The following is a 115,343-nucleotide window of genomic DNA, read 5'->3' on the forward strand; positions in this document are numbered from 1 at the left end:
GAAATTCATCTTTATATTTTGCAGGAGTCGGAAACTTTTGCTTTTTAAGAGTTTCTTTATCATCCTTGAGCTTTTCATAGGTTTCCTTACGTTCCGCTAACATCTTGTTATAGACAAAACGAACACAACCAAAAGTTTTGGCTAATAATACTTCCTGTTCTTTGTTTGGTAGCAAACGAAATTTGAAGGCTTTATTTTGCTTAGTCATATCTATTCACCTCACTCTGTACGGTAAAATATCGTATATATTGATTATATCGTAAAAATACCGTATAATCAAGTATGAGGTGATGATAATGAAAGATGATAAAGAGCGTGTAGAAATACGTATGCCCAAAACAATTATCGAGAAATTAGATCAATACCAAAAAGAGAATGGACTCTCTACAAGAACAGCGACTATTCTTGAATTATTGAGAAAAGGCTTAGAAAGATAGCTTTGGCTAAAGCCAACCGAAATTCATCTCCCATCTACTCATTGGTGCTATTCGCACCTTCACATTCCTTGAGGATGGGAGACTTCTTTCGGAAAGCCGTTAAAAGAAACACCTTCTTTCATATCGGAAAGAAGGTGTTTTTTAGTCATTTCGCCATAGAGAATATGTGGTATTATTTGTGAAGGAGTGTCAAATAGATACGGAGGGAAGCCAGTGATTTTTAACTCATTTGAATTTATCTTTTTATTTTTACCTATCGTATGGAGTGTGTTCTTTCTTGTCGGTAGACTGAACATCCCATTTGCGCGCATGTGGCTTTTCCTAGCGTCGTTATTTTTCTACGGCTATTGGAATCCGAGCTATTTGCCGTTAATTTTAATTTCGATGGTCGTGAACTATACGGTCGGATCGATTTTAGCTAAAAATAAAGTGAAAACGTATCGGAAGTCGATTTTGACAGTCGGTATTTTATTTAACGTTGGTTTAATTAGTTATTTTAAATATTATGATTTCTTTATTGAAAACGTCAACTGGATTTTCGGTACAGGGTTTGCGTTAAAAGAGTTGTTACTTCCTTTAGCAATTAGTTTTTATACGTTTCAACAAATTGCGTATTTAGTTGATTCGTATCGCTTAGAGACGAAGGAGTATAACTTTTTCAGTTACGGTTTATTCGTTTCGTTTTTCCCGCAATTAATTGCAGGTCCCATCGTTCATCATGGCGATATGATGCCGCAATTTGGAGAACGCAAAACGTATCGTGTGCAGTATGAAAATATTTCAAAAGGGCTAATTATTTTTGCAATTGGACTGTTTAAAAAAGTCGTTATCGCCGACCAGTTCGCAGTGTATGCGAATGCGGGATTTAATGCGAGTGAGGCACTGACATTTTTCAGCGGTTGGTATGCGTCACTAGCGTATAGTTTGCAGTTGTATTTCGACTTTAGTGGGTATTCAGATATGGCGATTGGTTTAGCCTTTCTCTTTAATATTCGTTTACCGATCAACTTTAATTCGCCTTACAAAGCGCTAGATATTCAAGATTTTTGGCGTCGTTGGCATATGACGTTGTCTGGATTTTTGACGAAGTATGTGTACATTCCGCTCGGTGGAAATCGTAAAGGGGAAGCACGTACTTATGTGAACATTTTAATTATCTTTTTAATTAGTGGGATTTGGCACGGTGCAGGATGGACTTTCGTTATATGGGGAGCGTTGCACGGTGTGGCGAGTATGATTGCGCGCATGTGGAAAAAAACGCCGTATCGATTGCCGAAATGGCTCGCATGGTTCATTACGTTCCAGTTCGTTAACGCGGCGTTCGTCATTTTCCGAGCGACATCGATGGAACAAGCGATGGATGTGTTACGTGCGATGGTCGGATTGAATGGTATCGAAGTGACGGGAGCGATGACGTTATTTAATGAAACGTCGCTCATTTTATTCATTTACATGTTGCTCGGAATGTTCATCGTCTTAATGATGCGCAATTCGATAGAAATTTTAAAAGGACATCGCAAAACAGTAGCGTTTTCGCTCTTTATTGCAGGAATATTGTTTTATAGTGTGATGCAGTTGCAGCAAGTGTCGGAGTTTTTATACTTTAACTTCTAAGGAGGGGTCGCATGTCTGACAAAAAGTTTACGATCGTAACGTTCAGTATTTTCGCTTTATTAACGTCTGTCGTCGTAGCGTTTAACATTTGGATCGATCCGATGTGGCATTACGGTCATGCGCACACCTTTAATGATGTGCAGCAAGTGATCGATGAACGCGAACAAAAAATTGTCCGTTTGCGTGACGGTATTCAAAATGAAGATACTTTATTAATTGGAAGTAGTCGTTCGACATATATTCATCCGTCCGCTTTTGAAACGTTAGATGTATTTAATTTTTCGGTTGCCAATTTGTCGATGCGTGCGTACGACAGTATGATTCGATACGGCGTACAAGTGCATCCCGAATTTGAGCGTGTCATATTAGGTGTCGACTTCTTCAAAGCGAGTGAACAAGAAGCGGGATTACCGAGTTCGATTATGAATTATGAAAAGAAAATCGAAGGGTCGTTTTACAAATCAAAAAACGCCTTGTCATTGAAGGTATTTGATTATGCAGTCGGTAACTTCCGTCTTTCGTGGAAAGATTCGATTACCCAAGATCGTCTATACAATCGACAATTAGAAGCCTTTGCGCGCGAATTAGATACCGAAACACGTGTGGAAGAGTTTGAAATGAAAATTGAACGGTTCCAAGAGGAGTTTTACGGCGAAAATTTCGTCTTTTATGAAGCGTACTCTGAAATTTTAAATAAAGTGCTCAACAATTTCCCTGAGCAACAGTTTACATTTTTCACGACGCCGATTTCGACGCATTTGTTTGCGGTATTAGTGGAAGAGGGGAACTATCCTGACTATGAACGTTGGATTCGTGAGTTAGTCGATGTGAACGGAGAAGTGATTAACTTCATGTATCCGAACGAATATACGAACAACCCGCTCAACTATTTAGATGGGCATCATTTTTATCCGCATGTTGGAGATGAGATTGCCGAACGATTGGAAGCGGTCATTCGCGGAGAAGATTTGGACGGTTCGTTCGGAGTTCGTGTGACGCATGAAAATGTCGAGGAGCATTTGCGAGATGTTCGTCAAAAAATGGATGATTGGATGAACAATTAATAAACCACTTGCACCGTGATGAGACGATGCAAGTGGTTTTTTAGTTGCTCGTATACGGTTCCATCGTGACATGTTCGAGTTCGATATAATCTCCTCGTTCAACAGAGAAGATGATGAAGTCTTGTACGGTCGTTTGGAATTTAACAGGTGCGCCGACTGTCGAGTCATTCAAAATACGTAACGTTCCTTCTTTGTAGTTAGGCGCAACTTTTGCGCGATACGTGCCGATCGGTAAGTCATAGCCGACTTTATACGTGCCCGTCGTTTGAATAAGTTTCGGTTGATGGCGAATGAATCCTGAACGGTATAAAAAGCCGTTCGCAAATTCAATCTGGTCCCCTTGTTTAATCGTTACGTAGTAAGGGGCATTCGCTGGTGTAATACGAGTATGCGTCTGTTCGGAACGATGGCGCAATGTGAACTTTCCTTCCTCTTCAATGGAAACGTACAAATATTCTCCAGAAGGAATCGTTTTTCCAGCGACGTAAGAGCCAGGTAAGTAAAACCCAGTTGAAGAGTCTTGTACTGCTTTCGCTAAAAAGTGTGCGGCTTCCCCACGTTGTAGTGGAGCACCTGGTCTAAATGTGCCATCTGGGAACCCTGTCGTATATCCCGCATGGATGAGCGATTGTACCGCTTCATAGGACGCGACACGAGGAGACATGTCCGTAAAGTGGATCAGTTCCCCTTCAATCAATTGAAACGAACGTTGTAAAAAGAGCGCCATCTCACCGCGCGTCACTGTTTTTGTCGGTTTGAATGTGCCGTCGGGAAATCCAGAAATTAACCCAGCATCCGCCACTGCTTGAACGAGTTGTCCTTCCGTCGTCGTCACGTCAATATCTTTAAATTGGGACGGTTGTTTGGACGGTGGTAAGTTTTTCGCACGGGCGATGCCGACCGCAACATCGAGTCGATTCATCGGACGGAATGGATAAAAGTTCGATGCGGGTTCGATGACGAATTGATTGAGTAACAGTTGAATGTCTTCAAAAAATCGATAATCTGGAGAAACGTCGTCGAACATCGGTGCTTTCGGCTCTTCTGCTGCATATGTGAGTTGAGGCATGAGTAAAGAAGCACTCAACATCGTAGATAATACAATTTTTTTAATCAATGATAAAACCTCCTTTCCAATAATTATACTGACCGTCTGGAAAGAAAGCGAGAAAAGTGAGGGGATTTTTTAGCTGTTGCTTGTGTAAGGTTTTAGAGATAGATATAATAAAGCATATGCTCAGAAGTTAGGAAATTTAGGGAATAATAAAAGAATTGTGAGTATAGCTTCTTATGCCATTTGATGTTTTATCAAGAGAGAACGAGGGAATAATGGGAAAAGAAGTATCAAAATAGAATGCTTATTGAAGGAGCGATTGGAAGATGAAGAAACATAACAAATTTTTAGCATCTGCTGTAACGACAGCATTAGTCGCATCAGCTGTATCACCGGTTATGGCAGCGTCAGATTTCACCGACGTACCGAAGCAATATACGGACGCAGTGGATTACTTAGTACAAAATAATGTCACGCAAGGAATCGGCAATAAAAAATTCGGCACAGACAAATCGATTACACGTTTAGACGCGGCTGTCATGCTTGCGAAAATGTTAAACTTAGATACGAAAAATGCTCCAGCATCAGGCTTTACAGACGTGCCTAAAAATCGTAGCGCAGAAGTAAACGCTTTAAAAGCAGCAGGCATTATCGGCGGTAAATCAGCTACACGTTTCGGTGCACAAGACCCGATTAAACGCGGTGAGATGGCACTCATTCTTCAAAGAGCATACGATTTAAAAGGTAGCCCAGAGTTGAAATTTACCGATGTCAACAAACGTTATGCGGAAGCAGTTCAAGCGATGGTCGCGAACAACATTACAAACGGTGTATCTGCGACGAAATTCGGAACGGACCAAAACGTAAAACGTGGAGACTTTGCAAGATTTTTATACTTGAGCGAGACACAAGGAGTAGCTGAAGCCCCGAAAATTGAAAAAGTAAACTTCAACAGCTCGGTCGAAGCAGAAGTAACATTTAACCAACCGATGACGAAACAATCACTCGAAACGTACAAAAACTACTCATTCAACGACCAACATCCAGTCGCAGCATTCGCAGCAGCGGACGGAAAATCAGTTGTGCTTCAATTTGCGAAGTCGATTGAAATGTCAGAGAAAGTCGTCATTGTAGAGCCAATTACAGCAGTCGCAAAAGATAACGCTGGCAAAGTTCAAAAGTCGGAACGTTACCGCCACGTATTAAGCTACAGCGATAAACAAGCACCGAAAGTTGTTGAAGCAGCATACGAAGACGGACAAATCGTCGTCACATTTAATGAAAAATTAGGTACAGCACCGACTTCAGTTTACGTGAAAAACAAAGAAGTAAAAGCGACAATTAATCCGAACGACCAAAAGCAAGCAATCTTACCAGTTGTGCTAACATCGGGTGAAGTAGTCGACCTCTCTGTCGATGGAGCGAAAGATGTGGCGGGCAACTTAATGACAAGTGCATACAAAGGGAAAGTGACAGCGCCTGTCATCCAAAAAGTACAACCTAACTTCGACAAAGTAGAAGTTATCGGTCAAGATAAAGTGAAAGTAACAGTAAACACTCCATTAATGTCAGACACATTCGAAGCCCATTTACAAGAAGTAAATACAGTGAACAATACGAAAGTATCGTTCAAACGTATCGGTACGACGAATGTGTACGAAGCGCTCATCAGTCAAGATTATTTCGGTACACGCGATGAAATGAAAGCGAAAGTGATCGTAGAACCGAATACGATGACGTCGACGACAGATTTGAAAAACGAACGCATCGTAAAAGAAATTACAATTAAAAAAGATACAGTAGCTCCGGATGTAATTGATGTAACAGTATCAGAAGACCGTAAAACAGTGACATTACATTTTGATGAGCGTATTAAAGTTGATAAAACCCAAGAGGCGTTACTTCAATTTGTAGATCATAACAATATTAAGCAATTAGTTACAGAAATCAAAGTAAGTGACGATCAAGAATCATTAATATTTAAATTTGAAACACCACTCATTCCAAAACCTTATAAAATTACTCTAGTAGAAGGGTATGTTTCAGATTTATATGGTAATGCAATGGTGCGTTCTGAAGAAGAGTTTGAGATAGCATTAAAGCCAGGCGAAACGTTGCCACCTGGTATTGAAAAGCCAGAAGAAAAAGAAGCACCAAAAGTTGTCCATATTTATTCAGGTATAGTAGCGAATACGAATAGCTTAGAATATATTATTACCTACTCTACTAGCATGAGTGAAGAAGCAGCAAATCTTTTAACATATGAATTAAATGATGAAAAATTGCCACAATCAGCACTTATTGCGTTCCAAGATGCGCAACAAACGAAAGTGAGTATTAAGTTCCCTGAAGGGTCATTTAATATAGGAGATGCTGACAACGGTTCTCCGACAATGTTGGACGTTATTAACTTGAAGAGCCAACAAGGAAAATTATTAGTAGAAAATCGCGTTCCAACGATGATTCGCGACAATACGTCAGCGAAGATTACGAAAGCAGAGCTTGCTTCGAATCATTCAACATTAACGTTGACATTCGATGAAGATTTACTTTTATTACAAAAGACGGTAAAAGAAAATGATAAAGATGTGAAAAAAGATGTTGATGTTTCGGACGTATTTAACATTAAAAATGCAGAAGCGACAAGCATGTCAGTGTCAGAAAATAAAGTGACGATTCAATTGAATCGTGTGACGGATCGCAACAACCTCGTTGTTGAAGTGACGAACGAAGGCAAATATTTACGTGACCATAACAAGTTTGGCGTTCAACCTCAAACATTTAAAGTCCAATAATCGAAAGAAGCGCTGAAAAAATTCAGCGCTTTTTTTATTTTTAATTTCAAGGACGATGCCATTTCTCCTTTATGCGTTGTATAATAATAGAAGAGACGAATGGGAGGAAGACGAGATGACAAAACCAATTATCGGAATTACGACATTAATGATTGAAAATAAGCGTTTTGAATTAAATAAAAAGAATAACGAAGCGATTCAACAAGCAGGGGGCGTGCCGATCATGTTGCCGCATGAAATCGACCATGTTGAACGGTATGCAGACATGATAGACGGTCTATTGTTGACGGGCGGACATGATGTCGATCCGTACTATTACGGGGAAGAACCTCATAAAAAGATTTCAGAATTAACGCCAGAGCGTGATGCGTTTGAATTCGCTTTAACGCAGCTCATGCTTGCGAAAAATAAACCGGTGTTCGGCATTTGTCGTGGGAGTCAAATGTTGAATGTTGCAGCGGGTGGTTCGCTCATTCAAGATATTCCGAGCGCTGTTCCAGAAGCGATTCAACATGTCCAGACGACGAAGCCCGATTACCCGATTCATAGTATACGCGTGCTCGAGCACTCGAAGCTCGGTGAGATTCTCGGGAAAGAAGCAGTTCGTGTGAATAGTTTCCACCACCAGGCAGTGAAAGAGTTAGGTGACGGATTTTATGCGACAGCTTGGGCATCCGACGGCATTATCGAAGCGATCGAAAGTGCAAACTACACATTTGCGATAGGGGTACAATGGCATCCAGAGTTGACGATCAATGCGGACGGCGAACAGTCGAATCAGTTGTTTGAAGCATTTATTGAAGCGTGTCAGGTGAAGTGAACGAAAAAACGTCTGAATGGAAAAAATCCATTCAGACGTTTTTTTATTGTTCTTGTTCTGTGACGACCGTGACGCGATTTCGTCCGTTTCGTTTCGATTCATAAAGCGCTTCGTCGACGAGTTCGAACAGTTCGGCAGGTGCACTCGTATGGAGTGGGAAGGCGCCGATTCCGGCAGACATCGTAATCGGATGTCCCGTCGGACTATCGGTCTCTTCTAACTGTTGGCGTAAAGTTTCCGCTTTTTCAATGACGTAAGGAAGCGGTTTGTTTTTGAATAAAATGACGAATTCTTCTCCGCCGTATCGGCAACAAATTTCGTCTTCGCCTTCTACTAGCTCGGTCATCATATTCGCTAAGTAGCGTAAGACATCATCTCCGACAGCGTGACCATACGTATCATTGACGTTTTTGAAGTGGTCTAAGTCGATGATGAGTAAGACGAAAGCACTTTTCTCTTCAATCCAACGATCGAGCAAGTCGTCCATCGTGCGTCGATTCGTCAGCCCTGTGAGCGGATCGACGACAGACTTCGTATGATAATACGACACTTGTTCTTGGAAAGAGCCGATACTTTTCATGATCGATAGTTTCATTTGATGTGCTTCATAATACCAATCGTTCACATTTTTCATCTTTTCCGCACTCGTATTTTGCGAAGTTTGTTCGACGAGTGTCGCTAAACTTCTGAGCGGCTTCGTAATGAACTTCGCCGTGAGCAAAATGATGAGTAGAGAAATGACGATGAAAGGTAGTGAGGAGAGAGCAGTGCGCTTTAATACGTGTGTTGCAGGCGCAGTCACTTGAGCGTACGGCCGTTCTGAAACGACTCCCCAATTCGCTTTTTGAATGCTGGCATAACCTGCGATACTGCGCTTCCCGTCATCCCCTGTTATTTGAGAAGCACCGCTGCGATATTCTGAAATGCGATGGATGATCGTTTCGTTCGTAACTTTAGAACCGATTTTTTCAAAGTCATCATGATACAAAATGAAACCTTCTCGATCGATGACATAGACGAACGAGCCGTCTCGATAATAATGCGCTCCTAAAATCGTTCGTAACGCATTGTTTTCTTTCAAATAAATCGTTCCACCGACGACACCTAAATAACGGCCATCTTCATGAAAAATCGGATGTGATAAAAAAATCCCTAATTTATTCGTCACTGTCTCAAAAGGTGTAGAAATAAACGGCTTTTGAGCAGCGATCGCTTCTTTCGCTGTCTCGGTTTGAAGCTTTGACCCTTGTAAGTGAGAGTTATTGATCGAAGTGTGGAGCACTTCATAATCAGTCGTTAAAACGGTTAACGAGTTAAAACTTCTCACTTGATTCGCAAGATGGTCGATTTCATTTTGTCGTGTCTTTTCATCTGTATAGTTTTGCGCAATTTTAGAAGCGCTAAATTGTAAAAGTTGCATCATCTCTTCCAAATACAAGTCAGCTGTATCCGCTAATTTGGAAGCATACATTTTATTCGTATCGAGCGATTGAGAAACGAATTCCTTGTTCGTAACATTGTAGTTCACCGCAAGGCCGCTCCCGAATATTAAAATTGTCGAAGCGATCATTAATCCACTCAATAATTGAAGTAATGTAATCTTTTGTTTAAACATCTTTTCCCTCCTCTATAGGAAAAAGTTACCCCCTCAAAATAGACCATTATCACCAATATAAAGGGAAAAAATAATACGAAACATAGGTAGTTTCGTAAAAGAAAATAGGTATTAAATCTTCTTCTAATTTCAAAAGAGTAGTGAAATGGTGTTGAAATCTTAAATATTTTATAAGATTTTCTACTAAAATACAAATGAAAAGCATTTTAAAGTAGAAAAAGAGTTTGACAAAATTTCGTCTAAAGAATGAAAAAAATAATTGAATAACGTAAATTTTCAGATAAAAAGCGATAAAAGCATTTGTAAAAGGAGGAAAATGTTATAGTATAGAGGATAACTTCAAAATTTAACCAAAGGAGGAGAGGGAATGAAAGTATGTCAAACATGTCAAGCAGGAGTGAAGCGTTCGGAGAAAGTGTGTCCGTATTGTAGCGCATCTTTAAAATCGTGGAAACGTCCGACATATTGGGGAATCGGAATAGCGATCATCGTTCTTTTATTATCGCCTATTTTTATTCACGTATATATGGATAAAGTAACGTCGCCAACGAAGCAAATTGACGCGATGATTAATGGGTTAGAACGCGATGATTATCCGATGTTTGCGGAAGCGGTAGGAGCTCCTCTCGAACTAGATGAGCAAGCACAACAACTCGTGCTCGATTATATGAAAGATCAATCATTATCCGATTTTAAAAAGCGAACGACACGCATTACAGCACGCGCCAAACGAGATAATAAAAATACATACGTCCATCACGAGGACGGCAGTGCGATTTTGGACGTTAAAGTGAGCAAATATAATGTATTTTATAATAAAGTGGAGATTGAGTTGCGTGAACCGGTCATTCAGTGGGTTGCCTCTCATGAATAAACGAATCATCCTTCAAAAAATAGACGCCCTATTCTCTCGACAAATTCGAGTAGAACAGGGCGTTTATTATGTTAATTAAAAGAGGTATTGAAGTTCATATAAGATTTCTTGTAGTGGTCCGCTCTTTGGTAGCCATGCGATTACTTGATCAATCATCATCAATGTGAATACATAATAGACAATAGCTAATGCAAACATTAAGATGACGTTTGTAATAATAGGGTCTAATTTTGGTTGTGCTGATAAAATAGTTCGATTCAATAAGTAGAACGGGAAAAGATACGTTAAAAATATGAAACTTGCTAAGAAAACGAAGAGTAAAAAAGTTGGCAGTAAGCCGATTACACGTAAAACTCCAATTGCTAAAAAGGCGATGATGAAATAAGAAACATTGGAACCTACATTTTCCAACATCGTTTTAAATTGAAAGCCGCTGCCACTGACGAATGTTGCAAAAGAAACGGCTAAAATAACGAGAGCATAAAGTAAAACGAATAAAAATAAGCTGAGGAAAAATGTTTTAAAGAAAAATCCTAATCTGCTTTCACCTACATAAAATAGTACTTCGCTCGTCGGTGCGTAAATGAGCATCGTCATAGCGAATGACATCGATAAAAGAAGGACGAGTAAGTTTAATAAACTATGCTTTGAATGTTGTCCAGGCTCTTGGAAGGAAAGGCTCGGATTTTTTAAGACGCGCATGAAAAACTGGAAATATACTTGGGACTGTTGTTTTAAAGCTTCAACTTGTGGGTTCGGTTGTTGTGGGTTCGTAGGTGCTGTTTGTTCACCCATTGGATTTCCACATTTACCGCAAAAAGCTCCAGATTGTTGTGGGTTTCCACATTTTGAACAATATTGCATGAATTAGCCTCCTAAGATCGATTTGTTTGTTTAATTGAAATATCTGTAATGTACAGTTGACCGTCAATAATTTGTACTGTGTATTCTTTCGTTCGATTGTATTTCGTCGTTTTGCCATCATAGAAGTCAAATGCTTCTACTGAAGTGAAGACGAATGTCGTATCGGTTTGTGATAAGAGCGACGTATCGAAACGATAGAAGTTGTACACAGCGCTAGGTGCTGTACCGTTAACGAATTTTGCATATTCTTGTTGAATTTTCGAGTTAGGTGGGAAATATTCTAAAACGTAACTTGCATTTGAGAAGTTTAATCCCGTTTCGAAATCTTCTCGGAAATTCGTAATGAATTGTTCTGCTTCTTGTGCTGTAAAGCGTGCTGGGAATACTTTTTGAAGCAATGCTGAATCGAAGCTAACATCGACGAAGTGAGGATTTTCACCGTCGACCGTCACTTCAGCAGATTGAATCGTTTCCCCTTCACGTTCTAATTCAAGTTGTAATTTGACTGGTTGATTACTTTTGAAAAACGGAATCGTTAAAAGATCATCTAATGATTTCCAAGAGAAGCTAGATTTCTCTCCGTTTACGAGTAAAGTGAGTGTTCCAGGGTCTAATTCGTGTTGAATATTCGTTTGTAAGACGATGCCGAATTGTTCAGATGAAAAAGTTTCTTCCCATTCACCAGACGGTGTAATCGTAATGGGATAGGTTGTTTCTTTTTCGCCGAACGGAATGTCATCTGCTTGGACAGTTACTTCATATCGCCCGACTAAAAATGTTCCGACTGTTTTTAGTTCATCCGTCAATGTATATTCTTCTCCGTACACATTGAGTTTTAGCGATGGAAAATCGGTATTCGCTTGCCATGCGTACGAGTTCGGTACGATGTCGATCGTATCGTAAATGAACCATTTTTTCGGTTCAATATAGCCGAATGTTTCACCATTCGAATCGTTCACCGTGGCATAAAAGTCATTGTTCGTCATACTTAACGCTTGAAGCAGTTTACGTTTCAGCTCATTGCTCGTAAAATTTTGGCTGTCATAATATTGAAAAAATGATTGCGGTTCGTAAATGATGCCTTGTTTTACTGTTAAATGATTGAACATCGTTTCATCTTTCGCTTCATACGCTGCGACGACTTGGTCGATTTTTTTCATCGGATCGAGCATGCTTTGTACGATAAAGTGAGCAACGATCATGACCGCAGCGAGAGCTACTGTAATGCCTATTCCAATTTTCGCACCTTTCGACATCGGTTTTTTCGTCATCGATTGTTGAGGTGGAATTGGTGGAACAGGGGGTGGTGTACTCGGCTGTTCAGCCTGGTGTTGTTCGATAATGGGTGGTGCTTGTTTTGAAACAGGAGGATCGACAGGAATAGGAGGTGGTGGAGCGTCTCCTAATGCAGTAGGAGTAGTTTCTACTACTTCTTCTGGACGTTCTGCTTGCACACTTTCGTCTCCTAACGCCTCTGTATGTTGTTCATGATGCGTTTGTTCAGGAGGTGTGTTGTCTTGTTCAGATGATGAAATCGGTTGTCCGCAAGAGGAACAAAATTTCATGTCAGGCTCCAAAGCAGTCCCACAATTTGTACAAAATTGTTTCATCTCATTTCTCCTTTTTTTACGATATTTGCCAAATTTATATTGACACTATTTATAATAGCATAGGTCAACTAAATCTCCCATACCAATTACATAAAAAGGGAGAGGACAGACATTTGAACATCTGTTGACAATTTCACAAATTACACAAAAACTACACAAAGGATTCGTATGTTAGCGATAGTAGAAATAAAGGAGGAGTAGCTTTGAAACGAGAGTTTGGTTGGATTGCAGCATTTATCGTTGTCTTCATGATCGGGGGACACTTTTATATGAATAGTATTACGACATTTAAACATACGGGAGATCCGATATTACAAACCATTCGTGATGATGATCAAGTCGCCTTTTTCCGTGAATTAAAAATTGAAGTCGTCGATTTAGAAGCGGCCACTGCTTATTTTGAAAAGACGAAACAACAAGATCTCGACAAGTTGAAGGAAAGAATGTTAGAAGTAGAGCAAGTCGTTTATGAAACAGATCGTCCAGCGCTTGTCGCACATGAGGATGGTTCGCAACAGTTTCTATTATTTCCAAAAACATGGCTCTGGTTTTACCATTCCATCGATGTTCAAACTCCTATTTCTGTAAGAGAGACGATTGAGCAAGCGACATTCGAAGATAAAGCAAAAAGAAAATAGTAATAAGACATTGAAACTTAGGTGTGGGACTAAAGGTCTGACATCTAAGTTTTTTTAAATGCATTAAAAAAGATTAAAAGTGATAGTAAAAAAGAGGGTTATTAGGACGTTTTTAGGTAAAAGGATGATCTATATAATAGAAGAGAGCTATTGGAAGAAAGGATTTTATGTTAATAAAGGTTGATCTATCAATGTTTAACGTTTGTTTGAAAGAGGAAGAAAGAGAAGTAGACGTACAAGAAAATAAAAAGGCCCCTAACCTGCCAGAGTAGGAGGACTTATTCCCGGGAAACGAAATAAGTTAAAATAGGTTAAGGGTTCAAAAAGAGATTAAGAGACTTCTATAGACTACATTGATTAGGATAATAGGCATAATCTTCAAAGTAGTTCTATAGATAAATAGATTATATAACTAAAGTCCTTTTATTTCAAGGACTATTGAATTAAATTTCTGTATTGTTAAAAGACATTGAGGCATAACTTAAAAATTAATTTTCAAAAATAAGATTTTCCAACTAGAAAACGCATGAAATCAAAAGTTAAAACTTTGATTTCATGCGTTTTTTGGAGATTATCAGAGGTTTAGTCTTAGACTCTTTATTTAGAATGGTATCCAAACTGTTTAGATATAGATTGTTGAACATCTAAAAACAATTCAGTTCTTTCATCGTCGATTGAGTCTGGAATTTGATCTGAAAAGCCAACAGCAATCAATGTTCCGATTAATTCTTTATTAAAAGAGAGAATGGGGGCTGAAAAAGAAGAGACTGATTTAATTAAAGGCTCTTTTGAAAAAGCTACTTTCTTTTCGGAAATTTCTTTCTGTTCTTTTTCACTCAAATCATAAGCTTGCTCAAACCAAATAGGTGAAATTTCATTTTCATAAAAAACTTGAAAAATTTTACCTGAAGAGGATTGAGGCGGTAAAATCGTTCCGAGTTGAGCTCCGATATTAATCGATTGATTCGGACTCCATATTTTCGTGATGACGGGGCCGTTGAAAGTTGCGATGGCAAATAAAATCGAAGTGTTCAATTGAGCCCCTAGTTGATGTAAATATGGTGAGATGATTTCGTGCACATCTTGATTGGCAATCGCTTCTACGCCATATTCAATTAATTTAGGGCCAGTGTAATAAAAGCCCGATTCTTCACTTTTCGTCACAACTCCTGAAATAAGTAAAGTATTTAAATACTTATATAAATTACTTTTTGTCATTTGCGTCTTTTCTTGTATGTCGACAAATCTTAGTGGAGTCTTACTCGTTGCGATTAAGTTTAATACACGTAGTCCAATGTCTAAAGATTGAATGGTTGTGCCGTCTTTGACAATTTTCATATGATTCACTCCTCATTATCCATAAATAGTGTACTCCACTCACTATTTAGAAAGCAATTGAAAAGAAAGTTGACAAATTAAAAAAGTATTTTATAATTACCTAAATAGAGAAACTAGTTCTCTATAAAGAGAAAAGGAGTGTTGGTGATGAATGAAAAAATGATCGTAGTTGGCGGTGGCATCGGTGGATTAACGATTGCTCTCGGCATGGCTAAAGAAAAAAAGAGCGTAATTGTTTTAGAACAAGCCCCTGAGTTTGGTGAAGTAGGAGCGGGAATTCAGTTGGCAGCGAATGCAACGAATGTTTTACAAGATCTCGGTGTTATGGACAAAATTAAAGAAATTGGCGTATTTCCAAATCGTCTCGTTCTTATGGATGCTTTTTCGGGTGAAGAATTGTCGGCTTTACAATTAGGAGAAGTGTATGAAAAGCGATACGGAGCGCCATATGTAGTACTACATCGTTCGGATTTACACAAGGTCTTATATGATGCATGTGCTGAAAGCGAATACATTGAACTTGTCACTAATCAACAAGTGAAAAATGTTGTAGATGAAGGAGAACGCGTTATTGTTACGAGTGCTAACGGAGATGTACATGAAGGAACAGCGATTATCGGGGCAGATGGAATTTGGTCGGAAGTACGAAAAAAATTCGTTCAAGATGAAGCTGTTTGTTCAAAGTATGTTGCATATCGTGGTGCGATTCCGACAGAAGAAATTGGAAGTGACATTGGAAATTTAGACGATGTCTATATGTGGATTGGACCTAACTTACATTTAGTCCAATATCCTGTTCGTAAAGGAGAACTGTACAATCAAGTCGTCGTCTTCAAAAGTGAATCGTATCGACCAGAAATTGAACAAACTGATCAGTGGGGGACGCCTGAAGAGATGGATACGGTATTTGCAGGGACTTGTGATCGTGTTCAACATGCCATTAGTTTTATCCAGCGTCAACGTCGTTGGCCGATGTATGATCGCAATCCGATTAACACTTGGACGAAAGGAAACATTGCTTTATTAGGAGACGCAGCACATCCGATGCTCCAATATTTAGCGCAAGGAGCGTGTCAAGCTTTCGAAGATGCAGCTTATTTAACACAACAAATGAAAGAAAAAGCGACATTGCAAGACGCTTTCGAAGCCTATGCAGAAGAGCGTATTCCAAGAGCGTCATTCGTTCAAACGAGTGCACGTATTTGGGGAGAAATAATTCATGCGGAAACACCTGAAACAATTTTATTGCGAGATACGATTATGAAAAGTCGTGATTCATTAGACTTTACGTATATTGATCAATTCCATGGTTACAAAGTAGAAGGAAAATAAAATTCAGAATATTGACATTTAAAGAATCATATTATATTATTAAAGAACTTAATTCACTATAAGTGGTTAAGTGAAAAATTATAGGGATAGGTGGACTACTTTTATGAAACTAATCACTTTTGAAACGAATGGATATCGTGCGATTGGCGCTGTTTTAGAAGAAAACATCATCGTTGATTTACATGAATCATATAAAGCTTATTTACAATCACAAAATAAATATCGCTATGAAGAAATTGCGAATGCGTTTGTTCCATCGAATATGGAAGCGTTTTTACAAGGTGGAGAAGAAGCGATGGAGGAAGCGAAAAAAGCGATTGCATTTGCAGAACACCAAGAAGATGCAACGACTCGAAAATTAATTTATGCACGTGATGCAGTGAAATTTTTATCACCCGTTAATAACCCTGAAAAAATTATTTGTGTCGGTCACAACTATCGTGAGCATATTTTAGAAATGGGACGAGAAATTCCAGAGTTTCCTGTTGTATTTGCTAAATTTGCAAATACAATTATCGGGCCAGAAGATGACATTCCCTTTTATCCGATTTCAGAACAGTTAGATTATGAAGCGGAATTCGTATTTATCGTCGGAAAAGAAGCGAAAAACGTAAAAGAAGAAGATGCACTTGATTATGTAGCTGGTTATTCTATCGCCAACGACGTAACGTATCGTGACATTCAACGTCGTACACTCGAATGGTTACAAGGAAAAAGTGTAGACGGGAGTGCGCCGATTGGACCTTGGATGGTAACGAGTGATGAATTGACAGATCCATCAGGACTCGGTGTTACATTGAAAGTAAATGGTGAAGTACGTCAGCAAACGAATACAGAGAACTTAGTATTCACTGTTCAAAAATTAGTTGCTTTCCTTTCTAACTTAATGACGTTAAAACCAGGAGATGTCGTTTTAACAGGCACGCCAGGCGGTGTCGGTGTAGCGATGGATCCACCACAATTTTTGAAAGATGGAGACGTCGTAACGATCGAAATCGACAAAGTCGGTGTTCTTGAAAATCGTGTAAAAGCACAAGGAGGAAACTAAGCATGAACGTTCAACAAAAGATAGATTCGATTACGAATTATGTCAATGAAATTGTAGACGTCGTGTCAAAATTGGATGATGAAGTGATTGCTTACATCCCTTCAGAAGAAGAATGGTCGATTGCACAAGTGCTATCTCATTTAAATGAAGCGATTCCGTATTGGTTGGGCGAAGTAGAAAATGTCATCGCCACACCAGGTAGTAAGTGGGGGCGTGGACTTCAACATGAAGGGCGTTTAGAAGCAGTGGCAAACCCGATGAGCATTAATGGGAGAGCGGAACTTGAAACGTTAAAAACGATGCCCGCTCTCGTTGTAGAAAAAATTAACGGTTTAACTGATGAGCAGCTAGCAGCAGAAAATCCACACCGTAATTTCGAACGCTTCGGAAACAAGCCAGTCGCTTTCATTATTGATCATTTTATCGACGAGCATGCGGCGACTCATTTGAAACAAATTCGTCGCAACATTAGTAAATGGAACGAACGATAATGTAGACGAGATAGTAAGTAGCTTCATAATCCGAGGTCTACTTACTCTCTTCTTCTTGTAGAAATGAAAAAATAATAAAAATGAGGAGAGAATAAAATGAGTGAAAATAAGCAAGATGTTCAGCAGTTTATGAAAAGTAACGTCGTAAAAGAGTTTACTGAAGACATTCAGCAGTATAACTTAGGACCACTTTGGGAAGCGATTCCAGAAATTATGAATAAAAATCCACGTCCTCAAGCGGAAGCGTATTTATGGAGCGGAGAATTATTAAAGAAAAAATTAATGGAAGCTTCAGAAATTTTCACTCCTGAACGCGGGGGAGAACGTCGCGCAATTTATTTCCAAAATCCAGGTTTAACTTATCGTCAACCGTGGGGGTGGGCGTCGACGACACAAACATTGTATGCTGCGGTTCAACTTTTATTACCAGGAGAGGAAGCGCCTTCACACCGTCACACTCAAAGCGCTTTACGCTTCATTTCAGAAGGAAAAGGTGCTTATACAATCGTTCAAGGAGAACGTGTCTATATGGAAGAAGGAGATTTTTTAATTACGCCAAAAAATTTATGGCACGGACATGGTCATGTCGGAGATGAACCGATGATTTGGATGGACGCGTTAGATATTCCAACCATTTATTCAATTGGTGGGACATTCTTTGAGCCATATGAAGATGGTTTACAGCAACCGAATGTTCCGGATAATTTCTCGGAACTTCGTTATAGCGGAGGGATGGTTCGTCCAGTAGGCGATGAGCGTTTTGATGTCGCGCCATTAGCGAATTACAAATGGTCGCGCACGACGGATGCCATTAAAGGATTGATGAATTTCGATCCAGATGAATATGAAGGATATGCAGTGGAATATATTAATCCATCCACTGGAAAAACAGCGAATCCAACGATGGGCACACGTATGCAACATTTGCCGAAAGGATTTAGTACGAAAGCGCAACGTCATACACATTCAACGATTTACCACGTCCATCGCGGTGAAGGATATACGGTGATCAATGGCATTCGTTTCGACTGGAAACAAGGTGATTACTTCGTTGTGCCAAACTGGGCATGGTCAGAGCATCACGCAATGTTAGATAGTTATTTATTCTCTGTGAATGATATTCCAATTATGGAACGATTCGATTTAGAACGTCGTGAACAATTGGAAGAGAATAATGGACAACAACAAGTAACGGGAGAATTTAAAGCCATTCGTTAAAATATAAAGTAAATGAGGGATATGGATGATGAAGAAAAATTGGTTGATCGTCGTGATGATTAGTTTATTGCTCGTTTTAGCTGCATGCGGTGATAAAAATGAAGCGACAAATAGTAAAGGAAATGGAGAACCAGCAACAGGTGTCAATGAGCATAATTTTAAAATTTCACACGTCGTTCAAGAAACACATGTATGGCATAAAACAGCTGAAAAGTTTAAAGAAGAATTGGAAGCGTTATCAGATGGTAAAATGACAGCTACTATTTATTCAGCGGCGTCATTAGGTCTAGAAGCAGATATGGTACAACAATTAGAAACAGGAACCCTCGATTTCGGATTTTTAACGAATGCTTATATGAGTACACGAGAAGAATCATTGAACGGTTGGTTTATGCCGTTTGTTTTTGAAGACTTATCAGAAGCGGTGAAAATGCGCGAATCTGAAGAAGTGAAAGAAATGTTGAGTGAATTAAACTCACAAGGATTAGTCGGTTTAGATTTTGCTTTTGCAGGTAATCGTCATATTTTATCGAAAGACGGATTTATCGAATCACAAGAAGATTTAAAAGGTAAGAAAATGCGTATTATTGGTAGCCCAGCGATGCAAAGCTTCTGGGAAGAAACAGGAGCAGGTCCAACAGCTATGCCACTTCCAGAAGTGTATACATCACTTCAAACAGGTGTTATTGATGGAATGGATATCGATTTAGATGCATTAATGACAGAGAAGTATTATGAAAATGCAAACTATTTAACATTGACGAATCATATGACATTCCCAACAGTTGTCGTCATGAGCAGTAAAATCTTTGACGGTTTATCAGAAGAGGAGCAAAAGATTGTTCAGACGGCAGTGAAAAACGCAGTTGACTGGGGGGCGGATGAAGCAATTGCTCGCGAAGCGACAAATTTAGAAGAATTGAAAAAGCTTGGCGTAGAAGTTTCGACATTCGATTCACCTGAAACATTTGAAAAAGCGACGACATCTGTCCGCGAACAGTACTCAGAGAAATCAGATATTATTAAACGATTCATCGAAAAATCGTTAAACGATTGATCGCTATTTCCAACAAAACAGCGGTAGCGATTTTGCAAATGGTGTAGTAAGAAAGAGAAGCGAAGCGCCTCGAGTATCAAATGTGCTTCGTTTTTCTTGTATGTAAAGTAAAAAGGAGTGGAACGACGATGAAAGCAGTTCAAAAAATAAGCGATTTCGTTTTTCGCATTGAACAGGCGATCGCTATGCTGTTTGGAGCAGTCATTTTGTTGACATTATCTTTAGGGGTACTCTACCGCTACATTTTAGAAAAGCCACTCATTTGGTCTGATGAGCTAGCTTTATTTTCATTAGCTTGGATTACTTTTATCGGAGGAAGTATGGGGATTAAAAAGAAAGTATCACCATCTGTTTCGATGCTGACAGACGCTTTGCGTGGAAAAACGAAAAAAATAGTCGAATTGATTAGCTTAGGATTACTGTTAGCATTCATCGGCTTTATGCTATGGATATCCATCGGATGGTTAACATCACCAAACATTGCCGTCCAACAATTAAGCACATTAAAATGGCCAAAAGTGTATGCGTATTTATGTATACCGATCAGTTTCACTTTTATGTTTATTCACGTGTTATCTCAATGGATTCAAGTCGCAATGTATAAAGCGGAGGTGAAGTAATATGATGATCGCTTTAATCGCCTTTGCAATATTCCTTCTATTAAATGTACCGATTGCTTTTGTGCTCGGTATGACGACTATTGTTTATATTTTCGCTTCTGGTTCAGCAGGTTTAATCGATACAGCTCCTCAACGATTGTATTCCGCAATGGAAAACTATGGACTGCTCGCGATTCCGTTGTTTATGTTAGCAGGCGAATTGATGAATAGTGGTGGAATTACGAAACGTCTCATTGAGTTCGCTCAAAAGTTTATTGGTCATTTTAAAGGCGGACTCGCTTATGTTAACGTCGTCGCGAATATGTTACTAGCATCTATTATTGGATCAGCGACCGCCCAAATTGCGATGATGAGTCGGACGATGGTTCCTTCGATGGAAAAAGAAGGATACTCAAGAGAGTTTAGTGCAGCGACGACAGCAGCAGCAGGGCTTTTAGGTCCGATTATTCCACCGAGTATGTTATTTATTATTTACGGTGTTGGATCTGGAGTTTCTATCGGTTCGATGTTTATGGCTGGTGTATTGCCTGGCATCGTTTTAGCGCTCATGTTTATTTTACTCATTGCGCTTATTGGAATGAAAGAGAGTTGGCCTGTGAAAGAGCGTGCGAAAGTGATGGAAGTATTACAATCCTTCATTAAAGTCATTCCAGCGTTGCTCGTACCGATTACGATTATTTTTGGTATTTTGAGCGGAACATTTACAGCGACAGAATCAGCGGCCATAGCTTGTGTTCTCGCTATTTTCGTAGGGGGCGTTTTTTACCGAGAACTTAACTTAAAAAAAATACCACAAATACTTTCGAATACTGTTATGACAACAGCAGTGATCACATTATTAATTGCGATGGCTGGTTTATTTGGATGGATGTTATCGTTTGAACAAGCTCCGCAAAAGATTGCTCAATGGATGGTAACTTTAACAGATAATCCATTACTCTTTTTATTAATTGTTAACTTGTTTTTACTTTTCATCGGTATGTTTATGGATGGAATTGCAGCACTCATTATTTTAGTTCCAATTTTCACTCCACTTTTAGCGGCATATGGAATCGATCCGATTCATTTCGGTGTTATTATTAGTATTAACTTAACAATCGGTTTATTAACGCCTCCTGTCGGTTCAGGTTTGTATATCGCATCGTCGTTATCAGATGTACCTTTACCGAAACTCATAAAGGCGATTTGGCCATTTTTATTAGCTTCTTTCATCGCCTTATTACTCATCACATATATCCCAAGTCTTTCACTTTATTTACCAACATTACTTAATTCATAATATGAAATGTCTTCTATAAATAGAAGAGAGAAAGCATACTTATCATAAATCTTCCAAAACGAAAAGAGTACTTAGCGAATTGGCTAGTATAGAGTCAGAGTAACACGGACTCTATACTAGCCAATTTTTATGAGGATATTATTGTTTATATTAATATTTAGAAATAACAAATAAAAAGAATGAGTATATGTGTTCAATGGCTTTTATTCATTAATTCATGTAAAATGATAGCCATTCAAATAGACTCGATTTACATGTTAGTAATGGAATGATTGAAGATGAGGAGATCGATATGAAAAATATTTTCCATATATTTAAAACGGATTTAAAAAACATCGTGCAAAACCCTGCATCGATCATTGTGATCGTAGCGTTGATGTTTTTACCTTCCTTATATGCATGGCTCAACATCGCTGCATCTTGGGATCCGTATGCGAATACGAGAGGTGTCTCGGTCGCTGTCGTCAGTACAGACGTAGGAGCAGTCGTAGAGGATAAAGAATTGAATATCGGAGATGACGTCGTCTCCGGCCTCGCCAAAAACGATAAGCTCGGTTGGAAGTTCGTAACGAAAGATGAAGCGATTCACGGAGTAAAACACGGAGATTATTATGCTGCTATTATAATTCCGGAAGATTTCACTGAAAACTTAACGAGTGTCATTACCGATGATATTGAAAAGCCCGTCCTCGATTACTATATTAACGAAAAAGTGAACGCAATTTCGCCAAAAGTCGCAGGTTCTGGAGCGAGTGCCATCGTCGAAAATATTCAAAGTCATTTCGTTGAAGAAGTGAATAAAACGATGATGAGTGCGTTCAACGATCTAGGGATTAGTTTGGAAGACAATTACGATTCGATTCAAAAAGTGCGAGATGCTGTTTTTGAATTAGAAGAGAATTTACCTGAAATCGAATCGCTCATGCATACAGCAGACCGCGATTTAGACCGTGCGAAGTCTGCGATTACTCGTTCATACGATGCGGTTGACCGTGTCGGGGAAGTGGCGGAAGATGCGAGAGATTCGAATGAACGTTTACGCGAACGTTTGACGGATAGTCAAGAGTCATTGCACGAAACGTTAGATCGCATTTCTGATAACTTCGTCAAAGTGAGCGAAACGGTCGGTGATATTCCGAATACGACAGACAAAATTCGGGACCGTGAACAAGATGTCGACCGCTTAATTGAATCGCTCGAAAAACAACAAGATCGTATCGATGACGGTAAAGACCGTTTAGATGAATTGATTGAGTTTTTACAAGATACGGATGCGAGCTTGAAAGAGAAAGAGCGTCTAAATAAAATTATGGACCGTCTCGATGAACAAAAAGACCGTCTACTGCGCTTACAATATGACATCGATGGATATATCGAAGATTTGAAAGACGGAAAATTACTTGATTTACAAACAGTTCAAGCGATGAAAGAAACGTTAGAAGCAATGGATGAAGCGATCGCAAGTATTTTAACTTCATTAGAAGACGTCATTTTGAACGTCGTCGATTTCCGCATCGATTTATTGGAAGAATTAAGAGAAACGTATAAAGATTTAGCGGCGTGGTCAACGCCAGAAGATCCGACGATTGTCGAACAGGAAAAAACGAAAAAACGTTTGAAAAAAGAAGAGGAAGCAGAATCACCTGATCCACGCAATCAACCGGTTCATCCGTATTTGAAAACGACATTAGTGCCGCAACTTGAACGTTGGAAAACGGAAGAAATTTCAAAATCAGAATTGTTAGCGACGCAGTTATTATTGCGTGAAAAAACGATTGAAGCGACGCGTGTCCGTAACGATTTAGACCGCCGCTTACTCATTATGAAAGCGTACGAGCATCAACTTGAGAAAAAACCAGATGAAAAAGAAGCGTATCCGATTGCTGATTTAACGGAACGTGCGGAAGAGATGGATGCGTTGTTGTCAGAACTGCGCACGTTGCGTCGTGAAGTTGGCCGTTTACACACATTCGACAAAGTGAATGACGAACTCGTAAAAAACGAAAAACAAATCGCTTTAGAACAAGATAAGCAAAAATTAGCGGACTTAAAAGTGTATCAAGAAACCGTCTTGAAACAAAAAGAAGAAATGCTGAAAGAAAATAAAGCGAAAATAGAAGATGAAACAGGCTGGATTATGAAAAAAGAAGGCTTGCTTACACAGACGGAAATGCTCGTCGTGTCGATCGGTGAGTTCCATGAGCTCGTAACGTCTGAAATTCGTCCGAAAGAAGAGACGAAGCCAGAACAAAAGCCTGAGGAGAAACCAGAGCAAAAACCAGAAGAGAAACCGACGGAAGAAAAACCTTCAGAGAATAAACCAGAAAGTAAACCTGAAGAAAAGCCGACGGAAAAACCAGAAGAGTCAAAGCCAGAACAAAAGCCGGAACAAACTCCTGAGGGAAAACCTGCAGAAGAAAACAAAGAAGATGACAAACAAGCAGCGAAAGAAAGCCGCAGTTTGTTCGCGACGACAGTAAAAGCTGCAGAGCCTGAAGAAGAAAAAGTGTACGGCGAAGATAAAATTGATGAAGGGATTAAACGTACGACCGAGTATTTAGAATCACATAAAAAAGATATTGAAGAGAAAATGGACGAGCTACGCGAACTTTCTTTACTCAATACGAAACTCGTCGAAGCGATTGAAGACCAATTGAAAAATCCGAAACGTTTAATTAGTTTAATGGAACGTTTATCTGATCAAGTCGGTAATACAGTCGATACGGTGACGAGTCTACAAGATTCCGTACAAGATTTAATGGATCGCATCGATGAAATTGAGTTTTTCGATAAAGAAGTAGAGCGTATTGAAAAATTGAAGCGGGATTTAGATGATTTCAAGAGCTCGATCGATGATTTCATCGCACGTTTAAATGATACGACCGCTTCTATCGGAGAGACGCTCGACAATATCGACCGTCGCGCGTACGATTTAGAACAATCTTTATTAGATTCTGCTAATTATGTCGATACAGATATGCGCAAAAAGTTCGACGATATGTTTGAAAGCGCGCATTCAAGTGTTGACCGTCTCGACAAAATTGTCGACCGCGTCGATGAAACTGTTCCGAAAATGCGAGATACGGTGACGAAAGTTGATGAAGCAATTGATAAAGGTCGTGAAAAGTTAGATAAAGTAGAAGAGCACTTCCCAGATGCGAAGCAAGCGACACTCGATATCGCTACGAAAATTCGCGAATTGGAAGAACAAGGCGACTTGGATGAGCTCATCGACTTTTTACGTAATGATCCCCAGCGGGTCAGTGAATTTTTCGCAGAACCTGTCAACTTAGACGAACATAAATTGTACCCGATTCCGAACTACGGTTCAGGAATGAACCCATTTTATACGACGCTCGCATTATGGGTTGGGGGACTGTTGCTCGTTTCAGGATTGAAAGTGGATGTCGATGATAAAGAAAACTATAAGAGTTACGAAGCGTACTTCGGGCGTTGGATTTTATTCGTTTTAATCGGAATAATCCAAGCAGCTATTGTAACCATTGGAGACATCTTTATAATGGGCACCTACGTCGTCGATAAATTGATGTTCGTATTGCTCGGAATGCTCATTAGTACAGTATTCATTACGATTGTGTACACGCTCGTATCCATTTTCGGAAATACAGGAAAAGTATTTTCTGTCGTTCTCCTCGTCATGCAAATCGGGGGATCGGGTGGTACGTTCCCTGTCCAAATGGCACCAGACTTCTTCCAAGAAATTCACCGATTTTTACCGTTCACTCATGCGATTACGTTGTTGCGTGAAGCGGTCGGAGGGATTTTATGGTCGATCGTTTGGAAAAACATGTTCTACATTTCGATGTACATCGTTCTTTCCTTCATTGCAGGAATTGCGTTGAAACGATTGTTCAACATGTCGAGTGACCGATTTATGGAAAAAGCGAAGAAAAGTAAGATCGTTATTTAATGCTAGACTGTTCGAAACTCAGTGAAAGCTGATGTCTCGAACAGTCTTTTTTATATCTCAATAAAATTCATTTATCAGAATAATTATAATATTTAAAAAGTAATTAACGACTGCAGGATAAGCACTCGAATGGATGAAGAAAAATGTAAATTATTTTCCGATTCTGTATTTCTGTCTTGCAACAGTAGGCATTCCAGTGCTAAAATACAAATAAACATTTTGCGAACAATATGTAAAATAAGTCATTAACGGATGATTTTGTAATGGTTATTTAGTATTTTAGAAAAATAGTATTGAGAATCATTTGTTTGTATAGTATATTTGTTAGCAAGATAATAAGGTGTTATTCACCTAAACGAAAACATTCCGCTTTTAATTTTCAGAAGATTGCTATATATTTTAAAAGAGTTAAGATTCTTTTAAAATAGAATCGAAAGATGAGTGATTCATCATTCAATTTTTGAAGTGTTTAAAGATTAAGAAGTGAGCTATTACCTGTTATATAAAAGGTATTCATTTTCTTCTTATTTTTAACTGAATCGGAAGAAGAGTGGGAATGTGTTAGGCATATTCTATGGAGTAGTAGAAGATTCATTGAAGAGAAATTGAAACGCAAGGGGGGACTAACGTTGGGACGTCCGATTTTAAACATTGAAAATGTATCTACTTCGTTCCGCATTCAAGGTGAATATCACGCTGCGGTTGACGATGTTAGCTTACAAGTACGTAAAAACGAAGTGTTAGCGATCGTAGGGGAATCCGGAAGTGGTAAAAGTGCGCTCGCGCTTTCAATCATAGGTCTTCACAACATGCAAAATACGAAAGTTGAAGGACATATCGGTTTCCAAGACCGCAACTTGTTAGATTTATCATTAAGTGAACTGAATAAAATTCGTGGGAAAGAGATCGGGATGATTTTCCAAGATCCGATGACAGCGTTGAACCCACTTTCAACAATCGGTGCACAAATTGAAGAGCCGATGAAATATCATATGAAAGATATGTCGAAAAAAGATCGTAAATTACACGCATTGGAATTGCTTCGTCGCGTCGGAATTCGCAATGAAGAACGCGTGTATAAACAGTATCCTCATGAGTTGTCTGGAGGAATGAGACAACGTGTCGTCATTGCGATTGCCCTCGCCTGTGATCCGGTATTACTTATCGCGGATGAACCGACAACAGCGCTCGACGTGACGATTCAAGCACAGATCATGGATTTAATGAAAGCGCTTCAAAGTGAGATGGATTCGGGAATTATTTTAATTACGCACGATTTAGGTGTCGTCGCAGAGATGGCAGATCGTGTAGCGGTCATGTATGCGGGTCAAATTGTAGAAATTGCAGAAGTGACGAAGCTCATCCGCAATCCACTCCATCCGTATACACGTTCATTGTTAAACTCTCTTCCTTCTCATACAGGTGGAAAAGAGCGCTTACACGTTATCGATGGCGTCGTGCCAGGTTTGCAAAACTTAGATCGAACAGGTTGTCGTTTCGCACCGCGTATCGCGTGGATTCCAGAAAGTGCACACGTTGAAAATCCAACATTAGAAGAAGTAGAACCGAACCATTTCGTTCGTTGTACATGCTATAAGCATTTCTACTTTCCTGAAGAGAAGGAAGGAGAGATGAACGATGTCACTACTTAAAGTGAATAATTTAAAAGTACACTATCCGATTCGTGGCGGTTTTTTCCGAACGGTGAAAGACCACGTACGCGCTGTTGACGGCGTTAGCTTCGAGCTTGAAAAAGGAGAAACTTACGGGCTCGTCGGCGAATCAGGTTGCGGTAAGACGACGACAGGTCGTGCCATTATCGGATTGAACTCTGTCACAGCAGGCGAAATTATTTTTGAAGGCGAAGATCTCGCGAGCTTGAAACGTCGCGACCGTCGCAAGTACATTCAAGATATTCAGATGGTATTCCAAGATCCGTATTCATCATTAAACGCACGGAAAAACGTTCTCAACATTATCGCTGAGCCGCTTCGAAATTTTGAGCGTTTGTCACCGACAGAAGAATTGCTTCGCGTACAGGAGCTCGTTGAACGTGTCGGATTAACTCCAGAATCGATTTATAAATACCCCCACCAGTTCTCAGGTGGTCAACGTCAACGAATCGGCATTGCGCGCGCTTTAACGCTCAATCCGAAACTTATTATCGCAGATGAGCCGGTTTCGGCACTTGACGTTTCCGTTCAAGCGCAAGTGTTGAACTTTATGCAAGATATTCAAGAAGAATTTGATTTAACGTATTTATTTATTTCTCACGATTTAGGGATCGTTCGTCACATGAGTGACCGACTCGGCATTATGCATAACGGTCGTCTCGTAGAAGAAGGAACGCGCGATGACATTTTTGAAAATGCACAACATCCTTACACGAAACGCTTACTTGCGGCTATTCCAGAAATGGAACCAGAAAAACGCATGGATAAAAAAGCTTTGCGTGAGGAAGTGAACCGACTATATCGAGAGCAACATGATGCTTATTACGATGAACACGGTCGAGTGTACGATTTACAGCCGTTAACGGATACACACTCTGTCGCATTGCAAGGAGGTACGAATAAATGATTCAATTCATTTTGAGACGTTCACTCGTCATGATTCCGCAATTAATTTTACTTAGTATTATCATTTTCTTCCTCGCATCTGCAATGCCAGGAGACGCTGTTACGGGAGCGTTCCAAAACAACCCGAACGTCTCGCCTGAACAAGAGGAAAAAATTCGTGAAAAATTCGGTTTGAACGATCCGTGGTATCAGCAGTACGGCCGTTGGATCGGCAAAGCAGTTCAAGGCGATTTCGGAATGTCTTATACGCATAAACAACCGGTTACCGTACTGTTGAAAGATCGGTTAGCAAATACGTTGTTACTAGCTGGAGTTACATTAATCGTCACGTATCTCATCGCGATTCCGCTCGGGATTATCGCGGGAAGGTGGCAAGACTCCTGGGCGGATAAATTAATCGTCACCTATAACTACGTTTCATTCGCTACACCGATGTTCGTCTTCGCTCTTTTAATGCTTTTCGTCTTCAGTTTCCAACTCGGTTGGTTCCCAATCGGTGGAAGTGTCGACATACGAGCGGAAAGTGGAACGATTGATTACTACATGAGTAAGGCGAAACATTTAGTGTTACCTGTATTGTCAGGAGCTCTACTCATGACGTACAGCACGATTCAATATTTACGTAACGACATTATCGATACGAAATTTAAAGATTTCGTTAAAACAGCACGGGCGAAAGGAGTTCCGGAAAACCGTGTGTATACACGCCATATTTTGCGTAACTCACTTTTACCAATCGCGTCATTCCTCGGTTACGAGATCACGGGTTTAATTGGAGGTTCGATTTTTATCGAGACGATTTTCAGTTATCCCGGGCTCGGACAACTATTTTTAAACTCTATTATGTTACGTGACTTCCAAGTCGTAACGGCACTCGTCATGATTTCGGGAGCGGCCGTTATTGTCGGAACGATGCTTTCAGACATTATTTTAAGTATCGTGGACCCACGTATTCGAATTGATTAATAAATAGGATAAGAGGAGGGACGATGAACAATGAAAGAATTAGAACAACAGCTACTTGAAGAAAAAAGAGAGCTCATGGCGAGAGAAAAGAAAAATAACCCATCTTTTCTGAAAGTGGTATGGCGTGAGATTAAAAGCGATAAAGTCGCCTTCGTCTCATTCATTCTACTTACCGTCATTTTAATGACAGCTTACGTATCGCCGCTATTTATTGACGAAGCCTCAGTAAAGCGTGTAGATGTTTTTAATGCTTACAATAGTCCATCTACGGACAATTGGTTAGGGACGGATGATGGTGGACGAGATGTATTTGGACAACTTATGCTCGGAGCGCGAAACTCCTTCACAATCGGAATCGCCGTCACATTACTTGCAGCGATTTACGGTTTGACGGTCGGTTTGATCGCGGGGTATTACGGTGGAATCGTCGATAACATTATTATGCGGATCATTGACTTTTTAATGGTCTTGCCATCGTTAATGTTCATCATCGTCTTCGTCGTAATCGTACCGGATTATTCCGTGGCGAGTTTCATCTTCATTATGAGTGTGTTTTCCTGGTTTGGTAAAGCTAGGTTGATTCGGTCGAAAGGGCTAGCAGAGCGCGAACTCGATTACATTAATGCATCGAAAACGCTCGGCACACCGGATTGGAAAATTATGCTCTTCGAAATGTTCCCGAACTTAAGTTCTTTAGTAATCGTGAACATGACACTGACGCTTGCAGGTAATATCGGGCTTGAGACAGGTTTGACATTCTTAGGGTTCGGTCTTCCGACAGGGACGCCATCTCTCGGAACGTTAATTGCACTTGCGAAAAACCCGGACGTTATCTCAACGAAGTGGTGGGTATGGTTACCGGCAGCATTGCTTATTTTAGTAATGATGTTGTGTATAAATTATGTCGGACAAGCGGTGAAACGTGCATCCGACGCAAGACAACGCTTAGCGTAAAATAAAAGGGAGGTAGATCATATGTCAAAGAAAAGGTTTTTTCTTTTCGCTAGTTTAATGATGGCACTCACATTGCTGTTAGCAGCATGTGGTGGCGGCGATGACGAAGCGAAAAAGACAGACAAGGATCAAGACAAAGGAAAAGGCAAAGATGAATTGTTCGTTGAAGATGTGGAAGCACAATTCCCACAAACGACGAGCAACGACGGTGAAGTCATCAAAGACGGTGAGTTAACAGTCGGTTTAATTTCGGATTCACCATTCGAAGGAACATTGAATAAAGTGTTCTACGAAGGGAAGCCAGATGCTGATGTGATGAAATGGTTCGATGAGAACTTATTCGACCGTGACGGTGACTATATGATTACGAATACAGGGGCAGCAGAGTACGAGTTATCAGAAGATAACAAAACGATCACGATTAAAATTCGTGACGGTGTAAACTGGCACGACGGTGAGCCTGTAAAATCGACGGACTTACTTTACTCTTATGAGTTGCTCGGTCACCCAGAATATACAGGGACTCGTTACACTTTCATGATTGAAAACGTAGAAGGAATGGAAGAATACCACAACGGTGAAGCAGAAACAATTTCAGGTATCGAAATCATTAACGATAAAGAGTTAACGATTACGTACAAAGAGCCTGCACCTTCATTGCTTCAAGGAATTTGGGATACAGCGACACCACGTCATTACGTAGGTGATGTAACGAAAGGTGAATTGACGATGGATGAACTCGTTTCTTCAGAGAAAATCCGTACGTCACCGATTGGATTCGGACCTTACAAAGTATCGAAAATCGTACCAGGAGAGTCTGTTCTTTACGATCGTAACGACGACTACTGGCGCGGTGAACCAGCACTTAAAAACGTCGTGTTAAAAGTTGTTTCAGTCGCATCTGCAATCGACGCGTTAAAACGTGGCGACATTGATGTAGCACCAGAGTTACCGACAGATCAATACGAGCGTATGGTCGATATTGAAAACGCAGAATTACTTGCGACACTTCAAAACTCATACACGTATATCGGATTTAAATTAGGAAAATGGGATGAAGAAACGAAACAAAACGTTCTAGATCCAGATGCTAAATTAGCAGACAAGCGTGTACGTCAAGCGATGTGGCATGCATTGAACAACGAAGCAATCGCTCAAAAATTCTATTACGGGTTACGTACACCAGCTACGACACTCGTTATTCCATTCTTCGACACATTCCATGACGCAAGCAACGAAGGACGTTCATACGATCCTGAAAAAGCGAAGGAATTGTTAGATGAAGCGGGATACGTTGACGTAGATGGCGACGGTTTCCGTGAAGATCCGGACGGCAATGAATTTGTCTTAAACTTCGCTTCGATGTCAGGCGGAGATATTGCTGAACCACTTGCACAAGCATATATTCAAAACTGGGAAGACGTCGGCCTTAAAGTTCAATTAACGAACGGTCGTTTACATGAGTTTAACTCATTCTACGACATGCTTGAAAAAGACGATCCGAATATCGACATTTATCAAGGAGCTTGGGGAACAGGTACAGACCCAGATCCAGAAGGTCTATACGGACGTACAGCGAAATTTAACTACACACGTTACACAAGTGAAGAAAACGACAAGCTTTTAGAAGAGGGGAACTCTCCAGCAGCATTCGATGAAGACTTCCGTCGTGACGTATACAACAAGTGGCAAGAGCTTATGGTAGAAGATGTACCAGTAGCACCGACACTTTACCGTTACGCGATTCACGGAGTGAACAAACGTGTAGCGAACTATACAATTGACGCAACATCTGATCTCAAATTATATGAAGTCGGTGTTACAGAGTAATAACATTAAAAAAGAGTCCAATCGTTCATTTTGAACGGTGGACTCTTTTTTTGGCGATTAAACTGTTTTCGACTGACTCGCATAAAGCCCTGCGAATAAAATGATGAGGGTCATGCTGAGTAAAATGTAGAGAGAAGTGTCCCAATCTAATGTTAAGTCGTACACTTTCCCGAAGATGACGGGACCTGTCGCGGCGAGTAAGTAACCCGCAGACTGTGCCATACCGGATAACTGAGCTGCCTCGTCTACCGTATTCGTGCGCAATGTGAACAGCATCATCGCTAAACTGAACGCACTACCCGCTCCAATCCCGAGTGAAATAACAGCAGGAAGAATGAGAACAGGCTCATTAATAATTAAGAAAATAATGCCTGTTGCGAAAGCGAGCGTGGTAAAAATTGCTAATCCGAATTGATTTTTCATTTTACCAGCGATAATCGGCACGATGAACGTGACAGGTACAATCGTCATTTGTACAGCAAACAACATCCATCCAGCACTTTCAGGTGAGTACCCTTTCGTCTGAAGCATCGGCGGTAACCAAGCGACAATCGTGTAAAAGAGTAAAGATTGTGTCCCCATAAATAGCGTTACAGCCCAAGCGAGTGGTGATTTGAGGAGTGAAGGTTTTTTCTCTTGTGACGTCACTTTCGGTGGAACGATATTTTGTTTCAGTTGAGGCATCCAAACGATCGTTGCGAGTAAAGAAAGCCCGCCGAATACTGCAAGTGAACCTTGCCAACCGAGAGAACCGACATTTGATAACGGCACGCTAATTCCTGATGCAAGCGCTCCAAAAATATTCATAAAGACAGCGTATAAGCCGGTCATTAATCCGATTTTATGCGGAAATTTTAATTTCACATAACCTGGAAGTAATACGTTCCCGATTGAAATGGCTAACCCGAGCAAAATCGTTCCACCAAATAGTAGCGCGATAGAAGAAGTCGAGCGAATGAAAATCCCGATCGTTAACGCGATCATCGAGTAAAAAATCGTTCGTTCTAATCCGAATCGCTGTGCAATTTTCGGAGCGAACGGTGAGAAGATGGCGAACGCGAGTAACGGAATCGTCGTAATGGAACCGGCGACCGCATTTGAGAGTTGTAAGTCGTCGACGATATCATTAATTAAAGAGCCGACCGCTGTAATCGGGGCTCGTAAGTTTGCGGCGATCAGCATGATTCCGATAACGAGGAGCCACGATTTATTCGTTGAAGATTTTGTCATGATTATTCTCCTTTAGATGTTTCGTACACATGTTGAAATTGCGTAATGTAACGTTCCGCTTCGATTAACGCTTGTGCGACGTCACGTTGTTGAATCGCTTCGAACAATTCAGTATGAATGTGACGGTGAATCGCAAACTCTTGATCAGTCGATACGAGTTCACGAATCGACTGTTCGATTCGTTCAGACAATTGCCCATACAAATCGATTAATAAATCGTTATGAGAGGCGCGGATAACTGCTTCGTGAAAGGTGAAGTCTGCTTTTAAAAATGCTTCGACATCATGCGCTTCTAATGCAGCTTTCGCTCGTGTCATCGCTCGGTCCATCTCTTTGAGTTGTTCTTCCGTATGATGCAAGCTCGCAAGACGTGCCGCTTCTCGTTCTAATGCGAAACGCACTTCAAGCGTATGGCGTAACTGTTGCGTCGCAAGCTCTTTTTGAATGACGGCCGAAAAGCTGTTGCGTGCGCGAACGATCGTCCCACTTCCTTGTTTTGACTGTAAGACGCCAGTATGGACGAGTGCTTTAATCGCTTCGCGTACTGTATTGCGACTCACGTCAAAACGTTCAACGAGCTCTGGTTCAGACGGAATTTTTGAACCGACCGGCCACGTTTCATTTTCAATTTCACGCTCAATCGCTTCCGTCACTTGTTCGACGAGTGTTTTTCTCGATAAAGTATTCATATAAAAACAAATCCTTTCCTTGAGTAAAGTTGTAGGATGATTGGTTGTTTAAAAACTTTAACATATTCATATAAAATTCACAATGATAGAACATGAACTTTGTAAACATAAAAAGAAAGAAGTATATAATAGAAGAAATAGTGATTGAAGGAGAGAGAAAATTGAAGAAAAGAATCGCGGTAGACATGGATGAAGTGTTAGCGGATTTTTCAGGCACTTCTTTAAAATTGATGAATGAATACGCAGGAACGAATTTTACGAAAAAAGATTTAGAAGGTAAAAAAATTATGGATTTGTTTCCGAATGATTTGGAATATTTCTTTGAAAAAATTCAAGAACGTGATTATTTCCGCACATTCCCTGTCATTGAAGGAAGCCAAGACGTGTTGCATCGTTTGAGTGAACATTATGAAATTATGGTCGCAACGGCGGCGATGGAAGTGCCGAACTCATTCGATGCGAAATACGACTGGCTACGAGAACACTTCCCGTTTTTAAATCCGAGCTTATTCGTCTTTTGCGGCGACAAAAAAGTGATTCACGCCGATTATTTAATCGATGATAATATTAATCAGTTGCAAAGTTTTACAGGGCGCGGCGTTATGTTAGAAGCACCGAACAACGTAAATATCGATTACGATGTAAAAATGAAAAATTGGAATGAAGTCGAAAAATATTTCATGAAAATGAATGGATGATATTGACACTAAAGGTAAAATAAATACAATTAAAGTATCCCCTCAATATTTTAATTGTATAAAGGAGTGTTAATTTTTATGAATAAGTTAGAAAATTATTCGACTTGTTTTCATCCGGATCTTTTAGCTTTCATTCCTGGAGAGCGTGAAGAATCATTTGTATTACATGGAGACAAATATTATAAAACTTGGCACAAACCTTTTTGTCAGTTGAAGTACTCGTTGGAGAGATATGGCATGAACTATGATTTGTTAGTTCAACAACAACGGGAACATTTGAACAGATTCCCAGAACTTCATGCACATAAAGATGAAAAAATGTACAAACAATCGATTACATTTACGCTTGGGGAACAAACGTATATTTTTACACCAACAGAGGGAAGACGAAGCAGTCAAAGTATTTGGTTCCGTGCAGATCGCGTGTTCAGAACTTTAAAATACTATTATAGTCCGACGTTGAACATGTCATTATATGAAATGCGCCATCCAAATATGGAAAAGCAGAACAAAATTATACGAGAAAATCGTGAAAAAGATTATCGGGTCGGCTCTTTAATCATTTTTGATAATGGGATGAAGATCGCTACACCGACTTCGTATGCTACATTGAGTCATCGCAATGAAACAGCGCGCTTGTACTTAGCGTATCAAGCGGAACGAGAGCTGTTTGCACAGTGAGTCTATTAAAAAGTAGTTATCGCTTTCTAAAATAGAGGGGGAAATTTAAAAAGCACATGAAATCATTGATTTCATGTGCTTTTTGTATGTTTTACGCCCTGACTACCTTATTTTACTGTAATTCCAAATGCTCGCGTAATGTGTGAATGACTTCGTTTAACTCTTCTTCATTCGGCATGTAGTACCAAATGTTGCCGATAAATTGACCTTCACCTTCTTCTAAATGAAGTTGTTCTAACTGTTTCGCTGCGTCTTTATAATGCTTTTGAATCGAGACCATTTCGTCGAATGTCATATTCGTTTTGAAATTGTTTTGAATCGCATCGAAAATCGGGCGGTAGTTGACGAGTGTGCTGACGGAAGCACCTTTTTTCATAACGGCTTCAACGACTTGACGTTGTCGATCTTGTCGTCCCCAATCTCCACGTGGATCTTCTTTCCGCATGCGAACGTATTTTAACGCTTCGTCTCCATTTAATGTGAGCGGCCCTTTATTGAAATGATACCCTTCTAAATTGAAGTCAAGCGGGCTGACGACATCGACACCACCGACAGCATTCACAATTTCTTTAAAGCTTTCCATGTTCACTTGAACGAAAAAGTCGATCGGAATATCGAATAAGTTTTCGACGGATTGAATGGCCATTTTCGGTCCGCCGTATGCGTAAGCGTGGTTAATTTTATCCGAAGTTCCATGTCCGACGATCTCCGTGTACGTGTCACGCGGAATACTTAACATTTTCGTTGAGTTTGTCTCAGGATTTACAGTGAGGACGATCATCGTATCAGAACGCCCACCATCTCCAGGTCTTTCGTCGACACCGAGCAAAAGGACGGAGAACGGTTCCTGTTCGTGAAACGTTAAATCATCTTCTCTTTTTTCGCTATCGATTGGTTCATGTATATTTTGGACGGTCGATTTTAAATCGATGTACATTTTAGCAGCATAAGCAACGCCTGCTGCGAGAACGATGGCGAAAATGAGTAAGATCCATTTCCACACCGCTCTTTTTTTCTTCTTTTTTCTTTCAACACGACTAGTCATAATTGCGCCTCCAAAGTGATTCATCTTCCATAGTTAGACGCTCATTGAAATGAGAAAGTTGCTTCATGTTTCATTCTTTTGTATAGAAGAGGCAATTTTCTTCAGTTTTGTCAGCAAGCGATATTTGCGTTTCGTTACCCCATCATAAGAAATTTGAAACCGTTCGGCCAGTTCCTCGTTCGGTATTTCTTCAATCCAATACATATGGGAGAGTTTTCTCTCTTCAGGGGACAATTTTTCGAAAATGAGAATGAGCCATTCGAGCGTTTCATTTTCATCTGTTGACGATTCTGTTAAATGTTGCAAAGTATCGGATTCGACAGGAGTTTGTTTCGCTGCTTGAATATTTTTGCGCAAAGCATCTCCGACAGCTCGCTTCATTAAAGTGTATGCGATGGACGAAAAAGCACCTCGCTCTTCGTCATAAATTTGTGTCGCCTTCCACAGCGCAAGCATCGCGATTTGTTCGTAGTCTTCAAAGTCTTTGTAAATATTGAAGTCGCGAATGATCGCCGAAATCATCGGTCGGTATTGTTCTAATACTTGTTCGTAATCCAATTGTTTCTCCATTCTGTTCGTGCACGAAACGAATATTCCTAGGTGACTTCACTGTAAAAAAAGAAAACGATCTAGGCGAATGAGCAAAATTAAATAATATGTGAGGCCAAAATTGATATTTGTAGCGATTATTTAGTTGATTTCGATAAAAGATCAATGTAAAAATAAAAAATGAATAGAAAATGATTGGAGTAAAGGAGAGAGACGTATGAAAGTAGAACGTATTTTAGCCATTGCCCCACATTTTATCGGAGAGGTGAAAAGTATCGTCTATACATTGGATGGGAAAGTAGAGTGTGAAGAAACACCGAAACAATTAATTGAACAATTTTGTTTACGAGATTTTTCAACGAAAGAAGGGAGAAAGCAAGCGGTGAAAAAGTTGTTCGGTTATGAAAAAAAGATTCCGATTTTAATCCAACCGTGTGAAATCGGTGCTTTTCCGACGACGTCATCGAAAGATCCGAACTGTTGTTACATTTTTCAACATCCTTTTCATATGAAAGAAAAAGGGAAAGGGCGTATGGCGCTGCGTCTTTTGAATGGCGAACGATTGGAAGTGTGCGCTTCACGTTATAGCTTGCGTCAGCAAAGTTACAAACTGCAACATATTTTAATGACTTGTCGTTATTTAATGAAAGAAGAACTCGGAAGTTTGACATATTCTTTAAAATTCGACAAAACTTTGTCTGAATGGATGAAATAGTCCAAATGTATGTCTGGAACATTTGTAAGCGCATACAATAAAGAGATAATATAATTGAATTGTCAGACGTTTTAAAAAACTTTCGCAAATACGGTTGACGATTCTTAGAAAACGATATATGATAGCTACTAATCAATTTCAATTGTTTGATTTGTCAGATTTTTTAGGGAATAGTGAACAATCTCGTAATTGAAAAATGTAATGGATTGATGAAGTAGGAGCGGATGATATGCGTAGTGATATGATAAAAAAAGGTATCGATCGTGCTCCACACCGTAGTCTCTTATATGCGACAGGCGTGAAGACGAAAGACTTAGAAAAACCGTTCATCGGTGTTTGTAACTCTTATATCGATATTATTCCAGGACATAAACATTTAAATATTTTTGCTGAAATTGTCAAAGAAGCGATTTGGGAAGCAGGCGGTGTACCGTTTGAATTCAATACGATCGGTGTTGACGATGGAATTGCGATGGGACATATCGGAATGCGCTATTCATTACCGAGCCGCGAAATTATCGCAGACTCTGCTGAAACTGTTATTAACGCTCACTGGTTCGACGGTGTGTTTTACATCCCGAACTGTGACAAAATTACACCAGGAATGTTGATGGCTGCAGTACGTACGAACGTACCGAGCGTATTCGTTTCAGGTGGACCGATGGAAGCGGGCGTTTCTTCAAAAGGCGAGACTCTTTCATTAACTTCTGTTTTTGAAGGTGTCGGAGCGTATAAGTCAGGAAAAATGACAGCGGAAGAATTGCTCGATATTGAAAACAACGCATGTCCAACATGTGGTTCTTGTTCAGGAATGTTCACAGCGAACTCGATGAACAGCTTGATGGAAATGTTAGGCGTTACCCTTCCAGGGAACGGAACGATCGTCGCAACGAGCGATGAGCGTCACAAATTAATTAAAGAAGCAGCGAAACACCTCATCCGCATGGTGAAAGAAGATGTGAAGCCACGCGATATCGTAACGAAAGAAGCGATTGACGACGCATTCGCACTCGACATGGCGATGGGTGGTTCGACAAATACAGTACTTCACACATTAGCGATCGCGCATGAAGCGGATATCGAATACGACGTTCGCGACATTAACAAAGTAGCGGAGCGTGTGCCGTACTTAGCGAAAATTATGCCAGCATCGGACATTTCGATGGATGACATTTTCAAAGCAGGTGGCGTCAGCGCCATCATTAACGAATTAACTAAAATTCCTGGCGCGATTCACCCTAATCGTTTGACGATTACAGGGAAGACGATCGGTGAAGACGTCCAAGATTTCCATATTACGAATACAGAAGTCATTCGTACGAAAGATAACCCGTACAGCCCAGTCGGTGGACTTTCCGTCTTATTCGGAAATATCGCACCAGACGGCGGTGTCATTAAAGTAGGAGCAGTTGATCCTTCGATTAAGACATTCAAAGGGGAAGCGATCGTATTCGAATCGCAAGAAGAAGCACAAGCGCGTATCGATGATGGAACAGTTCGAGAAGGACATGTCGTCGTCATTCGATATGAAGGGCCAAAAGGTGGTCCGGGAATGCCAGAAATGCTCGCACCGACGTCAGCGATTATGGGACGCGGTCTCGGAACGAAAGTCGCACTCATTACAGACGGTCGTTTCTCAGGGGCATCACGTGGAATTTCCATCGGACATATTTCGCCAGAAGCGGCGGAAGGCGGACCGATTGCACTTGTTGAAAATGGCGACATGATCGACATTAACTTAACGGAGCGCACGATCAACTTACTCGTTGACGATGCAGTGTTAGAAGAACGTCGTTCGAAATTAAAGCCATTTGAACCGAAAATTAAAAAAGGCTACTTAGCTCGTTATTCAAAGCTTGTGACAAGCGCGAGCACAGGTGGCGTTATGAAAATTTAAAATAAAACGTTGATGAGGGAAAAGTGATTAACAGACGCATTTTCAGAGAGCTAAGGGTCGGTGAGACTTAGCAATGCAGTTAATGACGACATCTCCTCGGAGTGATTTACTGAATGTCGATTGACGTATAGGTAAGTCCGGGCGAAATAACGCTCGTTATGAATCATTCAAGCTGACGCACTAGATCAGCTTGCTAGAGGCGACAAATATGTCGTGAATTAGGGTGGTACCATGAAGCTTTTTCATCCCTATGTAGAGAGAGAACTCTTTACGTAGAGATGAGAAAGCTTTTTTATTTAGTTATGTTACATCTGTTTTTTGGTAAATGAAGCGAGGAGGAAAAGATATGAATGCAGAAGCAGCTAAAAAACAAGCAACGGAGCAGTCACAAAGAATTGAGCCTTACGATGGGTCAGCAGTATTAATTGACGCGTTACATAAACAAGGTGTTGAAGTTATTTTTGGATATCCAGGAGGAGCGGTTTTACCGATTTATGATGCCCTTTACAAAAATCCAATTCGTCACATTTTAGCGCGTCACGAACAAGGTGCGATTCACGCAGCGGAAGGTTATGCGCGTGTCGCAGGACGTCCGGGCGTCGTCATTGCAACGAGCGGTCCAGGCGCGACAAACCTCGTCACAGGAATTACGGATGCGATGATGGATTCCATTCCACTCGTCGTCTTTACTGGTCAAGTATCGAGTACGGTGATCGGAACGGACGCATTCCAAGAAGCAGATATTATCGGAATTACACAGCCGATTACGAAGCATAACTATCAAGTTCAGACGGTAAATGATTTACCACGCATCGTAAATGAAGCATTCCATATCGCTTCAACAGGACGTCCAGGACCAGTCGTCGTCGACATTCCGAAAAACGTCGCAACTGAAATTTTCACAGGAAGCGAAGAAGCATTCCATGAAGAAGTGAACTTACCAGGTTATCAACCGACAGTGGAACCGAACCATTTACAAGTAGAGAAAGCGATCGAACTTTTAAAAGAAGCGAAAAAGCCACTTCTCTTAATCGGTGCAGGTGTGTTGCATAGTAAAGCGACAGAAGAATTAAACACATTCGTCGACAAACATCAAATTCCAGTAACGAGCACGTTGTTAGGACTCGGTGCAATCGCAGGAGACCATCCACAATTTTTAGGAATGGCTGGAATGCACGGATACTACACGGCGAACATGGCGATTAGCGATTGTGACGTACTCGTCAACATCGGTGCACGATTCGATGACCGTTTAACAGGTGATTTAAACGTTTTCGCACCTCGTGCAAAAGTCGTTCACATCGATATCGATCCAGCGGAAATCGGTAAAAACGTACCGACGGAAGTACCTATCGTTGGAGATGCGAAACGCGCGCTCGAAAAAATGTTGAAGAAAGATTTCACAATGCAAGATTTCAGCGAATGGACAGCGCAACTTGCGGATATGAAGAACAGTTACCCGCTTTGGTACAAAGAAGATCCAGAATACATTTTGCCACAGCAAGCTCTTCAAATGGTGCATGAAGTGACAAAAGGGGACGCGGTCGTTACGACAGACGTCGGTCAACACCAAATGTGGTCAGCGCAATATTACGGTTTGAATCATCCGGATTCATGGGTGACATCGGGTGGACTTGGAACGATGGGCTTCGGTTTCCCAGCAGCGATCGGAGCACAAATTGCGAAGCCGGATCGCACAGTAGTTTCTATTGTAGGAGATGCTGGATTCCAAATGACAGTACAAGAGTTGTCATTACTTCAAGAATTCCGTTTCCCGGTGAAAATCGTCATCTTAAACAACGGATCACTCGGAATGGTTCGTCAATGGCAAGAAGAGTTTTACGACGAGCGTTATTCTGAATCACTCATCCAAGTACAACCAGACTTCGTGAAATTAGGAGAAGCATACAACATTCCATCATACCGCGTCGACACGTTAGAAGAAGCGCGCAAAGTATTCGAAGAGACATTGACGAATAACGAGCCAGTTTTAATCGACTGCCGCGTAAAACAGATGGAAAACGTATATCCGATGGTCGCACCAGGCGCTGGACTTAATGAAATGATTGGAGTGAAACGTCAATGAAACGAGTCATCACAGTAACAGTAATTAACCAAAGTGGCGTTTTGAACCGAGTGACAGGACTTTTAATGAAACGTCAATTCAATATCGAAAGTATTACGGTCGGTCATACAGAGACGGCAGGGATGTCTAAAATGACGTTCATCGTCAATGTCGAAGACGAGCGTAAAGTAGAACAAATTGTGAAGCAATTGCAGAAGCAAATTGACGTATTAAAAGTGAAAGACATTACAGAAAAATCAATCGTTATGCGAGAGCTGGCCTTCATTAAAGTGCTTGCGCCGCCACATCTCCGTAGCGAAATTAACGCGATTGTCGATCCATTTAGAGCGACGATCGTCGACAGTGGGAAAAACGTCGTCACGTATCAAGTGACGGGTGACCCGACAAAAATCGAGGCGTTTATCGAACTCGTCCAACCATATGGTATTAAAGAGTTAACGCGTACAGGAGCGACTGCTTTCGTCCGTGAAATGCAGAAATCTTCCGACACACCGCAATTATCTCTTTTACAATAAAAAACATAAAAATTAGGGGGCATTTATAATGGCTAAAATGTATTACAACCAAGACATCAATGAAGAAATTTTGAAAGATAAAAAGATCGCAATCATCGGGTACGGTTCACAAGGACACGCTCACGCACGTAACTTGAAAGATTCAGGATTCGACGTAGTTGTAGGAGTTCGTCCAGGTGGATCATTCGACCAGGCGAAAGAAGACGGCATGGAAGTTATGACAGTGAAAGAAGCAGCAGAAGCAGCGGACCTCATTATGATCTTGCTCCCAGACGAGCGTCAAAAGCAAGTGTACGAAGAAGAAATCGCACCAGCATTAACAGAAGGAAAATCACTCGTGTTCGCACACGGATTCAACGTTCACTTCGGTCAAATTACACCACCTGAAAACGTTGACGTATTCCTCGTAGCACCGAAAGGACCAGGTCACCTCGTTCGTCGTACGTACGAAGCAGGAGCGGGAGTACCAGCATTGTTCGCAATTTATCAAGATAAATCAGGCGAAGCGAAAGACGTTGCACTCGCATACGCAAAAGGAATCGGTTCAGCACGCGGTGGCGTACTCGAAACGACATTTGAAGAGGAAACAGTTACAGACTTATTCGGTGAGCAAGCAGTACTTTGCGGTGGAACGACTGCACTCGTAAAAGCTGGATTCGAAACATTAGTAGAAGCAGGTTACCAACCAGAACTCGCATACTTCGAAACGTTACACGAACTTAAATTAATCGTTGACTTAATGTACGAAGGCGGACTTTCAGGAATGCGTTACTCAATCTCAGATACTGCTGAGTGGGGTGACTACGTTGCGGGAGAGCGCATCGTAACAGACGCGACGAAAGAAGCGATGAAAGGTTTACTCACAGACATTCAAGAAGGTAAATTCGCAAAAGGATGGATCAACGAAAACGAAACAGGCCGTCCGACATTCAACAAAATGAAAGAAGTAGACAAAACGCATCAGATCGAAGAAGTTGGTCAGAAGTTACGCGCAATGATGCCATTTGTTAATCAAAAATAATTTTCCAAAACGAAAGAAGGGGTGGCGAAGTGAAGAAAATCGACATATTTGACACAACATTAAGAGACGGAGAGCAATCGGCAGGAATCAACTTGAATACTCAAGAAAAACTGGAGATTGCGAAACAGCTAGAAAAATTCGGTATGACAATCATCGAAGCAGGTTTTCCTGCTTCGTCACCCGGAGATTTCGATGCGGTCAATAAAATTGCAAAAACAGTAAAAAATTCAATCGTAACAGGGCTCGCTCGTTCAATCGAACGCGATATCGACACGAGTTGGGAAGCGTTGAAAGTTGGTGCACAACCACACTTGCACGTCTTCATCGCGACGAGCCCGATTCATATGAAGTATAAATTACAACGCACGCCGGACGAAGTAGTGGAACAAGCAGTCGCAGCGGTGAAATACGCGCGTAAGTTTTTCCCACTCGTTCAATTTTCAGCAGAAGATGCTTCTCGTTCAGATTTAGACTTTTTAGCACGTATCGTCGGTGAAGTGATCGAAGCAGGAGCGACGACAGTTAACTTACCGGACACAGTCGGTTATGCGACACCGGAAGAGTACGGTGCGATGTTTAAATATGTGAAAGAGAATGCAAAAGGTGCAGATCGTGTGAAATTATCATGTCACTGTCATGACGATTTAGGAATGGCAGTTGCGAACTCGATCGCAGCGGTGCAAAACGGTGCGGAGCAAGTGGAAGGAACGATCAACGGAATCGGAGAGCGTGCAGGAAACGCGGCACTGGAAGAAATCGCAGTCGCCTTCCATATTCGAAACGACTTCTACAACGTCGATACAGGCGTCAACTTAGTCGAAACGAAAAAGACGAGCCAAATGGTGAGCCGTTTAACGGGCGTCGTCATTCAACCGAACAAAGCAGTCGTCGGTCGCAATGCGTTCGCTCACGAATCAGGAATTCACCAAGACGGCATGTTGAAAAACCGTGAAACGTATGAAATTATTACACCTGAATTAATCGGTGCGAAAGACGAACCTCTCGCACTCGGTAAACACTCAGGACGTCACGCATTTAAAGACCGTGCGATTTCGATGGGCTTTGACTTAACTGACGAACAATTAAATGCTGCATTCGTCGCATTTAAAGAGCTTGCGGATCGTAAAAAAGAAGTGACAGAAGATGATTTGTTCTTCTTATTTACGAACCAACAGACGAAAAATACAGATGTTCCATTGTATCGTTTACAACGTACGCAAGTGGAATATCGCAACAACGAACCACATGCGACAATCTCGGCTACAACTCCAGAAGGAGAAGAAAAAACAGTCGAATCGGTCGGTGCTGGTGGTTCAGTAGAAGCGATCTTCAACACACTTGAAAAACTAGTTGGCGGCGAAGTACACATTTTAGATTATCGTGTGACATCAGTCGGCAAAGGGCGCGATGCACTCGGTGAAGCAGTCATTAACTTAAGCATTGATGGCGAACGTTTCACAGGACGCGATGCGGCGCAAGACGTGTTACAAGCGTCAGCGAAAGCATACATTAACGCAGTGAATCGACGCATTATGCGCGACACGATGAAAAAACAAGCAATGGAAGCGAAATAAGGGGGAGCAACGATGGAAAAGAGAGTTACGGTATTAGCGGGAGACGGTATTGGAAAAGAAGTAACGGACGCAGCGGTCGTCGTATTAGAAGCAGTCGCTAAAAAATACGGTCATACGTTCCACTTCGATCATCAATTGGTTGGGGGAGCTGCAGTCGATGCGAAAAATAATCCATTACCAGAAGAAACAGTCGCAAGTTGTGAAGCGAGCGATGCGATTTTATTAGGTGCAGTAGGAGGTCCAAAATGGGACAATAACCCACCTGCCTTACGTGCAGAACAAGGGCTACTCCGACTTCGTAAGCAATTCGATTTGTTTGCGAACTTACGCCCTGTAAAAGCGGTATCAACTCTCATCCAATCGTCGCCTTTAAAAGAAGACATTGCGAAAGATGTTGATATGATGATCGTTCGTGAGTTAACGGGTGGGGTTTACTTCGGTACACCGAGCTTGTATAACGATGAAGAAGCGGTCGATACGATGCCGTATTCTCGTAAAGAGATCGAGCGCATCGTCGACAAAGCTTTTGAAATTGCGATGAAACGTAATAAGCGCATCACATCTGTCGATAAAGCGAACGTTTTAGCGACGAGCCGCTTATGGCGTCAAATTGTAGACGAGAAAAAAGCGCAATATCCAGAAGTGGAAGTGCGTCACCAACTCGTCGACTCTGTCGCAATGAGCATCATTACGAGCCCGAAAGATTTCGACGTTATTTTAACGGAAAACATGTTCGGCGATATTTTAAGTGATGAAGCTTCTGTTATTACAGGTTCACTCGGTTTATTACCATCTGCGAGCATCCGTTCAGACGGCTTCGGTATGTACGAGCCAGTCCACGGAACAGCGCCAGAAATTGCGGGTCAAAACATTGCAAACCCAGCAGCAGCGATCCTTTCAGCAGCGATGATGCTCACGTATTCATTCGATATGTTGGAAGAAGCGAAAGCGATTGAAGATGCAGTGTACGGCACGTTTGAAGATGGTCATTTCACAGGGGATTTAACGAAAGACAATCCACTCGGCACGAAAGAATGGACAGAAAAAGTACTTCAACGTTTACAAGCGTAATGAAACGAATGTTCAAGAAATGCTCAAAATGATTTTGAGCATTTCTTCTATAATATGGAATGATTTTTTGAAAGGAGCTCCAACATGCCAAAAACAATTATTGAAAAAGTATGGGACAAACATGTCGTTTATGAAGAAGAGGGAAAACCAGATTTACTTTATATCGATTTACATCTCGTTCATGAAGTAACATCACCACAAGCGTTCGAGGGGCTTCGTTTAGCAGGACGTAAAGTGCGTCGACCAGATTTAACGTTCGCAACGATGGACCATAACGTTCCGACGAAAAACTTACCGACGATTAACGATCCGATTGCACGCAAACAAATTACGACATTAGTCGATAACTGTAAAGAATTTAACGTACCACTTGCAGATATGGCACACCCTGATCAAGGGATTGTCCACATTATCGGACCAGAGCTCGGATTGACGACACCTGGTAAAACGATCGTCTGTGGAGATAGCCATACGTCAACACACGGCGCGTTCGGTGCGATCGCATTCGGTATCGGAACGAGTGAAGTGGAACACGTTTTATCGACACAAACATTGTGGCAAGCACGTCCGAAAACGATGGAAATTCGCGTCAATGGCGAATTAGGATATGGCGTTGCGGCGAAAGATATTATTTTAGCGATCATCGCAAAATTCGGTATCGATGTCGGAACAGGGCATATCGTTGAATTTACAGGAGAAGCGATTCGCAATTTAACGATGGAAGAGCGCATGACGGTATGTAATATGTCGATCGAAGCGGGGGCGAAAGCAGGATTAATTAGCCCGGACGAAACGACGATTGAATACATTCGCGGGCGCAAATACGCTCCAGAAGGCGAAGCTTTTGAAGAGAAAGCACAAGAGTGGCTCGCCCTCGCAACAGACGAAGGTGCGACATACGATACAGTGCTTGAAATCGATACGTCTGAAATCGAACCGTTCGTCACATGGGGAACGAACCCATCGATGGGTTCAGGTATTTTATCATCGGTTCCACGTGAATCGGATTACGAATCACAATCCGACCGTGAAGCGTTGAAAAAAGCGCTCGCGTATATGGACTTAGAAGAAGGACAACCGTTAACGTCAATCGACATTCAACACGTCTTCATCGGCTCATGTACGAATGCTCGTCTTTCTGACTTACAAGCAGCAGCGAAAGTTGTCGAAGGTCGCAAAGTAGCAGACGGTGTTACAGCGATCGTCGTACCTGGCTCACGCACGGTGAAAGCACAAGCGGAGGAGCTCGGATTAGATAAAGTATTTATCGATGCTGGATTCGAGTGGCGCGATGCAGGATGTAGTATGTGTTTAGCGATGAATGATGATGTCGTTCCTACAGGAGAACGTTGTGCATCAACGTCGAATCGTAACTTCGAAGGTCGTCAAGGAGCAGGATCACGCACGCATCTTGTCAGTCCACCGATGGCAGCAGCTGCGGCGGTCCATGGACATTTTGTCGATGTTCGTGACATGATGAAAGAAGGAGTGAATGCATAATGGAACCGATTAACATTGTTGAGAGTGTCATTACGCCACTCGATCGTAAAAACGTAGATACAGACCAAATTATTTCAAAAGAATTTTTAAAGCGCATCGAGCGTACAGGGTTTGGCCAATATTTGTTTTACCATTGGCGCTTTAATCAAGATGGCTCGAAAGTGGAAGACTTCGTAATGAACGATCCACGTTTCGACGGTTCACGCATTCTCGTCGCACACGATAACTTCGGTTGTGGTTCATCACGTGAACACGCACCGTGGGCGATTCAAGACTACGGGTTTGACGTCGTCATCGCTCCGAGTTTCGCGGATATTTTCCATAATAACTGTTATAAAAATGGGATTTTACCAATCCAATTAACAGAAGCGGAAGTCGAGCAGTTACTCGAAAAAGGATTAGCAGAAGGCACGTACAAAGTGACCGTTAATCTTGAAGAACAGACAGTAAAGGGAGAAGATGGCGTACAGTACCAATTCGACATCGACCCATACAATAAAAAGATGTTGTTGAACGGTTGGGATGAAATTTCAATTACATTCCAATACGAAGATCATATTAAAAAATACGAAGAACAACATGCATAAGAAAGGGCGCTCCCAGTAGCGCTCTTTTTTATCGTTTTTCTACAATAATTTACGGTCACAATAAAGTTATCATCATATTTTGACGATTTCACATTCGTAGTGTACGCTCAAAAGATAAAATAATTGAGAAGGGGTTTGACAAATGATACGAATTGTAACATTATTTTTGTTTCTATTCATGGCGAGTTGTTCACCGTCTGCAGAAGCACCGACCGAAAAACCTCCATCACAAGAGGAGGAAGAGGCAGTCACACTTCCACCAGAGCCTGCCCCACAACCAGAACCTGTTGTGAAGCGAATGACGGTCGGGATGATTGGAGATATTTTATTACATCATCCTTTGTATACATACGATACATATGATGCAGCTTTCCAAGAAATGCTTCCTTATTTTAATTCCATCGATTTTTTAATAGCGAATCAAGAATCGATTCCAGGAGGAGTGGAGCTCGGATTAAGTGGTTATCCGAATTTTAACAGTCCCTCTCATATCGTACGCGACTTAAAAAAGTATGGGGTCGATATGATTTCAATGGCGAACAATCATACATTGGACCGAGGAGCAAAAGGAGTGCAACGAGCAATTGCGACGATGGAGCAGTATGAGATGCCCTATGTCGGTGCTTACAAGTCGTACGAAGACCGAGCGACGGAACGAATCGTCGAAGTGGATGGCATTACGTTAGGAATCGTCAATTATACATATGGTACGAACGGCCATGTCGTTCCGCGAGATCAGCCGTATTTAGTCAATTACATAGAAGAAGAGGCCATTCGTCAAGACATTCGTGCGTTAAAAGAGAAAGTCGATGTCGTCATCGCTTCGATTCATTGGGGGATTGAATATCAGTTGAATGAAAGTGAGGCGCAACGTCAAGTAGCCCAAATCGTTGCGGAAGAAGGCGCGCATATTTTATTCGGTCATCATCCACACGTCATTCAACCGTATGAAAAAAGAGACAATACACATATTTACTATTCATTAGGTAATTTTTTATCTGCGCAACAATTCGATTCGACGAATATTGGAGGGATCGCACGAATTACGATTGAAAAGACGACGTTAGATGGAGAAGTACAAAATGTTGAAGTGCTCGAACCTGAATTTTTGCCGACTGTCGTTGTAAAAGAGAATGGATGGAACTTTAAAATATATCCACTTCGCGATCGACCGAAAGCAGCGATTTATTCTGAACAGTGGATGCTCAATCATATAAAATTGCCACGCTGGTCGCCTACAGTGGAATAGAAAATATAGCAGTCGATGAAGTAAACTATGATATACTTTTCATGATAGATAATAATTCAAAAAAGCGGAGTAAGGAAGCGATAATAAGATGACGAAACTTATAGTCTTTAGCAATATGTATCCTTCTGATCAACATCCAACGTACGGAATTTTCGTCAAAAACCAAGTACAGTTGTTGAGAGATGAAGGTATGGACGTATCTGTCATAGCTATCGAAGATCCATCAAAAGGTAAAATAGCGAAATTACAAAAATATATGAGTTTATTTATTCGCGGTTTTTTTAGTTTATTAAAAAATCGTAAAACATTAAATTTAACGCATGCGCACTATGTCTTCCCGACAGGGATGTTATCTTATTGGGGAAAACGATGGTTTAACATACCGTACGTCGTCACTGTACACGGTGGAGATATCGATCAAATGCCCAAAAAAAGTAAAATGGCACGTAAATGGACGGAGCGCATTTTAAAAAAAGCGGACGCTGTCATTACAGTTGGTGAAAAGTTAAAACAAGACGTCGTGAGGGAGTTCGGCGTTTCGATTAATAAAGTTCATGTCATTAGTATGGGGGTCGATCAAACGGTCTTTTACGTCATGCCTCAAGAACTTTCACGTGAATCATTACGTCTCTCTAAAGAAGAGACGATGTTGTTGTATGTCGGAAACGTAATTCGTGCGAAAGGGATTGAAGATTTAATCGAGGCGTATAAACAAATTGCTTACACGAAAGAAAAGCTTTCACTTTACATCGTCGGTTCTCAAAAAGATGCACAATTCGCAACGTTGGTGAAGGATCGGATTGAAACTTTAGAACGCGTACATCTCATCGGTCCACAACCTCAAACGACTTTAGCGAAATGGATGTCGGCAGCGGATGTTTTCGTTTTACCTTCTCATCATGAAGGATTCGGACTCGTCGCTCTCGAAGCGATGGCGGTCGGTGTGCCAGTTGTCGGTACAAATGTAGGCGGATTACCTCATTTATTAAAAGACGACGCAGGAATACTCGTAGAGCCTCACAACCCGTCTTCTTTAGCAGAAGGGATAGAGCAAGCGTTGAATCGTTCGGAAGAAAGGTATACGGAAGTGAAACAACGAATCGTAGAGGAACATTCATATCCAGTTTTAGCGGAGAAGCTTAAAACGATTTATCAATATGTCGGACGCTCGTAAAAAAAGCGGTTGAAATCGAAAATGATTTCAACCGCTTTTCTCATATGTTCATAAAGAAATTTTGTTTTCCGATTTTGTCATACAGTCCGCTCTTCTTCAATAGAGCACGCTGTTCGACAGGCATTCGTTTCACGATAATACGAATGTCGAGCTCTTCCGCTTTTTCTAAAAATCCAGCGAGTGCTGCTTCACCTGTCGCATCGATGGTCGGCACATGTTCCATATCCAATATAATAATATCGATTTTAGGATCGAGCCAAGTCGGAGCAGTATCCTCAAAACGTTTCGCCGTTCCAAAAAATAAAGGTCCTTCAATGACGTACTTCACGACGAATTGTTGGTCAGATTGAAATTCAATTCGCTCGACATCTGAAAGGCGACCTTTTTCTAATTTCAGTTCTCCAATCATCTTTTTCAAAAACGATAGAGCGGCTAAAATAATACCGACTTGTACGGCAACCGTTAAGTTGACGAAAATCGTTAATAAAAAAGTGACCCATAAAACGAGCGCATCTCCTGAACGCACACTCGCAATTTGGGCGAATGCTTTACGCGCACTCATATTCCAAGCGACGTGCATTAAAATCGGTGCCATCGCAGCGAGTGGAATGTAGGAAGCGTAAGGAGAAAGTAAGAGTAGAAATAGTAAAACGAAAATACTTTGAATCATACTCGAAACAGGGCTCACAGCACCCGAGCGAATGTTCGTCGCTGTCCGTGCAATCGCACCTGTTGCTGGAATTCCACCGAATAACGGTGTCACCATATTGGCGACTCCTTGTCCGAACAATTCTCGTTTCGAGTCATGTTTTTTCCCATGTGTCATATCGTCCGCGACGACGGCAGAAAGTAAAGATTCAATCGCGCCGAGCGCAGCGATAATGAGGGCAGGTTGCCATAGGAGGAGCAATTTCTCGAATGTAATTTTCGGAAATACGAAAGAAGGTAATGTATTTGGAATACCTCCGAATGCAGTACCGATTGTCTCTACTTTTCCTTGGAAAAGGAGGAGAGAGATAATCGTCGGTACGATAAGGGCAACGAGTAATACAGGAACTTTCGGAGCGAATTTTGGAATGAGTAAAATCGTCACAAGTCCTGCGATTGCGAGAACGATACTCGCACCATTAATCGTATGAATTTGAGCGAAAATTTCACCCATGTTTTGGTGGAAAAATTCGCGCTTCTCCACACCGGTTAGTCCGAGAAAATTACTAATTTGCCCGGTGAAAATAATGACCGCAATTCCTGCGGTGAATCCAATCGTGACGGACCGCGGGACGAAATGGATGAGCTGGGCGACTCCTAAATAACTCATAATAATTAAGAAAATCCCCGCTAAAAATCCAGCGATCAGTAAATCGTGATAACCATACTGTAAAACAATACCTAGCAAGATCGGGATAAATGCGCCTGTTGGTCCTGCGACTTGGTAGCGAGAACCTCCGAGCAGTGCGACGAGAAATCCGGCAATAATTGTCGTGTACAAGCCGTATTCGGGTTTCACTCCAGAGGCGATCGCAAAGGCCATACCTAGTGGAATGGCGACGATACCGACTGTAATTCCAGCGATAAGGTCTTTGCGTAAACAAGCGGCGTTATAATGCGCAAATCGATCATCATGCAACAAACCGTTCACTTCTTCCTTTTCTATTATTTTTTTAATCAATACGATTATACATCGAATGTATAAAAATAACAAAGTTTCGAATGGGAAAAGGAAGGGAATCAGTCATTTGTTAGGCAACTTTTTTAACGGAAAGTCGTCAAAGTAAGTAGTAATGGTTGACCTAGTGGAACAACTAAAATTACAATGAGAACGTAACAAACTTTAATGGAAAGTCGGTAGATACGAATGACGCAGTTAAATGTAGTACGTGTGAAAAACGAAAATGAAGCGGCACAATATGTGTATGAATATGTGAAAAATAAATTACAAAATGAAACGTTGCAAACGATCGGACTTGCAACAGGAAGTACGATGATTCCGATTTACAAACAGTGGGTAGAATCTTCATTAGATTTTTCTGGAGTAACAGCGTTTAATTTGGATGAGTATGTCGGATTAGCGAAAGACAATCCGAACAGCTATGCTTACTTTATGAATGAACATTTATTTCAACATAAGCGATTTAAACAAACGTTTATTCCAGACGGTTTAGCTGAAGATCCAGAGCAAGAGTGCGAACGTTACGAGCAATTGTTATTAAAACATCCACTCGATTTGCAGTTGCTCGGAGTGGGACAAAATGGACATATCGCTTTCAATGAGCCCGAAACACCGATCGACTCAATCACTCACGTCGCAAAATTGACGGATTCAACATTGTCGGTGAATGGTCAATATTTTGATAATGCAGAAAAAATGCCAGATATCGCATTTACGATGGGAATTGAATCGATTTTACGAGCGAAATCAATCGTCTTAGTTGCATTTGGTGAAAAGAAACGAGCAGCGATTGAAAAGTTATTAGAGGGAGAAGTAGACGTACATTGGACGATCACTTACTTACTCACTCATTCAGACGTTACGGTCATTACAGATTTACAAGAATAAACATAAAAGCGTGTTAAAACGAGATGACGTTTTAACATGCTTTTTCCATGAAGAAACGAGACATTGTGCGTTCAAGCGCAATGTCTCGTTTTATTTTATTGAATATTCGTTTCAGCATCGCTCGGGATACGTGCGACCCAGCGAGAGAAGTCGGCATCTTTTTTCTGAATGAGTTGTTCAGGGAAGATGAATGTCCACGGTTTTGTTGAGTTTGCTTTTACTTCAAGCGGTGGTAACTCAAAGCTACCTTTCGCTACGATATCGCCTGCAGCATCAACGATTTCGATCGGGAGCTGTTCGACGTTCATCGCGCGTGTATTCCCGTTACGTATGAAGACAGAAGCGACAAGTCCACCGTCCTCTTGGAACGCGACTTGGAAGCCTGTGAAGTTCACTTCTTTATCTTTTAATTCCGGCATTTTTTTGACGAGGTCTTCAAGCATCGTAATTTGTTCTTTCGTTAAATTCTCTTTCCATGATGGTTCGAGATCTAACATATGTTCACGCATCGATTCGATGTTGAATGCGAGTGACCAACCGTCTTCTAAAATATCTTCTTCTAATTTAACATTCGCTGCATCGAAGACGAACACCCAAGGACGAGCTGTGTTCGGTGGTAAGTAGCCGAGCTCTTCTAAGTCGAATTTTTGAGCAGCAGCGATTTTACCTTCTTTATCAAAAAGAACGAGTTCTACTTCTTGAAGTCGGACAGATTCTGTCACCGTAGAACGTAAAAATGATTTGACGAGTAAGTTGTTGTCACCGTCGCGCTCCATGTCGATTCCTGATAAAGAAAGTTGGTTCGGTTTTAAAGGTTGAAGTTCGTTCGCTAAGAAGCGGAAAACGTACATTTGCTCTTGGCTAATGTTCCAGCTTTCGTGTAAAGATAATTTTGTCGTAATATCTTGCGTTTGTGCACTTTTTTCTTCACTTTTATTCGCAAGTAATTCGTACGATTCAATCGCACGTTCTTTCCCTTTTACTTCTGTTTTCTTGAAAAAGTTAAACAATTTCATTATTGATTCGCCTCCTGTAATGTGTGAATTTCTTTCATGAAATTCGTCGTATCTGCTGCGATATTGCGTCGTACTTCTTGGAACGCATTCGCAAACAATTGCAATCCTTCACGTTGATAAATACGCATCGGATCTTCTTGTCCATAAGAGCGTAAACCAATTCCTTCTTTGAGACGTGTCATCACTTCTAAATGTTTCACCCACATGTAGTCGATATGTTGCAACATCACTTGTGGAATCATGTCTAAGACGCGTTCGTTCGATTCAAAGTTTTGGACGAATTCGAGCAAGTCTTCGATCGGTTGTTTATACGTGTTGAAAATTTCTTGACGGTTTTCAACAGGATGTGAAAGTTCGACGGGTTCTAGTAATAAACCGTTCATCGTATGTTGAATGCGATCGTAATCGTAGTTTTCAGGAATTTCATCATCTGGACAGCTGTCGTAAATGACGAAGTCCGAAGCTTCTTTCAACATCGTCGTCAACAATTCGACGAGACCTTCGCGTGCGATGACGCGGTTACGCAAGTTGTAAATAACTTCACGTTGGTCGTTAATGACGTCGTCTAATTTTAAGTTGTATTCACGCATTGAGAAGTGTGAACCTTCTACGATACGTTGTGTACGTTCAGTCAATTCGTGAATGTCCTCGTTTAAAATGAGTCCTTCATCGTCTGTTTTCACTTTCGCTTGGAATTTTTCTACATCTTCTTTCGCGAAGCGTACATACATATCATCTTCGAGAGAGAGGAAGAATTGCGTTTCACCAGGGTCACCTTGACGGCCAGAACGTCCACGTAACTGATTATCGATTCGGCGACTTTCGTGTTTTTCCGTACCGAGTACGAACAGTCCACCTGCATCATGTGCACCTTCACCGAGTTGGATATCGGTTCCGCGTCCCGCCATGTTTGTAGCGACGGTAATGTGACCGAGTTGTCCGGCTTGTGAAATTAAAAATACTTCTTGCTCGACACTTTTCGCGTTGAGTAAGTTATATTTTAATTTCTTTTTATCGAGATGTTTCGCGACTTCTTCCGATTGTAAAATAGACGTCGTGCCGACGAGAATAGGCTGTCCTGTTTTGTGACGTTTTTCGACTTCATTCGCCATCGCTTCGTATTTTTGTTTCGTCGTTAAAAATACTTTATCTGGGTGATCGATTCGTCGTTTCGGACGGTTCGTCGGAATTTGAACGACGCGCATCCCGTACACTTCTAAAAACTCTTTTTCTTGTGTTTTCGCCGTACCTGTCATTCCACTTAAATGTGGGTACATACGGAAGTAGTTTTGAATCGTCACTTGGGCTTGCGCTTTGTTTTCTTCTGTAATTTCGACTTTCTCTTTCGCTTCGATCGCCTGGTGTAGTCCGTCAGATAATGTTCGTCCTTCTAAAATACGACCAGTGAACATGTCGACGAGTTCGATTTTACCTTCTTTAATGATGTAATCGACGTCTTTTTTGAAAATGACATGTGCACGTACTGCCTGGATAACATAGTGATAGAGCGTTTGGTGATTTAAGTCGTATAAGTTATCGATGCCGAATGCAGCTTCAACTTTTTCGATGCCTTGGTCTGTTAAGCTGACCGCTTTCGTTAAGTCATCGAAGTCGAAATCTTCTTCGCGTTTGAAGCGTCGAGCGAGCATCGCCGCAACATGGTGTAAGTCGGCGTCAGCTGCCATTTTACCTGCGATGATGAGCGGTGTTTTCGCTTCGTCAATTAACACGCTGTCTACTTCGTCGATGATGGCGAAGTGATACGGACGTTGAACGCGATCTGAAATGTTTTGCGCCATATTATCGCGCAAGTAGTCAAACCCGAATTCTGTACCAACTCCGTACGTAATGTCTGCTTGGTATGCTTGTTTTTTCTCATCAGGTTCCATCATCGGAATATTCAATCCGACTGTTAAATCGAGGAAGCGATGAATTTGTCCGATTTGATCATAGTCACGATTCGCAAGGTAGTCGTTTACGGTAATGACGTGAACGCCTTTCCCTTCGAGTGCACGTACGTACGATGGGAGAGAAGCGACGAGCGTCTTTCCTTCTCCTGTTGGCATTTCTGCTATATTCCCTTCAGTTAAAGCGAGACCGCCGATTAACTGAACGTCAAAATGACGCATGCCGAGCACACGTTTTGAAGCTTCGCGTACGACGGCAAATGCGTCAGGAATGATTGATTGAATCGTTACGCCATCTGCGAGTTGCTGTTTAAATTCAGCTGTTTTCAAACGCAGTTGGGCATCGGTTAAAGGTTCATACTTACTTTCTAAATGGTTGATTTTGTCGACGATTTTACGATACTGACGAAGTTGCTTCACGTCAGCATTAAATAAATTTTTAATAAAAGATAACATCGATTCATTAGCTCCTTTTAAATCCGCAATGGATATCTCTTTAATTTTATCAAACTATGACGAGAAAGACTACTTTTTGTATGGAAAGACTTCCAATTGGGAATGAAACTTTTGTGAAAATGGAACGTCTATAATGGAGGAGACGACTGAACATGATGTTTAAGATGGTTTAACGTCTCGCAAATATGCTATAATGATAAAAAATAAAATGGATGATTATGTCTTCGTATAAAAATAGAATAGAAGGATTATGAGGAGGAAGAACATGATTTACGTTGCTTTGCTTACGGCTTTTATCGGAGCGCTCATTTTTACGCCGCTCGTCATTCGCTTCGCTTATCGTATTGGAGCGGTCGATAAGCCTAACTATCGTAAAGTACACGTTCGCGTGATGCCACGAATTGGAGGTTTGGCGATTTTCTTAGCCTTTTTAGCGGGCTTTATCGTCTCTAGACCGACAGATGAACATGCGCTCTATATCGTTTTAGGAGCGACACTCATCATTTTAACTGGATTTTTAGACGATTTATTGGACATTACACCGCGAGCGAAAATGCTCGGACAAATTGCATCAGCGCTCGTTGTCATTTGGGGCGGGTTGCAAATTCAATTTATTAACTTACCATTTTTCGGAGAGTTACAATTCGGTTGGTTCAGCATTCCGATTACAATTTTATGGATCGTCGGAATTACGAATGCGATCAATTTAATCGATGGACTTGACGGACTGGCAGCAGGAGTTTCAGCGATCGCATTAATTGCGATGGCGATCATGGCGATCATCATGGGCGATGTATTCGTCGCAACGACAGCAGCAGTGCTCGCTGCGAGTGCACTCGGATTTTTATTTTACAACTTCCACCCAGCGAAAATTTTCATGGGTGATACAGGCTCGCTCTTTTTAGGGTTTATGATTTCGGTACTCGCCCTTTCAGGATTTAAAAATATTGCGGTCGTATCGTTAATCATCCCTGTCATTATGCTCGGTGTTCCAATTTCGGATACGTTTTTCGCTATCGTGCGACGCATCCGTATGAAACAGCCGATTTCAGCACCCGACAAATCGCATTTGCACCACTGTTTACTCGACTTTGGCTTTTCGCACCGTCAAACAGTGCTCATCATTTATACGATCGCGATTTTGTTCGGTGTCGCAGCGATCTTATTCTCACAAGCGACATTGTGGGGAGCGATTTTATTACTTTCTGTCATCCTCATAGCGATTGAACTGTTCGTTGAAATATTAGGATTGGCTGGGAAAAATTATAAGCCACTTATTACATTTGTACGCAGTATCGGAAAATAAAAATAAAACCTTGTGAAAGCTTGATGTAGAAGGCTTTCACAAGGTTTTTTATTCGTTCATTTTAAATTAACTATCATTTGTATTTGAAATTGCGGTCGAAAGTGTCGATGAAGTAGAGGTAGAGCGTAATTTTAAATGTCTTTGCAAAATAAATTTCAAATCGGCAAGGTTCTCTTCGTCAACTGTATAGTAATATCCGTAAGTCCAATCATCTTCCCCTTCTAATACGTAGTTCTCAACTCGAGGTAATCCACCTTTACCGTATTCGAGGAAGGAGAGCATTTCACGAAATGTCATATTCGTTTTCATATTGTTACCGATCGCTTCAATGACATTCCCGTACTTTAAAAATGAGGAAGCTTCTAATGATTTGTCGACCATCGCTTGTACGATCATTTGTTGTCTTTTGCCGCGGTCTACGTCGCTGTCGAGTTTACGCGTACGCGCTAAGGCGAGCGCATGACGACCATCGAGAGTTTGAATACCTGGTTTGAGGTGAATGTTATTTCCATCGTTCTCGTCTTTTTCGATGCGTTCATATGGTACTTCGACCGTAATCCCGCCGAGTTCATCGACAACATCAATAAAAGCGTTGAAATTCATACGAATGTAATAATCGATTGGGATTTCTAACAATTCTTCAATCGTTTCAACAGTTGAACGCACTCCGCCATGTTGATAGGCGTGAGCGATTTTATCACGTTTGCCGATTTCAGGTATGTACACGTAAGAGTCACGCGGAATACTGACTAAGTTAACTGAGCGCTCTTTCGGGTTAAGTGTTGCGAGCATAATAGCATCTGTTCGACTATTGGAGTCACCTTGTTGTCTCGCCTCACTGTCATCAATTCCGAGCAATAATATAGAGACATTATCTTTAGCAGGTTGCACTTTTTCTTCACGAGAAACAGCGGTTTTCGGGCGATCTTCAATCGCTTCGAATGCCGTATCAGCAGCTACTTGTGCTTTTTGATATAAGTTGGCGAAATAGAGGACAACGACAAAAAAGAAAGCCGAAAAAAGTAATAAAGTAATTTTTAAAGCTTTAGATTTTCGCTTCTTTGTTCGTTGTTGTTTTTGAAAGTCTGTCCGTTTCACTTTTCTCCTCCTTTATCATATTTGGTTAAGCTTCATGAATCTGTTCTTTGAAAGCAAATTGTTCGAAAAGTATGTGTAATTCAAATGTACTTTGAACATTATACTTCTTTTTTTCTAAAAAGTGAAACGAACATTTTGTTAAATAACGTTACGTGCGAGGGATTTCTAAAAATAATGTTTCGGCAATTTCGATTTCAGCTTGTCCGCTCGTCATGTTCGTGATCCATTCGGTGAACTCCTGCTCGTCTTGTGGATCGACGTAAATTTGAAGTTGAACATCATCGAGGTAGACGATTTCTTTCAAATCGTATTTCGATTGTCTCACTTCGTTTTCGATTTTGCCGAGCCACGTATAGTCGATATTGACTGTCATGAGATGAAATTGTTTGCGCAAGACGACGCCGGCAGCTTCGATTCCGACTGTAGTGGATTGTCCATAGGCACGAATTAGGCCACCGCTTCCTAGTTTAATCCCCCCGAAGTAACGGGTAATGACGACTGCTGTATCTTCTAAATTTTGTTTTAATAGTACTTCAAGTATAGGGACGCCTGCTGTGCCAGAAGGTTCTCCATCGTCATTCGCTTTTTGGAAGCGTTGCTTCGGACCGACGACGTAAGCGGAACAGTTATGTGTTGCGTCGTAATGTTTTTTCTTAATGGAATCGATGAACTCATTCGCTTCTTCCTCGGTTTCGACACGACTCACATAAGCGATGAATCGTGATTTTTGAATGATAATTTCATCTGTACCGTATTCTTTCACTGTATAGTAATTGTCTCTCATTGGAATCCTCCGTTTTCTGTAATGTAAACGTAATGTTGAAAACGCTGTGACGCGTGTGTAGGAATGGTATAATTAATTCAAAGTGTATAAGGTATTCGTGTGACTTGCAACATCTTCAGCTTATCGCCATGAAAGAGGAAGAGATTTGGAGGAAAGGTATGACAAACGAAAGAAATATCGATGTGCAACGATTAGAGTCTGTTTTCGAGAACATGTTAAAAGTAATGGATAACTCAAAGAAAGACATTTTTTCGATTAGTGAACAGACGCGTAAAAATTATGAAGCATTAAAACAAGAGTTAGAAGAAGTACAGCGAGAAACAGAAAAAGTGATTCAACGTGGAGATCAGTTGGAAAAATTAACACATACATCGCGCCAACGATTAGCTGAAGTCTCAAAAAACTTTGAGAAATTTACAGAGAACGAATTGAAACGAGCATATGAAGTAGCGAATGATCTCGTCGTACAATTGTCGATTAACCGTTTAGAAGAAAAGCAGTTACGTACGCGCCGAGATGATTTAGAACGACGTCTCATCGATTTATTGAAGACGATTGAACGAGCGGACCAGTTAGCCAACCAAGTGTCGACCGTATTAACGTACTTAACGAGCGATTTAAAAGAAGTCGGACCTGCTTTAGAAACAGCGCGCCAACGTCAAGAATTCGCGATTAAAATTATTCAAGCGCAAGAAGAAGAACGCAAGCGACTGTCCCGTGAAATTCACGACGGACCAGCTCAATTGTTAGCGAACGTCTCGTTACGAACAGGCTTAATTGAACAAATGTGCAACCCGACGACAGACGAGAACGTCATAAAAGAGCTGCGAGATTTAAGAGAACTTGCGAGAGAAGCATTGCATGAAGTGAGACGAATTATATACGATTTACGTCCGATGGCTCTCGATGATTTAGGGTTAGTACCCACTTTACAAAAATATTTGAAAAAGATGATGGGCTATAACGAAGGGGTCTATATCCATTTTATGTCGAAAGGTCCAGATAAGCGGTTTGATTCGAATTTTGAAGCATCCGCCTTTAGACTTATACAAGAATCTGTTTCTAATGCGCTAAAACATGCGGAAGCAAAGGATATTTGGGTGAAACTCGAATGGCTTCATGATACAATGAATATTGTCGTTAAGGATAATGGGAAAGGTTTTGCCAAAGAAGAGATAAAAGATAAAACATTTGGTTTAATCGGAATGCATGAGAGAATAGAATTATTAAAAGGGAAGATTCGCATCGATTCAAAAATCGGAGAGGGAACGACAGTATTTATCCAAATCCCAATCGATGAAAAAAATACAATAAAAGAGATTAAAGAATGAGAATAATGGAGGGAAACAACATGACGACGATTTTAATAGTTGATGACCACCAACTGTTTAGAGAAGGCGTAAAACGTATTTTAGATTTTGAAGAATCATTCGATGTCGTTGCAGAAGGTGACGATGGTACGGATGTTATTGATTTATATATGGAGCATCAGCCAGATGTTGTATTGATGGATATTAATATGCCACGTATGAACGGGGTTGAAGCGACAGAACAATTAATTGGTCAATTCCCGGACGCGAAAGTGATCATGCTTTCAATTCACGACGACGAAACGTATGTAACACATGCGTTAAAATCAGGTGCACTCGGCTATATGTTAAAAGAGATGGACGCGGGCGAAATCGTTCAAGCGATCAAAGTAGTTTCGAACGGTGGCTCTTACTTGCATCCGAAAATTACACATAACTTAGTACAAGAATTTCGCCGCTTAAGTGAACGTGAACATAAAGGTTCGTTCCAACAAGCTGAAATTCGCCGCCCATTACACTTATTAACGAAGCGTGAATGTGAAGTACTTCAATTGTTAACAGACGGACAAAGTAACCGCGTAATCGGTGAGACATTGTTCATTTCTGAAAAAACAGTGAAAAACCACGTTTCAAGCATTTTACAAAAGATGAACGTCAATGACCGTACACAAGCAGTTGTTATGGCCATCAAAAACGGTTGGGTAGAAGTGAAGTAAATGAACTTGTAGAAGAGTAACTTTTGTTGCTCTTCTTTTTAATTTTCGTGAACCATTCATAAAAGAGTTATATAATAAAAAGTGAGAAAGGAGAATGAAGATGAAGCGAATGAAATGGTTAGTAAGTATCCTCGCAGTGCTCGTATTAGCTGCGTGTAATAATAGTTCAGATACAGGCTCTGAACACGGCTCCGCAAATGACGGAGAACAGTCGAATCAATTCGGTACGATTGAGCACGGTGTGAACGAAGGAGGTTCGGCACAGCCTGAAGGAACTCCGAAAGAAGAGGAAGGCATCGGCTTTAACTTAGCAGGTGGCGAAGTAGAAGAAGCACAGAACGTTCCAGAAGACGTGAAAGAAGCGGTTAAAAAACAGTTCGCTACCTATTTAGCGACGATCAACAATAAACAAGTGGACGAGCATATCGCGCTTTTATCTCCAAATAGTGAAAGCTTCACTATTGAAGGAGAGCGTGAACATATGACGGCATTGTTCGAACAGTTCGATATGAATTATGAGGCATCAGATGAAACAATCGTAAAATACGATGAAGAGAAAAATGAAGTGCAATTGTACGCGACGATGGCGGTTAGCGTAAAGGAAATTCCGAAAGGTAAGCCAATCGAACGTACAGGACGTCAAGTGACAGTGTTCCAACTTGAAGAAGGCGAATGGAAAATTGTGACGGTCCATTTTATCGGGGATCAATAATATGAAAGCGCGCTACCTTTCTTTTACAGAAGGAGCGCGCTTTTTTTAATTTTTTTGTTTTTTTGACGATTTGTACTGCAATAAAAATTGTTTTCGATTTGATAACATATGTTGGAGTGTAATCCCTTTGACGAATTGACGATTGTACGTATCTTCTGAAATAGGAAGTGCAAAATTCGTTCCATGTTTCGTATACACTTTTTTATTTTTATGGTCAAATCGCAAAACATGTACGGGAGCGAACCAAGCCACTTTCGGATTCGTTGCAGCATGGGTAGGTGTGAACGCTACTTCAAATCCTGCCGGTGTCGGACAAGCGATTGGAACCATTTTCGTTTCACCTAAATATTTCATCGTACGTTGTTGGTGTGCGTCATAAGAACCTGCATATTTACGGATATGCTTCTTCACGATTTGAGTAGGTGAATACGGAACGGTGAACGATTGATACATTTCAATGACACATGTATGTAGTTCATCGGCTTCTCGGTCGTATTTCGGAAGTAAAGCAATCGTTTGAGAAAGAATCGTATACATGAAATATCCCTCCTTTTCTCATATTTTACAAAAAAGGAGGGATAAAATCTACTTCGAAGCTGCGCGTTCAATCGCGATTGTGCCGAGCATCTTAGCAGCGTTAATTAATGATTGTTCATCGATATCAAATTTCGGGTGATGGTGTGGATATTCAGGTCGTCCTGCGATCGCCGCGCCTGTGAAGAAGATGGCACCAGGTTTTTCTTGTAAGAAGTACGCAAAGTCTTCGCCACCTGTGTAAGGGTCACATTCAACGTATTGTAAGCCGAGGTCGTTCGTCGCTCGTTCAACGATGTCGACTCCTTCGTTATGGTTGATGACAGCAGGGTAGCCGTCTCGATATTCGAGTGTAATCGTACATTCGTACATATCACCGAATGCTTCACAAATGCGCGCCATCGATTGTTTGACGAGTTTTTGTGTTTCAGGGTCGAATGTGCGGACTGTTCCTTCAATATGTGCGCTATCTGCGATAATGTTGAATGCATCGCCCGATTCAATTTTACCGAATGTGACGACCGCTGGTTGGAGCGGGTTCACGCTACGTGAGACGACTTGTTGCATTTGAACGACGAGCGTGCTCGCAATGACGAGCGCGTCTTTCGATAAGTGAGGAGCTGAACCGTGTCCACCGTGTCCTTGAACGTGGATGAAGAAGTGGTCTGCTGCCGCCATAATTGCGCCTTTACGACATTCAATCGTACCTGTTTCATTCACTGCCCATAAATGTGTCGCGTACACTTCGTCAACATCATCTAACACTCCAGCGCGCACCATTTCAATCGCGCCACCTGGAGCCATTTCTTCCGCGTGTTGATGAATGAAGACGAATTCGCCTGCAAGTTCATCTTTCAACGCATGTAACGCTTTTGCGATATGTAATAACGTAGACGTATGTCCATCGTGTCCGCAAGCGTGCATCACGTTCGGAACAGTAGACTGATACGGCGCATCGTCTTTTTCGTCTTGTAAAGGCAACGCATCGAAATCAGCGCGCAATGCGATCGTTTTACCAGGCTTCGCACCTTTCAAACGTGCGACTAATCCGTTTTGACCGATAGGGTGGTCGTATTCGATTTGTAATGCGTCATAAAAGTCTTTAATATATTGGACGGTCTTTGTCTCTTGGAAAGAAAGTTCAGGGTGCATATGCAAATGACGGCGCACTTGTACGATGTCGTCTTGCATTTGATCAATGAGTTGTGAAAACTTTTGTTGCATAAAAAATCATCCTCCTAAATATTCAAACTACTCTTACATCATACGCCTTTAAAATAAAAAGTGCACGCTGTCGAATTGACTGCGTGCACTTTTGACGTTAATAAATGAGGTTGACAAACTCTTCTTCTGTAATCCCACCGAGCAATTTTTCGACTGATAGTGGTTCGATTGCGGCTAAAATAGCTTCGCGACTGTACGTCGTACCGACTAAAGCTTTTTCTAAATCCGCCACTTCACCGAGTCCGAAGAAGTCTCCGTAAATGTGAATGTCTTCAATCGTTCCTTTATTCACTTGGAGGCGGACGTCGATGCCACCGACAGGGAAGCGGTGGGAGTGTTGCATGTTGAACTTCGGTGAACGACCGTAGTTCCATTCCCACGTTTGGTAACGCTCCTTTGATAATTGATGAATATTTTCCCAATCTTGTTCAGTAAGAGGTGCATATTGAATATGCTCTTCGCCACCGAAAATCGATTTTAAAATTTCCATGCGGAACTGTTCGATCGTCATATCTTCTTCCATATAGTCTTTAATATTTGTGACACGGCTACGAATCGATTTAATTCCTTTCGATTCGATTTTATCTTTTTTCACGCGGAGCGCTTGGACGACACGTTCAATTTCTGTATCGAACATGAGCGTACCGTGACTGAACATACGACCTTTCGTCGCGAATTGCGCGTTGCCTGAAATTTTCTTGCCGTCGACTAAAATGTCGTTACGACCTTTCAATTCTGCTTTCACACCCATTTTGGCGAGCGCTTCGATAACAGGTTGGGTAAATTTCGCGAAGTTGCGGAATGAGTCACCGTCATCTTTCGTTAAAAAGCTGAAGTTTAAGTTGCCGAGGTCGTGATAGACAGCGCCACCGCCTGATAAGCGACGGACGACATGAATTCCGTTTGCATCGACGTACTCCGTATTTACTTCTTCTACTGTATTTTGGTTTTTCCCGATGATGATCGAAGGTTCGTTGATGTAGAACAGTAGGAAGGAATCGACATCAATATCCATATTTTTTAAAACATATTCCTCGATTGCTAAATTTATTCTAGGGTCTGTAATCCCTTTGTTATCAACGAAATACACGTAAATCTCCTCTTTCTATTTTCAGATTTTTAAAAAAGTTTTATAAAAAAGGTTGACAGATGAAATGCTGTTATATTACAATGTGAAACAAGAAGTTAAATAAATCACAAATGATTCCGCTTTCAATTATCTGACGATTATGAACATTGCTTCAGATGAACGACAGCATACAATAGTATTGTACATCATTTCGAATAGGAGTGAAAATGGATGACTCAACGAATCGTTCAAATTTTCAATGACTCAAGACCGAAGACGTGTGCAACATGTGGAACTGAAATTGACGAGTTGCATAATAGTTACGCAAATGAATGCGAAGCATGCAGCACGATAGGTTTTATTTTTTTACACCACCTGTACTAATACATTCAATGAAAACATAAAACAGACTATAACAAAAGGGAGTTGTCCATTATGAAAACAGAAAGCATCGTTCAATTTTTCAAAAACTTACCGCCGAAACAATGCGCAACATGTGGCACGGAGATCGAAGAAATGCATGAGTGCTACTCAAACCAGTGCGAAACGTGCAACAACTTATAATATTTTTTTGAACCACCTGTACTACTACATTCGATAAAATAACAAAACAGACTATAACACAAGGGAGCTGTTCAATATGAAAACAGAAAGCATCGTTCAATTTTTCAAAAACTTACCACCGAAACAGTGTGCGACATGTGGCACAGAGATCGAAGAAATGCACGAGTGTTACTCAAACCAGTGCGAAACGTGCAACAACTTATAATATTTTTTTGAACCACCTGTACTACTACATTCACTAAAACAACAAAACAGACTATAACACAAAGGGAGCTGTTCAATATGAAAACAGAAAGCATCGTTCAATTTTTCAAAAACTTACCACCGAAACAGTGTGCGACATGTGGCACAGAGATCGAAGAAATGCACGAGTGTTACTCAAACCAGTGCGAAACGTGCAACAACTTATAATATTTTTTTGAAACATCTGTACTACTACATTCATCATAATCGAGAAACAGACTATAACACGAAAGGAGTTGTTCCTTATGATGACAGAAAATATCGTTCAATTCTTCAAAAACTTGCCACCGAAACAATGTGCGACATGTGGCACGGAAATCGAAGAAATGCACGAGTGCTACTCAAACCAATGCGAAACATGTAATAACTTATAATATTCACACACCTTTCTGTAAAAACAAACATGAGACTACGTTAGTAAACAGTATATGACAGGGAGCGGAAGAGATGGGGATCCTTCGCGCTCAACATAATTGAAACGTTTTACATAGGAATGGGAATGAATGGAACGATTGGGGAGTCGTTTCATTCGGTTACACAAAACAAATGGGGATTTGAAAGCTATCTTTGCTGGGGAGCGAAGATAGCTTTTTTGCGTTGAAAAGTTCATCTTCTATTCATCTTCACTTTTTACAGATACTCCGAACGAGAAAGCCCATTACGGTGCGATAGCGCCCCCTTTAGGGATGGGATGATAGTGAGGTCAAATACGAAGAACCACTTTTAACCGTAAGGTTTTGTGGTGCTTCAAGTATTTGAAAATTCCTTTCGTATTTTTGTTGCAGTTAATGGTACAAACTGATACAATAAAGTTATGGAAAATTATAGAAGAACAACCACAACCGTTTCGTTAATTAATTATCATTTTGTCTTTTGTCCTCGATACAGAAGAAAGATATTTCTTAATGATAAAGTAGAACAGAGATTCAAAGAAATGGTGTACGAAACATGCGAGTCAATGAAGGTAAAAGTGATTGCTTTAGAGTGCGACAAAGACCATACTCATATGTTTCTTAATGCACCACCTACATTAAGTCCTTCAAATATCATGGCAAAAATTAAAGGAGTGACATCTAAACAGTTGCGAGAAGAATTTCCGCACCTACGACACTTGCAGAGTTTATGGACACGTTCTTATTTTGTTTCTACTGCTGGAAATGTATCAAGTCAAACGATAAAGCGATATGTTGAACAACAAAAAACAAGGGGGTGAAAATATGTCGCAAACAATCACTGTAAAAATTAAATTGCTACCTACTAAGGAACAGGCTGTAATTTTGACTGAAATGAGTAGAACATATATTTCAACAATCAACGACCTTGTATCTGAAATGGTAAAAGAAAAGAAAAGCACTAAGAAAACAAGCAAGAACGTTGATGTATCTTTGCCAAGTGCAGTAAAAAACCAAGCCATTAAAGATGCTAAAAGTGTTTTCAAGAAGGCGAAGAAAACAAAATTCGAAACAGTTCCAGTTCTGAAAAAACCTACATGCATCTGGAATAATCAAAACTATTCTTTTGACTTCACTCATATCTCCTTGCCTCTCATGATTGACGGTAAAGCAAAGAAAACACCTATTCGTGCCTTGTTGGTTGATAAAAATAACCGAAATTTCGATTTGCTTAAACATAAATTAGGTACATTGCGTATCACAAAAAAGGCGAATAAATGGATGGCACAAATTTCCGTAACTATTCCTACTACTCAAAAAACAGGATTGAAGATCATGGGAGTAGATTTAGGACTAAAAGTACCTGCTGTTGCTGTGACCGATGATGAGAAAGTGCGTTTCTTTGGTAATGGTAGACAAAATAAATTCAAGAAAAGGAAATTCCGTTCGGTTCGTAAAAAATTATCAGAAAAGAAAAAGTTAAATGCCATCCGTAAAATAAACAACAAAGAACAACGTTGGATGGAAGATAAAGACCACAAAGTAAGTCGTGCGATTGTTAATTTTGCTATAAAGAATAAAATATCTGTCATTCGCTTAGAACGATTAGCAAATATTAGACAGACGACAAGAACAAGTCGTAAAAACGAAAAGAATTTGCACACATGGTCATTCTATCGCCTATCTCAATTCATTGAATACAAGTCTAAATTAGAAGGTATTAAAGTTGAATATGTTAATCCTGCATACACAAGTCAAATATGCCCTAAGTGTTCCGAAAGAAACAAAGCACAAGATAGGAAATACAAGTGTAAATGCGGATTCGAAGGGCATAGAGATATTATTGGTGCAATGAATATTCGTTATGCACCTGTGGTTGATGGTAAAAGTCAATCAGCATAGGGAACTATATGTTCTGCCCTATGAGGGGTAATGAGATACCCTCATCTTGAGGACTGTTTAAAACAGAAATGGACTGCGAACGCTTAGTCACTCAAGAATCCCACCCGTTAAACCGTAAGGTTTAGGGCTTGCGTCTTTAGACGTGGGAGTCTCAAAATAGAACATAATAAAAGAAAGATATAAAAAATGGACTGGTATGCAATAGAGGATGCTCTATTGAACCAGCCCATTCTTTATGAAAAGCTTTGAATAATGCGTGTCGCTGCGGCTTCACCTTGATCGATACAATCGGGTAAGCCGACACCGTCGTAAGAAGCACCTGCTAATTGGACCATCGGGAAATGCTCCTGCAGTTGCGCTCGTGCGTGTGCGACGCGTTCTTTATGTCCGACACGGTATTGCGGTCGATCTTTTTTGAAGCGAGTGACGATGTGGAAATCTGGATCGCCTTTAATGGTAAAGATTTTCCCTAAATCGCGCTTCGCAATGTCGACGAGTTGTTCGTCACTATACTCGACGAAATGCTCTTCACCGACACGTCCGATGAAGGCGCGAAGCAATACTTTGCCGTCAGGTGTCGTCGTCGGCCATTTGCGGCTCGTCCACGTACACGCTGTAATGTCATAGTTGTTTTTCTTCGAGACGAGGAAACCTGTCCCATTTTGTTCTTGAACGACTTGGTCTGCATTGTACGCAAGGGATACAGCGACTGTTGAAGTCGTCGGAATCGTCGCGATTTCTTGCAATATATCGTGACGTTTCATAATATCTCCTGCGATGCGGTGACTCGTCGTTAAGACGACGTCGTCTGCTTGAAGGACTTGACCGTCACTTAATGTAAGTGTCGCTCGGTCTCCCGTACGTTCGATATCTTGAACGCTCGTGTTCGTCAAGAAAGTCACATCCGTTAAATGTGCTTCTAACGCTTCGACGAGTGTGCTCAAACCGTTACGAAACGTATGGAACGCACCTTCTTTTTTCGAGCTATGACTATCTTTTTGTGGCAATTGTTTCGATTTCGATTTACGCATGCCGAGAATGAGACTGCGATGCTTCTTTTCCGCTTGAACGAACTGCGGAAACGTCGCTTGCAAACTCATATAGTTAATATCTCCTGAATAGACGCCAGAAAGTAAAGGTTCGATTAAATTTTCGACCACTTCCTTACCGAAACGTCTGCGGAAAAACGGTCCGACTGCTTGATCACCTTTCACGCGTGAACGAGGCATGATGAAATCGCCCGCTGCGCGTAATTTACCGAGCCAAGAGAAGAGCTCTGTCGTAATAAAAGGAGACAATTCTGTCGGAATTCCCATGACCGAACCACCTGGAATCGGGTGAAGGCGATCATGTAGTAAGACGAATGCTTGACCTGTCGCATTGCGCACAAGTTGATCGTCAATTTGTAAAGCTCGTGCTAAACGTTCGACTGATTTTTTGCGGATTAAAAAAGAGTCCGGTCCACGTTCGATGACAAAACCGTCACGGCGTACCGTTTCGATTTTACCGCCGAGCTTATCACTCGCTTCGACGACTGTAATTTCGAGTGGAAGACCGTGTTCGCGCTTCGCTTCTTGTAAGTAAAAAGCAGCTGCTAAACCGGTAATTCCTCCACCGACAATGACGACTCGTTTCGTTTCAGTCAATCGGATCACGCTCTTTCTTTATAGTTTCAAAACAGCATCAGCCATCGCATCGATGAATAATGGGTCAGTGTTTGGCATAGATGGACGGTAGTAGTTCGCACCGACTTTATCACAGACGACTTTACATTCGTAGTCGTTGTCGTACAGAACTTCTAAATGGTCTGACACGAAGCCGACTGGCGCATAGACGAATGCTTTATAGCCGTGCTTTTCGTGCAATGCTTCTGTTAAGTCTTGCACGTCTGGGCCGAGCCAAGGATCAGGTGTATTCCCTTCACTTTGCCAACCGATTTCGTACGTTTTAATACCCGCAGCATCTGCGATAAGTTTTGCTGTTTCTTTTAATTGTTCTGGGTACGGGTCACCCATTGCGATAATTTTTTCTGGAAGTGAGTGAGCAGAAACGATGAGACATGTTGCGTCACGTTCTTCGTCTTCTAAGTTCGCATACACTTCTTTTAATTCATTTGCCCAAAAATCGATAAATTTCGGCTCGTCGTACCAGCTTTCGACCGATTTGATCGTCATGCCGTATTTTTCCGCTTCTTCTTTCGCACGTCCGTTGTAAGATTTTACAGAGAACGTAGAGAAGTGCGGCGCAAGTACGATTGACTCGATTTGTTCGATGCCGTCTTTTGACATTTGTTCAATCGCATCTTCGATAAATGGTGTAATATGTTTTAATCCGACGTAGACGACGTATTCTTTTTCGTCTTGTACGGCGTTTAGTCGTTCGCCGAGTGCGCGCGCTTGATCGTCTGTAATCGTCGCAAGTGGTGAAATACCACCGATTGCTTCGTAGCGGTTTTTTAAATCTTCGAGCTGTTCAGGCGCTGGTGGGCGGCCACGTCGAATATGTGTGTAATACGGTTCGATGTCTTCTTCTTTGTACGGAGTTCCGTACGCCATGACGAGAAGACCTACTTTTTGCTTCGTCATAATTACCTCTCCTTACCTAAGCTTGGATTTATTTGCGTAGTTGTGCGCTATATTCGTGAACGAATGCCGTTAAGCGTTTCAATGTATCAGGATTTACACTTGGGAACACACCGTGTCCTAAGTTGAAAATGTGACTTCCGTTTGTGCCGTGTGCGACACCTTGTTCAACAATGCGTTTCGCTTTCGCTTCAATGACAGACCAGTCTGCAAGTAAGAGTGATGGATCTAAGTTCCCTTGGACAGGTTTTGTAATGCCGCGAGCTTCCGCTTCTTGAATTGGTAAGCGCCAGTCGAGACCGACAACGTCTACTGGAAGGTCCTGCCAATCGTTCGCTAAATGGCTTGCGCCGACACCGAATGTAATGAGTGGAACATTTAATGCACGGAGGCGTTGGAATAAACGCGTCATCGTCGGTTTAATGAAGATACGGTAATCTTCTACGCTCAATGCGCCAACCCATGAGTCGAAAATTTGAATCGCTTTCGCACCTGCTTCTACTTGAGCCGTAATGTATGTGACCGTCATTTCTTCAAGCTTGTCCATAAGCGCATACCATGCTTCAGTTTCTGTAAACATGAATGATTTCGTAATGTGGTACCCTTTTGAAGGACCGCCTTCGATCATGTAGCTCGCTAATGTGAACGGAGCTCCTGCGAATCCGATTAACGGAACGTTCAATTGCTCTTGTGTTAACATGCGAATCGTTTCAAAGACATATGGAACATCGTCTTCTGGAGAAAGGTCACCTAAGTTGTACACATCTTGTACCGAACGAATCGGGTTTGAAATGACAGGGCCGACGCCTGATTTAATTTTCACATCGATGCCGAGTCCTGGTAAAGGTGTGACGATATCTTTGTACAAAATCGCCGCATCCACATCGTATTGGTCCACTGGAAGCTTCGTCACATAAGCACAAAGCTCAGGTTGATGCGTAATCTCCTCTAATGAATACTTCTTTTTAATCTCGCGATACTCAGGTTGAGAACGCCCAGCCTGTCGCATAAACCATACCGGAGTATGATCAATCTTTTCACCACGTGCTGCACGTAATAACGTATCGTTAAACTTTGTCATAAAAAGTCTTCCCCTCTTTCATTCATAATAAAGAACAATTGACAATATACGCTTAACACTATAATTGTTCTAATCTATATTGTATAGACAAAGCGCCACATTGTCATAAAATTGTGCTTAACGTCGTTCACATTGTATTTGAGAAAGACGTTTATTTGTGTTGCAGTTAGGGAATGTATATCATATAGCAAAACTGTAATTTAGAGGGGGCAGGACTTATGACAAAATTTTATATGACGACAGGAACGCGTAACTTTTTGAAAAAAGCGCAGGAGAAAAATGACGAACTCATTTTATCTCATGGGTCAGGACATTCTGTACTCATGCATGAAACGAATGGTCCGTCTGTTTTTCAAACACCGCGTTCGTATGAAGTGATCGCTTCAGTAGGTGAACTTGAGAAAATTGGTTATTTCGTATTAAACAATATTCCAGTGACAGATGAAGGGCGTCCGATTTTTGAATATCGCTTTAAAAACAATACGAGCAAACTACAAGACCACGTTGGCTTTATCGCATTTCGCTTACTCCGTCCTATCAATTCCGATACGTACATCGTATTGACTGAATGGTCGGATCCGAAGTATTACGACTTATGGAAAAACTCACGTGACTTCGCACAATCTCATAAAGAAGATAAACAAGCGCGCGGCACGTCTATTTACGCATCGAAATCTTATGTGACGACGTATCGTACACGTCCGATCGATGAAGAAGAACATGCGGAAGCAATTTCCGAAGAAGAATAAGATGAATTAGAGCCTCCACTTTGAAAAGAGTGGGGGCTTTTTGTCGCAACTAAAGGGTAGCGCTAGCCGTCTAAATGAAGGACACGGTATAATAGAAACAAATGAACGGAAGAAAGGGGATCACTCGATGGAAAAACATCGAATTTTTATCGTAGAAGACGACCTGAAAATTGCTGAATTGCTTGCGGATACGCTGCGAAAGTATCAATACGACGTCGCGATTGTCGACGATTTTGACCGCATTACAGAAGAAGTGCTCGATTTTGAGCCTCATTTAATTTTATTAGATATTAACTTACCTTCGTACGACGGCTATTATTGGTGCCGTCAGTTACGTCAACATACGACTTGCCCGATTTTATTCATTTCAGCACGCTCGGGAGAGATGGATCAAGTATTCGCGCTTGAAAATGGAGGAGACGACTTCATTACGAAGCCATTTCATTACGAAATTGTGCTCGCTAAAATACGCAGTCATTTGCGCCGCTCGTTCGGAGAGTACGCGTCGAATCAGTCGGAACGCATCATTAAATGCGGTTCCCTCCATTTATACGTTGAACGAATGGAATTGCATAAAGAAGAAACGATCATTCCGCTTCAGAAAAAAGAATGTTCCATCTTGCATTTATTAATGGAAGACGAACCGAAAGTCGTATCGCGTGAACGGTTGCTAGAAGAGTTGTGGGACGATCAATCATTCGTGGACGAAAATACGTTAAATGTCAACGTCGCTCGCGTCCGTAAAAAATTGAGTGACTATGACATCGTCTCTCAAATTGAAACTGTGCGCGGGGCGGGGTACCGTTTCGTACTCGATGAGTTAGAGCGATGAAAGCTGTTCAACTATTTATAAAAGAACATGTGCCACTTGTTTTATTCCAATGCGGATTGCTTGGGTTCATTTTGTTATTGTATTGGCTCGACGGATTTCGCGACATGTATACAGCGGCGTACGCGTTCATTCTCGGCATCGTCTTTACGTTCGCTTTTTTGCTCGCGAAATACATTTTACGACGCAATTTTTATACGAAAATCGTTGAAAAACCAGCTCATATGGAAGATTTATTAATTCGTCATTCGACGACACCCGAGCATTTGGCAACGACGCAATTTATGCGGAAGTCGTATCGTCTTTATCAAGGAGAAGTGCAACAACTATACGCAGCGCAAAGTCGCCAACTTCATTTCATTAACCAATGGGTGCATCAAATGAAGACGCCGATTTCTGTGACGAGTTTGTTGTTGCAACAGGAAGAGATTAACGTAAAAAGCATTCAAGAAGAGCTCGATAAAATGCAGCGTGGTTTAGAAGCGGTGCTCGTTCACGCGCGTCTCGATACGTTCGAGGAAGATATGCGTATCGAAGCGGTACCGTTACGCCAACTCGTACAAGGAGTCATCTCGGAACATAAACGTTTATTCATTACGAACGGTGTATTTCCAGTCGTCGATATTGACGAATCGATCGTCGTCGCGACTGATGTGAAATGGATTAAAATCGTCTTCGCACAATTTGTGACGAATGCGGTGAAATATACGTTTGAAAAAGGGAAGAAAGTGTATTTTTCAGCCGAACAAACAGCGGAAAAGGTTAGCTTCTCTGTACGAGATGAAGGAATCGGTATTCCACAGTCTGACATTAATCGCATTAAAAAACCGTTTTTCACTGGAGAAAACGGCAGGTTAACAGGAGAGTCGACAGGAATGGGGTTGTACATCGCTGCGGAAGTGTGCGAACGTTTAGGACATACTTTTCATGTCGATTCAGAAGTCGGTGTCGGTACGACGATGACGATCGACTTTACAGTGGAGCGGAAGGAGGAGCGCATAGATGGAGAAAAAGACAGTCGTGAAATTACAAGAGATCACGAAAATTTACGAGAGTAAAGTGATGCACCGCGCGCTCAATCGTCTCGATTTTGAAGCGAAAGAAGGCGAGTTTATCGCCATTATGGGACCGTCTGGGAGCGGGAAAACGACACTGCTCAACATTATATCAACGGTCGATGAACCGACATATGGCACGGTAGAAATTGACGGCATTAACCCTGAACAGTTGTCAGAAGAAGAACTAGCGATTTTCCGCCGGAGACAATTCGGCTTCGTCTTCCAAGAAATTCATTTACTTCAAATGTTATCAGTGGAAGAAAATATCGTCTTGCCGTTGACGCTCGATGCAAAACCGGTTGACGAAATGGAAAAGCGACTAGCCCGAGTTTCAGAAGCGCTCGACTTGGATGAAATTTTACAAAGACGACCGCATGAATTATCTGGCGGACAAGCGCAACGAACAGCTATCGCAAGAGCGCTCATTCACCGTCCGAAGCTCATTTTAGCCGATGAACCGACCGGAAATTTAGATTCGAAGTCCGCTCGTGACGTACTTGAACTACTTACCGCAATTAACGAACGGGAGAAGACGACGATGATTATGGTGACGCACGATCCAGTTGCGGCAAGTTATTGCGACCGTGTCTTGTTCATTAAAGATGGTGAATTTTTCAATGAAATTTATCGCGACGTCAATCGTCAAACGTTTTTCCAACGCATTTTGAACGTTTTATCATTGCTCGGTGGTAATGTGCACGATTTACGGACGATTCCAGGTGATTTCCGATGACATTTCGCCAGTTTGCTTATCGGAACGTCATACGGAACCGACGCATTTACGCTGCCTTTTTTATGGCGAGTGTTTTTTCCGTCATGGTGTTCTTTTTATATTCGATGTTGTTATTCCATCCGTCGATAGAAGATAGCTTTTTACAAGAAATCGCCTTCGTCGGTATGGGATTAGCGGAAGTGACGTTATACGTCTTTACGCTCTTTTTCTTATTTTATTCGATGCGTGCTTTTTTACAGGCGCGTTCGAAAGAGTTCGGTATTTTAATTCACCTCGGTATGGCGAAAAAACAACTGTCTAAGCTCATTTTTTTAGAGACGATGTTGATCGGAGTGTCAGCGATTGGTGTCGGGACGTTTCTCGGGTTTTTATTTTCGAAGTTTTTCTTCATGATCGTGCGAGAAATCGTCCGTTTGCCCGCCCTGCCTTTTTACTTCGCTTGGCAGCCGTTCGCGTTAACGGTCGGGGCTTTTTTAAGTTTATTTGCGATCATCGCATTTATCGCACCGTCGTTCATCCGTACAGAGCGCATCGAAAACTTATTAGATGAAGTCGATTATCAAACGACGACACATTCGACGTCTCGTGCGTATCTCGGGATGTTTTTATTAGCGTCAGCTTATGCATCGGCTGCGCTTACGAATGATGTGCTCGTCATCGGGCTCATCTTTTTATTACCGCCAATTGCGACGCTTGGTACGTATTACTTTTTCACAGACTCGTTACCTTTTTTGTTTGAATTGTTACGTTCGCGCAAGTCGCTCTATTGGCGTCATTTTAACTTGTTGTCTATTAATGAAGGAATCGCTCGTTTAAAAGAGAACGCACGCATGTTTTTTATCGTCACAATCGTTTCAACTATTGCGTTCATGTCCGTCGGGATACTCGCTTCCCTCACGTCATTTGCTTCGCAATATCGCGAAGTGAATCCGCTCGGAATCGTCTACAAAAGTGAACCGGACAATCCGTTCGAATATGCGCATGTGACGATGTTAGAAGAGGAACTGAAAGAGCAAGAAATCGGTTATACGCTTGTACCATTCACCGTTTTGAAACAGACGTCTTCGATGACGACACATGACGTGACGATCTTAAAGGAAAGTGATGTGAATATTTTAGCGCGTGCTTCGTATACGATGCCTCTCCAACTAGAAGAAGGAGAAGCTAGATTTTTACCTGCGACCGCAACGGCAGCACAACGTTTAGATAAACGGGTGACGCAGACAGAGTTAATGCCGAGTCAACTGCCAGTCACGATTTCAGGCGTATACGGCAGTCATCTTTTCCCAGCGAACGCGCACGGTTTAAATGCGATTATTTTAAATGATTATGATTACGATCGCATCCGTTCGGAAGTGCCGAAAGAACAAGCAGTCGCCTATACGTATTACGCCTTCCACATCGACGAATGGCAAGAGACGACAGGAATTGGTACAGTACTCTCTGGCATCGTGAGCGGTTCCGTCGTCAACAATACGTACATTCCGTTCACTTTTGAAAACCCAGGGGCGAACTATTCGATTTTACGTACGACATTCTCACTATTACTCTTTATCGGTTTATTGTTAGCGGGTGTGCTCTTTTTAGCAGCGGGAAGTTTCATCTACTTCAAACTGTACACATCGCTCGAACGAGATAAAGCGGAGTTCGATGTGTTGAGAAGGCTCGGCATGACAGATCGTGAATTTAAACGAATCGTCACCCGTCAATTAATGCCACAATTTTTCTTTCCGTGGGGTGTCGCACTATTGCATAGTGCGTTCGCTTTCATGTCGCTACAAGTTATTTGGGACGTGCTTGCGGAAATTTCAATTGCGAAGGAAATGTTTATCGTCCTCGCTGGATTCACGATTTTACAGTTCGTGTACTTTTATTTGATCCGTTGGCGTTATCTTTCACACGTACGCTCCTCATCTTTATGAAAAATGGAGCGTACTTTTTTGTTTAAAAGACAAAAATCTAGGTTATAGGAGAAAAAAGAAGGCAAGAGACATAAAGAAGTTGTCACGATGTTACTTTTTGGATATAATGAAGAAAGAAGCGAATGAACAATCATTCATTTTTACAAGGAGGGTGATGGAAGTGAATTTAATCGATTCAGTACATGAGCGTGCTGTGCAACAACCAGAGAGAATTGCCTTTGAATTTTTGGGGAAGAAAACATCTTACGGTGAGTTCGACGGGGCTGTTGCACGTTTCGCTTATGCATTACAAGAGCATGGTGTAAAACGTGGTGATCACGTAGCGTTACTCGTCGGAAATACCCCACATTTCTTAGTGACGATGTATGCGGCGTGGCGAATTGGGGCAGTTGTCGTACCGGTGAACCCAATCTATACAGCGAATGAAATTGCGTATATCGTTCAAAACAGTGACGCAACTGTCATGGTCGCACTTGACCAGTTATTCCCGCTATTCCAACAACGTCAAGTATTATTCCCGAAAGTAGAAACACTCATCGTCTGTGAGACGGATGAAGCGTCGACGAAACAATGTACCCAATTGGAAGATCGCGCGTATTTCTTTAATGATTTAATGAAGGTGGACGGAGCGGTGACAGAGGTTCTTGATATTGACAAAGATGAAACCGCTGTCATTTTGTACACGTCAGGAACGTCAGGACAACCGAAAGGCGCGATGTTGACGCACGAGAACGTTTACTCGAACGCGCGCGATATCGGAGTCTATTTAAAGATGGTTCCAGAAGACCGAGTCATTGCGACGTTACCAATTTTCCACGTTTTCGCATTGACGGTCGTCGTCAACGCTCCACTTTTAAAAGGAGCGACAATTATTTTAGTACCGAAGTTTAGCCCGAAAGAAATTTTCCGCATCATTCGTGAAGAGAAAGCGACAGTATTCGCAGGAGTACCGACGATGTACAACTTCCTCTACCAATATGAAGATGGAACGAAAGAAGATTACGAATCGATTCGTCTTTCCATTTCAGGCGGAGCGTCACTTCCTGTCGCTCTACTTCACAATTTTGAGAGAAAGTTCGATACCCGCATTTCAGAAGGTTACGGTTTATCAGAAGCATCTCCTGTCACGTGCTTTAACCCGATCGACCGCGAACGTGTGCCAGGCTCGATCGGACTTTCAATCGTCAACGTCGAAAACAAAGTAGTGGACCACGCAGGGAATGAAGTGCCAAAAGGTGAAGTCGGCGAGTTGATCGTCCGTGGCCCGAACGTCATGAAAGGCTATTATAAATTACCTGAAGAAACAGCGATTGCTTTGCGCGATGGTTGGTTGTATACGGGGGATATGGCGCGTGAAGATGAAGAAGGATATTTCTACATCGTCGACCGTAAAAAAGATATGATCATCGTCGGTGGATTTAATGTGTACCCGCGTGAAGTAGAAGAAGTATTTTACGAACATCCAGAAGTCGTCGAATGTGCTGTTATCGGTGTACCAGACGATGACTTCGGGGAACAAATCCAAGCGTACGTCGTCGTCAAACAAGGTAGCGATTTAGATGAAGAAGACTTACTCGCTTACTGTAAAAAGCATTTAGTCAAATATAAAGTACCTTCTGTCATCCATTTCTCAGAAGAGTTACCGAAAAACGCAACAGGTAAAATTTTGCGCCGCAGCTTGCGTGACCGCGTCGTAAAACGAATCGAAGCATTGCGTGAAAAGCGTAAATAAAGAGCGAAACTAACTCTCGTTAAGGGAGTTAGTTTTTTTCTGTCACGTTTGTCGAAAATTAGTCCAAATTATTAGAAAATTGATGTATAATAGTAAAATCGAAATAAATTGGTGAACATTACGTGATGCTAACGAGAAAATGTTACACTAGTGATGACAATTAGAGTTTAAGTGAGGAAGAAGGAATGGTGACGACATGCAACAAGAAGAGCAATTTCGAATTGAACGAGACTTTTTAGGAGAAAAACGTGTTCCAGTAGACGCTTACTACGGTATTCAAACATTACGCGCAGTAGAAAACTTCCCGATTACAGGCTATCGCATTAACCCTGCGTTAATCGAAGGGATTGCGATTGTGAAAAAATCTGCAGCGGAAGCGAACGCAGCGACAGGTCAATTAGACCAAACGATTGCGAACGTCATTATTCAAGCGGCGGATGAGATTATTCAAGGACAGTGGCATGATGCGTTTTTAGTCGATCCGATTCAAGGAGGCGCCGGCACATCTGTCAATATGAATGCAAACGAAGTCATTGCAAACCGCGCCCTCGAATTGTTAGGGAAAGAAAAAGGTGACTACGCAACGATTAGCCCGAACTCGCACGTCAATATGGCACAATCGACAAATGATGCTTTCCCGACAGCGATTCATATCGCCGTTTTAACAAAAGTTGAAACATTGCTGCAAACGATGGATCGCCTTTACGTCACATTTAAACGTAAAGCAGAAGAATTTGACGGCTATTTAAAAATGGGACGTACACACTTACAAGATGCGGTTCCGATTCGTTTAGGTCAAGAGTTTTCAGCATATGCGCGCGTCTTCAAACGCGACATCGAGCGTATCCATGAGTCACGCAAATATATGTATGACGTTAATATGGGCGCAACAGCAGTCGGTACAGGGCTTAACGCCGACCCGAAATATATCGAATACGTCGCAGAACGATTGAGTGCTAATAGCGGATTCCAACTACGTTCAGCAGAACACCTCGTCGATGCGACGCAAAATACAGACGGTTACGTCTACATTTCAGGTGCGCTTCGTGGTTGTATGGTGAACATGTCTAAAATCGCCAACGACTTGCGCTTAATGTCATCAGGACCACGCGCAGGCCTTGCGGAAATTACATTGCCACCACGTCAACCGGGCTCATCGATCATGCCAGGGAAAGTGAATCCAGTCATGGCGGAAGTGATGAACCAAGTGGCCTTCCAAGTGATGGGGAATGACCAGACGATTGCGTTATCTTCAGAAGCAGGACAATTCGAATTGAACGTGATGGAGCCAGTGCTTGTCTTTAACTTATTACAATCTATTGAAATTATGACGAATGTCTTTAATGTCTTTAATGATTACTGTGTAGACGGGATCGTCGCAAATGGCGAAACGATGCAACAGTACGTTGATCGCAGTATTGGCATCGTGACAGCAATCAACCCGCATGTCGGTTACGAAACAGCAGCGCAAGTCGCACAAGAAGCTCTTCAAACAGGACGCTCGGTACGTGACATTTGTGCGGAACGTGGCATTTTAACAGAATCAGAACTCGATGTCATTTTACACCCAGAAGAAATGACAGAACCAGGCATTTCAGGAGCAGAATTGCTGACGAATGCACAACGACAACGTTAATAAAAATATAGAAGACTACATTCTCATTTTGTTAGAATGTAGTTTTTTTAGTTCACAAAATCTTCTAATAATTTACGTATAATGAATCAAAAGTAGTTAAAAGGATGATATAGTTAGAATAATATAAGAAATGGAAAAAGAAGAAAAATAGGTCGAAGTATGCTACAATTAAATTAATTCAATATCGCGATAGGCTAAAGGACCTTGTAAGAACTTAATAGGTCATAGTTTCATATAAAAATACATGAAAAAGGGGAATGCGAAATGATTGTGAACGTAATGGAAGAAGTTGTAGAAGAAGTGTTGAAACGTTATCAAACCCAGTTGAAACTTTGTTGTGAATGTCAACATTGTACAACAGATGTGAAAGCCCTTGCACTGAACGATTTAAAGCCGAAGTATGTGACGAACCCAGATCATTCTGTGTACGTGCGTGCGGTGCTGGAAGGAGACCCACAAGAAGTGACGAAATTGTTATCAGTCGTCACACGAGCGGCTTCAAAAGTATCGTCTAACCCACGATGCGACAGCGATTTTACACAGAAAACTTCATAAGTGACAACGTCTTTCTGAGAGGAAAGGCGTTTTTTGTTGCACAAAAAAAGATGAAGCATCGTCGCTCCATCTTTTCGGATTAAAATAATTTCAATAAGTCGTGCATATTGTTGTTCACTTGTTTGATCAACAATTGATCACCTTGTTGGCGGATGTCCATTTGAACGAAGTCCATCATTTCTTGTGACATGACAGAATCTTCTAATTCAGAAAGCGCACGTGTTAAGTTGCTTTCGTACATCGCAGCGTTCGCCATATGGCTTTCGATTGCTTGCATTTTTGAACCGATCTCTGTCATATGTTTAGCGATGATCGCTGTTGCTTCATCTAAACGTGTAATAAATTCATTCGCTTTTTCACGCGTTGAGATTTGGTCTTTTTCGCCGTCTTCTTTTAACTTTAATTTTTTCGCTGTTACTTCAATTAAGTTAATTTCGATTTTTTGGTTTGAGTTTGAACCGATTTGGATGACGAGTGGAATCGTTTCGCCGAGAATTGCACGTGTGTTAAATTCTAAATTTCGGGCTGTCTCATCGATCGCTTCCGCTAATTGGTTTAACTCTTCTTGGGCAATTTCGCGGTCTTCATCCGTCATCGTATCTGTCGCTGCCATGACAGCGAGTTCACGCATGCGGTCTGTCAGTCCACTAATGTTGTTCATTCCTTCGTTCATCGTCTCGAGTGCAGATAACCCGTCATTCATATTATGTTGGGCTTGAGACAATCCACGAATTTGCGCGCGCATTTTTTCACCGATTGCGATTCCTGAAGCATTTTGTTCTCCCTTACCGGCTTTGAGTCCCGTGCTTAAGCGGTCGAGCGATTTCGAAATGTTCGTATTGTTGCGAGTCGCACGGTTTGATGAAAATGCGATATGTTCGTTACTATGAACGCGCATAGTGCCACCTCTTTTCTACTTTATTCATGTATTCACTTCTTAATATCGGACACATTTAGTACAATTGAAGTAAAAATAACCGATATTATGTTAAAGTTTAAAAAATGGAATTGGAATTGTAAGAAGAAAGGTGGAGGCGACGACGTATGAATTATAAGGAAGCCCATGCGAAATACCAACAAACTCAGCGTGTGACATTGCCGGAAGTAGAGGCTGTCATTTTGTTGTTGCGTCAAGTGGAGCGTGGAATCGAACAGCTCGAACGCGCTTTGGCAACTGACGATACACGTTTGCGTGATGACACGCTCCGTGATATTCAGACGCTCATGTTTGAACTGATGGGGCGTACGAATCGCAAAATCGAAAAGGGCGAGCGTCTCTTTTTAACGTATATGTACATTAATCAATCGTTCATTACGATGCGTATTTCAGAGGCTTATGAACTATTGCCAGAGACGAAAGCGCATGTCGAAACGTTGCGTGACTCCTGGGAAGAAGCTCTCCAAATTCAACGAAAGCGAACGTTTCGCACGAATCAAATATAAAATAAGCCTCGCATTTGTCTATTCTCGCATTTCGTAATACACTAAAGCAGAAATACGAAATTGAAAGGGGAATGGAACAATGATTCATGATTTTAAAGAAGCGATGGGGAGTTATCCGACGGGGGTGACCGTCGTGACGACGAAGACAGAAGAGGGGAAACCGGTCGGTATGACAGTGAACTCATTTACGTCCGTATCGATTGAACCACTACTCGTGTCATGGTCGATCGATAAGCGTTCAGGAAGCTTAGAATTTTTCATGGATGCGAACCGTTTTGCGGTGAACATTTTAGCGGCGGACCAAGCGGACGTTTGTTGGACATTTGCGAGCCGTGATGAGACGGACCGTTTCGGTAAGACGGAATGGACGGATACAGATTACGATTTACCTGTAATCGACGGAGCGTTTGCGCAATTTGAATGCCGTAAAGTGCAACAAATTGAAGCGGGCGACCATTACATTTTAATCGGAGAAGTACAAAAGATTACGAAAAACGATAAAGAACCACTTCTTTATTACAAACGCGAAATCGGTCGGATTGAAGAAATCGTAGAAAAGTTAAAAGACGCATAACATACTTTTGGTATAAAAAGTAGTGACACTTGTCATCTTTTCATTTCAATTTTCGACAAAGTTCGGTAAAATGGAATGCAGGAGTTGATTAAGAGTGAAAACTGCAGTTGTAACGGACAGTACGGCATACTTGCCACCACAATTAAAAGAACAATTAAACATCCATACGATTCCACTCATGGTGACAATCGACGGCGAAACGTACGAAGAAGACGTCGATTTATGCATGACGGAATTTTACGATAAAGTGCGTGGGAAAGGGCCACTGCCAAAAACGAGTCAGCCAGCGATTGGCCGTTTCGTTGATTTATATACACAATTGAAAGAAGAAGGATATGCATCGGTCGTTTCGGTACATTTATCGAGCGGCATTAGCGGTACGTTCGCAGGAGCGGGACAAGCGGGCGATATGGTAGACGGTATTGACGTCATTCCGTACGACTCGGAAATTTCGTGCTACGTGCAAGGATTTTACGTCATTCGTGCCGCAGAACTCGCACAAGAAGGAGCATCTGCAGAAGAAATCGTCGCAGAACTCGACCGTCTTAAACAGACGGTGCGCGCGTACTTCATGGTGGACGATCTTTCTCACTTGCAGAGAGGTGGACGTTTGAACGGCGCCCAAGCCCTCATCGGGAGCTTGCTTCAAGTGAAACCGATTTTGCATTTTGAAAATAAAGTGATCGTCCCGTTTGAAAAAATTCGCACGCGTAAAAAAGCGATGAAACGTATTGAAGATCTATTGGCAGAAGATGCGAAAACGAAAAAACTCGATGCTTCGATCATCCATGCGAACAGTTTAGAAGAAGCAGAAAAATGGAAAGCGGAACTTGAGGAACGTTTGCCAGAGGTCAACTTTACCATTAGTTATTTCGGTCCTGTCATCGGCACTCATTTAGGAGAAGGCTCGATGGGACTCGGTTGGTCAGAACGAAGAAAATAGGAGGGAAAGAATGGAACGCCAAATCATCGAATGGGTGAACGGGCGCATTCTTCCTTACGAAAATATTCCTTTCAACAAAGAAGCAATTGAAGCACTTATCGCGCAAGGAGAACTTGAAGTTTTGCGCGGAGTGGAAAGACGAGCGAGCGGTTCTTATATATGTCGTCGCTGTCGCAATGAAGAACGGTATTATTTCGAAACTTATACTTGCGCCGCATGTGGTGAACGTTGTACATATTGTGTACGATGCTTCCGCATGGGGCGCATTTCTTCGTGTTCGAAAGTGGTGAGGTGCCGGGCGATTGAGCGGGGAAATTGGCCTAAGTATGAATACGATTGGAACGGTACGTATTCGTACTTACAACAACGCGGAGCGGATGCGCTCGTCCGGGCTGCACGTGAAAATGAAGGTCATCTCATCTATGCTGTTTGTGGGGCAGGAAAGACAGAAATGATTTTCGCCCCGATTGATGCTTATTTAAAAGAAGGAAAACAAATCGCCGTCGTCAGTCCGCGCGTCGATGTCATTTTAGAACTCGCCCCTCGTTTTGAAAAAGTGTTTCGAGGTGTGCCGATTCAAGTGTTGTACGGGGGAGCGGAAGATCGGGGGCAACCGTTTCACCATGCGATTACACTTGCGACGACGCATCAGCTCTTTCATTACGACGAGGCGTTCGATGCGATTTTCGTCGATGAAGCAGACGCATTTCCGTACACGTACGATATCATTTTACGTCGCAATGTCGAAGCGGCTCGCAAAAAAGGAGCGCCGATTCATGCGATTACCGCAACCCCGACGAAAGCGTTAGAACGAGAATACCGCGAGAATACGACGATCATCCCGTCTCGCTTCCACGGACACCCCCTCCCTTTACCGACATTTCGCATGCTGATGCGTTACGAGAAAGCGTTAAGTAAAGGGAAATTACCTCGTGTTGTTGTCGAGTGGGTTCGCGCTCAAATTGACGCTGGACTCCCGTTTTTATTGTTTTTTCATTCGATTGAGGCGATGGAAGGCGTGCGTGATTTCGTGCAACGCATTCATCCGACGATTGAAGTCGTCCATTCGGAAAGCGCGCAAAGGAAAGAGTTCGTCCAACAATTGCGTGACGGGGAGCGGGTCGGGCTTTGTACGACGACGATTTTAGAACGCGGTGTGACGATTCCGAAAGTACAAGTGGCAGTGCTCGGGGCGGAACAGCCAATCTTCACGAAAGAAGCGCTCATTCAAATTGGCGGACGTGTCGGACGCAGTAAAGATCATCCGACGGGAGATTTTGTCCTTTTTCATGCGGGATGGACGCGGGCGATGAAAGCGATGGAGCGGGAAATGAAAAAGTTAAATCGTCTTCATGAGCGAGCGAAGGAGGAAGCGCGATGAAATGTTTAATTTGTGACCGAACGTTGCGCGAGCTGATGAGTTGGTCCTACATTTTACATCGAAGCCGTCAACCGCTATGCGAAAAATGCGCCTCTCAATTTCAATCTTTTAAACAATCCTTTTCTCTTTCAGGACTCGATTTTGTCACAATTCATTATGAGTATAACGAAATGATGCAAGACGTGATATACTCATATAAAGGATTCGGACATATTCGGTTAGCCAAGCTGTTTCGTCCTTTATTTACTCCGTTAAAGAAAGAGCGACGTGCGAGCATCGTACCGATTCCTTCTCATGTACATAAGGTGGAAAGAATCGGATTTCAACCGATTGAACATTTGTTGCGGGTGGCCGAAGTGCCGTATGATCCACTCCTCGTGAAAGTGTATGACGGAGAATTAAGTCGCCTTTCGAAAGAGGAACGCCAACAAGTGGACCGAATTGTGCGAGTGCGTGAAGGAGTACGCGTTCGTGCGCATTGTATTTTAATCGATGATGTCATCACGACAGGAACTACATTACAACAAGCGGCGGCTGTACTGCGGGAAGCGGGAGCGAAGCGCATCGATGCGTTCGTCTTAAGTCGTCCAGTGAAAAGGAGTTGTTATACAGTAGATAAAAACATAGACAAAAGTAGACAGACATATTAAAATATAGACATGAAAAATATACTAAAACCAAAAGAGATGTCCGAGTTGCTGGGCGTTTCTGTAAAAACACTACAACGATGGGATAAAGAGGATAAACTAAAAGCTTACCGAAACCCTAGCGGAAGAAGGTATTACACCAAAGAACAATATGAAAGTTACATGGGGATTCAAAAAGAAAATAAAGTAGGTAAGACTGTTATCTATGCACGTGTTTCTAACGGTGAACAAAAAGATGATTTAGCTAATCAAGTTGAGTTTCTCAAGCAGTTCGCAAATGCAAGAGGTCTCATTATCGATGAAGTTATCACAGACATTGGCAGTGGTTTAAATTACAATCGTAAGAGGTGGAATAAATTAATTGACGAGTCTTTAGAAGGTAACGTTAAATCTATTATCATCGCCCATAAAGATCGGTTTATTCGTTTTGGGTATGATTGGTTTGAGCGGTTACTGAAGAAACAAGGCACAGATATCATTGTTGTAAACAATGAAAAATTATCTCCTTCTGAGGAATTAACACAAGACTTAATTTCAATCATTCATGTCTTTAGCTGTAGGATCTATGGCTTACGTAAATACAAACAAAAAATAAGAAAGGATGATCAGTTATGAAGCGTTCATACAAATTAGAAATTAAACCAACAAAGCAGCAACGTGAAAAGCTGATCAGAACCTTCGGTGTTTGTCGTTATGTTTATAATATGTATATCGCAACAAATATTGATCGCTACAAAGAAGGTAAAAAGTTTATGAGTGGGTATGACTTTTCTAAATGGCTGAACAACACTCACACAAAACAAAACCAACAAGATATGTGGATTAAGGAGGTATCAAGTAAGGCGGTTAAGCAGTCTATTATGAATGCATATCGTGCTTATAAAAACTTTTTCAAAGGATTAAGCAAACATCCTCGCTTCAAAAAGAAAGCTAGGCAAGATGTGAAGGCTTATTTTCCGAAAAATAATAAGACTGATTTTGAATTCAAGCGACATAAAATCAAAATCCCTACGATTGGTTGGATGACGTTAAAGGAGTTTAATTATTTACCGCAAAACGCTGTCATTAAAAGTGGTACCGTATCTCAAAAAGCAGACAGATTCTATATTTCTGTTTTGTGCGAGGTGCCTGAACAAGATAAACAAACGCCTGAAACCGAAGGCATCGGTATTGACTTAGGCATCAAAGACTTTGCAATTATAAGTAATGGCAAAGTCTACGGAAATATCAACAAGACTGAGAAAGTTCGAAAACTAGAACGAAGATTAAAACAAGCTCAACGGAAATTGAGTAGAAGTTATGAACAAAATAAAAATAAAAAGGCAGGTGAAACCTGCTACTTTAACAATCGACAAAAGCAAATTTGTCGTGTACAAAAACTACATCAGCGTCTAGCGAATATTAGAGAAAACTACCATAGAAACATTATATCTGAGCTGGTGAAAACCAAACCAGCATTCATTACAATAGAGGATTTAAATGTTCGGGGTATGATGAAAAACAGACACTTATCAAAGGCGATTGCAAAACAAGGGTTCTTTCAGTTTAGAACAAAACTACAGATGAAATGTCAAGTACATGGCATTGAGTTGCGACTCGTTAATCGCTTTTATCCTAGTTCTAAGTTGTGTAGCTGTTGTGGGCATAAAAAAGTAGATTTAACACTAGAAGATAGAGTTTATGAATGTGTAAACTGTCATACTGTGTTAGATCGTGATTTAAATGCTTCTATCAACTTAAAACAAGCTACAGAGTATGAATTATTAGTATCTGCTTAAATCAATATAGTACGGTGGGCTACATCGGAATTAAAGCCTGTGGAGAGTGATACAAACGTTAGTAGGGGGTACGTGCCGAGAACGCATTCTGAGAAGCAGGAAAAAGCTAGATGTATACTTTTGTATGTGTTTTTAGTAGCAGAGAGCATAATGGCAGAAATTCGAGATTGCCCTAGCTGTGGCCAGTTTTTCAACTACAATGGATTGCGTGAAGTATGTGCGACATGCTTCCAAGAAGAAGAGAAGATTTATGAAGAGGTGTATCGCTATTTACGTCGACGCGAAAATCGTGCAGCGACAATTGAACAAATTACGACAAAATTCGATATCGAGGCAGATTTATTGTATCGTTGGGTGCGTCGTGGCCGTCTGCAACCTGCGATGTTCCCAAACTTAGGCTATCCGTGTGATCGCTGTGGGGCAATCGCACAAGATGGGAAGTTATGCACAAAGTGTAAAGATGAGATTGAAAACGAACTTGCGCAAATCGAAGCAGCAGAAGATTTGCGAGAAGCGTTAAAAACACAAGAACATGTGACATATCATGGTCGAAAACTATAAAAGAGGAATGGGCTTTATGCTCATTTCTCTTTTTTGATAGGTCGAACGTCTTTTGAATAATCCTTTTTCATATTTTAGATAAACATTTAAGGATTTAGACCGATTATATAGCTAAGGATTAAATTCAGCTTTTAGGGATGAGGAAAGGAGAGTTTTTCATGAAAATTCAAAAAGTACATTTATATGGGGTAAATCCTTATCGCGCACAAGATACGAAGAGCGATTTAGTTAAAAATCGTCAAGCGGTTAATGATCGACTCGAAATTTCAAATACAGCGAAACATTTATCAGGGACGACGAGCTTTGAAGCGGTTCGTCAACAAAAAGTAGAAGATTTAAAAAGCCGTGTACAAGACGGTTCTTATCAAGTAGATGCCCGCGAACTTGCGGTTAATTTATTAAATCAATATCGTCGATAATAAATAGATGAAGGAGGCGATGGACGATGATGAATCAACTAGTAGCTCTCATGGGGAATTTAGAACGTCTCCATCGCAGTTTGTTGAAAGTCGCACAGGAGAAGACGAGCGTCATTAAAAGTAATGAAGTGCTCGAACTCGATGTGTTATTGAAGGAAGAACAGTCGCATTTGGCGGCGATCGTCCAATTAGACGGCGCGCGCGAACAGCTCGTGCATCAGTTGTATGCGGAGCGGAGCGGGAAGCGAGTAGACAATGTGACGATTTCGATGTTGTTGGACGTGCTTGAAGGAGCGGAGCGGGAACAGTTGGAGAATAGTCGCGATGCGTTGATCGGAGCGGTCCAAGATTTAAAATATCAAAACGATTTGAATCAACAGTTAACATTTCAGTCATTGCAGTTTATTAATTTGTCACTCGACATGGTGCGACCAGCGCCACCGTCTAATTCGATGAACTACTCGAAAAACGAAGTACATGGCATTCGGCCGTCGACAGGTGCGAAAGGCGCCTTCGATACACAAGCTTAAGGAGGAAACGATTTATGCGTTCTACATTTATGGGACTTGAAGCGAGTAAGCGAGGTCTCTTCACACAACAGTCAGCGCTCTATACGACAGGGCATAACATTTCTAACGCGAACACACCAGGATACTCACGTCAGCGCGTCAACATGCAGCCGACTGCGGGATATCCTGGTATTGGGTTAAACACACCTCAAATGCCTGGATTCATCGGGACGGGGGTAGAAGCGGGAAGCGTGCAACGTGTGCGCGATGCATTTATCGACAAACAATTTCGTCAAGAGTCGAACAAGCTCGGGTATTGGGAGTCTCGTTCGAAAGCGATCGAACAGATGGAAGACGTGTTAAACGAGCCGTCCGAATTCGGATTGCAGCGCTCGATGAGTTTGTTTTGGCAGTCGCTCCAAGACTTATCACGTGACCCAGAAAACGGCGGATCTCGTGCCGTTGCGGTAGACCGTGGGGTAGCGGTAGCAGAATCGCTCAACTACATGGACTCTTCATTGAAAGAGATTCAACGTAACTTGCATAACGAGATTAACGTGTCGACGAAAGAAATTAACTCAATTCTCGACCAAATCGCAGGGTTGAACAAACAAATTAAAGAAATCGAACCGAACGGCTACATGCCGAACGACTTATACGACGCACGCGACGTCCTCATCGACGAACTGAGCGAATACATGCCAGTCGAAGTGAGCTACACAAAATCAGGCGGAAAAGCACTCGATATTGCAGAGGGAGCGGTCACAATCAAAATCGCTGGCTCGAATCCACCAGTGGAGTTAGTGAACGGTGTAGAGCGGGTGAATGTGAAAGCGGACTACGCAAAGATTAAAAAGGAGCCAGGTCAAGATCAAGATGTAACGACACAACCGTTTCAAAAGTTAATTATTTCAGAACAAGAATCAATTGTAAACGGACCAATGGCAACTATTGTAGAAGATAAAAATAGTACGCGTGGCTACAGTGAATTGCCGAAAACGGGAAAGTTAAAAGGGATTATTGATTCTTATGGATATGCTGAATCCAAAGATGCTTCAGAAGTTAATGCGGAGGATGTAAAAGGTCTTTATCCTGACCATATGCGTCAACTCGACCAACTCGCTCGAGCATTTGCGAAAGCATTTAACGACCAACATGCTTTAGGATATCCTAAAAATCAAACAGCAGATGACACATCTAAAGACTTTTTTACAAGTAAAGATGGCACTCCGATTACAGCAGCTACGATTACAGTGAATAAGCTCATTCAAGACGATGTTTCACTATTACGTGCATCTTCCCAAAATAGTACAGAAGGTGAAGAAGGAAACGGTGCGAATGCGAAAGCATTATCTGATGTGCAACACGAGTTGTTACCTGGACTAGGTGGTTCATCTGTCCAAATGTTCTTCGAAGGAATGATTGGAGAACTTGGAGTGAAAGGACAACAAGCTGCGCGTAACGAATTTAACGCGGCGACGATGATGGAGTCTGTCACATTCCGCCGTGCTTCGGTTATGAGTGTATCGCTCGACGAAGAGATGACGGATATGATTCGTTTCCAACAAGCGTACAACGCGTCCGCTCGTATGATGACAGCGGTAGATGAAACGTTAGACAAAATTATTAACGGCATGGGCCGAGTAGGATTATAAGAAGGAGCTGACTAAGCAATGCGTGTAACTCAATCGATGCTCTCGAACAACATGCTTCGTAACTTATCGAGCAGTTATAATAAAATGGGAAAATTGCAAGACCAATTAAATACAGGAAAAAAAGTAAACCGTCCGTCTGACGATCCGGTCGTCGCGATGAAAGGAATCGCGTACCGTCACCAAGTAGCGAAAGTCGAACAGTTCAAACGAAATGTCGGCGACGTCCACAACTGGTTAGACAGCACAGACGCCGCACTCGACAATGCTGGGGAAGTATTAAAACGAGCGCGTGAACTCATGGTCAACGTCCCAACCGATTCGATGACGTATGATGATCGTCAAAAAATTGCTCAAGAACTGAAACAACTTCAAGAAAGTATGCGCGATATCGCAAACGCCAAGGTTGGTGATAAATATATTTTCTCTGGAACGAAAACGGGTAGTCCTTTATTTATTAATACTAAAGCTTACGGTGATTTAGATCAGATTCAGAAAGATTTATATGAGAAAGTAGATGATGATTCTTATAGATTAATAGCTGATGCAAAGAATGGCACACAGCGCGAAGTGAAGATTGAGGTGTTTGATGGTGTAGAATTACAAGTCAATACTTTAGGAATTGGTATTTTCGATGAGATTGATAAGAAATTCACAACAATGATTCAGGATATCGAAGGTGATAAAAATAATCAAACAAGTAAACCTGATTTAGACAAACATATCGCTTCCATGGACGATGCTTTAAATATCGTATTAGAAGCGCGTGCCGTTGTCGGAGCTCGTCAAAATCGTGCGGAATTAATGGATAACCGTCTCGACCTTCAAGAGATGGCAGCGAAAAAGCAAATGTCGCAAAACGAAGACATCGACTACGAAGTGGTCATTACGGATTTAATGACGCAAGAGTCGATTCACCGTGCGGCACTTTCTATCGGAGCGCGTATTATTCAACCGACGCTCGTCGACTTTTTACGATAAGTGATGAAGGGGGCGTTCGTCTTATGACGAGCGCTTCCGTTCTATAAGGAGTGAAGCCAATGAACATTCCACAAATTCAAATTGAAACACGTCCTGCGAAGCTCGGCTTACAAATCGACAAACCGCAACAGTCGATTGAACAACCGAAAGCTTCGATGCAACAGACGCAACCTGCTGCTATTCTCGACATTCGTCGCACGCAACCGACGCTGACGATCGACCAGACGGAAGCGTGGGCATCGATGGAACGTAAAAACATATTACGTGCGATGGACGAATTTGCGAAAGAAGGGTTAAGTGCCGTTCAAGAAGGGATGGCTCGTCGCGCATCGGAAGGAACGCAAATGATGCGCATTGAAGATGGTGGGGAAGCGATTCAAAATATCGCAAAAAACAACGCCTATCCTCCACCAGCTGATATTAACGTTCGTTTCTTACTCGGGCGTTTCGGTGTCGAGTTCTCGATTGAACCAGGAACGACGGATATAAATGTCGAACCGCAAAAGCCGACGCTCGACGTACAAGTGAATAAGCCGATCCATGAATATACGCCAGGCAAAGTGTCAGGCGTCATGGAAGACTATGGTCACATTCATATTGATATTCGTCTCTAGAAATTGTTAATATAATATTGACACAATTCAAGTAGTTTGTTATATTCTTATAAAATAAAAGTATTCAGGAGGATTAATAGTGGATACTATACTCATCACTGCTTATTCAAGAGCACCTCAAGGAACTGCAATGTATGAAAAGTTCAAACATTCTGGTATCGTACTAGAAATTGAGAAAGAAACACATAAAATTGTAAATGCAGAGTTTACTTTTATTACTGAAGTCGCTAAACAATTTTTTAGTAAATTATTAGTTGGTTTTAATTTTTATGAAGAATTAGATTTAATAATAAAAAGAATAAATGAACATTATTATGCACCTTCACAGCAGTCTGTTTTAGTTGCTTTGAAAATAGCGCACCAACGCTATGTAGATGACGTGCTCACAAATAATTAAATAATAAACGCCCTTTAAATAATAATTAAAATATTACCTATTTTAATTTTCAAATTATTTAAAAACGGCATTAACTAAAAGCTGTATTTTATTCAGCTTTTAGTTAATGCCGTTTTTTTACTTTAAGGAGGATGATGTAATTGAAATTGTTAGTTGTAGGAGGAGGAGGCATGGGTTTTGCTATTGCTACGGCATTAGCAAAACGACACGAAGTATTTTTGTTTGAGAAAGAAACAAAAAGGAGACTCGAAATTTCTTGCAATATCGATTCTGATATAACTCTATTATCAGAATTAACTGAAGTATCTGAAGTGGATATTTGTTTTGAGGCAGTAACAGAGAATTTAATTACAAAAAAACGAGTTTTCAAAGAATTAGAACATGCATTTTCAAACACCGTTATTTGTACGAATACGTCTAGTTTTACTTTAGAGCAGTTATCAGCTTCTATGAAAAATCCAGAAAGATTAATTGCTACTCATTTTTTTACACCAGCTGATTTAATTCCAATTGTTGAAGTGATGAGCAATCCCAAGGTAACTAATAAAGAATCATTAAACTTAGTAAATAAAGTATTGAAAGATATCGAAAAGTATCCTATTCAAATTAATAAAGATTATCCTGGACTTGCAGGTAACCGCTTACAAGCAGCAATCATGAGAGAAGCATTATTTCTCATAGAGGAAGATGTCATATCAATTGAAGATTTAGATATGCTCGTTCGCTGGTCATTAGGGATTCGATTAGTTACAAATGGATTGTTTTTACAAAGAGATATTAACGGTTTAGATATCCATTATGAAGTGACCAAATCTGTTTATCCGACGTTAGCGAATAACGAAACAGTGAGTTCACTACTTCTAACCAAAATCGAACAAAATGAAAGGGGAATGAAAGATAATCGTGGGTTTTATGAATGGACAGAAAGTAGTAAAAAAGAATACTTAGCAGAAAGTGAAAAAATGTTGAGTGATATTATGAAAATCATTAAAGGGGAGAAAAATAATGACTAGTTTAAACACATTTTTTACAAACTTAATGAAAAAATACTTACCCGATTCATTTACAATTGCAATTTTATTGACGATTTTAACAGGAATGTTGGCAATGATTTTACAAAAAACAAGCTTTGTAGATACTACAAAGTATTGGGGAAGTGGTTTTTGGGATCTTTTAGCTTTTACTACACAAATGGCAGTTATTTTAGCAGCAGGTTACGTTTTAGCTAAAACACCAATTGTAGACAAGATTTTAAATGGTATTGTAGCTAAAGTGAATTCACCGAAGCAAGCTTATATTATTGCGACACTAGCTGGTGGAATCGGGAGTTTAATAAACTGGGGATTTGGTTTAATTGTTGGAGGAATTGTAGCGAACAAATTGGCTAAAAATATTAAAGGGATTCATTATCCTTTAATTATCGCTGCAGGATATAGTGGGTTCTCTTTATATGGTTTGGGTATTTCAGGAACAGTTCCAGTATTAATTTCTACACCAGGACACTTTTTGGAAGAAGCGATGGGAATAATACCTTTAACAGAAACAATTTTTTCTTTACCTTTATTATTAACAACATTAGCTGTTTTAATTACATTACCTTTATTAAATGCTTTCTTACATCCGAAAGACCCATCAAAAATTATTGAGGTTGAACCAGAAGATGAAGAAGAAAATTTGTTAGCGCTTACGGAAGATGAGAAAGAAGATACAATTGCAAATAAATTAAATCAATCGAAGTGGATTGGATATTTAATTGGTGGGCTAGGATTATTCTATGTGTTTTTACATTTCAAAGATGGAGGATCATTAGATTTAAACATTGTTAACTTTGCTTTCTTGTTTTTAGGAATTTTATTGTTAGGGGCTCCGATTTATTATATTAAGCTTTTAAATGATGGCATTAAAACTGTTTCAGGAATTATTCTCCAATATCCTTTTTATGCCGGAATCATGGGAATTTTAGTCGGTAGTGGTTTAGTTGTTACATTCTCAAATTGGTTTGTTAGCTTTGCGTCTGCCGAAAGTTTACCTTTCTTTAGTTTAATTAGTGCTTGGTTTATTAATATTTTAGCACCTTCTGCTGGTGGACAATGGGCTGTACAAGGGCCAATTATGATTGAAGCTGCTAATGCTTTACAAGCTCCATTTGAAAAAGTCGCAATGGGAGTAATGATTGGAGATGCTTGGAATAACATGGTTCAACCATTTTGGATTTTACCTGTATTAGCTATCTCAGGCTTGAAATTAAAAGATGTGATGGGATATATGGTGATTATCATGCTATGGCTTGGTTTAGTATTTGGTGCATCATTCTTGATTTGGGGATATTTACTATAAAACATTAAGGAGTGGGAAGTAGGATGAAAATTATAGACTTAACATTAGAAATGAAGGATGGTATGTCGTTCCATCCTTCACATCCTCCATTGCAATTAGTTGAACAATCAACATTTGAAAATTCTAGGCATCGATATATTTCACCATGTGAAGGTTTTGAATCACGAAAAATTTTGATGTCTGATCATAGCGGAACACATATAGACGCACCTTTACACTTCATAAAAGAAGGTCCATCCGCATCTGAGATGAATTTAGATAGAACGATAGGACAAGCTGTCGTTTTAGATGTATCTCCTTATAAAAAAACAGACGAGCCCGTAACGTTAGAAATGTTGCAAAAAGCTGAACTCAAACAAAAAATAAATTGGTCTAGTATTCAAATTTTATTACTCAAGACAACAAAGTGTGTATGGGGAACAGATGAATACTTTAAAACAGAAAGCTTAGCAGAAGAAGTAATACCATGGATTTTAGATAAAAATTTAAAATTGTTAGGAATTGATTTAGGAAATATTGATTGTGACTCTAATATGAAGCGTAGTGTACATTTGAGTTTACTGTCTAACGATATTTATATCGTAGAAAACTTAGTAAACTTAGAAAGTTTACTTCCTTACGAAGATATCGTATTTGTAGGAACACCGTTAAAAATAAGGAATGCTACAGGATCTCCTATCCGAGCATTTGCTATGGTAGGAGATGCAGAATGAGAGAATTAAGTGAAAAAGATTTATTGCTTATTGAATTAGGCATTTACATTGGGATGAGGAATGAAAGAGCGATTCGTGATTTACTTCCACATCTAAACAAAGTGAATATAAGTAAAGAACAGTTTGCAGAAGTTGCTTTTACTCTCGTCCTATCCCGTGGTATTCCTTCTTGGCTTATCGCATATCCTTTTATCAATAAAATAGAAATAGTAGAAGAAGTGAATTTAAAGCAACCTACGTTCATAGAGGGGAAAGCATATTATTTAGAAGAATCAGCGACTCCCAATGTGTATGCTGATTGGGTAACTGTTGGTTATGAAGTATATGCTGAAGCGATTGAGCAATATGGACAGTTGCGCCAAGAAATTCTGAGAACTCGTTATGTGGAGCGGGTTATTAAAGAATGTATGTTATATGCTTTAAATCGAATAGACAATTTTGTGGCAGGTGAACAGTTGCACTATGCAAATATCTTGAAGTTGAGTGACAAAAGTTTGGACTTAGATTCATTAGATAGATTAGTGAATCGAATAAAAAATGGAAGTGACTGATTACAATGAAAGCTTTGATAAAGCAAAAAATAGATAATTACGGTTTAACATTGTGTGATGTACCAATGCCTAACATAAAAGAAATGGAAGTATTAGTAAAGGTAGAAGCCGTCGCGATATGTGGATCGGACGTGCATATATATCAATCAGATAATACCTACGATCGTATGAAGGATGGCACAATTATAGGACATGAATATAGCGGAGAAATTATTCAAATCGGATCGCAAGTGAAAAATTATCAAATTGGAGATAAAGTGATAGGGGAATCAAACATATTTTGTGGAGTATGTGAAGCCTGTACACAACATAAAACTCACTTATGTGAAAACTATAAAATGACAGGTATTGATGTAAATGGAGCAATGGCACAATATGTCGCTGTCAATGAAAAAATGTTACACAAGATTTCAGATGAAATTACAACTGTCGAAGCGAGTGTTATTCAACCTATGTCAGTAAGTATTAATGCAATATATAGTCATAGCACAATTAATGAACATTCATCCGTTGTCGTATTTGGTCCGGGGATACAAGGAATAATAGCAGCTGTAGCTGTGCGTTCTTTAGGAGCAAAGAAAGTGGTCGTTGTCGGTATGAATCAAGATGAAAAAGTTCGACTATCAGTAGCTAGAAAACTCGGTTTATTAACTGTAAATATCGAAAAAGAAAACGTTGAGGATGTACTTTATAAACAATGGGGGATAAGGAAGGTAAGTCACATTGTAGAAGCATCAGGTTCTATTCATGCATTTAAAGAAGCGCTGTCTTTAATAACGAGAGGCGGCGAAATTGTCGTTTTCGGTATTTATGCTCGAACGTTTGAATGTGACTTAACTTACTTAGTTCGTAATGAAATTCAAATTGCGACAAGTTATACGTCAAATGCTTCTCACTATGAACAAGCGTTGAAACTTTTGGAGAGTAGAGCAATAGATATTAAAGCGTTAATTCAAACATACCCTTTTGAAAATTATCAAGAAGCATTTGAAGATGCGATTAATCAAAGAGTGATGAAGCCAGTTTTAATATTATAAAATGATAATTGAAGATACAGAGAAAATCCCACCTTTTAAAATACTTATTGAAAAGGTGGGGTTTGTTTAGCTTAACATGTATTCGTTAGCGGTTTACTTATAGTTCAGTTTCTGAAATGAGTTCGTATGCGTAAAATGTATCGCTCGATGAATTGTATACGATGCGCAAGACGCTTTCGAATGTGCGAAGGCCTGTGCGCCTCGTTCTTTGAATATCGTAAGTATTTCGTAAATGGACGTCATAGCGACCTTCTCCGTGATCGACGACATTTAAAATCTCGAACTTCTCAAAAGTCATCGATACGCCACGACTCGCATCTCCTGGAACGAGCTTTTTCATATCGGTTTCAATCGGGCTTCCTGCTGCGATGTACGGAGCGGCAATGCTGTAATCGCCTTGCTTGCGTGCGATGATGCTCTTTTCAATGTAGAAAATGGCCGCAGCTCCTGCTCGCTCTTTAATATCTTCCGTCGACATCGGCTGACACGGTGTCGGGGAGTATTGACAAGATTCCGGTAAGTCGCGCAACACTCCTTCTAACTGCATGTCCGACTTTTTCGGAACGGTCGGTGTGAATGATGCGCTACTTTGTTTAGACGTATTATTTTGCTTAGACGAGCTGTCGTTGTTGGAAGAATTACTACTTCCTTTCGACGAGCTATCTCCTGAAGATGTGCCATTCGCTGATTGCTTATCGGACGATTTGCTATCTTTGTTATCCGCTTTCGAAGCGGTGACGTCCGTGTTCCATGAGATGTAGCATGTTTCGAGATAAGGAGCGGGTGTCCGGTGACGTGTAAATTCAGGATCTTCTCCAAAGCCAGAAATCAAAACGTATGCAGTACTTAAATTATCGCTTGCCGGTAAGTAATGATTGACAGTGACGTACCAATCTCCGTCTTCAAAGTAAGCGACAGCCTCTTCGAAATCCCAGTTTTCCGCAACAATCTCTTTCGCTTTCGTTACGCGGAATTGTTGAGCGATGCCTGTTCGGTAACTTTTTGCGGCCGTTTGTAAATGGACCGCTAATTCAAATGGTTCTTCTTCATCGTCGGTGAAGCGGTAGACGGCTAAAATTTTATCTGTCGAAACATCTTCTGTATAGCGTGCCGTCACGATGATTTCTAACATACCGTCACCGTCTAAGTCAGCCGCTGTTATTTGCCAGTCAGATGGATCAAACGCAAAGCCCAATTCATGAATAAAAGGGAAAAACGGTTCTGAAAACCAACCTTCTTTACGAGCTCGAATACTATCAGACAACTCCGTGTAGCTTAACGTATGTAAGTTCGGACCTGTCCAGCCGAGTTCGAGTTTGTATTGTTTACCGTGAAACGATACGAAAAAAGGGTAACGGTTGACGTCGAAGTCAGATCCTTCATCTACATTGTACTGGACGTGTGGTCCGATCGGTTCGTGCGTATCAAAATCGATAATATGCGATTCATACGGCGCATGAACGTTTGAGTTTTGTTCGCTCATCCACGCGAGGTCTTCCTCTAACAATTGAAAAGCTCGTTCTTTATTCGATTCTTCTGCTGCTTCACTTTCTTCTAACTCCATCTCCTCTAATGCACGCTTTGCAGATTCAACACTCGTTCCATTGTTCGAACAAGCCGCCAAAGCGAAAACGAGCACGAGAAGCATACTCCATTTACGAAATGTCATAAAATCTCTCCTTATCATGTAAAAGTTCAAACAAATTATACCATAAATGTAAGTCTACATTGTGACATCTCTCGATTGAAAGTAGTCCAATGTAAGCATTCATGTTATGCTAAAAGAAAAGGAATAAAGGAGCAATGACGCATGCAAATCGAAACGAAATTTCACGGATCTGTCTCATTAAAAGGGGCGCTTATTTACGAATTTCCACAAGGCTTACCAGGATTCGAAGACAATCATTCATTCACTATTTTACCGATTGACGGGAACGACATGTTCCAAGTACTACAATCGACAGACACACCAGGCGTCGCATTCGTCGTCGCTAACCCGTACACATTAATTGAACAATACGACATTCGCATCGACGAACCGACAATCGACTTACTCGGCATCGAATCGAAAGAAGAAGTATTCGTCTTAACGGTCGTCACCGTAAAAGAACCGTTCAACCGTTCGACACTCAACTTACAAGCACCCCTCGTCTTCAACGTGAAAACGAAAAAAGGGAAGCAAATGATTTTGAACGACGCATCATACGACATGCGCCACCCGATCGACAAGGGGGCGAAGTAAATGCTCGTCCTCGCACGCAAAAAAGGCGAAACGATCCAAATCGGTGACAACATCACATTGAAAGTAATCGACATCTCTGGCGACACCGTGAGGCTCGGCATCGACGCTCCAAAATCCGTCGAACTCGTTCGTGGTGAATTACTCGAACAATTAACAGATGAAAACAAAAGCGCCGTCGCAACAGACTTATCGAGCTTAATGCAATTAAATAATAATGAAGAAAAATGATGGCAAATGAGCCGTCATTTTTTTATTGAGATGATGTTAATACTTATTATAATTGCAATACTTGTAACAGTTACTGTTCCGAATGTCACACTTTAGACAAAAATAAAAAGAAAATATAAAAAATGATGAAAAATAGTAAACAATGAAAAGCAAGCTCCGATACATAGTATTAGTGAGGGAGATATCCACTCACACTCAAGCAAGGACGCTTGAGAAAATACAAACATTCAAGGAGGAAGATTAATCATGAGAATTAATCACAACATCGCGGCAATTAACACACACCGCCAAATGAACTTCAACAACACGAACGTAGGGAAAAACCTCGAGAAACTTTCTTCAGGTTACCGTATCAACCGTGCAGGAGACGACGCAGCAGGTCTTGCGATCTCTGAAAAAATGCGCGCACAAATCAAAGGTTTAAACATGGCTGAGAAAAACGCACAAGACGGCATCTCACTCATCCAAACAGCGGAAGGCGCACTTCACGAAACACACTCAATTCTTCAACGTATGCGTGAGTTAGCTGTTCAATCAGCAAACGACACGAACATTAACGAAGTCGACCGTGAAGCAATGCAATCAGAAGTTGAAGCACTCGTTGCAGAAATTAACGACATTGCGGGACGCACTGAGTTCAACACACAAAAATTAATTGATGGAACGTTCGAAGATAAAAAATTCCATATTGGTGCAAACAAAGATCAAAGTATTGGTGTTAAAATTGCAGCAATGGACTCAAAGGCAATTGGCTTACAGTCAGTTGCGAAAGATGTTACTGCAGACGCTGAAGGTGTTTATACAAATACGGCAGGAGATGTCGTTGCTAAAACTACAGAAGATGGACAAATCTACTCTGCAGATAACGTTAAGGAAGTTACAGTAGAGGCATTTAAAATCGATGAGGATAAAATGGTTGCTGCAGACCCAACAATCAACACAACTACAGGTTATACTGCATTATCAGGTGCTGATAAAACTGCTGCATTAAAAGACACTGCTTTTGAAAAATTATCAGATACAGAGTTAGCAACTGTGACTGTACACAAAAATACTACTGATGCAGATGAAATTGTAGTTACTATTAATGGCAAAGTAGCGAAGCTAGCAGACGCAGAAGCAGCAGTAGTTGCAGATCCAGAAAATAATACTACGGAATTAGTTGCTAAAGAAGGTGCAATTGAATTAACTGCAGTTGAAGTAGACGGTAAAACAAACTTAGAATCTACAAAATTATCAATCGGTTCACAAGTAGACGCAAACGATGCAATTAAAACAATTAACGATGCAATTAACGTTGTATCAACACAACGTGCGGATCTCGGTGCGATTCAAAACCGTTTAGAGCACACAATCAACAACCTCGGCGCGTCAGCTGAGAACTTAACGGCAGCGGAATCACGTATCCGTGACGTTGATCATGTCCAAGCCGCATAGGCTTCAGAAGGACATAGTCGTCCAGACTGGGAACGGTCTGTGAGGATCATTGGGTGAATTGCTGGAACACCTTGGTAGAGCTTCTCTCACCACAGCGTAGTTGGAAACAACAAGCGCGACGGTTTGAAAAGAGAGAAGAGGAGGCAATCAGCAGCGAAGCCCCTGTCGGGAAACCGTGGGGAACGTTCAACGACTAAGACATACCGTCTAAGGCAGTAGCTACGGCGATGAAGTCTGTAGGGTGGAATTTCGTGGAGACGAAAGGACATTCGAAGCGCCCAACCCCTAAATCAGCAACCACAATCGGCTGAACGGGTGAAGAGATAGTCTAGTCATACATGAGAGTGTATGTCGCACGATGGCGAAAGAAATGATGGAGTTCACAAAGAACAACATCTTAACTCAAGCAGCACAAGCAATGTTGGCTCAATCGAATCAAATGCCGAACGGAGTTCTTCAACTTCTTCGATAATTTGATTGCACGGGCGTCTCTCTTAGTGATAGGAGAGATCATCACTGGGTGAATTGCTGGAATCTCCTGAGAGCTTTTCCACCACAGCGGAACTGGAAACGGTACACGTGATGGTTTGAAAACGGAAAAGATTGGACAATCAGCAGCGAAGCCCCTGTCGGGAAACCGTGGGGAACGTTCAACGACTAAGACATACCGTCTACGGCACAAGCTATGACGATGAAGTCTGTAGGACCTTACTTTGTGGCAGAAGTAAGTCATCCGAAGCGCCCAGCATCTCGAAGGACTAAAGACTTATGAGATGAAGATATAGTCTACTTCCTTAATTGAAAAATAGGACTAAAGGCAAGCAAATCAGCAGCCGCAGGGAGTATTACAACTTTTACGTTAATACGACTGAAACAAAAAGAGACTTTCCAACTAGGAAGTCTCTTTTTTATGTTATAAAATATGTGATTTTCGAAGTTCGCTCACTTTATAGACGATGGCCCAATAGGTGCGTCCTAGTTGGTCTGCAATCGATTGGTCGGTTTCTCCGTTTCGTTTCATTGTAATAATCGTTTCGATTTCTTCTTCTGTATACGGGCGCATCCGTTCTCTTGAACTCGTCACGACTCGATAATGCGGATGTTTCGCTTGCCATTTTTCGCGTTCTTTTGCGAATCGATAACTCCAATTTGATTTATAGGCCATCGACGGACATGTATCTGTAATCGAAGATAAGCACTTTAAAAACTGCAACGTATGTGCTGTTTGTGACGTTCGTAAATAATATCCGTGTCCATCTGGACGCTTCGTAAGACGAAATGGGACGTCCGTGCGTTGTGTGAACCAATCACTTAGTCGTTCTAATTCTTGTTTCGTAAAGTTTTGTAAATAAAGTGCGATATGCGGAGTTAGAAAAATAGTATTCGAACGATGGTTCACACGAGGTGAGATAAGTAAAGATCCATCATCTAAAAAGAGAGTAGCTACTGCTTCTGGTTGTTTTGCTTCGTCAAAAAAGAGTGATGGTATACGTTTAATTCTTTGATCGTTCGGTTGATGTTGATAAAAATGAGATTCTAACTCTTTCCATAGCGGAGCTACTCTTGACAGTATACTATTTCCTTTCGGTGTAATTTTCCAGAATGGAGCTAATTTTAACGTTTTCCATTCACGATATTTTTTCTGCTTCATTCCATAATGTTCATAGTATGAACTGCTACTTCCCGATTTATGCTCGTTGTAGCGTAACATTCCATCTCCCATGATCGATCCGAGTACAATATTTTTTTGTGTCGTCGTAAACTGATCTAGCTGTTGAAGCTCTTTCGGTTCAAAGTGTTCTGTTGCTCGCTCTGATAAACAGTGCTGTGTAATTTCATTTAACGTGAGTCCCGTTTTCACTTGAACTTGCGCAAGTTTTTGACGGTTGTCGTCCGTTAACGTAATTTGATACGACTTCATTTCGTTGCGTTCTCGCCTCGCGTAATTCCATTTTTGAAAATATTGAGCATTTAATTCCACATTATCGATGTAGTGAGAGATTGCTTCATTTAATTCTTTTGTCGGTCGTTCGAATTGAAAGTTACTTGTCACTGTTAATGTCGTTCGCTTCGCAATCGTTTTATATGGTGATGCTGTTTTCATTTTACGAATCATGACAGGGTGCATCCACGGTTCGACGAGTTGTAAAAAGTAATTGATTTGTAGTTGATCGTACAGTAACAATCGCTTCTGGCCATCTACTGAGAATAGTAAGTTGAACTTTAAATTTAATATATACTTCAGTAATTCTCGTTCTTCATCCGTCCAACGTTCTGTCGACAAAATGAGTTTTTCCACAACACCCTCTTTATTTTTCTTCAAATGCCCATCGTCTTGATACCACCAAGCGAGTGATTCTGCGGTGAAGTATTGCTCTAAATAAGTGATTGGTATCGCTTTCATTTTATTCGGATACCAAATGTCATACAGCTGATCGATCCATTCATGTGTTGACGATTGCACCATATAGCGTTCGCTATACCCTTTTTGCAATCGATTATCTTTCACTCGTCCGTATGTCGGTTCGCTCAGCGGAATATAGTCGCGCAATTGTTCGTAGCAATAGTGCGCCCACTCGACATCTTCCACACGATGCATAAACTGAAAGCGTGGTCGCCTTCCTTCCTGTTTAATAATCGTGCCATCTCCTAACAATTTCCCTATCATTCGGGCAAAAAATGTTTCCATATGATCACCTCAAATGTTATTAATAATATCTTTATTATAGCATAAAATAGGAACGTATGTTCTTTTTAAGGTTTGATATACCCCACTGCAACTCATATTTTTTTATTATAGTGGGGGTTTCATTATGAACTGAACTTATACAATTGTTGGCGTTCTTGTATATGTTCTACCGAGCGAAAGCACCATGTGGAGAGTTCGCTTAATGTGAGGCCTGTCGCTTTTCGTAAGGCGAGGAGGCATTTTCGATTGTCGTTTGTGAGTCGTACTTGGACGTGTTTTTTCGGTTCGGTTGTGAAGGAGCGTGGGAGGAATTGTTGCATAATGCGCTCCATGTTCACGTGTTCTTCGTCGAAGAAGTAGTCGAGTCGTTCTAGTGCTGCGTTCAGTTGTGCGGTCGGTTTTGTGAGTTGAATCGTGAGTGGTAATCGAATGGCTGGTTTTTGTGCGAATGGTTTCGCAGGGAGATGTGGGTTCTTTTTGCGTTCCATGCAGTCGTTCATGTACGGTTCGACGATGTGTAAAAAGACGAAGCATTGGAATTGATCGTATAGCAAAATACGATTCGCTTTGTCTCGTCTAAATTGGAGTTGGAACGTGTCATATAGTAATTCGATTAACCATTCGTTTTCTTCTTTCGTGAACGATTCGGTTGATAAAATAATTTTTCGTACTTGTCCATTTTCGATTTTCAGATGTCCGTCGTCTTGATACCACCAGGCGAGTGCTTCAGCATTGAAGTATCGTCGGACGAATGTGCGAGGAACGATGCGTGTTCCGTTCGGGTACCAAATGTCATACAGTTTCGTAATGATCGGATGGACACGTGAGCGGACGAAGTAGTTTTCAGAATATCCTTTTATGAGTCGTTCGTCTGTCACTTTGCGATAGATCGGCTCATGAATCGGAATGTATGATTTCAGTTCGTCGTAACATTGTGTCGTCCAAGCGAGATCGGGTACGTGATGCGTATAGTGAAATCTCGGTTGGCGATTCGGCTCTCGTGTGATGCATCCGTCGCCTAACAACTTTCCCGTCATGCGAGCATAAAATGTATTCATACAATCACCTCTTCTTCATTATAGCATAAATAGGAACGTTTGTTCTTTTTGAATTACGTGAAAAGGTGGAAAGTGAGTGGATTGAAGCCGATATAAAGAGAGAAGATGAAATACATAGGAGGACGACCATGGAGATTCGATTAGGTGAACGAGTAGAGCAATTAACACAGAAGTTGACGACAGATGACGTCATCGCAACGATTAATGCGTTGTTAGGAGAGGACTTTTATTTTGAAGGGTTGAAGATTGACGGAGAAGTCGTACAAGACGACGTCGAACAAACATTACACGACCGCCTCTCATCGATTCAGACGATTGAAGTGTTAGCTGTCGAAGCACAACCATTCGTTATCGGTTTATTAGCTTCAGGAGAAGAGTACGTGAAACGCGCATCGGAGCACACACCAAAATTAGTAGAAGCGTTACAGAGTGACAATGTCAGTGCGGAAGACTGGGCGAATGTGAATGACATTTTAGGCGGCGTTCAATGGATTTTGTCGATGACAGAAGTGGTGAATCAGTCGATTGTCGAGGTGAACGATTGGGAAGATCTCGTGCAAGCGAAAGAACAGTTCGAAGCTCAATTACCGACTTTACAAACGGCGATGGAGAAAGAGGATAGCGCAGCAATTGCGACGCTCATCGAACGATACGTCGTCCCATATTTTGAAACAGTGCAACGTGTAACAGGACAAGCATTTGACGAACAATTTACACGCCCGACGATTCAATAAAGAGAGTGCTACTTCGGTAGCGCTTTTTTATTAACGTGATATTGGGGAGTAATTTTTTGGATAGGGAGTGGTAGGTAGAAAATGTAGGATTTATATAGTACTATTATATCAACAAGTGGAATAATTAGTAATGTAAATATTTATGTATACATATAGGATGTGGACATAGGAGGTTGACACATTGATCATTCGTGGGAATGGATTAGCGATTTTGAATCAGTTGAAGCGGACGGAGAAAGCGACGCGACAGACGTTTGGGACGTTATCGAGTGGGAAGCGGATTACGAAGGCGGCGGACGATGCGGCGGGTTTGGCGATCAGTGAGAAGTTGCGTGGGGTGATGCGCGGTTCTTTGCAGGCCGTGCGTAATATTCAAGATGCGCAATCACTTTTAGCGACGGCGGATGGCGCGATGATGGAAATGTCGGAAATTGTGCAACGGATGCGAGAATTAACGATTCAAGCGATGAACGCGCCATTGACCGATGTTCATACAGGAGCTGATTCCGATACCGCTATCATTCAAAAAGAAATTGATGCGTTGAAACAAAATTTGCGCGACATTGTGAAGCATACCGAATTTAATACACGTCCCATTTTAACGGGAGCTGCGCAAGGTTTCATTACAGAAGAGTTAGATATGTCGAGTACGATTAGACTAACAAATGGTCGAAATGAACAGCCTATTGAACAAGTAGGTAATTTAGTAGGGGAACAAAACATTTCACTCATTACAGAGTCAGAAGAGATGAAAGGATTGTCGAGTTTACCAATTAAGGATCGACCACACACCTCAAACACTGAAAAATTAACGACAGTCGATGAAGGATTTCCACGCTTTACCGCGGATGGTCAGACACTTATTTTTCAATCTACGAGGGATGGAAAAGATTATGAACGTCCTCTTGGAGGAGATGTCATCGAAAAGAAAAGTCAACCTGTTAATCAAAGAACGAGTGTAGGGAAGTATACATTACGTTCTGAAGGTGGGTTGCATATTCGATATACAGAGGCTGGGAAGACAAAAAGAATAAGTATTCCAGATGCTTTAGCAGGCACTGGAAATTATACTTTCTCTCCTATGTCGAATGCGGATGGATCTGTCACATTTGCTTATCGTGATGAAAATTTTAATATTTCGACGCGAACTTTTAATCCTCAAACACTGGAAGTGAGCGCTCCTGTTTCAGTTATTCCAAGTAATGATCGATTGAACTTGCCACCTAAACAAAATAAAATACAATTGTCTCAGACACCTAAATTATACGAGATGAATAAAGAAGCCGCTTCATTAAAGGTTTATAAACAGACCGATTCAGGAAAAGGTGAGCCACTTTTATATTGGGATGGTCAAGGAGCAGAGCCAGAAGGTGGCTATACAGTGAAAGGGAATATCATTGAGTTTTTCGGTACGGCTCGAATAGGAGGCATGCCAGAAGATGATGCGCAAGACTATTATCAAATTTCTTACGTAAATGATAATCAGCCATCGAATGATTTTTTTCAGTATTCCTTAAGTAGTGTGCATAATTTTTATAATATTCATGGTGAAGAGGGTCCGATGTCGCTAAAGTTAACAGTAGGTGACAAAGAAGTACCACGCGAGGCATTTTTAGAAAATCGACCGACGAATCCAGCGGAAGCGAATGGAGTTTATATTGATTCACAAACGAAAACCGCTTATTTATATGGAACGTATCGACCAGCAGCAGGCCAGTCTGTGAATGTGAATGCTATTCAAGATGACGACGATCAACCAGATGTACATACCGAGCAAGCTCGTATTGGAATTCCTACTTATAATTTAACGGATTCTGATTTAACGACAGAGCGAGCCTTACGTGTTTTTGTAGGAGGGAAAGAAATTTCGTGGGGTGAACAAGATGGATACACGTACGAGCAAAAGACAGGAAAAGTGCGGTTGTATGGCAATGCACGTCCGGATCTTTTAAAAGGAGAAAAAGTCAATGTTCTATTCATCGAACAAAAAACTGAAATTGTGAATCCTGACCGTTATGACATTCAATTAAAGAAGCGTCCTCAAATTTATGAACTGCAAAATCAGGAACGTGCCTCAATCTATATTCAAACAGATACAGGAAGAATCATTCCGTATGATGAGGAGAAGAAGAACGGATATTGGTATAACAAAGATACAAATCGAATTGAATTGTACGGAGATGCGCGTCCGCGTGTGAAAGCAGGGAAGAATAGTAGTGATGGGGTTCATGAAAGATATGATATTCAGTATGTCTATCTTTTAGAAGATACAAAGTATGACGATGGTGTAGTAGAAGTTGAATTTAAGCAACAGTATGCAGAATTGTATAGTTTAAATGAAGACGACAAAATAGAAACGATTGAATTATTAGTTGACGGTAAAAAGGTTCCATATGATCCTGAAGGAAAAAATGGTTTTTTGTATGATAAAACTTCAGGGAAACTAAAAATTTATGGAGATTATCGTCCAAAAGCAGAACAGATTGGGAAGACTCCTTCTATTACTTATCGTTACGTACAAGAACAGTCGCTAAGCACGATTGAGAATGGAACGTATGATTTGAACTTGCCCAGTGATAGCGCGATTTATGGTGTAGAGAATGGTACGGAACCACGTGCGATTCGTGTGTATGGTCCTGATGGTGAGATTCATTACGATGAGATGAATGGTTTCATTTTAAATGAGAATACGAAACAAATCCAATTGACAGGAAATGCGCGTCCCATTGGTTCTCACAATAAAGACGACTTTAAAGTGTATACGATTTCAACGGATGCGCTCTCTCAAAGTGTACCGGTTGGTTCTCATATTACTTCTGTCGTAAAAGATGGACAAGTATTACAAGAAGTGACAGATGAAAATGAAACAGGATATATTCGAAAAGGAGGACGCATTTATTTAACAGGAGATGCGCGTCCGAATGTAAAAGAAAGCCAAGATAAAGTGGCGTGGCAAGTAGATTATTTTGCCCTACAGCCGATTGAGTTATCTACAGAGGCTAAAGACGATGAAGGTGCTTATTGTGATCACGAAATCGGACATGCTCTACCAAAGGGAGAGATTCTTCCAGAAAGTGTAGAAGTCATATGGAACGGCAAAGTGTTGACAAAAGATCAATTTACATTTGATGGAACTCGAGTGCACTTGCGTTACGAAACTTTAACTTTTGAGACTCTGAATAATGAAGCGTCCGTTAATTACACATTGCGACGAGAAGCAGATGCGGAAGATAATCATTTTATTTTTCAAGTAGGCCCTAATGAAAACCATCACGTTAATGCGACCATCGCAGCCTGTGATAAAGTGCTTCATATGTTAAGTCCGATTTGTGTGTTAGAGTACAATCACGCCGCTCAAGCTTTGACTCGAGTAGATGAGGCATTAAATTGGGTGAGCGCTCAATTAGGCAATATAGGAGCGTTAACGAATCGTTTAGAACATACCGACGCGAACGTCCAAGTCGCAGCAGAACAACTCATGAGCGCACTTTCTCGCATCGAAGACGTCGACATGGCGAAAGCGAAAATGGAAGAAGTGAAGTTATCGATCTTACAACAAGCCCAACAAATCGCCCTCGTCCAACACAACACGACCCAATCGGAAGTGTTGCAGTTGTTGAAGTAGAGGATGCGAAGCGTATGATAAAAGGGGAATGGGTGCAGCGAAGACGCAGACGAGAAATCGTTTGCGTCTTTTTTATATCTAAACTATAAATAGGAGAAAATTGTATAATCATGCACCAAAATAGGTTAAGTGTTCTAATATATTTATGAAGGCAGTTAATTAGGCCTTCTTAATAAAAGTAAATAGGGGGAGTTTTAGATGAATCAATTACCAAGTTTGTATTTAAAACCTTATGTAAATGAAATTTTAACAAATGCTAAGTGGGCACTTTCATTAATTGAACAAGGTGAACAGCAAGAAGGAAAAAATTATGAAACAGTCAAATACTATTGTTTGGCAGTGAACACTGCAGATGTCATTGCACAGCTCGCTTGCAATACAACGGCACAAGGAACGGGTAGAAAGCGAGCAAAAAAGAGATTACGTGCACTTGAAGAAAAATATCCTGGAATCCCAAGTCCACCTCAAGATATCCGTAAGGTTCGGAACTCTATTCATCATTTAGATGAAAGAATGGATAAATGGTTGTTTGACCAATTAGAAAACGATAAGAAGGGAATTGCTTATATTATGGATTCGGCTAATAATATTGAAGGGTTTTCTAATGGTACCAGCAGTGAAGTTCCATTTAATTATGAGAGAAGAATGATAAATGAAAGAGAACTTATGTATTGGGAAAGTATTATCAATATCGAGGAATTAAAAATATGGTGTAAGAGTATAATATCCCATTTTTCAAAGTAAATCGGTAATATTATATGTTATTAAAAGAAGTGTTCACATGAGTCACTTCTTTTTTATTTTTAAAAAATAGATGAAAACAGTTGAAGTTTACGTTAACGTCAATGTTACATTACAACTATCGAGGGGTGGAGAGATGAAGACGATTCGCGAAGTTTGTGAAGCATTTGGGCTGACGCCTCGTACGTTGCGGTATTATGAGGAACTTGGCCTTTTAACACCTGTTCGTACCGAGACGAATCAGCGTAGGTATGACAAAAAGGAATTGGCAAAGTTGAAGTTGATTGCGCGGGGGAAGCGATTTAATTTTACATTGTCTGAGATCAAAGAAATGATTTTGTTATTCGATGTGGATCGTACCGGACGTGCTCAATTGGAGCGGACAATTGAATATGGACAAGAGAAGATGGAAGAGATTGATTCGATGATCGAGGAGTTGAAAACGATTCGACGCGAGTTGTCTTGGTTAGACCGAACCTTTCGAGAAAAATTAGAAGAGCTCAAAGGAGGAGAATGAGATGAATATTCCGTATTATGTGGAAATGAATGCACGGAAATTTGCGCACAAGGAAGCTTTTGTCACGGAACATGTGAGATATACGTATGCGGATTGGAATGATGGAGCGTGTGCAGTCGCTCATTTATTTCAACAAGAAGGAATTACGAAAGGGGACCGGGTCGCTTTATTTTTACCGAATGGTTATGATTTTGCGGTCGCTTATGTTGCGGCTTTAAAATTAGGCGCCATGATCGTACCGCTCCACGTCAAACTCACATCACGCGAGGTAATGTACATTTTAGAAGATAGCGGGGCTTGTGCACTCATCTTAACGGAACATGCAAAACAAGCGATTTATTTATCAGAGTATTCAGGTAAATTAATTACCACGACTCAAATGAATCAAACTATTTCCAGTGGTGAGCGTTGGACGAATGAGACGACAACGACCGAAGAAACACCTTGTACACTATTGTATACATCCGGCACGACGGGACAACCGAAAGGCGTATTGTTGACGAATCGCAATGTGCTAGCCGTCGCACATATGATTTGCATCGAAATGAAAATGAATGATGATACGCGAACGCTCATTATGTTGCCCCTTAGTCATTCCGCCGTTTTGAATTTATTTTTCGTATCGACTGTACTTGTCGGCGGAACGCTCGTCGTACGGGAGGAATTTCACCCTGTCGTATTTTTAGAAACAGTAGAACGCGAACGAACGACGCACTTTTTCGGACCGCCTGTCGTGTACTTGTTAGCATCAAAAGTGTTAGAACAAAAAACATATGATTTACAGTCGATGCAATGGTGGGTGTATGGGGGTGCACCTGTCAGTAAAACGGAAATTGGATATATTCAAAAGCAATTCCAAACGAATCATTTAACGGCTGTATACGGACTGACAGAAGGAGGTCCAAGCGGGGCGCTATTATTCCCAGAAGAACAAGCTGAAAAGGTTGGAAGTATCGGAAAAAGAGCGAGTTTATTTACAGAATTGAAAGTTGTAGACTACGAAGGAAATGAAGTAGCACCGAATGAAATTGGCGAGATCGTCATTCGAGGTCTCGGTGTGATGGAGAACTATTGGAATCGTCCTGAAGAAACAGAAGCGGTCTTTTTGGACGGTTGGTTGCGAACAGGGGATTTAGCGAAAATCGATGAAGACGGATATATGTGGATTGTCGATCGAGCGAAAGATATTATCATTTCGGGCGGAGTGAATGTGTATCCATTTGAAGTCGAGCAAGAAATGATGAAGCATCCTGCGATTGAAGCGGTGGCGGTTATCGGAGTCGCTCATCCAGAGTGGGGTGAAACGGTAAAAGCTTTCTACGTTTCCTCAGAAGAAATCGATGAAACCGAAATGAAACAGTTTTTAAGTGAAACGCTCGCTAAATTTAAAATTCCGAGATTGTACGAACGAATCGATGAACTCCCACGCAATGCGACAGGGAAAATTTTAAAACAAGCTTTAAAAGAAGGGAAGCGATGACATGAAGGAAGAAATGATGGCGAACTATCCGAAACACCCTCCAGTGATTGAACAGAAGCCACAATATGGAGAGCGTAAAGAAAGTTTCTATACGAAAGATGAATCGTTACGACGCATTTTACACCATTATTTACCGAAAGATTTTTATCAATATGCAGAGGAGCGTTTAAAAGTATACGGGGAACGTTGTGCGAATGAAATCGATGAACGTGCTCGTTTTACAGACCGTGAAGGAGAGCCACAATTGTTGAAGTACGACGCATATGGCGACGATATTTCAGAAGTGATCGTGAACGAAGGGTATCGTCAAACAGTTGAAGAAACGTATAACGAAGGGATTGTAGGCTATGTGCATAAACCAATTCCAGAGTTAGGTCGGAAAGGAAATTATACGTATAGTTTCGCTCAAGGATATGTATTGTCTCAAGCAGAACCTGGATTTTATTGTCCGGTCACTTTAACGAAAGCAACGGCTTATTTACTGGATCATTACGCAGATGAAGCCGTTAAAAATCGTTTCTTACCTCATGTCTGTTCAACAGGAGAAGTGCCCCTTTATGAAGGAGCGACTTTTTTAACAGAGCGACAAGGCGGTTCGGATGTCGGAGCGAATGAAGTTGTGGCGGTTGAGGAAGACGACGGGACTTATTCGTTATATGGCGAAAAATATTTTGCTTCGAATGCGGGAATGTGCGGTGTCGCAATGGTGCTAGCGAGAAGAGAAGGAGCGCCAACAGGTTCAAAAGGACTCACGCTATTTGCCGTACCGTGGCGTAATGAAGATGGTACATTAAACGGTATTTCAATTCGTCGTTTAAAAGATAAGTTAGGTGTGAAAGCGGTTCCTTCAGGAGAAGTCGAATTGAACGGGGCGAAGGCTTATGTCGTTGGAGATCCGACGAGAGGTTTTTATTATATGATGGAAGCGTTAAATTTATCACGAGTGAGTAATGCAGTCGCTTCTCTAGGAATTATGAAGCGTTCCCTAGATGAGGCTTTCCAATATGCGACGAAGCGCCGTGCGTTCGGGGGATATTTGACGGACTATCCGATGGTGCGTGACACACTTTTGAAAATGAAAGCAAAGCTCCATGTCGAGTTAGCTGCATTATTCGATATGATTCAATTGTATGAAAAAGTAACGGCTGGTGAAGGAACGCCGGAAGAAGTCGTGTTGAATCGTTTAAATATTGCCACGATGAAAAAAGAAACAGCATATGAAGCGATTCACTTCGCTCATGAAGCGATCGAAATGTTAGGAGGGAACGGGTATATTGAAGATTTTGTAACACCGAGGTTGTTAAGAGATGCGCAAGTATTATCGGTATGGGAAGGGACAGCGAATATTTTAGGTCTAGAAGTCGTTCGTCTTGTGAATAAATACGAAGCGCATCAATTGTTTATAGAACAAATGAACGCAAGACTTGAAAAAATTGCATCGAGCGATCAAAAATCAATCGTGTTACAGCAATGGACATCAGTTCAAGAAGCATTACTTCGCTTTGCCGATTTAACCTATGAAGAACAAACATTTTATTCTAAGAAAATGTCGAGCGATATGAATGCAATCTATGAATCGGTCATTGCATTAGAATGGGCAGAGCGTTACGGAGAGGAATATGAAGTGTTAGCTAATATTTATCTCGAACAAACATGGCAGTTGCGAAAAATAGGACAGCCAATCATTCAAGAAGAAACATTTTGGAACGTGTTTTCAAACGCATAGTACGAGCGGAAAGAAGGGAGAATCCTTTCTTTCCGTTTTTGTTGTGGAAGGAGAACGGTTCTTTTATGATGAAAACAAAGGAGGAGTAGTGTATGGAACAATATTTATTATGGGTAGGCATCCTCATCTTTTCTCTCGGTCTTATCCTCGTCGTCGTCGGGCGTAGTTGGGTAATCGTCCGTTTAATCTTCGGCGACCGCAGTATGATTTGGCAATATACGATCGGATTTGCCCTCGCCCTCATCGGAGTTTTCATTCTTTACATGAGCGGGGCGTTTTCGTGATGAGTGTGTATAGTGGAAGAAGTGAGAAGCTGCCGGTGAAGTGGCTTCTTTTTTGTGTTGTGATTGAAAATGGAGCGGTTCTAGTATTGGATGAAGTAAAAAGCTGAAGAATCTGTTTCGCTCTTCAGCTTCGGTCGGTCCTAATATCCTCCGTTGTGAAATACAATTGTTAATAGTCTTCTTCTTGTAACCAATCTTCTAGATCTTTCTTGCTCATATTTTGCACAGGAAGTAAATGAAGTGCTTCGACGAGTCGTGATTGTGCTTTTTCTCGTAATAGATGGTCTGATTGAATGTTTGCTTGTTGCTTCGATAATAGGTTCACATTCTCTTTTTCGTGTGACATTTACAACCCTCCCTTTTGTTCTAAGTATACTCCAAATTGAAAAGGGGGAGTATTGAGAAAAACGGTAGATGGTAGTTTTAGTCTTCTTGACGATTTATTAACGCATTCTTTTGTGTCATATTTACACAATCATGTACAGAGCGGATGGTATCGTAGTCGGTAAGAAATAAATTCGACGACGTACCGTCAAAGGAGAGATCTTGATGAAGTTAAATATTGAACGAATCGGAGACGACTACGGCATCTGTCTGCCACAGGAATTGCTTGACCAACTGCCAGAAGGAACATACGCTTTCGAAATTCAAATCGAAAACGGTTCCCTCGTACTCATACCTCTCGTCTCGCACTAAATTGAATATTCGTTATAAGAAACATGAAGCTATGATTGGTTTGGTTTCATGTTTTTTGTTAGGAAATTAATATTTTAAATCATGAACATGGTGTAGTAAAATATAGGATTGGCTCATTTTAAATTAACAGCGACAGGTGACGAGAAGTATAACTTGTATATTAGGCAAAACCTTGTGTTTACTACTTAATGACATTGAAATGAGTATATTTAAAGAGTTCAAGATTGCTATTTATGCCATCATACCGTAAAATCGATTTTAATTTTCTGCGACAATCAATTGTATAGTGAACTTATCTGGTTCTTGATACTCCTCGCAAATAATTGAAACATTTATATCAAATGTCCCTACCATTGTTGGCACAAGTAAATAC

At 41.1% G+C, this 115,343-nt stretch carries 110 protein-coding genes, 1 pseudogene and 1 other annotated feature (1 of these 112 running past the window's edge); of the genes and pseudogenes, 84 read left to right on the plus strand and 27 right to left on the minus strand.

Annotation, left to right across the window (positions count from 1 at the left end):
* Positions 1-208: helix-turn-helix domain-containing protein (locus ACFQ0V_RS12515; protein ID WP_381014163.1), on the minus strand; the 208-nt coding region annotated here is incomplete at its 3' end.
* Between the two features lie 88 nt (positions 209-296).
* Here ACFQ0V_RS12515 and ACFQ0V_RS12520 point away from each other — a divergent pair.
* The 3 genes from ACFQ0V_RS12520 (at position 297) to ACFQ0V_RS12530 (ending at position 3,115) form a co-directional block, all read left to right on the plus strand.
* Positions 297-437, plus strand: a complete 141-nt coding sequence (locus ACFQ0V_RS12520; protein ID WP_381012223.1) for a hypothetical protein — start codon at positions 297-299, stop codon at positions 435-437.
* 213 nt (positions 438-650) lie between these two features.
* Positions 651-2,051 carry an MBOAT family O-acyltransferase gene (locus ACFQ0V_RS12525; RefSeq protein ID WP_381014166.1) on the plus strand — a complete coding sequence of 467 codons (1,401 nt, stop codon included), beginning with the start codon at positions 651-653 and terminating at the stop codon, positions 2,049-2,051.
* Positions 2,052-2,062: 11 nt separating this feature from the next.
* Positions 2,063-3,115: a hypothetical protein gene (locus ACFQ0V_RS12530; RefSeq protein WP_381014169.1), complete on the plus strand. Its 1,053-nt coding sequence runs from the start codon at positions 2,063-2,065 to the stop codon at positions 3,113-3,115.
* Positions 3,116-3,155: 40 nt separating this feature from the next.
* Here the strand turns inward: ACFQ0V_RS12530 and ACFQ0V_RS12535 are convergent, their stop codons facing one another.
* Positions 3,156-4,232, minus strand: coding sequence for an S-layer homology domain-containing protein (locus ACFQ0V_RS12535; RefSeq protein ID WP_381014172.1), 1,077 nt, complete (start codon positions 4,230-4,232; stop codon positions 3,156-3,158).
* 263 nt (positions 4,233-4,495) lie between these two features.
* Between ACFQ0V_RS12535 and ACFQ0V_RS12540 the strand changes: the two genes are divergently transcribed.
* Entirely contained in the window at positions 4,496-6,964 is a 2,469-nt protein-coding gene (locus ACFQ0V_RS12540; protein ID WP_381014175.1) for an S-layer homology domain-containing protein, read from the plus strand.
* A 115-nt stretch (positions 6,965-7,079) separates the two neighbouring features.
* Positions 7,080-7,784: a gamma-glutamyl-gamma-aminobutyrate hydrolase family protein gene (locus tag ACFQ0V_RS12545; protein WP_381014178.1), complete on the plus strand. Its 705-nt coding sequence runs from the start codon at positions 7,080-7,082 to the stop codon at positions 7,782-7,784.
* A gap of 43 nt (positions 7,785-7,827) precedes the next feature.
* Here ACFQ0V_RS12545 and ACFQ0V_RS12550 read toward each other — a convergent pair whose 3' ends face one another.
* Positions 7,828-9,399, minus strand: coding sequence for a sensor domain-containing diguanylate cyclase (locus ACFQ0V_RS12550; protein WP_381014180.1), 1,572 nt, complete (start codon positions 9,397-9,399; stop codon positions 7,828-7,830).
* A gap of 367 nt (positions 9,400-9,766) precedes the next feature.
* Between ACFQ0V_RS12550 and ACFQ0V_RS12555 the strand changes: the two genes are divergently transcribed.
* Positions 9,767-10,273 carry a hypothetical protein gene (locus ACFQ0V_RS12555; RefSeq protein ID WP_381014183.1) on the plus strand — a complete coding sequence of 169 codons (507 nt, stop codon included), beginning with the start codon at positions 9,767-9,769 and terminating at the stop codon, positions 10,271-10,273.
* Between the two features lie 75 nt (positions 10,274-10,348).
* On the opposite strand, the gene ACFQ0V_RS12560 is transcribed toward ACFQ0V_RS12555, so the two are convergent.
* Both ACFQ0V_RS12560 and ACFQ0V_RS12565 read right to left on the minus strand, forming a co-directional pair.
* Complete coding sequence (locus ACFQ0V_RS12560; protein WP_381014186.1) at positions 10,349-11,137, minus strand: zinc ribbon domain-containing protein; 789 nt, start codon at positions 11,135-11,137, stop codon at positions 10,349-10,351.
* An 11-nt stretch (positions 11,138-11,148) separates the two neighbouring features.
* Positions 11,149-12,747, minus strand: coding sequence for a TcaA NTF2-like domain-containing protein (locus tag ACFQ0V_RS12565; protein WP_381014189.1), 1,599 nt, complete (start codon positions 12,745-12,747; stop codon positions 11,149-11,151).
* 203 nt (positions 12,748-12,950) lie between these two features.
* On the opposite strand from ACFQ0V_RS12565, the gene ACFQ0V_RS12570 reads away from it, so the two are divergent.
* Positions 12,951-13,385 (plus strand): hypothetical protein, encoded by a 435-nt coding sequence (locus ACFQ0V_RS12570; protein WP_381014192.1) that lies wholly within the window; start codon positions 12,951-12,953, stop codon positions 13,383-13,385.
* 597 nt (positions 13,386-13,982) lie between these two features.
* Here the strand turns inward: ACFQ0V_RS12570 and ACFQ0V_RS12575 are convergent.
* A complete protein-coding gene (locus ACFQ0V_RS12575; protein WP_381014193.1) occupies positions 13,983-14,723 on the minus strand; it encodes an IclR family transcriptional regulator in 741 nt (246 codons plus the stop codon).
* Between the two features lie 147 nt (positions 14,724-14,870).
* On the opposite strand from ACFQ0V_RS12575, the gene ACFQ0V_RS12580 reads away from it, so the two are divergent.
* The 13 genes from ACFQ0V_RS12580 to opp4A all read left to right on the plus strand — a co-directional run bounded on the left by ACFQ0V_RS12580 (position 14,871) and on the right by opp4A (position 32,028).
* Positions 14,871-16,055 (plus strand): FAD-dependent monooxygenase, encoded by a 1,185-nt coding sequence (locus tag ACFQ0V_RS12580; RefSeq protein WP_381014196.1) that lies wholly within the window; start codon positions 14,871-14,873, stop codon positions 16,053-16,055.
* A gap of 103 nt (positions 16,056-16,158) precedes the next feature.
* Positions 16,159-17,103, plus strand: coding sequence for a fumarylacetoacetate hydrolase family protein (locus tag ACFQ0V_RS12585; RefSeq protein WP_381014199.1), 945 nt, complete (start codon positions 16,159-16,161; stop codon positions 17,101-17,103).
* Positions 17,104-17,105: 2 nt separating this feature from the next.
* Positions 17,106-17,594 carry a DinB family protein gene (locus tag ACFQ0V_RS12590; RefSeq protein WP_381014201.1) on the plus strand — a complete coding sequence of 163 codons (489 nt, stop codon included), beginning with the start codon at positions 17,106-17,108 and terminating at the stop codon, positions 17,592-17,594.
* 96 nt (positions 17,595-17,690) lie between these two features.
* Positions 17,691-18,812, plus strand: a complete 1,122-nt coding sequence (locus ACFQ0V_RS12595) for a cupin domain-containing protein (RefSeq protein ID WP_381014203.1) — start codon at positions 17,691-17,693, stop codon at positions 18,810-18,812.
* Positions 18,813-18,837: 25 nt separating this feature from the next.
* A complete protein-coding gene (dctP, locus tag ACFQ0V_RS12600; RefSeq protein WP_381014206.1) occupies positions 18,838-19,869 on the plus strand; it encodes a TRAP transporter substrate-binding protein DctP in 1,032 nt (343 codons plus the stop codon).
* Positions 19,870-19,997: 128 nt separating this feature from the next.
* Positions 19,998-20,489 carry a TRAP transporter small permease gene (locus ACFQ0V_RS12605; RefSeq protein WP_381014208.1) on the plus strand — a complete coding sequence of 164 codons (492 nt, stop codon included), beginning with the start codon at positions 19,998-20,000 and terminating at the stop codon, positions 20,487-20,489.
* Between the two features lies 1 nt (position 20,490).
* Positions 20,491-21,768, plus strand: a complete 1,278-nt coding sequence (locus ACFQ0V_RS12610) for a TRAP transporter large permease (RefSeq protein ID WP_381014211.1) — start codon at positions 20,491-20,493, stop codon at positions 21,766-21,768.
* A gap of 292 nt (positions 21,769-22,060) precedes the next feature.
* The gene (locus ACFQ0V_RS12615; protein WP_381014214.1) at positions 22,061-25,699 is read left to right on the plus strand and encodes a YhgE/Pip family protein; all 3,639 of its coding nucleotides are present in this window, start codon (positions 22,061-22,063) and stop codon (positions 25,697-25,699) included.
* 629 nt (positions 25,700-26,328) lie between these two features.
* Positions 26,329-27,351 (plus strand): ABC transporter ATP-binding protein, encoded by a 1,023-nt coding sequence (locus ACFQ0V_RS12620; protein ID WP_381014216.1) that lies wholly within the window; start codon positions 26,329-26,331, stop codon positions 27,349-27,351.
* Positions 27,338-28,279, plus strand: a complete 942-nt coding sequence (locus ACFQ0V_RS12625; protein WP_381014219.1) for an ABC transporter ATP-binding protein — start codon at positions 27,338-27,340, stop codon at positions 28,277-28,279. Before ACFQ0V_RS12620 ends, ACFQ0V_RS12625 begins: the two co-directional genes overlap by 14 nt.
* Complete coding sequence (gene opp4B, locus ACFQ0V_RS12630) at positions 28,276-29,244, plus strand: oligopeptide ABC transporter permease (RefSeq protein ID WP_381014221.1); 969 nt, start codon at positions 28,276-28,278, stop codon at positions 29,242-29,244. The genes ACFQ0V_RS12625 and opp4B overlap by 4 nt, the downstream gene beginning before the upstream one ends.
* Positions 29,245-29,274: 30 nt before the next feature.
* A complete protein-coding gene (locus ACFQ0V_RS12635) occupies positions 29,275-30,198 on the plus strand; it encodes an ABC transporter permease (RefSeq protein ID WP_381014224.1) in 924 nt (307 codons plus the stop codon).
* Between the two features lie 21 nt (positions 30,199-30,219).
* Entirely contained in the window at positions 30,220-32,028 is a 1,809-nt protein-coding gene (gene opp4A, locus ACFQ0V_RS12640; RefSeq protein ID WP_381014226.1) for an oligopeptide ABC transporter substrate-binding protein, read from the plus strand.
* Between the two features lie 57 nt (positions 32,029-32,085).
* On the opposite strand, the gene ACFQ0V_RS12645 is transcribed toward opp4A, so the two are convergent.
* Both ACFQ0V_RS12645 and ACFQ0V_RS12650 read right to left on the minus strand, forming a co-directional pair.
* The gene (locus tag ACFQ0V_RS12645; protein ID WP_381014229.1) at positions 32,086-33,258 is read right to left on the minus strand and encodes a CynX/NimT family MFS transporter; all 1,173 of its coding nucleotides are present in this window, start codon (positions 33,256-33,258) and stop codon (positions 32,086-32,088) included.
* 2 nt (positions 33,259-33,260) lie between these two features.
* Positions 33,261-33,947 carry a FadR/GntR family transcriptional regulator gene (locus ACFQ0V_RS12650; protein WP_381014232.1) on the minus strand — a complete coding sequence of 229 codons (687 nt, stop codon included), beginning with the start codon at positions 33,945-33,947 and terminating at the stop codon, positions 33,261-33,263.
* Between the two features lie 161 nt (positions 33,948-34,108).
* Here ACFQ0V_RS12650 and ACFQ0V_RS12655 point away from each other — a divergent pair, with 161 nt between their 5' ends.
* Positions 34,109-34,645, plus strand: coding sequence for a 5' nucleotidase, NT5C type (locus tag ACFQ0V_RS12655; protein WP_381014235.1), 537 nt, complete (start codon positions 34,109-34,111; stop codon positions 34,643-34,645).
* A 78-nt stretch (positions 34,646-34,723) separates the two neighbouring features.
* Positions 34,724-35,326 (plus strand): hypothetical protein, encoded by a 603-nt coding sequence (locus ACFQ0V_RS12660; RefSeq protein WP_381014237.1) that lies wholly within the window; start codon positions 34,724-34,726, stop codon positions 35,324-35,326.
* Positions 35,327-35,438: 112 nt separating this feature from the next.
* Here ACFQ0V_RS12660 and ACFQ0V_RS12665 read toward each other — a convergent pair whose 3' ends face one another.
* Both ACFQ0V_RS12665 and ACFQ0V_RS12670 read right to left on the minus strand, forming a co-directional pair.
* Positions 35,439-36,371 (minus strand): LCP family glycopolymer transferase, encoded by a 933-nt coding sequence (locus tag ACFQ0V_RS12665; protein WP_381014240.1) that lies wholly within the window; start codon positions 36,369-36,371, stop codon positions 35,439-35,441.
* A 63-nt stretch (positions 36,372-36,434) separates the two neighbouring features.
* The gene (locus ACFQ0V_RS12670) at positions 36,435-36,929 is read right to left on the minus strand and encodes a sigma-70 family RNA polymerase sigma factor (protein WP_381014243.1); all 495 of its coding nucleotides are present in this window, start codon (positions 36,927-36,929) and stop codon (positions 36,435-36,437) included.
* Between the two features lie 208 nt (positions 36,930-37,137).
* Here ACFQ0V_RS12670 and ACFQ0V_RS12675 point away from each other — a divergent pair, with 208 nt between their 5' ends.
* The 11 genes from ACFQ0V_RS12675 to ACFQ0V_RS12725 all read left to right on the plus strand — a co-directional run bounded on the left by ACFQ0V_RS12675 (position 37,138) and on the right by ACFQ0V_RS12725 (position 50,309).
* Complete coding sequence (locus ACFQ0V_RS12675) at positions 37,138-37,635, plus strand: competence protein ComK (RefSeq protein ID WP_381014246.1); 498 nt, start codon at positions 37,138-37,140, stop codon at positions 37,633-37,635.
* Positions 37,636-37,864: 229 nt separating this feature from the next.
* Positions 37,865-39,532 carry a dihydroxy-acid dehydratase gene (gene ilvD, locus ACFQ0V_RS12680; protein ID WP_381014248.1) on the plus strand — a complete coding sequence of 556 codons (1,668 nt, stop codon included), beginning with the start codon at positions 37,865-37,867 and terminating at the stop codon, positions 39,530-39,532.
* Positions 39,533-39,785: a binding site (T-box leader), on the plus strand.
* Positions 39,786-39,878: 93 nt separating this feature from the next.
* Positions 39,879-41,618, plus strand: a complete 1,740-nt coding sequence (ilvB, locus tag ACFQ0V_RS12685) for a biosynthetic-type acetolactate synthase large subunit (protein WP_381014250.1) — start codon at positions 39,879-39,881, stop codon at positions 41,616-41,618.
* Positions 41,615-42,133, plus strand: a complete 519-nt coding sequence (ilvN, locus tag ACFQ0V_RS12690; protein WP_194562826.1) for an acetolactate synthase small subunit — start codon at positions 41,615-41,617, stop codon at positions 42,131-42,133. The genes ilvB and ilvN overlap by 4 nt, the downstream gene beginning before the upstream one ends.
* Before the next feature lie 28 nt (positions 42,134-42,161).
* Complete coding sequence (ilvC, locus tag ACFQ0V_RS12695) at positions 42,162-43,154, plus strand: ketol-acid reductoisomerase (protein WP_381014254.1); 993 nt, start codon at positions 42,162-42,164, stop codon at positions 43,152-43,154.
* A gap of 29 nt (positions 43,155-43,183) precedes the next feature.
* A complete protein-coding gene (locus ACFQ0V_RS12700) occupies positions 43,184-44,728 on the plus strand; it encodes a 2-isopropylmalate synthase (RefSeq protein ID WP_381014256.1) in 1,545 nt (514 codons plus the stop codon).
* Positions 44,729-44,740: 12 nt separating this feature from the next.
* Positions 44,741-45,799, plus strand: coding sequence for a 3-isopropylmalate dehydrogenase (gene leuB, locus ACFQ0V_RS12705; RefSeq protein ID WP_381014259.1), 1,059 nt, complete (start codon positions 44,741-44,743; stop codon positions 45,797-45,799).
* A gap of 84 nt (positions 45,800-45,883) precedes the next feature.
* Positions 45,884-47,299, plus strand: a complete 1,416-nt coding sequence (leuC, locus tag ACFQ0V_RS12710) for a 3-isopropylmalate dehydratase large subunit (RefSeq protein WP_381014262.1) — start codon at positions 45,884-45,886, stop codon at positions 47,297-47,299.
* Complete coding sequence (gene leuD, locus ACFQ0V_RS12715; RefSeq protein WP_381014265.1) at positions 47,299-47,886, plus strand: 3-isopropylmalate dehydratase small subunit; 588 nt, start codon at positions 47,299-47,301, stop codon at positions 47,884-47,886. The genes leuC and leuD overlap by 1 nt, the downstream gene beginning before the upstream one ends.
* Before the next feature lie 142 nt (positions 47,887-48,028).
* Entirely contained in the window at positions 48,029-49,135 is a 1,107-nt protein-coding gene (locus tag ACFQ0V_RS12720; protein WP_381014268.1) for a CapA family protein, read from the plus strand.
* 88 nt (positions 49,136-49,223) lie between these two features.
* Entirely contained in the window at positions 49,224-50,309 is a 1,086-nt protein-coding gene (locus tag ACFQ0V_RS12725; protein WP_381014271.1) for a glycosyltransferase, read from the plus strand.
* A 40-nt stretch (positions 50,310-50,349) separates the two neighbouring features.
* Here ACFQ0V_RS12725 and ACFQ0V_RS12730 read toward each other — a convergent pair whose 3' ends face one another.
* On the minus strand, positions 50,350-51,978 hold the full coding sequence (locus ACFQ0V_RS12730; RefSeq protein WP_381014274.1) for a SulP family inorganic anion transporter: 1,629 nt from the start codon (positions 51,976-51,978) through the stop codon (positions 50,350-50,352).
* Between the two features lie 186 nt (positions 51,979-52,164).
* On the opposite strand from ACFQ0V_RS12730, the gene ACFQ0V_RS12735 reads away from it, so the two are divergent.
* Complete coding sequence (locus ACFQ0V_RS12735) at positions 52,165-52,866, plus strand: glucosamine-6-phosphate deaminase (protein ID WP_381014276.1); 702 nt, start codon at positions 52,165-52,167, stop codon at positions 52,864-52,866.
* 95 nt (positions 52,867-52,961) lie between these two features.
* Here the strand turns inward: ACFQ0V_RS12735 and ACFQ0V_RS12740 are convergent, their stop codons facing one another.
* Together ACFQ0V_RS12740 and secA2 are read right to left on the minus strand one after the other, a co-directional pair.
* Entirely contained in the window at positions 52,962-53,882 is a 921-nt protein-coding gene (locus ACFQ0V_RS12740; RefSeq protein ID WP_381014279.1) for an accessory Sec system S-layer assembly protein, read from the minus strand.
* Positions 53,882-56,245 carry an accessory Sec system translocase SecA2 gene (gene secA2 / locus ACFQ0V_RS12745; RefSeq protein WP_381014282.1) on the minus strand — a complete coding sequence of 788 codons (2,364 nt, stop codon included), beginning with the start codon at positions 56,243-56,245 and terminating at the stop codon, positions 53,882-53,884. Before secA2 ends, ACFQ0V_RS12740 begins: the two co-directional genes overlap by 1 nt.
* A 265-nt stretch (positions 56,246-56,510) precedes the next feature.
* Here secA2 and ACFQ0V_RS12750 point away from each other — a divergent pair, with 265 nt between their 5' ends.
* On the plus strand, positions 56,511-57,551 hold the full coding sequence (locus ACFQ0V_RS12750; RefSeq protein WP_381014285.1) for a glycosyltransferase family 4 protein: 1,041 nt from the start codon (positions 56,511-56,513) through the stop codon (positions 57,549-57,551).
* Between the two features lie 66 nt (positions 57,552-57,617).
* Here ACFQ0V_RS12750 and ACFQ0V_RS12755 read toward each other — a convergent pair whose 3' ends face one another.
* On the minus strand, positions 57,618-58,649 hold the full coding sequence (locus tag ACFQ0V_RS12755; protein ID WP_381014288.1) for an LCP family protein: 1,032 nt from the start codon (positions 58,647-58,649) through the stop codon (positions 57,618-57,620).
* A 148-nt stretch (positions 58,650-58,797) separates the two neighbouring features.
* Complete coding sequence (locus tag ACFQ0V_RS12760) at positions 58,798-59,433, minus strand: YigZ family protein (protein WP_381014291.1); 636 nt, start codon at positions 59,431-59,433, stop codon at positions 58,798-58,800.
* A 158-nt stretch (positions 59,434-59,591) separates the two neighbouring features.
* On the opposite strand from ACFQ0V_RS12760, the gene ACFQ0V_RS12765 reads away from it, so the two are divergent.
* The 3 genes from ACFQ0V_RS12765 to ACFQ0V_RS12775 all read left to right on the plus strand — a co-directional run bounded on the left by ACFQ0V_RS12765 (position 59,592) and on the right by ACFQ0V_RS12775 (position 62,171).
* Positions 59,592-60,764: a sensor histidine kinase gene (locus ACFQ0V_RS12765; RefSeq protein ID WP_381014294.1), complete on the plus strand. Its 1,173-nt coding sequence runs from the start codon at positions 59,592-59,594 to the stop codon at positions 60,762-60,764.
* 20 nt (positions 60,765-60,784) lie between these two features.
* Positions 60,785-61,459, plus strand: coding sequence for a response regulator (locus tag ACFQ0V_RS12770; RefSeq protein ID WP_381014297.1), 675 nt, complete (start codon positions 60,785-60,787; stop codon positions 61,457-61,459).
* A gap of 100 nt (positions 61,460-61,559) precedes the next feature.
* Positions 61,560-62,171, plus strand: coding sequence for a DUF4440 domain-containing protein (locus ACFQ0V_RS12775; protein WP_381014300.1), 612 nt, complete (start codon positions 61,560-61,562; stop codon positions 62,169-62,171).
* 45 nt (positions 62,172-62,216) lie between these two features.
* Here ACFQ0V_RS12775 and ACFQ0V_RS12780 read toward each other — a convergent pair whose 3' ends face one another.
* The 3 genes from ACFQ0V_RS12780 to ACFQ0V_RS12790 all read right to left on the minus strand — a co-directional run bounded on the left by ACFQ0V_RS12780 (position 62,217) and on the right by ACFQ0V_RS12790 (position 65,019).
* The gene (locus ACFQ0V_RS12780) at positions 62,217-62,708 is read right to left on the minus strand and encodes a competence protein ComK (protein WP_381014302.1); all 492 of its coding nucleotides are present in this window, start codon (positions 62,706-62,708) and stop codon (positions 62,217-62,219) included.
* A gap of 48 nt (positions 62,709-62,756) precedes the next feature.
* Positions 62,757-63,929, minus strand: a complete 1,173-nt coding sequence (locus ACFQ0V_RS12785; protein WP_381014305.1) for a M20 metallopeptidase family protein — start codon at positions 63,927-63,929, stop codon at positions 62,757-62,759.
* A 97-nt stretch (positions 63,930-64,026) separates the two neighbouring features.
* The gene (locus ACFQ0V_RS12790; protein WP_381014307.1) at positions 64,027-65,019 is read right to left on the minus strand and encodes a lipoate--protein ligase; all 993 of its coding nucleotides are present in this window, start codon (positions 65,017-65,019) and stop codon (positions 64,027-64,029) included.
* Between the two features lie 210 nt (positions 65,020-65,229).
* Here ACFQ0V_RS12790 and yhfH (ACFQ0V_RS12795) point away from each other — a divergent pair, with 210 nt between their 5' ends.
* From yhfH (ACFQ0V_RS12795) to ACFQ0V_RS12825, 7 genes are all read left to right on the plus strand, one after another.
* A complete protein-coding gene (gene yhfH / locus ACFQ0V_RS12795; protein ID WP_381014309.1) occupies positions 65,230-65,382 on the plus strand; it encodes a protein YhfH in 153 nt (50 codons plus the stop codon).
* A 51-nt stretch (positions 65,383-65,433) separates the two neighbouring features.
* Positions 65,434-65,562, plus strand: coding sequence for a protein YhfH (gene yhfH, locus ACFQ0V_RS12800; RefSeq protein WP_381014311.1), 129 nt, complete (start codon positions 65,434-65,436; stop codon positions 65,560-65,562).
* A 76-nt stretch (positions 65,563-65,638) separates the two neighbouring features.
* Positions 65,639-65,767: a protein YhfH gene (gene yhfH, locus ACFQ0V_RS12805; RefSeq protein WP_381014311.1), complete on the plus strand. Its 129-nt coding sequence runs from the start codon at positions 65,639-65,641 to the stop codon at positions 65,765-65,767.
* 77 nt (positions 65,768-65,844) lie between these two features.
* Positions 65,845-65,973, plus strand: a complete 129-nt coding sequence (yhfH, locus tag ACFQ0V_RS12810; RefSeq protein ID WP_381014311.1) for a protein YhfH — start codon at positions 65,845-65,847, stop codon at positions 65,971-65,973.
* A gap of 80 nt (positions 65,974-66,053) precedes the next feature.
* Positions 66,054-66,179, plus strand: coding sequence for a protein YhfH (gene yhfH, locus ACFQ0V_RS12815; protein WP_381014397.1), 126 nt, complete (start codon positions 66,054-66,056; stop codon positions 66,177-66,179).
* Positions 66,180-66,619: 440 nt separating this feature from the next.
* Positions 66,620-67,018: an IS200/IS605 family transposase gene (gene tnpA, locus ACFQ0V_RS12820; protein ID WP_381014313.1), complete on the plus strand. Its 399-nt coding sequence runs from the start codon at positions 66,620-66,622 to the stop codon at positions 67,016-67,018.
* Positions 67,019-67,022: 4 nt separating this feature from the next.
* Positions 67,023-68,099, plus strand: coding sequence for an RNA-guided endonuclease InsQ/TnpB family protein (locus ACFQ0V_RS12825; protein WP_381014314.1), 1,077 nt, complete (start codon positions 67,023-67,025; stop codon positions 68,097-68,099).
* A 233-nt stretch (positions 68,100-68,332) separates the two neighbouring features.
* Here the strand turns inward: ACFQ0V_RS12825 and hemY are convergent, their stop codons facing one another.
* From hemY to hemE, 3 genes are read right to left on the minus strand one after another with little or no spacing between them, the layout of a single operon-like run.
* Entirely contained in the window at positions 68,333-69,745 is a 1,413-nt protein-coding gene (gene hemY / locus ACFQ0V_RS12830) for a protoporphyrinogen oxidase (protein WP_449329117.1), read from the minus strand.
* A gap of 18 nt (positions 69,746-69,763) precedes the next feature.
* Positions 69,764-70,684 (minus strand): ferrochelatase, encoded by a 921-nt coding sequence (hemH, locus tag ACFQ0V_RS12835; RefSeq protein WP_381014318.1) that lies wholly within the window; start codon positions 70,682-70,684, stop codon positions 69,764-69,766.
* 28 nt (positions 70,685-70,712) lie between these two features.
* Entirely contained in the window at positions 70,713-71,762 is a 1,050-nt protein-coding gene (hemE, locus tag ACFQ0V_RS12840) for a uroporphyrinogen decarboxylase (protein WP_381014320.1), read from the minus strand.
* 218 nt (positions 71,763-71,980) lie between these two features.
* Here hemE and ACFQ0V_RS12845 point away from each other — a divergent pair, with 218 nt between their 5' ends.
* The 8 genes from ACFQ0V_RS12845 to ACFQ0V_RS12880 all read left to right on the plus strand — a co-directional run bounded on the left by ACFQ0V_RS12845 (position 71,981) and on the right by ACFQ0V_RS12880 (position 80,976).
* Complete coding sequence (locus ACFQ0V_RS12845; RefSeq protein ID WP_381014321.1) at positions 71,981-72,511, plus strand: antibiotic biosynthesis monooxygenase family protein; 531 nt, start codon at positions 71,981-71,983, stop codon at positions 72,509-72,511.
* A gap of 127 nt (positions 72,512-72,638) precedes the next feature.
* Positions 72,639-73,343 (plus strand): response regulator transcription factor, encoded by a 705-nt coding sequence (locus tag ACFQ0V_RS12850; protein WP_381014323.1) that lies wholly within the window; start codon positions 72,639-72,641, stop codon positions 73,341-73,343.
* Complete coding sequence (locus ACFQ0V_RS12855; RefSeq protein ID WP_381014325.1) at positions 73,340-74,398, plus strand: sensor histidine kinase; 1,059 nt, start codon at positions 73,340-73,342, stop codon at positions 74,396-74,398. Before ACFQ0V_RS12850 ends, ACFQ0V_RS12855 begins: the two co-directional genes overlap by 4 nt.
* Positions 74,343-75,131, plus strand: coding sequence for an ABC transporter ATP-binding protein (locus tag ACFQ0V_RS12860; protein ID WP_381014326.1), 789 nt, complete (start codon positions 74,343-74,345; stop codon positions 75,129-75,131). The genes ACFQ0V_RS12855 and ACFQ0V_RS12860 overlap by 56 nt, the downstream gene beginning before the upstream one ends.
* Complete coding sequence (locus ACFQ0V_RS12865; protein ID WP_381014328.1) at positions 75,128-77,053, plus strand: FtsX-like permease family protein; 1,926 nt, start codon at positions 75,128-75,130, stop codon at positions 77,051-77,053. The genes ACFQ0V_RS12860 and ACFQ0V_RS12865 overlap by 4 nt, the downstream gene beginning before the upstream one ends.
* A 160-nt stretch (positions 77,054-77,213) precedes the next feature.
* Complete coding sequence (locus ACFQ0V_RS12870) at positions 77,214-78,785, plus strand: fatty acid--CoA ligase family protein (RefSeq protein ID WP_381014330.1); 1,572 nt, start codon at positions 77,214-77,216, stop codon at positions 78,783-78,785.
* A 196-nt stretch (positions 78,786-78,981) separates the two neighbouring features.
* Complete coding sequence (aspA, locus tag ACFQ0V_RS12875) at positions 78,982-80,421, plus strand: aspartate ammonia-lyase (protein ID WP_381014332.1); 1,440 nt, start codon at positions 78,982-78,984, stop codon at positions 80,419-80,421.
* 264 nt (positions 80,422-80,685) lie between these two features.
* Positions 80,686-80,976 (plus strand): late competence development ComFB family protein, encoded by a 291-nt coding sequence (locus ACFQ0V_RS12880; protein ID WP_381014333.1) that lies wholly within the window; start codon positions 80,686-80,688, stop codon positions 80,974-80,976.
* Between the two features lie 79 nt (positions 80,977-81,055).
* Here ACFQ0V_RS12880 and ACFQ0V_RS12885 read toward each other — a convergent pair whose 3' ends face one another.
* Complete coding sequence (locus ACFQ0V_RS12885) at positions 81,056-81,874, minus strand: flagellin (protein WP_381014335.1); 819 nt, start codon at positions 81,872-81,874, stop codon at positions 81,056-81,058.
* Positions 81,875-82,020: 146 nt separating this feature from the next.
* On the opposite strand from ACFQ0V_RS12885, the gene ACFQ0V_RS12890 reads away from it, so the two are divergent.
* From ACFQ0V_RS12890 to ACFQ0V_RS12980, 19 genes are all read left to right on the plus strand, one after another.
* Positions 82,021-82,419, plus strand: a complete 399-nt coding sequence (locus tag ACFQ0V_RS12890; RefSeq protein ID WP_381014337.1) for a flagellar protein FliS — start codon at positions 82,021-82,023, stop codon at positions 82,417-82,419.
* Between the two features lie 79 nt (positions 82,420-82,498).
* A complete protein-coding gene (locus ACFQ0V_RS12895; RefSeq protein ID WP_381014339.1) occupies positions 82,499-82,993 on the plus strand; it encodes a flavin reductase family protein in 495 nt (164 codons plus the stop codon).
* Between the two features lie 94 nt (positions 82,994-83,087).
* A complete protein-coding gene (locus tag ACFQ0V_RS12900; protein WP_381014341.1) occupies positions 83,088-83,936 on the plus strand; it encodes a DegV family protein in 849 nt (282 codons plus the stop codon).
* A 10-nt stretch (positions 83,937-83,946) separates the two neighbouring features.
* Complete coding sequence (locus tag ACFQ0V_RS12905; RefSeq protein ID WP_381014342.1) at positions 83,947-85,317, plus strand: DEAD/DEAH box helicase; 1,371 nt, start codon at positions 83,947-83,949, stop codon at positions 85,315-85,317.
* Positions 85,314-85,967 carry a ComF family protein gene (locus ACFQ0V_RS12910; RefSeq protein ID WP_381014344.1) on the plus strand — a complete coding sequence of 218 codons (654 nt, stop codon included), beginning with the start codon at positions 85,314-85,316 and terminating at the stop codon, positions 85,965-85,967. Before ACFQ0V_RS12905 ends, ACFQ0V_RS12910 begins: the two co-directional genes overlap by 4 nt.
* A gap of 9 nt (positions 85,968-85,976) precedes the next feature.
* Positions 85,977-86,579, plus strand: a complete 603-nt coding sequence (locus tag ACFQ0V_RS12915; protein WP_381014346.1) for an IS607 family transposase — start codon at positions 85,977-85,979, stop codon at positions 86,577-86,579.
* Positions 86,576-87,742, plus strand: coding sequence for an RNA-guided endonuclease InsQ/TnpB family protein (locus tag ACFQ0V_RS12920; RefSeq protein WP_381014348.1), 1,167 nt, complete (start codon positions 86,576-86,578; stop codon positions 87,740-87,742). The genes ACFQ0V_RS12915 and ACFQ0V_RS12920 overlap by 4 nt, the downstream gene beginning before the upstream one ends.
* A 150-nt stretch (positions 87,743-87,892) precedes the next feature.
* Positions 87,893-88,303, plus strand: coding sequence for a TIGR03826 family flagellar region protein (locus ACFQ0V_RS12925; RefSeq protein WP_194562782.1), 411 nt, complete (start codon positions 87,893-87,895; stop codon positions 88,301-88,303).
* A gap of 158 nt (positions 88,304-88,461) precedes the next feature.
* Entirely contained in the window at positions 88,462-88,722 is a 261-nt protein-coding gene (flgM, locus tag ACFQ0V_RS12930) for a flagellar biosynthesis anti-sigma factor FlgM (protein WP_381014350.1), read from the plus strand.
* Positions 88,723-88,748: 26 nt separating this feature from the next.
* The gene (locus tag ACFQ0V_RS12935) at positions 88,749-89,252 is read left to right on the plus strand and encodes a flagellar protein FlgN (protein ID WP_381014352.1); all 504 of its coding nucleotides are present in this window, start codon (positions 88,749-88,751) and stop codon (positions 89,250-89,252) included.
* Positions 89,253-89,266: 14 nt separating this feature from the next.
* The gene (gene flgK, locus ACFQ0V_RS12940) at positions 89,267-90,886 is read left to right on the plus strand and encodes a flagellar hook-associated protein FlgK (RefSeq protein WP_381014354.1); all 1,620 of its coding nucleotides are present in this window, start codon (positions 89,267-89,269) and stop codon (positions 90,884-90,886) included.
* An 18-nt stretch (positions 90,887-90,904) separates the two neighbouring features.
* Positions 90,905-91,864: a flagellar hook-associated protein FlgL gene (flgL, locus tag ACFQ0V_RS12945; RefSeq protein WP_381014356.1), complete on the plus strand. Its 960-nt coding sequence runs from the start codon at positions 90,905-90,907 to the stop codon at positions 91,862-91,864.
* Between the two features lie 59 nt (positions 91,865-91,923).
* The gene (locus tag ACFQ0V_RS12950) at positions 91,924-92,478 is read left to right on the plus strand and encodes a DUF6470 family protein (protein ID WP_381014358.1); all 555 of its coding nucleotides are present in this window, start codon (positions 91,924-91,926) and stop codon (positions 92,476-92,478) included.
* Positions 92,479-92,557: 79 nt separating this feature from the next.
* Positions 92,558-92,875 (plus strand): DUF3870 domain-containing protein, encoded by a 318-nt coding sequence (locus ACFQ0V_RS12955; protein WP_381014360.1) that lies wholly within the window; start codon positions 92,558-92,560, stop codon positions 92,873-92,875.
* A 140-nt stretch (positions 92,876-93,015) separates the two neighbouring features.
* Complete coding sequence (locus ACFQ0V_RS12960; protein ID WP_381014362.1) at positions 93,016-93,888, plus strand: 3-hydroxyacyl-CoA dehydrogenase NAD-binding domain-containing protein; 873 nt, start codon at positions 93,016-93,018, stop codon at positions 93,886-93,888.
* Complete coding sequence (locus ACFQ0V_RS12965) at positions 93,881-95,212, plus strand: short-chain fatty acid transporter (RefSeq protein WP_381014363.1); 1,332 nt, start codon at positions 93,881-93,883, stop codon at positions 95,210-95,212. Before ACFQ0V_RS12960 ends, ACFQ0V_RS12965 begins: the two co-directional genes overlap by 8 nt.
* Positions 95,213-95,235: 23 nt before the next feature.
* Positions 95,236-95,925 carry a cyclase family protein gene (locus tag ACFQ0V_RS12970; RefSeq protein ID WP_381014365.1) on the plus strand — a complete coding sequence of 230 codons (690 nt, stop codon included), beginning with the start codon at positions 95,236-95,238 and terminating at the stop codon, positions 95,923-95,925.
* Positions 95,922-96,476, plus strand: a complete 555-nt coding sequence (locus ACFQ0V_RS12975; protein WP_381014366.1) for a hypothetical protein — start codon at positions 95,922-95,924, stop codon at positions 96,474-96,476. The genes ACFQ0V_RS12970 and ACFQ0V_RS12975 overlap by 4 nt, the downstream gene beginning before the upstream one ends.
* A 5-nt stretch (positions 96,477-96,481) precedes the next feature.
* Positions 96,482-97,513: a zinc-dependent alcohol dehydrogenase gene (locus ACFQ0V_RS12980; protein ID WP_381014368.1), complete on the plus strand. Its 1,032-nt coding sequence runs from the start codon at positions 96,482-96,484 to the stop codon at positions 97,511-97,513.
* A gap of 97 nt (positions 97,514-97,610) precedes the next feature.
* On the opposite strand, the gene ACFQ0V_RS12985 is transcribed toward ACFQ0V_RS12980, so the two are convergent.
* Positions 97,611-99,182, minus strand: coding sequence for an FG-GAP repeat domain-containing protein (locus ACFQ0V_RS12985; protein ID WP_381014369.1), 1,572 nt, complete (start codon positions 99,180-99,182; stop codon positions 97,611-97,613).
* A 141-nt stretch (positions 99,183-99,323) separates the two neighbouring features.
* Here ACFQ0V_RS12985 and fliW point away from each other — a divergent pair, with 141 nt between their 5' ends.
* The 4 genes and pseudogenes from fliW to ACFQ0V_RS13005 all read left to right on the plus strand — a co-directional run.
* Positions 99,324-99,755, plus strand: coding sequence for a flagellar assembly protein FliW (gene fliW, locus ACFQ0V_RS12990; RefSeq protein ID WP_381014371.1), 432 nt, complete (start codon positions 99,324-99,326; stop codon positions 99,753-99,755).
* Positions 99,756-99,983, plus strand: coding sequence for a carbon storage regulator CsrA (csrA, locus tag ACFQ0V_RS12995; RefSeq protein WP_381014373.1), 228 nt, complete (start codon positions 99,756-99,758; stop codon positions 99,981-99,983).
* Positions 99,984-100,229: 246 nt separating this feature from the next.
* Complete coding sequence (locus tag ACFQ0V_RS13000) at positions 100,230-101,420, plus strand: flagellin N-terminal helical domain-containing protein (RefSeq protein ID WP_381014375.1); 1,191 nt, start codon at positions 100,230-100,232, stop codon at positions 101,418-101,420.
* Positions 101,421-101,778: 358 nt separating this feature from the next.
* Positions 101,779-101,892 (plus strand): annotated as a pseudogene (locus ACFQ0V_RS13005) (flagellin); the annotation flags it as partial.
* Between the two features lie 441 nt (positions 101,893-102,333).
* On the opposite strand, the gene ACFQ0V_RS13010 reads toward ACFQ0V_RS13005, so the two are convergent.
* Together ACFQ0V_RS13010 and ACFQ0V_RS13015 are read right to left on the minus strand one after the other, a co-directional pair.
* Positions 102,334-104,109: a hypothetical protein gene (locus tag ACFQ0V_RS13010; protein ID WP_381014379.1), complete on the minus strand. Its 1,776-nt coding sequence runs from the start codon at positions 104,107-104,109 to the stop codon at positions 102,334-102,336.
* Positions 104,110-104,231: 122 nt separating this feature from the next.
* Positions 104,232-105,167, minus strand: coding sequence for a hypothetical protein (locus ACFQ0V_RS13015; protein ID WP_381014381.1), 936 nt, complete (start codon positions 105,165-105,167; stop codon positions 104,232-104,234).
* A gap of 128 nt (positions 105,168-105,295) precedes the next feature.
* Here ACFQ0V_RS13015 and ACFQ0V_RS13020 point away from each other — a divergent pair, with 128 nt between their 5' ends.
* The 7 genes from ACFQ0V_RS13020 to ACFQ0V_RS13050 all read left to right on the plus strand — a co-directional run bounded on the left by ACFQ0V_RS13020 (position 105,296) and on the right by ACFQ0V_RS13050 (position 114,274).
* Positions 105,296-105,901 carry a hypothetical protein gene (locus ACFQ0V_RS13020; RefSeq protein ID WP_381014383.1) on the plus strand — a complete coding sequence of 202 codons (606 nt, stop codon included), beginning with the start codon at positions 105,296-105,298 and terminating at the stop codon, positions 105,899-105,901.
* Between the two features lie 181 nt (positions 105,902-106,082).
* Positions 106,083-109,526, plus strand: a complete 3,444-nt coding sequence (locus ACFQ0V_RS13025) for a flagellin N-terminal helical domain-containing protein (RefSeq protein ID WP_381014385.1) — start codon at positions 106,083-106,085, stop codon at positions 109,524-109,526.
* Positions 109,527-109,724: 198 nt separating this feature from the next.
* Positions 109,725-110,270 carry a hypothetical protein gene (locus ACFQ0V_RS13030; RefSeq protein ID WP_381014387.1) on the plus strand — a complete coding sequence of 182 codons (546 nt, stop codon included), beginning with the start codon at positions 109,725-109,727 and terminating at the stop codon, positions 110,268-110,270.
* Between the two features lie 133 nt (positions 110,271-110,403).
* Positions 110,404-110,784, plus strand: a complete 381-nt coding sequence (locus tag ACFQ0V_RS13035; RefSeq protein ID WP_194562771.1) for a MerR family transcriptional regulator — start codon at positions 110,404-110,406, stop codon at positions 110,782-110,784.
* A 1-nt stretch (position 110,785) separates the two neighbouring features.
* On the plus strand, positions 110,786-112,264 hold the full coding sequence (locus ACFQ0V_RS13040; RefSeq protein WP_381014389.1) for a class I adenylate-forming enzyme family protein: 1,479 nt from the start codon (positions 110,786-110,788) through the stop codon (positions 112,262-112,264).
* Between the two features lie 16 nt (positions 112,265-112,280).
* A complete protein-coding gene (locus tag ACFQ0V_RS13045; RefSeq protein WP_381014398.1) occupies positions 112,281-113,990 on the plus strand; it encodes an acyl-CoA dehydrogenase family protein in 1,710 nt (569 codons plus the stop codon).
* A gap of 92 nt (positions 113,991-114,082) precedes the next feature.
* Complete coding sequence (locus tag ACFQ0V_RS13050; protein WP_381014390.1) at positions 114,083-114,274, plus strand: hypothetical protein; 192 nt, start codon at positions 114,083-114,085, stop codon at positions 114,272-114,274.
* Positions 114,275-114,443: 169 nt separating this feature from the next.
* Here ACFQ0V_RS13050 and ACFQ0V_RS13055 read toward each other — a convergent pair whose 3' ends face one another.
* On the minus strand, positions 114,444-114,620 hold the full coding sequence (locus tag ACFQ0V_RS13055; protein ID WP_381014391.1) for a hypothetical protein: 177 nt from the start codon (positions 114,618-114,620) through the stop codon (positions 114,444-114,446).
* Between the two features lie 203 nt (positions 114,621-114,823).
* On the opposite strand from ACFQ0V_RS13055, the gene ACFQ0V_RS13060 reads away from it, so the two are divergent.
* Positions 114,824-114,970 carry an AbrB/MazE/SpoVT family DNA-binding domain-containing protein gene (locus tag ACFQ0V_RS13060; RefSeq protein ID WP_381014393.1) on the plus strand — a complete coding sequence of 49 codons (147 nt, stop codon included), beginning with the start codon at positions 114,824-114,826 and terminating at the stop codon, positions 114,968-114,970.
* A 258-nt stretch (positions 114,971-115,228) separates the two neighbouring features.
* Here the strand turns inward: ACFQ0V_RS13060 and ACFQ0V_RS13065 are convergent.
* Positions 115,229-115,343 carry part of the coding region annotated (locus ACFQ0V_RS13065; RefSeq protein WP_381014395.1) for a hypothetical protein on the minus strand (this coding region is incomplete at its 5' end). The annotated region continues 856 nt past the right edge of the window, so 115 of the 971 annotated nt are shown.

The sequence above is a fragment of the Savagea faecisuis genome (assembly GCF_042675605.1).
Lineage (GTDB): Bacteria > Bacillota > Bacilli > Bacillales_A > Planococcaceae > Savagea > Savagea faecisuis.

What these genes read in the sequence shown, in the direction of transcription:
- ACFQ0V_RS12520 (WP_381012223.1), top strand. Translation starts at nt 297, where the DNA reads ATGAAAGATGATAAAGAGCGTGTAGAAATACGTATGCCCAAAACAATT.
- ACFQ0V_RS12530 (WP_381014169.1), top strand. Translation starts at nt 2,063, where the DNA reads ATGTCTGACAAAAAGTTTACGATCGTAACGTTCAGTATTTTCGCTTTA.
- ACFQ0V_RS12540 (WP_381014175.1), top strand. Translation starts at nt 4,496, where the DNA reads ATGAAGAAACATAACAAATTTTTAGCATCTGCTGTAACGACAGCATTA.
- ACFQ0V_RS12545 (WP_381014178.1), top strand. Translation starts at nt 7,080, where the DNA reads ATGACAAAACCAATTATCGGAATTACGACATTAATGATTGAAAATAAG.
- ACFQ0V_RS12550 (WP_381014180.1), bottom strand. Translation starts at nt 9,399, where the DNA reads ATGTTTAAACAAAAGATTACATTACTTCAATTATTGAGTGGATTAATG.
- ACFQ0V_RS12555 (WP_381014183.1), top strand. Translation starts at nt 9,767, where the DNA reads ATGAAAGTATGTCAAACATGTCAAGCAGGAGTGAAGCGTTCGGAGAAA.
- ACFQ0V_RS12560 (WP_381014186.1), bottom strand. Translation starts at nt 11,137, where the DNA reads ATGCAATATTGTTCAAAATGTGGAAACCCACAACAATCTGGAGCTTTT.
- ACFQ0V_RS12565 (WP_381014189.1), bottom strand. Translation starts at nt 12,747, where the DNA reads ATGAAACAATTTTGTACAAATTGTGGGACTGCTTTGGAGCCTGACATG.
- ACFQ0V_RS12575 (WP_381014193.1), bottom strand. Translation starts at nt 14,723, where the DNA reads ATGAAAATTGTCAAAGACGGCACAACCATTCAATCTTTAGACATTGGA.
- ACFQ0V_RS12580 (WP_381014196.1), top strand. Translation starts at nt 14,871, where the DNA reads ATGAATGAAAAAATGATCGTAGTTGGCGGTGGCATCGGTGGATTAACG.
- ACFQ0V_RS12585 (WP_381014199.1), top strand. Translation starts at nt 16,159, where the DNA reads ATGAAACTAATCACTTTTGAAACGAATGGATATCGTGCGATTGGCGCT.
- ACFQ0V_RS12590 (WP_381014201.1), top strand. Translation starts at nt 17,106, where the DNA reads ATGAACGTTCAACAAAAGATAGATTCGATTACGAATTATGTCAATGAA.
- ACFQ0V_RS12595 (WP_381014203.1), top strand. Translation starts at nt 17,691, where the DNA reads ATGAGTGAAAATAAGCAAGATGTTCAGCAGTTTATGAAAAGTAACGTC.
- dctP (WP_381014206.1), top strand. Translation starts at nt 18,838, where the DNA reads ATGATGAAGAAAAATTGGTTGATCGTCGTGATGATTAGTTTATTGCTC.
- ACFQ0V_RS12605 (WP_381014208.1), top strand. Translation starts at nt 19,998, where the DNA reads ATGAAAGCAGTTCAAAAAATAAGCGATTTCGTTTTTCGCATTGAACAG.
- ACFQ0V_RS12610 (WP_381014211.1), top strand. Translation starts at nt 20,491, where the DNA reads ATGATGATCGCTTTAATCGCCTTTGCAATATTCCTTCTATTAAATGTA.
- ACFQ0V_RS12615 (WP_381014214.1), top strand. Translation starts at nt 22,061, where the DNA reads ATGAAAAATATTTTCCATATATTTAAAACGGATTTAAAAAACATCGTG.
- ACFQ0V_RS12625 (WP_381014219.1), top strand. Translation starts at nt 27,338, where the DNA reads ATGTCACTACTTAAAGTGAATAATTTAAAAGTACACTATCCGATTCGT.
- opp4B (WP_381014221.1), top strand. Translation starts at nt 28,276, where the DNA reads ATGATTCAATTCATTTTGAGACGTTCACTCGTCATGATTCCGCAATTA.
- ACFQ0V_RS12635 (WP_381014224.1), top strand. Translation starts at nt 29,275, where the DNA reads ATGAAAGAATTAGAACAACAGCTACTTGAAGAAAAAAGAGAGCTCATG.
- opp4A (WP_381014226.1), top strand. Translation starts at nt 30,220, where the DNA reads ATGTCAAAGAAAAGGTTTTTTCTTTTCGCTAGTTTAATGATGGCACTC.
- ACFQ0V_RS12645 (WP_381014229.1), bottom strand. Translation starts at nt 33,258, where the DNA reads ATGACAAAATCTTCAACGAATAAATCGTGGCTCCTCGTTATCGGAATC.
- ACFQ0V_RS12650 (WP_381014232.1), bottom strand. Translation starts at nt 33,947, where the DNA reads ATGAATACTTTATCGAGAAAAACACTCGTCGAACAAGTGACGGAAGCG.
- ACFQ0V_RS12660 (WP_381014237.1), top strand. Translation starts at nt 34,724, where the DNA reads ATGAATAAGTTAGAAAATTATTCGACTTGTTTTCATCCGGATCTTTTA.
- ACFQ0V_RS12665 (WP_381014240.1), bottom strand. Translation starts at nt 36,371, where the DNA reads ATGACTAGTCGTGTTGAAAGAAAAAAGAAGAAAAAAAGAGCGGTGTGG.
- ACFQ0V_RS12675 (WP_381014246.1), top strand. Translation starts at nt 37,138, where the DNA reads ATGAAAGTAGAACGTATTTTAGCCATTGCCCCACATTTTATCGGAGAG.
- ilvD (WP_381014248.1), top strand. Translation starts at nt 37,865, where the DNA reads ATGCGTAGTGATATGATAAAAAAAGGTATCGATCGTGCTCCACACCGT.
- ilvB (WP_381014250.1), top strand. Translation starts at nt 39,879, where the DNA reads ATGAATGCAGAAGCAGCTAAAAAACAAGCAACGGAGCAGTCACAAAGA.
- ilvN (WP_194562826.1), top strand. Translation starts at nt 41,615, where the DNA reads ATGAAACGAGTCATCACAGTAACAGTAATTAACCAAAGTGGCGTTTTG.
- ilvC (WP_381014254.1), top strand. Translation starts at nt 42,162, where the DNA reads ATGGCTAAAATGTATTACAACCAAGACATCAATGAAGAAATTTTGAAA.
- leuB (WP_381014259.1), top strand. Translation starts at nt 44,741, where the DNA reads ATGGAAAAGAGAGTTACGGTATTAGCGGGAGACGGTATTGGAAAAGAA.
- leuC (WP_381014262.1), top strand. Translation starts at nt 45,884, where the DNA reads ATGCCAAAAACAATTATTGAAAAAGTATGGGACAAACATGTCGTTTAT.
- leuD (WP_381014265.1), top strand. Translation starts at nt 47,299, where the DNA reads ATGGAACCGATTAACATTGTTGAGAGTGTCATTACGCCACTCGATCGT.
- ACFQ0V_RS12720 (WP_381014268.1), top strand. Translation starts at nt 48,029, where the DNA reads ATGATACGAATTGTAACATTATTTTTGTTTCTATTCATGGCGAGTTGT.
- ACFQ0V_RS12725 (WP_381014271.1), top strand. Translation starts at nt 49,224, where the DNA reads ATGACGAAACTTATAGTCTTTAGCAATATGTATCCTTCTGATCAACAT.
- ACFQ0V_RS12735 (WP_381014276.1), top strand. Translation starts at nt 52,165, where the DNA reads ATGACGCAGTTAAATGTAGTACGTGTGAAAAACGAAAATGAAGCGGCA.
- ACFQ0V_RS12740 (WP_381014279.1), bottom strand. Translation starts at nt 53,882, where the DNA reads ATGAAATTGTTTAACTTTTTCAAGAAAACAGAAGTAAAAGGGAAAGAA.
- secA2 (WP_381014282.1), bottom strand. Translation starts at nt 56,245, where the DNA reads ATGTTATCTTTTATTAAAAATTTATTTAATGCTGACGTGAAGCAACTT.
- ACFQ0V_RS12750 (WP_381014285.1), top strand. Translation starts at nt 56,511, where the DNA reads ATGATTTACGTTGCTTTGCTTACGGCTTTTATCGGAGCGCTCATTTTT.
- ACFQ0V_RS12760 (WP_381014291.1), bottom strand. Translation starts at nt 59,433, where the DNA reads ATGAGAGACAATTACTATACAGTGAAAGAATACGGTACAGATGAAATT.
- ACFQ0V_RS12765 (WP_381014294.1), top strand. Translation starts at nt 59,592, where the DNA reads ATGACAAACGAAAGAAATATCGATGTGCAACGATTAGAGTCTGTTTTC.
- ACFQ0V_RS12770 (WP_381014297.1), top strand. Translation starts at nt 60,785, where the DNA reads ATGACGACGATTTTAATAGTTGATGACCACCAACTGTTTAGAGAAGGC.
- ACFQ0V_RS12775 (WP_381014300.1), top strand. Translation starts at nt 61,560, where the DNA reads ATGAAGCGAATGAAATGGTTAGTAAGTATCCTCGCAGTGCTCGTATTA.
- ACFQ0V_RS12780 (WP_381014302.1), bottom strand. Translation starts at nt 62,708, where the DNA reads ATGTATACGATTCTTTCTCAAACGATTGCTTTACTTCCGAAATACGAC.
- ACFQ0V_RS12785 (WP_381014305.1), bottom strand. Translation starts at nt 63,929, where the DNA reads ATGCAACAAAAGTTTTCACAACTCATTGATCAAATGCAAGACGACATC.
- yhfH (WP_381014309.1), top strand. Translation starts at nt 65,230, where the DNA reads ATGACTCAACGAATCGTTCAAATTTTCAATGACTCAAGACCGAAGACG.
- yhfH (WP_381014311.1), top strand. Translation starts at nt 65,434, where the DNA reads ATGAAAACAGAAAGCATCGTTCAATTTTTCAAAAACTTACCGCCGAAA.
- yhfH (WP_381014311.1), top strand. Translation starts at nt 65,639, where the DNA reads ATGAAAACAGAAAGCATCGTTCAATTTTTCAAAAACTTACCACCGAAA.
- yhfH (WP_381014311.1), top strand. Translation starts at nt 65,845, where the DNA reads ATGAAAACAGAAAGCATCGTTCAATTTTTCAAAAACTTACCACCGAAA.
- yhfH (WP_381014397.1), top strand. Translation starts at nt 66,054, where the DNA reads ATGACAGAAAATATCGTTCAATTCTTCAAAAACTTGCCACCGAAACAA.
- tnpA (WP_381014313.1), top strand. Translation starts at nt 66,620, where the DNA reads ATGGAAAATTATAGAAGAACAACCACAACCGTTTCGTTAATTAATTAT.
- ACFQ0V_RS12825 (WP_381014314.1), top strand. Translation starts at nt 67,023, where the DNA reads ATGTCGCAAACAATCACTGTAAAAATTAAATTGCTACCTACTAAGGAA.
- hemH (WP_381014318.1), bottom strand. Translation starts at nt 70,684, where the DNA reads ATGACGAAGCAAAAAGTAGGTCTTCTCGTCATGGCGTACGGAACTCCG.
- hemE (WP_381014320.1), bottom strand. Translation starts at nt 71,762, where the DNA reads ATGACAAAGTTTAACGATACGTTATTACGTGCAGCACGTGGTGAAAAG.
- ACFQ0V_RS12845 (WP_381014321.1), top strand. Translation starts at nt 71,981, where the DNA reads ATGACAAAATTTTATATGACGACAGGAACGCGTAACTTTTTGAAAAAA.
- ACFQ0V_RS12850 (WP_381014323.1), top strand. Translation starts at nt 72,639, where the DNA reads ATGGAAAAACATCGAATTTTTATCGTAGAAGACGACCTGAAAATTGCT.
- ACFQ0V_RS12855 (WP_381014325.1), top strand. Translation starts at nt 73,340, where the DNA reads ATGAAAGCTGTTCAACTATTTATAAAAGAACATGTGCCACTTGTTTTA.
- ACFQ0V_RS12860 (WP_381014326.1), top strand. Translation starts at nt 74,343, where the DNA reads ATGGAGAAAAAGACAGTCGTGAAATTACAAGAGATCACGAAAATTTAC.
- ACFQ0V_RS12865 (WP_381014328.1), top strand. Translation starts at nt 75,128, where the DNA reads ATGACATTTCGCCAGTTTGCTTATCGGAACGTCATACGGAACCGACGC.
- aspA (WP_381014332.1), top strand. Translation starts at nt 78,982, where the DNA reads ATGCAACAAGAAGAGCAATTTCGAATTGAACGAGACTTTTTAGGAGAA.
- ACFQ0V_RS12880 (WP_381014333.1), top strand. Translation starts at nt 80,686, where the DNA reads ATGATTGTGAACGTAATGGAAGAAGTTGTAGAAGAAGTGTTGAAACGT.
- ACFQ0V_RS12885 (WP_381014335.1), bottom strand. Translation starts at nt 81,874, where the DNA reads ATGCGCGTTCATAGTAACGAACATATCGCATTTTCATCAAACCGTGCG.
- ACFQ0V_RS12890 (WP_381014337.1), top strand. Translation starts at nt 82,021, where the DNA reads ATGAATTATAAGGAAGCCCATGCGAAATACCAACAAACTCAGCGTGTG.
- ACFQ0V_RS12895 (WP_381014339.1), top strand. Translation starts at nt 82,499, where the DNA reads ATGATTCATGATTTTAAAGAAGCGATGGGGAGTTATCCGACGGGGGTG.
- ACFQ0V_RS12905 (WP_381014342.1), top strand. Translation starts at nt 83,947, where the DNA reads ATGGAACGCCAAATCATCGAATGGGTGAACGGGCGCATTCTTCCTTAC.
- ACFQ0V_RS12910 (WP_381014344.1), top strand. Translation starts at nt 85,314, where the DNA reads ATGAAATGTTTAATTTGTGACCGAACGTTGCGCGAGCTGATGAGTTGG.
- ACFQ0V_RS12915 (WP_381014346.1), top strand. Translation starts at nt 85,977, where the DNA reads ATGAAAAATATACTAAAACCAAAAGAGATGTCCGAGTTGCTGGGCGTT.
- ACFQ0V_RS12920 (WP_381014348.1), top strand. Translation starts at nt 86,576, where the DNA reads ATGAAGCGTTCATACAAATTAGAAATTAAACCAACAAAGCAGCAACGT.
- ACFQ0V_RS12925 (WP_194562782.1), top strand. Translation starts at nt 87,893, where the DNA reads ATGGCAGAAATTCGAGATTGCCCTAGCTGTGGCCAGTTTTTCAACTAC.
- flgM (WP_381014350.1), top strand. Translation starts at nt 88,462, where the DNA reads ATGAAAATTCAAAAAGTACATTTATATGGGGTAAATCCTTATCGCGCA.
- ACFQ0V_RS12935 (WP_381014352.1), top strand. Translation starts at nt 88,749, where the DNA reads ATGATGAATCAACTAGTAGCTCTCATGGGGAATTTAGAACGTCTCCAT.
- flgK (WP_381014354.1), top strand. Translation starts at nt 89,267, where the DNA reads ATGCGTTCTACATTTATGGGACTTGAAGCGAGTAAGCGAGGTCTCTTC.
- flgL (WP_381014356.1), top strand. Translation starts at nt 90,905, where the DNA reads ATGCGTGTAACTCAATCGATGCTCTCGAACAACATGCTTCGTAACTTA.
- ACFQ0V_RS12950 (WP_381014358.1), top strand. Translation starts at nt 91,924, where the DNA reads ATGAACATTCCACAAATTCAAATTGAAACACGTCCTGCGAAGCTCGGC.
- ACFQ0V_RS12965 (WP_381014363.1), top strand. Translation starts at nt 93,881, where the DNA reads ATGACTAGTTTAAACACATTTTTTACAAACTTAATGAAAAAATACTTA.
- ACFQ0V_RS12970 (WP_381014365.1), top strand. Translation starts at nt 95,236, where the DNA reads ATGAAAATTATAGACTTAACATTAGAAATGAAGGATGGTATGTCGTTC.
- ACFQ0V_RS12975 (WP_381014366.1), top strand. Translation starts at nt 95,922, where the DNA reads ATGAGAGAATTAAGTGAAAAAGATTTATTGCTTATTGAATTAGGCATT.
- ACFQ0V_RS12980 (WP_381014368.1), top strand. Translation starts at nt 96,482, where the DNA reads ATGAAAGCTTTGATAAAGCAAAAAATAGATAATTACGGTTTAACATTG.
- ACFQ0V_RS12985 (WP_381014369.1), bottom strand. Translation starts at nt 99,182, where the DNA reads ATGACATTTCGTAAATGGAGTATGCTTCTCGTGCTCGTTTTCGCTTTG.
- fliW (WP_381014371.1), top strand. Translation starts at nt 99,324, where the DNA reads ATGCAAATCGAAACGAAATTTCACGGATCTGTCTCATTAAAAGGGGCG.
- csrA (WP_381014373.1), top strand. Translation starts at nt 99,756, where the DNA reads ATGCTCGTCCTCGCACGCAAAAAAGGCGAAACGATCCAAATCGGTGAC.
- ACFQ0V_RS13000 (WP_381014375.1), top strand. Translation starts at nt 100,230, where the DNA reads ATGAGAATTAATCACAACATCGCGGCAATTAACACACACCGCCAAATG.
- ACFQ0V_RS13010 (WP_381014379.1), bottom strand. Translation starts at nt 104,109, where the DNA reads ATGGAAACATTTTTTGCCCGAATGATAGGGAAATTGTTAGGAGATGGC.
- ACFQ0V_RS13015 (WP_381014381.1), bottom strand. Translation starts at nt 105,167, where the DNA reads ATGAATACATTTTATGCTCGCATGACGGGAAAGTTGTTAGGCGACGGA.
- ACFQ0V_RS13020 (WP_381014383.1), top strand. Translation starts at nt 105,296, where the DNA reads ATGGAGATTCGATTAGGTGAACGAGTAGAGCAATTAACACAGAAGTTG.
- ACFQ0V_RS13030 (WP_381014387.1), top strand. Translation starts at nt 109,725, where the DNA reads ATGAATCAATTACCAAGTTTGTATTTAAAACCTTATGTAAATGAAATT.
- ACFQ0V_RS13035 (WP_194562771.1), top strand. Translation starts at nt 110,404, where the DNA reads ATGAAGACGATTCGCGAAGTTTGTGAAGCATTTGGGCTGACGCCTCGT.
- ACFQ0V_RS13040 (WP_381014389.1), top strand. Translation starts at nt 110,786, where the DNA reads ATGAATATTCCGTATTATGTGGAAATGAATGCACGGAAATTTGCGCAC.
- ACFQ0V_RS13045 (WP_381014398.1), top strand. Translation starts at nt 112,281, where the DNA reads ATGGCGAACTATCCGAAACACCCTCCAGTGATTGAACAGAAGCCACAA.
- ACFQ0V_RS13050 (WP_381014390.1), top strand. Translation starts at nt 114,083, where the DNA reads ATGGAACAATATTTATTATGGGTAGGCATCCTCATCTTTTCTCTCGGT.
- ACFQ0V_RS13055 (WP_381014391.1), bottom strand. Translation starts at nt 114,620, where the DNA reads ATGTCACACGAAAAAGAGAATGTGAACCTATTATCGAAGCAACAAGCA.
- ACFQ0V_RS13060 (WP_381014393.1), top strand. Translation starts at nt 114,824, where the DNA reads ATGAAGTTAAATATTGAACGAATCGGAGACGACTACGGCATCTGTCTG.